General features: G+C 42.4%; 96 protein-coding genes and 5 pseudogenes. 22 read left to right on the top strand and 79 right to left on the bottom strand.

Annotated elements, in window-relative coordinates:
- Positions 1-96 precede the first annotated feature (96 nt).
- On the bottom strand, positions 97-492 hold the full coding sequence (locus AR335_RS20615; protein WP_062239565.1) for a VOC family protein: 396 nt from the start codon (positions 490-492) through the stop codon (positions 97-99).
- Between the two features lie 311 nt (positions 493-803).
- Between AR335_RS20615 and AR335_RS20610 the strand changes: the two genes are divergently transcribed.
- The gene (locus AR335_RS20610; protein WP_062239563.1) at positions 804-1,955 is read left to right on the top strand and encodes a cation:proton antiporter; all 1,152 of its coding nucleotides are present in this window, start codon (positions 804-806) and stop codon (positions 1,953-1,955) included.
- Between the two features lie 204 nt (positions 1,956-2,159).
- Here the strand turns inward: AR335_RS20610 and AR335_RS20605 are convergent, their stop codons facing one another.
- From AR335_RS20605 to AR335_RS20590, 4 genes are read right to left on the bottom strand one after another with little or no spacing between them, the layout of a single operon-like run.
- Positions 2,160-2,846 (bottom strand): YjjG family noncanonical pyrimidine nucleotidase, encoded by a 687-nt coding sequence (locus tag AR335_RS20605; RefSeq protein ID WP_062239560.1) that lies wholly within the window; start codon positions 2,844-2,846, stop codon positions 2,160-2,162.
- Positions 2,843-3,310, bottom strand: coding sequence for a DMT family transporter (locus AR335_RS20600; RefSeq protein WP_062239557.1), 468 nt, complete (start codon positions 3,308-3,310; stop codon positions 2,843-2,845). The genes AR335_RS20605 and AR335_RS20600 overlap by 4 nt, the downstream gene beginning before the upstream one ends.
- 14 nt (positions 3,311-3,324) lie before the next feature.
- A complete protein-coding gene (locus AR335_RS20595; RefSeq protein ID WP_062239554.1) occupies positions 3,325-4,023 on the bottom strand; it encodes a Crp/Fnr family transcriptional regulator in 699 nt (232 codons plus the stop codon).
- A 24-nt stretch (positions 4,024-4,047) separates the two neighbouring features.
- Positions 4,048-4,473: a DMT family transporter gene (locus tag AR335_RS20590; protein ID WP_053355090.1), complete on the bottom strand. Its 426-nt coding sequence runs from the start codon at positions 4,471-4,473 to the stop codon at positions 4,048-4,050.
- A gap of 247 nt (positions 4,474-4,720) precedes the next feature.
- On the opposite strand from AR335_RS20590, the gene AR335_RS20585 reads away from it, so the two are divergent.
- Positions 4,721-5,215: a PCYCGC motif-containing (lipo)protein gene (locus AR335_RS20585; protein ID WP_062239548.1), complete on the top strand. Its 495-nt coding sequence runs from the start codon at positions 4,721-4,723 to the stop codon at positions 5,213-5,215.
- A gap of 54 nt (positions 5,216-5,269) precedes the next feature.
- Here AR335_RS20585 and AR335_RS20580 read toward each other — a convergent pair whose 3' ends face one another.
- The 9 genes and pseudogenes from AR335_RS20580 to AR335_RS20545 all read right to left on the bottom strand — a co-directional run bounded on the left by AR335_RS20580 (position 5,270) and on the right by AR335_RS20545 (position 11,723).
- Complete coding sequence (locus AR335_RS20580) at positions 5,270-7,732, bottom strand: heavy metal translocating P-type ATPase (RefSeq protein ID WP_062239545.1); 2,463 nt, start codon at positions 7,730-7,732, stop codon at positions 5,270-5,272.
- A gap of 11 nt (positions 7,733-7,743) precedes the next feature.
- Positions 7,744-8,064 (bottom strand): ArsR/SmtB family transcription factor, encoded by a 321-nt coding sequence (locus AR335_RS20575; RefSeq protein ID WP_062239542.1) that lies wholly within the window; start codon positions 8,062-8,064, stop codon positions 7,744-7,746.
- Between the two features lie 129 nt (positions 8,065-8,193).
- Positions 8,194-8,433 carry a hypothetical protein gene (locus AR335_RS24540; RefSeq protein WP_156419124.1) on the bottom strand — a complete coding sequence of 80 codons (240 nt, stop codon included), beginning with the start codon at positions 8,431-8,433 and terminating at the stop codon, positions 8,194-8,196.
- 40 nt (positions 8,434-8,473) lie between these two features.
- Positions 8,474-8,956: a DinB family protein gene (locus AR335_RS20570; protein WP_053355094.1), complete on the bottom strand. Its 483-nt coding sequence runs from the start codon at positions 8,954-8,956 to the stop codon at positions 8,474-8,476.
- Entirely contained in the window at positions 8,953-9,501 is a 549-nt protein-coding gene (locus AR335_RS20565) for a GNAT family N-acetyltransferase (RefSeq protein WP_062239540.1), read from the bottom strand. The genes AR335_RS20570 and AR335_RS20565 overlap by 4 nt, the downstream gene beginning before the upstream one ends.
- Positions 9,502-9,517: 16 nt before the next feature.
- Complete coding sequence (locus AR335_RS20560; protein WP_062239537.1) at positions 9,518-10,150, bottom strand: FMN-binding negative transcriptional regulator; 633 nt, start codon at positions 10,148-10,150, stop codon at positions 9,518-9,520.
- Between the two features lie 24 nt (positions 10,151-10,174).
- The gene (locus AR335_RS20555; RefSeq protein WP_062239534.1) at positions 10,175-10,531 is read right to left on the bottom strand and encodes a VOC family protein; all 357 of its coding nucleotides are present in this window, start codon (positions 10,529-10,531) and stop codon (positions 10,175-10,177) included.
- A 12-nt stretch (positions 10,532-10,543) separates the two neighbouring features.
- Positions 10,544-11,019 (bottom strand): annotated as a pseudogene (locus tag AR335_RS20550) (AraC family transcriptional regulator).
- Positions 11,020-11,165: 146 nt separating this feature from the next.
- The gene (locus AR335_RS20545) at positions 11,166-11,723 is read right to left on the bottom strand and encodes a peptidoglycan-binding domain-containing protein (RefSeq protein WP_062239530.1); all 558 of its coding nucleotides are present in this window, start codon (positions 11,721-11,723) and stop codon (positions 11,166-11,168) included.
- 155 nt (positions 11,724-11,878) lie between these two features.
- Between AR335_RS20545 and AR335_RS24535 the strand changes: the two genes are divergently transcribed.
- The gene (locus AR335_RS24535) at positions 11,879-12,064 is read left to right on the top strand and encodes a hypothetical protein (RefSeq protein WP_156419123.1); all 186 of its coding nucleotides are present in this window, start codon (positions 11,879-11,881) and stop codon (positions 12,062-12,064) included.
- Here the strand turns inward: AR335_RS24535 and AR335_RS20540 are convergent.
- From AR335_RS20540 to AR335_RS20505, 9 genes and pseudogenes are all read right to left on the bottom strand, one after another.
- Entirely contained in the window at positions 12,049-12,396 is a 348-nt protein-coding gene (locus tag AR335_RS20540) for a DUF1801 domain-containing protein (protein ID WP_062239527.1), read from the bottom strand. The two genes, AR335_RS24535 and AR335_RS20540, sit on opposite strands and share 16 nt — an antisense overlap.
- 37 nt (positions 12,397-12,433) lie before the next feature.
- Positions 12,434-12,859: a YciI family protein gene (locus AR335_RS20535; protein WP_062239524.1), complete on the bottom strand. Its 426-nt coding sequence runs from the start codon at positions 12,857-12,859 to the stop codon at positions 12,434-12,436.
- A 168-nt stretch (positions 12,860-13,027) separates the two neighbouring features.
- A complete protein-coding gene (locus tag AR335_RS25300; protein ID WP_255357615.1) occupies positions 13,028-13,159 on the bottom strand; it encodes a hypothetical protein in 132 nt (43 codons plus the stop codon).
- A gap of 50 nt (positions 13,160-13,209) precedes the next feature.
- Positions 13,210-14,463 carry an RNA polymerase sigma factor gene (locus tag AR335_RS20530; RefSeq protein ID WP_062239520.1) on the bottom strand — a complete coding sequence of 418 codons (1,254 nt, stop codon included), beginning with the start codon at positions 14,461-14,463 and terminating at the stop codon, positions 13,210-13,212.
- Positions 14,460-14,894 carry a YciI family protein gene (locus AR335_RS20525; RefSeq protein ID WP_062239518.1) on the bottom strand — a complete coding sequence of 145 codons (435 nt, stop codon included), beginning with the start codon at positions 14,892-14,894 and terminating at the stop codon, positions 14,460-14,462. The genes AR335_RS20530 and AR335_RS20525 overlap by 4 nt, the downstream gene beginning before the upstream one ends.
- A gap of 106 nt (positions 14,895-15,000) precedes the next feature.
- Positions 15,001-15,810 (bottom strand): alpha/beta fold hydrolase, encoded by an 810-nt coding sequence (locus tag AR335_RS20520; protein WP_062239515.1) that lies wholly within the window; start codon positions 15,808-15,810, stop codon positions 15,001-15,003.
- Positions 15,811-16,225: 415 nt separating this feature from the next.
- Positions 16,226-16,795: pseudogene (locus tag AR335_RS20515) on the bottom strand (TVP38/TMEM64 family protein).
- Between the two features lie 15 nt (positions 16,796-16,810).
- Positions 16,811-17,257: a MarR family winged helix-turn-helix transcriptional regulator gene (locus tag AR335_RS20510; RefSeq protein ID WP_062239512.1), complete on the bottom strand. Its 447-nt coding sequence runs from the start codon at positions 17,255-17,257 to the stop codon at positions 16,811-16,813.
- 127 nt (positions 17,258-17,384) lie between these two features.
- Complete coding sequence (locus AR335_RS20505; RefSeq protein ID WP_062239509.1) at positions 17,385-18,638, bottom strand: alkaline phosphatase; 1,254 nt, start codon at positions 18,636-18,638, stop codon at positions 17,385-17,387.
- A 212-nt stretch (positions 18,639-18,850) separates the two neighbouring features.
- Between AR335_RS20505 and AR335_RS23335 the strand changes: the two are divergent.
- Positions 18,851-19,344: pseudogene (locus tag AR335_RS23335) on the top strand (chromate transporter); the annotation flags it as partial.
- Between the two features lie 12 nt (positions 19,345-19,356).
- Here AR335_RS23335 and AR335_RS20495 read toward each other — a convergent pair.
- The 7 genes from AR335_RS20495 to AR335_RS20475 all read right to left on the bottom strand — a co-directional run bounded on the left by AR335_RS20495 (position 19,357) and on the right by AR335_RS20475 (position 21,898).
- A complete protein-coding gene (locus AR335_RS20495) occupies positions 19,357-19,803 on the bottom strand; it encodes a GNAT family N-acetyltransferase (RefSeq protein WP_199805120.1) in 447 nt (148 codons plus the stop codon).
- 38 nt (positions 19,804-19,841) lie between these two features.
- Positions 19,842-20,048, bottom strand: coding sequence for a DNA-binding protein (locus AR335_RS20490; RefSeq protein WP_369795866.1), 207 nt, complete (start codon positions 20,046-20,048; stop codon positions 19,842-19,844).
- Entirely contained in the window at positions 20,032-20,358 is a 327-nt protein-coding gene (locus AR335_RS25580) for a dienelactone hydrolase family protein (protein WP_369795864.1), read from the bottom strand. Before AR335_RS25580 ends, AR335_RS20490 begins: the two co-directional genes overlap by 17 nt.
- Positions 20,359-20,408: 50 nt before the next feature.
- Complete coding sequence (locus AR335_RS25575) at positions 20,409-20,645, bottom strand: dienelactone hydrolase family protein (protein WP_369795863.1); 237 nt, start codon at positions 20,643-20,645, stop codon at positions 20,409-20,411.
- 67 nt (positions 20,646-20,712) lie between these two features.
- Positions 20,713-20,862, bottom strand: coding sequence for a hypothetical protein (locus tag AR335_RS24530; protein WP_156419122.1), 150 nt, complete (start codon positions 20,860-20,862; stop codon positions 20,713-20,715).
- 101 nt (positions 20,863-20,963) lie between these two features.
- Positions 20,964-21,155, bottom strand: coding sequence for a hypothetical protein (locus tag AR335_RS20480; protein ID WP_062239497.1), 192 nt, complete (start codon positions 21,153-21,155; stop codon positions 20,964-20,966).
- Positions 21,152-21,898 carry a type II toxin-antitoxin system SpoIISA family toxin gene (locus tag AR335_RS20475; protein ID WP_062239494.1) on the bottom strand — a complete coding sequence of 249 codons (747 nt, stop codon included), beginning with the start codon at positions 21,896-21,898 and terminating at the stop codon, positions 21,152-21,154. The genes AR335_RS20480 and AR335_RS20475 overlap by 4 nt, the downstream gene beginning before the upstream one ends.
- Before the next feature lie 303 nt (positions 21,899-22,201).
- Here AR335_RS20475 and AR335_RS20470 point away from each other — a divergent pair, with 303 nt between their 5' ends.
- A complete protein-coding gene (locus AR335_RS20470; protein WP_062239490.1) occupies positions 22,202-23,695 on the top strand; it encodes a flavin monoamine oxidase family protein in 1,494 nt (497 codons plus the stop codon).
- A 16-nt stretch (positions 23,696-23,711) separates the two neighbouring features.
- On the opposite strand, the gene AR335_RS20465 is transcribed toward AR335_RS20470, so the two are convergent.
- From AR335_RS20465 to AR335_RS20450, 5 genes are all read right to left on the bottom strand, one after another.
- The gene (locus tag AR335_RS20465; protein WP_062239487.1) at positions 23,712-23,897 is read right to left on the bottom strand and encodes a hypothetical protein; all 186 of its coding nucleotides are present in this window, start codon (positions 23,895-23,897) and stop codon (positions 23,712-23,714) included.
- 69 nt (positions 23,898-23,966) lie between these two features.
- Positions 23,967-24,527: a hypothetical protein gene (locus AR335_RS20460; RefSeq protein WP_062239484.1), complete on the bottom strand. Its 561-nt coding sequence runs from the start codon at positions 24,525-24,527 to the stop codon at positions 23,967-23,969.
- Positions 24,528-24,549: 22 nt separating this feature from the next.
- Complete coding sequence (locus AR335_RS20455; protein ID WP_062239481.1) at positions 24,550-25,554, bottom strand: hypothetical protein; 1,005 nt, start codon at positions 25,552-25,554, stop codon at positions 24,550-24,552.
- Between the two features lie 293 nt (positions 25,555-25,847).
- Positions 25,848-25,994: a hypothetical protein gene (locus AR335_RS24525; protein ID WP_156419121.1), complete on the bottom strand. Its 147-nt coding sequence runs from the start codon at positions 25,992-25,994 to the stop codon at positions 25,848-25,850.
- A gap of 28 nt (positions 25,995-26,022) precedes the next feature.
- Entirely contained in the window at positions 26,023-26,772 is a 750-nt protein-coding gene (locus AR335_RS20450; RefSeq protein ID WP_062239478.1) for an alpha/beta hydrolase, read from the bottom strand.
- A 190-nt stretch (positions 26,773-26,962) separates the two neighbouring features.
- Here AR335_RS20450 and AR335_RS20445 point away from each other — a divergent pair, with 190 nt between their 5' ends.
- Positions 26,963-28,165 (top strand): PLP-dependent aminotransferase family protein, encoded by a 1,203-nt coding sequence (locus AR335_RS20445; RefSeq protein ID WP_062239477.1) that lies wholly within the window; start codon positions 26,963-26,965, stop codon positions 28,163-28,165.
- Between the two features lie 47 nt (positions 28,166-28,212).
- Here the strand turns inward: AR335_RS20445 and AR335_RS20440 are convergent, their stop codons facing one another.
- The 13 genes from AR335_RS20440 to AR335_RS20380 form a co-directional block, all read right to left on the bottom strand.
- Positions 28,213-28,902 carry an N-acetylmuramoyl-L-alanine amidase gene (locus tag AR335_RS20440; RefSeq protein WP_062239474.1) on the bottom strand — a complete coding sequence of 230 codons (690 nt, stop codon included), beginning with the start codon at positions 28,900-28,902 and terminating at the stop codon, positions 28,213-28,215.
- Positions 28,903-29,070: 168 nt separating this feature from the next.
- The gene (locus AR335_RS20435) at positions 29,071-29,799 is read right to left on the bottom strand and encodes an amino acid ABC transporter ATP-binding protein (protein WP_062239471.1); all 729 of its coding nucleotides are present in this window, start codon (positions 29,797-29,799) and stop codon (positions 29,071-29,073) included.
- Positions 29,796-30,440 (bottom strand): amino acid ABC transporter permease, encoded by a 645-nt coding sequence (locus tag AR335_RS20430; RefSeq protein WP_062239469.1) that lies wholly within the window; start codon positions 30,438-30,440, stop codon positions 29,796-29,798. The genes AR335_RS20435 and AR335_RS20430 overlap by 4 nt, the downstream gene beginning before the upstream one ends.
- A gap of 60 nt (positions 30,441-30,500) precedes the next feature.
- A complete protein-coding gene (locus AR335_RS20425) occupies positions 30,501-31,259 on the bottom strand; it encodes a transporter substrate-binding domain-containing protein (RefSeq protein ID WP_053355120.1) in 759 nt (252 codons plus the stop codon).
- 155 nt (positions 31,260-31,414) lie between these two features.
- A complete protein-coding gene (locus tag AR335_RS20420) occupies positions 31,415-31,966 on the bottom strand; it encodes an AAA family ATPase (RefSeq protein WP_053355121.1) in 552 nt (183 codons plus the stop codon).
- Positions 31,941-32,402 carry a VOC family protein gene (locus AR335_RS20415; protein ID WP_062239465.1) on the bottom strand — a complete coding sequence of 154 codons (462 nt, stop codon included), beginning with the start codon at positions 32,400-32,402 and terminating at the stop codon, positions 31,941-31,943. The genes AR335_RS20420 and AR335_RS20415 overlap by 26 nt, the downstream gene beginning before the upstream one ends.
- 85 nt (positions 32,403-32,487) lie before the next feature.
- Positions 32,488-33,288 carry a hypothetical protein gene (locus tag AR335_RS20410; RefSeq protein ID WP_062239462.1) on the bottom strand — a complete coding sequence of 267 codons (801 nt, stop codon included), beginning with the start codon at positions 33,286-33,288 and terminating at the stop codon, positions 32,488-32,490.
- A 62-nt stretch (positions 33,289-33,350) separates the two neighbouring features.
- Positions 33,351-33,797 (bottom strand): DUF5085 family protein, encoded by a 447-nt coding sequence (locus tag AR335_RS20405; RefSeq protein WP_062239459.1) that lies wholly within the window; start codon positions 33,795-33,797, stop codon positions 33,351-33,353.
- Positions 33,794-34,255, bottom strand: a complete 462-nt coding sequence (locus AR335_RS20400) for a DUF5085 family protein (protein WP_062239456.1) — start codon at positions 34,253-34,255, stop codon at positions 33,794-33,796. Before AR335_RS20400 ends, AR335_RS20405 begins: the two co-directional genes overlap by 4 nt.
- A gap of 34 nt (positions 34,256-34,289) precedes the next feature.
- Entirely contained in the window at positions 34,290-35,087 is a 798-nt protein-coding gene (locus tag AR335_RS20395) for a hypothetical protein (protein ID WP_062239453.1), read from the bottom strand.
- A gap of 30 nt (positions 35,088-35,117) precedes the next feature.
- Positions 35,118-36,260 (bottom strand): WXG100 family type VII secretion target, encoded by a 1,143-nt coding sequence (locus tag AR335_RS20390; protein WP_062239452.1) that lies wholly within the window; start codon positions 36,258-36,260, stop codon positions 35,118-35,120.
- 276 nt (positions 36,261-36,536) lie between these two features.
- Entirely contained in the window at positions 36,537-37,025 is a 489-nt protein-coding gene (locus AR335_RS20385) for a hypothetical protein (RefSeq protein WP_156419120.1), read from the bottom strand.
- 147 nt (positions 37,026-37,172) lie between these two features.
- Positions 37,173-38,201, bottom strand: coding sequence for a serine hydrolase domain-containing protein (locus AR335_RS20380; protein WP_062239445.1), 1,029 nt, complete (start codon positions 38,199-38,201; stop codon positions 37,173-37,175).
- Between the two features lie 212 nt (positions 38,202-38,413).
- Here AR335_RS20380 and AR335_RS20375 point away from each other — a divergent pair, with 212 nt between their 5' ends.
- Complete coding sequence (locus AR335_RS20375) at positions 38,414-38,815, top strand: hypothetical protein (RefSeq protein WP_062239442.1); 402 nt, start codon at positions 38,414-38,416, stop codon at positions 38,813-38,815.
- 45 nt (positions 38,816-38,860) lie between these two features.
- Here AR335_RS20375 and AR335_RS20370 read toward each other — a convergent pair whose 3' ends face one another.
- Both AR335_RS20370 and AR335_RS20365 read right to left on the bottom strand, forming a co-directional pair.
- The gene (locus AR335_RS20370) at positions 38,861-39,364 is read right to left on the bottom strand and encodes a GNAT family N-acetyltransferase (protein ID WP_062239440.1); all 504 of its coding nucleotides are present in this window, start codon (positions 39,362-39,364) and stop codon (positions 38,861-38,863) included.
- 97 nt (positions 39,365-39,461) lie between these two features.
- Positions 39,462-39,989, bottom strand: coding sequence for a DinB family protein (locus AR335_RS20365; RefSeq protein WP_062239437.1), 528 nt, complete (start codon positions 39,987-39,989; stop codon positions 39,462-39,464).
- Between the two features lie 194 nt (positions 39,990-40,183).
- Here AR335_RS20365 and AR335_RS20360 point away from each other — a divergent pair, with 194 nt between their 5' ends.
- Positions 40,184-40,504, top strand: a complete 321-nt coding sequence (locus tag AR335_RS20360) for a hypothetical protein (protein WP_062239433.1) — start codon at positions 40,184-40,186, stop codon at positions 40,502-40,504.
- Positions 40,505-40,571: 67 nt separating this feature from the next.
- Here the strand turns inward: AR335_RS20360 and AR335_RS20355 are convergent, their stop codons facing one another.
- The 3 genes from AR335_RS20355 to ric all read right to left on the bottom strand — a co-directional run bounded on the left by AR335_RS20355 (position 40,572) and on the right by ric (position 44,221).
- Entirely contained in the window at positions 40,572-43,010 is a 2,439-nt protein-coding gene (locus AR335_RS20355; protein WP_062239430.1) for a DEAD/DEAH box helicase family protein, read from the bottom strand.
- Complete coding sequence (locus tag AR335_RS20350; protein ID WP_062239427.1) at positions 43,011-43,334, bottom strand: nucleoside triphosphate pyrophosphohydrolase; 324 nt, start codon at positions 43,332-43,334, stop codon at positions 43,011-43,013.
- Positions 43,335-43,501: 167 nt separating this feature from the next.
- On the bottom strand, positions 43,502-44,221 hold the full coding sequence (ric, locus tag AR335_RS20345; RefSeq protein ID WP_062239425.1) for an iron-sulfur cluster repair di-iron protein: 720 nt from the start codon (positions 44,219-44,221) through the stop codon (positions 43,502-43,504).
- A gap of 208 nt (positions 44,222-44,429) precedes the next feature.
- On the opposite strand from ric, the gene AR335_RS20340 reads away from it, so the two are divergent.
- On the top strand, positions 44,430-45,155 hold the full coding sequence (locus AR335_RS20340) for a Crp/Fnr family transcriptional regulator (RefSeq protein WP_062239422.1): 726 nt from the start codon (positions 44,430-44,432) through the stop codon (positions 45,153-45,155).
- Between the two features lie 266 nt (positions 45,156-45,421).
- Here AR335_RS20340 and AR335_RS25040 read toward each other — a convergent pair.
- From AR335_RS25040 to AR335_RS20320, 5 genes and pseudogenes are all read right to left on the bottom strand, one after another.
- Positions 45,422-45,532 (bottom strand): annotated as a pseudogene (locus tag AR335_RS25040) (MerR family DNA-binding transcriptional regulator); the annotation flags it as partial.
- 273 nt (positions 45,533-45,805) lie between these two features.
- Positions 45,806-46,597 carry an enoyl-CoA hydratase gene (locus AR335_RS20335; RefSeq protein ID WP_062239419.1) on the bottom strand — a complete coding sequence of 264 codons (792 nt, stop codon included), beginning with the start codon at positions 46,595-46,597 and terminating at the stop codon, positions 45,806-45,808.
- A 12-nt stretch (positions 46,598-46,609) separates the two neighbouring features.
- Positions 46,610-48,226: an ATP-dependent acyl-CoA ligase gene (locus AR335_RS20330; protein WP_062239416.1), complete on the bottom strand. Its 1,617-nt coding sequence runs from the start codon at positions 48,224-48,226 to the stop codon at positions 46,610-46,612.
- Positions 48,227-48,274: 48 nt separating this feature from the next.
- Positions 48,275-49,636 carry a GntP family permease gene (locus tag AR335_RS20325; RefSeq protein ID WP_062239412.1) on the bottom strand — a complete coding sequence of 454 codons (1,362 nt, stop codon included), beginning with the start codon at positions 49,634-49,636 and terminating at the stop codon, positions 48,275-48,277.
- A 17-nt stretch (positions 49,637-49,653) separates the two neighbouring features.
- On the bottom strand, positions 49,654-50,847 hold the full coding sequence (locus AR335_RS20320; protein WP_062239409.1) for an iron-containing alcohol dehydrogenase: 1,194 nt from the start codon (positions 50,845-50,847) through the stop codon (positions 49,654-49,656).
- Between the two features lie 304 nt (positions 50,848-51,151).
- Between AR335_RS20320 and AR335_RS20315 the strand changes: the two genes are divergently transcribed.
- On the top strand, positions 51,152-52,096 hold the full coding sequence (locus tag AR335_RS20315; RefSeq protein ID WP_062239406.1) for an aldose 1-epimerase: 945 nt from the start codon (positions 51,152-51,154) through the stop codon (positions 52,094-52,096).
- Positions 52,097-52,524: 428 nt separating this feature from the next.
- Here the strand turns inward: AR335_RS20315 and AR335_RS20310 are convergent, their stop codons facing one another.
- The 3 genes from AR335_RS20310 to AR335_RS20300 all read right to left on the bottom strand — a co-directional run bounded on the left by AR335_RS20310 (position 52,525) and on the right by AR335_RS20300 (position 55,653).
- Entirely contained in the window at positions 52,525-53,214 is a 690-nt protein-coding gene (locus AR335_RS20310) for a general stress protein (RefSeq protein ID WP_082683633.1), read from the bottom strand.
- Between the two features lie 172 nt (positions 53,215-53,386).
- Positions 53,387-53,614, bottom strand: coding sequence for a hypothetical protein (locus AR335_RS20305; RefSeq protein ID WP_156419117.1), 228 nt, complete (start codon positions 53,612-53,614; stop codon positions 53,387-53,389).
- Positions 53,615-53,844: 230 nt separating this feature from the next.
- The gene (locus tag AR335_RS20300; RefSeq protein ID WP_062239396.1) at positions 53,845-55,653 is read right to left on the bottom strand and encodes an SgrR family transcriptional regulator; all 1,809 of its coding nucleotides are present in this window, start codon (positions 55,651-55,653) and stop codon (positions 53,845-53,847) included.
- A 104-nt stretch (positions 55,654-55,757) separates the two neighbouring features.
- On the opposite strand from AR335_RS20300, the gene AR335_RS20295 reads away from it, so the two are divergent.
- Positions 55,758-56,984, top strand: a complete 1,227-nt coding sequence (locus AR335_RS20295) for an MFS transporter (RefSeq protein ID WP_062239393.1) — start codon at positions 55,758-55,760, stop codon at positions 56,982-56,984.
- A 249-nt stretch (positions 56,985-57,233) separates the two neighbouring features.
- On the opposite strand, the gene AR335_RS20290 is transcribed toward AR335_RS20295, so the two are convergent.
- From AR335_RS20290 to AR335_RS20275, 5 genes are all read right to left on the bottom strand, one after another.
- Positions 57,234-57,656 carry a VOC family protein gene (locus tag AR335_RS20290; protein WP_062239390.1) on the bottom strand — a complete coding sequence of 141 codons (423 nt, stop codon included), beginning with the start codon at positions 57,654-57,656 and terminating at the stop codon, positions 57,234-57,236.
- A gap of 86 nt (positions 57,657-57,742) precedes the next feature.
- Positions 57,743-58,276 carry a histidine phosphatase family protein gene (locus AR335_RS20285; protein WP_062239387.1) on the bottom strand — a complete coding sequence of 178 codons (534 nt, stop codon included), beginning with the start codon at positions 58,274-58,276 and terminating at the stop codon, positions 57,743-57,745.
- A gap of 33 nt (positions 58,277-58,309) precedes the next feature.
- Positions 58,310-58,474 (bottom strand): hypothetical protein, encoded by a 165-nt coding sequence (locus tag AR335_RS24515; protein WP_156316240.1) that lies wholly within the window; start codon positions 58,472-58,474, stop codon positions 58,310-58,312.
- Positions 58,475-58,825: 351 nt separating this feature from the next.
- A complete protein-coding gene (locus tag AR335_RS20280) occupies positions 58,826-60,043 on the bottom strand; it encodes an MFS transporter (protein WP_062239384.1) in 1,218 nt (405 codons plus the stop codon).
- 146 nt (positions 60,044-60,189) lie between these two features.
- A complete protein-coding gene (locus tag AR335_RS20275; RefSeq protein ID WP_062239381.1) occupies positions 60,190-63,315 on the bottom strand; it encodes an efflux RND transporter permease subunit in 3,126 nt (1,041 codons plus the stop codon).
- 191 nt (positions 63,316-63,506) lie between these two features.
- Between AR335_RS20275 and AR335_RS20270 the strand changes: the two genes are divergently transcribed.
- From AR335_RS20270 to AR335_RS20255, 4 genes are read left to right on the top strand one after another with little or no spacing between them, the layout of a single operon-like run.
- A complete protein-coding gene (locus AR335_RS20270) occupies positions 63,507-64,205 on the top strand; it encodes a response regulator transcription factor (RefSeq protein ID WP_053355148.1) in 699 nt (232 codons plus the stop codon).
- Between the two features lies 1 nt (position 64,206).
- A complete protein-coding gene (locus AR335_RS20265) occupies positions 64,207-65,565 on the top strand; it encodes a HAMP domain-containing sensor histidine kinase (protein ID WP_062239378.1) in 1,359 nt (452 codons plus the stop codon).
- Positions 65,566-65,610: 45 nt separating this feature from the next.
- Positions 65,611-66,036: a GNAT family N-acetyltransferase gene (locus tag AR335_RS20260; protein WP_062239375.1), complete on the top strand. Its 426-nt coding sequence runs from the start codon at positions 65,611-65,613 to the stop codon at positions 66,034-66,036.
- 38 nt (positions 66,037-66,074) lie between these two features.
- Entirely contained in the window at positions 66,075-66,671 is a 597-nt protein-coding gene (locus AR335_RS20255; RefSeq protein ID WP_062239372.1) for a YczE/YyaS/YitT family protein, read from the top strand.
- A 183-nt stretch (positions 66,672-66,854) separates the two neighbouring features.
- Here AR335_RS20255 and AR335_RS20250 read toward each other — a convergent pair whose 3' ends face one another.
- The 3 genes and pseudogenes from AR335_RS20250 to AR335_RS20240 form a co-directional block, all read right to left on the bottom strand.
- Positions 66,855-67,805, bottom strand: a complete 951-nt coding sequence (locus tag AR335_RS20250) for a nucleoside hydrolase (RefSeq protein ID WP_062239369.1) — start codon at positions 67,803-67,805, stop codon at positions 66,855-66,857.
- Between the two features lie 178 nt (positions 67,806-67,983).
- Positions 67,984-68,187: pseudogene (locus AR335_RS20245) on the bottom strand (VOC family protein); the annotation flags it as partial.
- 140 nt (positions 68,188-68,327) lie between these two features.
- Positions 68,328-68,594: a hypothetical protein gene (locus tag AR335_RS20240; RefSeq protein WP_062239365.1), complete on the bottom strand. Its 267-nt coding sequence runs from the start codon at positions 68,592-68,594 to the stop codon at positions 68,328-68,330.
- 120 nt (positions 68,595-68,714) lie between these two features.
- Here AR335_RS20240 and AR335_RS20235 point away from each other — a divergent pair, with 120 nt between their 5' ends.
- Together AR335_RS20235 and AR335_RS20230 are read left to right on the top strand one after the other, a co-directional pair.
- On the top strand, positions 68,715-70,004 hold the full coding sequence (locus AR335_RS20235; protein ID WP_062239361.1) for a phytoene desaturase family protein: 1,290 nt from the start codon (positions 68,715-68,717) through the stop codon (positions 70,002-70,004).
- A gap of 10 nt (positions 70,005-70,014) precedes the next feature.
- Positions 70,015-70,881 (top strand): RNA polymerase sigma-70 factor, encoded by an 867-nt coding sequence (locus tag AR335_RS20230; RefSeq protein ID WP_062239808.1) that lies wholly within the window; start codon positions 70,015-70,017, stop codon positions 70,879-70,881.
- 44 nt (positions 70,882-70,925) lie between these two features.
- On the opposite strand, the gene AR335_RS20225 is transcribed toward AR335_RS20230, so the two are convergent.
- Complete coding sequence (locus tag AR335_RS20225) at positions 70,926-71,267, bottom strand: hypothetical protein (RefSeq protein WP_062239358.1); 342 nt, start codon at positions 71,265-71,267, stop codon at positions 70,926-70,928.
- 114 nt (positions 71,268-71,381) lie between these two features.
- Between AR335_RS20225 and AR335_RS20220 the strand changes: the two genes are divergently transcribed.
- Complete coding sequence (locus tag AR335_RS20220; RefSeq protein WP_062239355.1) at positions 71,382-72,125, top strand: alpha/beta fold hydrolase; 744 nt, start codon at positions 71,382-71,384, stop codon at positions 72,123-72,125.
- A gap of 259 nt (positions 72,126-72,384) precedes the next feature.
- On the opposite strand, the gene AR335_RS20215 is transcribed toward AR335_RS20220, so the two are convergent.
- The gene (locus tag AR335_RS20215) at positions 72,385-72,777 is read right to left on the bottom strand and encodes a VOC family protein (RefSeq protein WP_062239352.1); all 393 of its coding nucleotides are present in this window, start codon (positions 72,775-72,777) and stop codon (positions 72,385-72,387) included.
- Between the two features lie 115 nt (positions 72,778-72,892).
- Between AR335_RS20215 and AR335_RS20210 the strand changes: the two genes are divergently transcribed.
- The gene (locus AR335_RS20210) at positions 72,893-73,414 is read left to right on the top strand and encodes a YfiT family bacillithiol transferase (RefSeq protein WP_062239349.1); all 522 of its coding nucleotides are present in this window, start codon (positions 72,893-72,895) and stop codon (positions 73,412-73,414) included.
- Between the two features lie 119 nt (positions 73,415-73,533).
- Here AR335_RS20210 and AR335_RS20205 read toward each other — a convergent pair whose 3' ends face one another.
- The 6 genes from AR335_RS20205 to AR335_RS20185 form a co-directional block, all read right to left on the bottom strand.
- The gene (locus AR335_RS20205) at positions 73,534-74,199 is read right to left on the bottom strand and encodes an O-methyltransferase (RefSeq protein ID WP_062239346.1); all 666 of its coding nucleotides are present in this window, start codon (positions 74,197-74,199) and stop codon (positions 73,534-73,536) included.
- Between the two features lie 170 nt (positions 74,200-74,369).
- Positions 74,370-74,576, bottom strand: a complete 207-nt coding sequence (locus tag AR335_RS20200; RefSeq protein ID WP_062239343.1) for a hypothetical protein — start codon at positions 74,574-74,576, stop codon at positions 74,370-74,372.
- 11 nt (positions 74,577-74,587) lie between these two features.
- Positions 74,588-74,932, bottom strand: a complete 345-nt coding sequence (locus tag AR335_RS20195; protein ID WP_062239339.1) for a helix-turn-helix domain-containing protein — start codon at positions 74,930-74,932, stop codon at positions 74,588-74,590.
- 93 nt (positions 74,933-75,025) lie between these two features.
- Positions 75,026-75,142, bottom strand: coding sequence for an alpha/beta fold hydrolase (locus tag AR335_RS25035; protein WP_234293372.1), 117 nt, complete (start codon positions 75,140-75,142; stop codon positions 75,026-75,028).
- A gap of 274 nt (positions 75,143-75,416) precedes the next feature.
- The gene (locus tag AR335_RS20190) at positions 75,417-78,632 is read right to left on the bottom strand and encodes an SNF2 helicase associated domain-containing protein (protein WP_062239336.1); all 3,216 of its coding nucleotides are present in this window, start codon (positions 78,630-78,632) and stop codon (positions 75,417-75,419) included.
- 224 nt (positions 78,633-78,856) lie between these two features.
- Positions 78,857-79,396 carry a GNAT family N-acetyltransferase gene (locus tag AR335_RS20185; RefSeq protein WP_062239805.1) on the bottom strand — a complete coding sequence of 180 codons (540 nt, stop codon included), beginning with the start codon at positions 79,394-79,396 and terminating at the stop codon, positions 78,857-78,859.
- 377 nt (positions 79,397-79,773) lie between these two features.
- Between AR335_RS20185 and AR335_RS20175 the strand changes: the two genes are divergently transcribed.
- On the top strand, positions 79,774-81,300 hold the full coding sequence (locus AR335_RS20175; protein ID WP_062239330.1) for an FAD-dependent monooxygenase: 1,527 nt from the start codon (positions 79,774-79,776) through the stop codon (positions 81,298-81,300).
- Between the two features lie 80 nt (positions 81,301-81,380).
- Here AR335_RS20175 and AR335_RS25295 read toward each other — a convergent pair whose 3' ends face one another.
- The gene (locus AR335_RS25295) at positions 81,381-81,506 is read right to left on the bottom strand and encodes a hypothetical protein (RefSeq protein ID WP_255357614.1); all 126 of its coding nucleotides are present in this window, start codon (positions 81,504-81,506) and stop codon (positions 81,381-81,383) included.
- A gap of 158 nt (positions 81,507-81,664) precedes the next feature.
- Between AR335_RS25295 and AR335_RS20170 the strand changes: the two genes are divergently transcribed.
- Positions 81,665-82,528 carry a phosphotransferase family protein gene (locus AR335_RS20170; protein ID WP_062239326.1) on the top strand — a complete coding sequence of 288 codons (864 nt, stop codon included), beginning with the start codon at positions 81,665-81,667 and terminating at the stop codon, positions 82,526-82,528.
- Between the two features lie 28 nt (positions 82,529-82,556).
- Here the strand turns inward: AR335_RS20170 and AR335_RS20165 are convergent, their stop codons facing one another.
- Complete coding sequence (locus tag AR335_RS20165; RefSeq protein WP_062239323.1) at positions 82,557-83,285, bottom strand: SGNH/GDSL hydrolase family protein; 729 nt, start codon at positions 83,283-83,285, stop codon at positions 82,557-82,559.
- A gap of 245 nt (positions 83,286-83,530) precedes the next feature.
- Here AR335_RS20165 and AR335_RS20160 point away from each other — a divergent pair, with 245 nt between their 5' ends.
- Entirely contained in the window at positions 83,531-84,481 is a 951-nt protein-coding gene (locus tag AR335_RS20160) for a nucleoside hydrolase (protein ID WP_062239320.1), read from the top strand.
- Positions 84,482-84,718: the final 237 nt, after the last annotated feature.

Raw genomic sequence — 84,718 nt, 5'->3', positions numbered from 1 at the left:
GCTTCTTCCACTTCAATTAACTTTTCATTGAAGATTTTTCAAGCCAAAAAGGGGCTGCCTGAAGGTCAATTTTCGACTTTCTGGACAGCCCCTTTCTTACATGCCATTATGCTGCAGAAGATCAAATCGGTTGCCATATAGATCTTCAAAAACGACTTCAATTCCCCAAGGAACTTCCTTCGGTTCGCCTAGAAAGCTCACCCCTTTTTTCTTCATTTCTTCATAATCACGTAAACAATCATCCGTTTGAATGACTAAGAAGACATGATTGGAGGCCTGGCTGCCGATTCTTTCAGCTTTATCCGTCGTATCACCCTTCACAAAAACGATGGCGGTCTCTGATTCCTTTGAGGGAGCTACTGTAACCCATCTGTGTCCATTGCCAAATGCTACATTAGTTAATAGTTCAAATCCCAGCTGATTCGTATAAAAAGCAACCGCCTCATCAAAATCTTTAACAAGGATGGTGATATGTCCAATTTTTTTCTTCATTGTTCACACCTCAGATTCATTTTGGAGTATTTCACGTTAAAAGGCTTCGTATTCTCTGATGATTGATTCATCTCCGACCCGCTGATCGTTAAGAGGTTCCTTGTCCGATCACAAATCCGTTGTCCATCTAGTATGACGGAACAAACTGGAAATTGCATTAAAACACTTAAATTTTTTCCGCAAATATGGTATAAAGGATTTAACAAAATAAATCGTACGACTTGGAGGAGCCTGTCACCAAGGGATATTTATGCCCTTGGTAACAGGCTCTTTTTTTGTTTTCAACTAAAAAATGAAAGGTGGTTGTTCACATGTTAATACTGCAAATCGCCATTATTTTAATTGCTTCCAAAATAGCGGGAAGCCTGAGTGTAAGATTAGGACAGCCTTCAGTTCTTGGAAAACTTATCATTGGGATTGTTCTTGGACCATCGGTATTGGGATTGGTGAACGGGACAGAGACGTTAAATGAATTTAGCCAAATCGGTGTGATCTTCTTAATGTTTATTGCTGGGTTGGAAACGGATCTGGATGAGTTTAAAAGGACAGGTAAAGCATCCACATTAGTAGGCTTTGGTGGTATCATTGTTCCCCTTGTTTTAGGATATTTAGCAGGAATGGCATTACACCTATCCGTATTGGAAGCTGTATTTTTAGGGCTTGTGCTTTCTGCAACAAGCGTAAGTATTTCTGTTCAGGCACTCAAGGAGATGAACCAATTAAAAACACCTGAAGGAACAACAATCTTGGGTGCAGCTGTGATTGATGATGTAGTCGTTATCATCGCTTTGGCATTCTTAATGAGTTTTGCTGGAGGAGATGTCAATTTAACAACGGTTATTCTTAAGAAACTTTTATTCTTCGCAGGAGCTATTCTTGTAGGATGGAAGGTCGTCCCTTACTTTTTAAACAAGTTTTCTTCATTAAAAGTCACAGAAACGGTGATTTCATCCGCTCTGATTATTTGTTTCGTTTTTGCCTATTTCGCCGAATATACAGGAGTTGCAGCGATCATTGGTGCGTACATCGCCGGAGTAGCGGTTAGCGTGACCAACTTCAAACAAGAGGTTTTTGAAAAAGTTGAAACGATCGGATATTCTCTCTTTGTTCCTATTTTCTTTACCTCTATTGGGATTACAGCAGAGTTTTCAGGAATTAAGGAAAATATAGGTCTTATCGCAGCCCTTAGTTTAATCGCGGTTCTAACCAAATTAATCGGAGCTTCAATAGGAGCAAAAGCAGCTGGATTTAGCTGGAACAGTTCACTCGGAATTGGTTCCGCCATGGTCTCTCGTGGTGAAGTAGCGTTAATCATTTCCGCTATTGGTCTAGAATCAAAGCTATTGAACCAAGACATGTTTGCTGTCATTGTTGTCGTAGTTCTTGTGACTACTATTGTTACACCACCTATGATGAAAATCTTTTTCAAATCAAAAACTCAAAAAGAAATCAAAACAGCATAAACTACCTTTTCGGATGGGTTTAAAAAACGGGTTGCCAGTCAAAATGGCTTCCTTAGTAAGGGGTACCTTACATGAATTAAAACCCATATAGCCGCTGTTACAAATTATTAACTCGATAAAAGGGATCTATTCTTCTTATCCATCCGAACGGCAGATTCCTTGAAATTAAAAATGGCCAACCAGAAAAATCCGGTTGACCTAGTTTTATCCCAATATCTGATACAGCTCATCAAGCTTCTGTATTTCATAGGTCGGAACCATATCCGTATGGTTGGTTTTCTTTTTGGGATTAAACCAGCAGGTATCGAGCCCGGCCAGCTGTCCGCCTTTCATGTCAGCATTTAAGGAATCACCGATGATCAATCCTTGTTCTAGAGAAAAATCGGGGATTCGTGCAAAAACATAATCAAAGTACTCTTTCATTGGCTTTTGAAACCCCGTGTCCTCGGAAACAAAAATCCCTTTGAACAGTGGATGCAGCCCCGAACTTCTCAACCGTTTGTCTTGTGTTTTGGAAACACCGTTTGTCACAATATATAGATCAAAACGATCTTGCAGCACTGTGATCAATTCCAATGCTCCTTCGATCAGCTGGTTCCCTTCACTTAAAAATCCACGATAGATTTCTTCAAGCAAACGCCCATCCGCCTCATGGCCGTACTCTTTTAATAAAAGAGAAAAGCGAGTGTTAAGGACCTCGTCCCGTTCGATTTCCCCTTCTTCAAATGCTTGCCAAAGCCCCTGGTTTATTTTCTTATAAAGGCTTTCCAGTTCTGAGGTAAACGTAATCTGCTGCTCTTCACACAACATGTGAAGGGCTGTGCTCTCTGCCGCACCGAAGTCCAACAGCGTATCATCAACATCAAATAACAGTGTTTTGTAAATTTTCATGAGGCCTTCTGCGATTGCTGAGTCTCTTGCTCACCGCTGAATTTAAAAACGATGATGCCTCCGATGATGATCAGCACTCCGATCAGCTCCTTAAAGGTAAAAGGCACCGGGTCCAAGCCTAAGGCGCCCACTGAGTCCAAAAACAGGGCAAATCCAAGCTGTGATGCCAGGACAATGGAGATAGCAATCGTTGGCCGGAGCCGTTTGACCCCCTGCACCACACAGGTCACCACTCCTACTCCGATCGCACCGCTGAACCAATACCACGTTTGCATATGGTGCAGATGGAATAATTGTTTCCCTTCAAAGATCAAACCAAGCGTCAGTGATGCAATGAATCCCAGTCCCAAAACCAAGACATTCGTTGCCCAGGATCCCGCATGTTCATTGACCTTACTATTGAAAATGTTTTGCAGGCCGACGAGCGCTCCTGCAATCAGCGCAAAAATGATCCCTAAAAGCATAACTCTTCTACTCCTTATTCATAGATATTGTCATTGGCCAATGCCCGCAAGCCTTCCCGATCTTTCACAAGAATTCCTCCGCTGTTCCGTTCAACCAATCCTTCTGAACAAAATTGCTGGATGACCCGGTTCAGATGCCTGTAGCTCGTTCCGATCAAATTCGCAGCATCTTTCAAACTTCGGGTACTGTGCTGTCCCGTTAATAAGGAATCCGATTCATCAAACGAGACCGACAAGAGATAACTCGCCAGACGAACTTCCACCGGATAGAGCAGATTAAAGCGTAAAGAATTGGATTTCACATAGAATTTTTCCGTAATGATTTTCAATAAAAAATTCAGGAACGCTGAATCATCACAAGCGTATTTTTTCAGCCAGCGATGATTAATACCGATCATCGTGACTGGAGATACAGCCTCCACTGTGTTCACCGTATCTGTACCCCGTACATATTCAATGTCCCCGATCACTTCAAGCGGTGTTTTAAACGAAAGAATGAGTGTTTTGGCTTCTGGTGAGGTGGTGTACACTTTTACCTTCCCCTTCACCAGTACATAAAGATACTGTGCGGGTTCTCCCTGTGAACAGATGAGCTCACCCGGCTTGAAATGATACAACTTCAAATACGGCATCAATTGCGAATGAAATATAGATTCTATTTGATGATCACTCAAATATAATTCAAGCAGCTCACGATCATTGATTTCTTTCATAGCGAAACCTCCATCAGGCGATTATCACATGCTTAAAATCAGCACACCTGTAATCATCATACCAATTCCGATGAACTGCGGCATCCTCATTCTCTGTTTCGCCGTTCCAAACCAGCCGTAGCTGTCTGTTAAAAAAGCAACGCTTAACTGAGCGATCAAGAGAGCAGAGATGGTCAGGGTCACACCTACCTTATGGATGGCTGTCACATTACTGAAGATCACGACAGCAGCAAACGTTCCCCCAAACAAATACAGCGGTTTCACAAGTTTGAATTTTTGCCAAGTCCGGTCTCTGAAGAAAATCATGAGGATCATCGCTAAAATAAATCCTGTCATCTGGGTAACCGTGGCCGCTTGCCATGTGCCAATATCCTGGCCGATCCGGGAATTGGCCACACCTTGAAGCGAAATGAAGATACCTCCGAACAACGCAAAAAGTATTCCTTTCATCGAATCTCTCCCCTGTTTAATTTACATTTTTCATTATCAGGGAAAGACACGCATGAGGGAAAGGACATATGTCCTCACTTTATAAAAAAAGGAAGGCAGTTTTTCTTGTTGAGCTAAATAGAATGCACCATGATTTCACAGGATGGAGTTGTTTACATTTATGTATTAATTGTGAACAGTTATGTGCAGCCGCCTTTTTTCATTTAAAATGACAGAGTAATCTAATCTATTATAGAGGAGAATTGTTATGAAAATAAAATCACTTGCTGTCTTACTCTCCTTATCTCTTCTAATCGCCTGTTCCAATAAAGAACCTCAAAAAAGTGAAAAAAATCATCAAGATCATGAACAATCTCAATCTCATGAAACCTCCGATATTAGAGAGGAAACAGGAAAAGTTGAATCGTTGCCTTCCTTTTTAATGAAACAGCCAAAAGAGATACAGGTAATTTATCAGGCTGCTGCTAAACATAAAGAGCTCCTGGAGAAGATTCCTTGTTACTGCGGCTGTGGAGAAGAAGCAAACCATAAAAATAATTACGATTGCTTCGTCCATGAAAATAAAAAGAACGGTGCAATATTTTGGGATGATCACGGAACAAAATGTGGGGTATGTCTGGAAATCGCTGCACAATCAGTAAGGGATTACAGCAAAGGAAAATCAGTAAAGGAAATTAGAGAGAAAATCGATAAAACATATGAGAAGGGTTATGCAAAACCAACACCTACACCTACCATATAAAGAAAAACCATTGAGAATCGTCTCAATGGTTTAAATTATGTCATCTCGACATATTCATTCTTTATCCTTTAATAGCCTTAAAGCATTCAAAATAACGATTAATGCTGCCCCTGTATCACTTAAAACTGCCATCCATAGCGTAAGCCAGCCAGGGAATATCAATCCTAATGCAAGAGCCTTTATGATGATGGAAAACCAAATGTTTTGCTTGATGATGGATAACGCATTTTTACTCAATTTCATGGTATGAGGCAGCTTATCAAGATTATCAGCCATTAAAACAATGTCCGCGGTCTCCATGGCAGTATCCGTTCCCGCTCCACCCATCGCAATTCCTAGATCAGCGGCAGCCAGGGCAGGGGCATCATTAATTCCATCACCGACCATGGCTACCTTGTAACCTTCGCTTTGCAGCTTCTTGATTGCGGTTACTTTATCTTCTGGCAATAATTCAGCAAAGTAACGACTCACATTTGCTTCAGAGGCAATTATTTTAGCGGTACCTTCGTTATCCCCCGTTAACATGATGGTCTCGCGTATTCCTCTTTCTTTTAATGCTTTTAACGAAGAGATGGTGGATTCTCGGATGGTATCCGACACGGCAATCAAACCAATGATCTTTTGTTCCGTACCAAGGATCACAATCGTTTTCCCTTGGTTCTGCAGCTCCAGTACGTTAAGCTGCTCCAGTGAGACCGTCATTTCTTTAAATAGAGTCAGGTTTCCTGCGTAATAATTCACTCCATCAATCGCGGCTTGGACGCCTTTCCCAACAATGCTTTTATATAACTCTCCTTCTTTAGAAGAAATCCCTTGGGACTTCGCGTAATCCACAATGGCTTTAGCGATTGGATGAGTGGAATAGTTCTCTAATGTGAAGGCGATGGATAACAGTTCTTCTTCTGTACCTTCCAGCACTTCAACTTTTGATACTTTTGGTTTACCCTCAGTTAAGGTTCCTGTTTTATCAAACGCGATAGCTGTGATGGCACCCGCTTTTTCTAAGAAGGTCCCACCTTTGATTAAGATCCCATTCTTTGCAGCATTTCCGATGGCTGACACAATGGCCACTGGAGTGGAGATGACCAGTGCACATGGACAAGCAATCACCAATAATTCAAGCCCTTTATAAAACCAATCACCCCACGTTCCTAATGTTAATAATGGCGGAAAGACCATGATAAGCAATGCCAATCCAAATACAATCGGCGTGTAGATTGCTGCGAATTTATCAATAAAGGCTTCAGTTGGTGCTTTTTGCTCCTGAGCTTCTTCCACCAAGTGAATGATTTTGGAAATAATCGTATCTTCGACTAGCTTTGTTACCTTGATCTCAAGCGTTCCATGTTCATTAATGGTTCCTGCATACACGTTGTCTCCAGATTGTTTATCAACAGGGATGGATTCACCTGTAATCGGAGCTTGATTAACACTGGATTCCCCTTTAAACACCTCTCCATCCAAAGGAATCTTGTCACCTGGTTTAACAATAATGACATCACCAATCGACATATCCTCTACGGGCTTTTTAACAACATCTAAGCCGGCTTGAACCCAGGCTTCTGGAGGAGCTAGATCCATAAGATTGCGAATCGAATTTCTTGTTTGTTCAATGGACTTATTCTGCAATACGTTCCCCAATGCGAATAACCAAACCACAGTGGCACCTTCCAGCCACTCACCAATAAAAGCAGCTCCAATTGCTGCAGCTGACATTAATACATTCATGTCTAAAGAACGGCTTCTTAACGAATAGTAGGCACTTTTCACAGGTTTATAGCCACTCAGAATCATGGCAACAGCATAGAGGATCGAGGACATCAATGTGGATACACCTGTATAGGAACCAGCAAAACCAAGGGCAATCAACAGGCCTGAAACAATGAGCAAACTATTTTCATTCTTCTTTTGTACAGGCTGACTTGCTGTACGGCTAGTATCTAACGTAGCTTTAAACCCAATCTTAGAAACTTCTGAAACGATTTCTTCTGGACTATTTGTATGTTCAATTTTCATTTTTCCCGTCGAAAAATTAACATTTACGCTTTGAACAGAAGAGTGCAGGTTTAAATGATTTTCGATACTTTTAGCACAACTGCCGCAATCCATTCCTTCTACCGTGTAGGTCTTAAGTTTTCTTTTCTCATTAATCGGCTCCACAGTATAGCCGAGCTTCTTAATTTGGCTTTCGATGGGATCAAAGGCTGAGAGATTGTGTGCAACAACCTGCATTTTCGCAGTACTGTAATTAACATGGACTTCTTTTATATCCGTTAGTGAGCGAATCCCTTTTTCAATGGTTTTTGCACAAGCAGGACAATCCATTCCCTGGACTCTAAACTCCATTTTTTCACCAGCAAGGGAAGGTACAATACTCGTTTCTTTTATTTGTGGCTCAGAAGAACAACAGCTGGTTGTTTTCTCCTTGGCTATTGCATTTGTGGCTTCCCCACCTGAACAGCAGCTATCCTTTTTCGTTTGTGGCTTTTTATCAGAGCCGGAGCATTGGTTTGACATATGAATCACTCCTAATCTATATGACTGTCACAACAAGCGACATCATTTTGAACGTCGGCAAGAACAACGTTAAACATGTTAAGCAGTTCACGGATCTGCTGGTTGCGGATACTATAATAACAATATCTTCCTTCCTGTCTTCCTACAATAATGCCACAACCTTTAAGACAGGCGAGATGTTGTGATATGTTGGATTGATTTCCGTTGATCGCTTCTACGATTTGAGATACAGTTTTTTCTTCATCCATTAACGCCTCTAATATTTGAATTCTTGTTTTATCAGCGAAACCACGCAGAAATTTTACCTTTGTATCAATTTCGATCAATTGCATACCAATAGCCCCCATTCATATATTAGAGTAAACTAATATATATATTAATATGATATTAGCAATAACTAATATATGTGTCAAAAATCTTTAAAAGCGGCTCGTAATCATACTTTGGAAAGGTAAATGTACTTATGAAAGAGTCAACATAAAAAAGAGCTGTCCTGAAAGTCGAAAATTGACCTTCAGGCAGCTCCTTTGACGTGAAAAATCTTCAATGAAAAGTTGATTGGAGGGCAAGGTGCGAGACTCCTGCGGGACTAGCGTGACAGGTGAGACTCCCGCCGGCGCTAGCGCCAAAAAGTAGGCGTTCACGCCGGTAAGGCTCACCGCACGCCCCGCGGAAAGCGAGCAGCCTGGAGCGGAGATCAACAGCTACCAGACTTCTTGGACAGCCCCCTTTCATGTTTACCTATTGAATTGTTATGTTCAGTCCCCGATCAATCAGGTTAGCAGTTACTGGTTTCGTTCCGATCTCCCTCGCCCAAACCGACAATTGTCCGATGTGATGGATTTCGTGGGCGATCACATGGCGCATGATTTCTCCATGGGTGAATGTCACTTTCCTTCCATCAGGTCGGGTATCATGCAAAATTCGTTCTTCCATACTGTCGTTCCAGGCAAGAACAAAATTTTCCACTTCAGGCTTAAACTCGGCGTCCAGTTTTCTGACTTTTTCAAGGGATTGATATCCATCAAAAGTCTCCTGAAAATCAGGTTTTTCCTGTAATCCACGAATCCAGCTCCACTCGACATCGATGATATGAAAGAGCGTATGTAAGATGCCTCCCACACCGCCTGTACGAACTTTTAGTAGTTCAGCTTCAGGAACACCCTCACACCATTTGTACCAATCCTCCCTGACTTGCCAGTTGTAACGAAACAGCGTCTTCATGATACTTCCTCCTTATCCGGCCGGAACTCAATAAGCCAGCAATCCCTGTACTTTCCTTCATGCCACTCATGTTCAGCCAGTACTTTTACTTTTTTAAATCCACATTTCTCATAGCACCGAATGGCCCGTTTATTCCAGGTTTGCGGATCCATAATAATGACCTGAGCCTGCTTATCGTTTACTAAGTACTCCAGCATCCCGGCCACCAAGTCTGTCCCAATCCCTCTATCACGATAACGAGCTTCCCCGAGGAACTGATCCATCCCATATACCGTTTCATCACGGTATCCGTATGCATGTTTTGCTTCATCATCCAGTTTATAAAATTGAATGTATCCAATGTCTATTCCATCGTACTCAACAATACAGCCAACCGTCTCGTCTTCTTTTTTAAAAAACTTCTGTATCACTTTATAGATATCGTGAGGGCGGTCCCTGCCTTCATAAAATTCCAGGACAGATGGATCTGAAAGCCACTTAGCCAATACGAACCGATCTTCATACGCGAGCTGCCGTACGCTTAGCTTTCCATTTTGAAAGAACACAGAGCTTCCCCGCCTTTTATTCTTGCCGATTTGTTGAAGCTTGTTTGAGATTTTCTTTCATCAGCTCAGCAATCCGTCTCTCGTTTTCACCAGGCTGCTTACTCAGTTTCTCCATCACCATTTGCTGCCGTTTTAATGGATGGTTTTGACTCAATTTTGCTTTTCCCTCCATACTCGTAACGGCAAGCTTAAATCCGACAATCCCTTTCTGCATCCCTGATATGTAATGCGGGTCCAAATCGTTAATATCATAAGAACTCTCAGGGTCCTCATATTGCTTCACCATGCTAAAGAGGGTTTCAGCCATCTCTTGCTCATCCTGTATAAACTGGATTTCCCCATACACATGGACGGTTACATAATTCCAGGTCGGCACCGCTTCCCGGGTCTCATACCAGGAAGGAGAAACATAGCAATGAGGTCCTTGAAAGATAACAAGGACCTTCTGCTGTTCAATATCTTTCCACTGATGATTCGGACGGGCAAAATGGCCATAAAGCATACGTTCCTCACGGTCTAGCACCAAGGGAAGATGTGTGGCAAAAGGAACACCTTCATGCTGAGAAATGACCGTGGCAAAACTATATTGTTCGATAACATCAAACATCATTTCTTCATCGTTTATTTCAAAGGGCTTGGGAATATACAAGCTACCACTCCTTTTCAGATGCAGCTACTGAGAGCTCGTCACCTCAAACATAATGTCGTTCAGCGCATGAAAATAAAACGTATACCCACCACGGATCACTCTCGGATGATTGCCAACAGAAACCTTTGCAGCTTTTAGCTGTTCATACATTTCATCCACTTTTTCGCTCGTTTCTACATAAAAGCCAACGTGAAAACCATTCGGATACTTGGGAGGCTCTTCTCCCATACTGCTCAATACCAGCAGAAATCCCTCACCATCATCCATAACCCTACTCACATCGCTCTTTTGCGCTTTTGTTTGAAATCCTAGGAAGTGTTCAAAAAAATGCTGTGCTTCTGCTAAATCTTTCACACATAGATTCAAATGGTTAAGCTTCATGCTCCACCTTCCTCACCCGCATTTTTTGATGGGAACAAACAGATCTACCTTGCATCTCCCTTCCAGATCCTCTGCAGGATTATTCAGGTTAAACTCTAAATTATGACGTGAAAAATCCGGCTCATACTCACTGGCAGGCAGCCACTCTGCAAACATAAACTGATAGGCCTGATTCAGTTTACCCGGTGTGTCATAAAAGGAGTACACGGCATATGGTCCGCCATCCAATCTCTTAAATGAAACATCAGGATGTTCTTCTTTTTGAAAATCTTTTGGAATCGTCACACAGGCATCATGACGGCAGTCTCTTCTACCAGCTCGGGATTATCAAGCGAGATTCCGATAAACTGCTGCTGCGGAGGAAACAGCTCATTGCCGAACGCCCACTGAAACAATTTACCCCAATGCTCTGGCGGCTCAAAATAAGACCCGACTCGTCTGACATACGCAACTTCATGTTCCGGTAATTCTTTTACGGCTACTGTCATCATTCATTCTCCTTAAAGGGTTTCATATCCTGGTTAATTCTTCGCCAGAACATCCGCAATCCCTTCCTCCCTACATTGAGGCTATGATTTTCCCACCAAAAAAAGACATCAGGATACGTTCTCCTGATGCCCCTTTTTTTTATCTTCTACTCCTCGTAATTAAACAACACTTCCCATGATTCCCGGCCAACGATGCCGTCGGCTGTCAGGTGATGTTTTTGTTGAAATTCCTTAACTTTCGCTTCTGTTTTCGATCCAAAGATGCCATCAATTTTAATAGAACCGCCCGCATCGTTTAAACGTGCCTGAATCCACGTCACATCCATGCCTCGGTCACCTTTCTTAATGGCGTGCCCCGGATAGGGGACTGGCGTGTGATAGAGAGCATTCCATGTGGAAGGACCTACTATCCCATCTGTCTTAAGATAGCGATAGTATTGAAACTGCTTCACTTTCTGAAGCGTCACCTTTCCAAAGATTCCATCCACCGTAATCGGGATTCTATTTTTGTTTAGTTGTGTTTGTACTTTCCTGACATCAGAACCACGATCCCCGTATTTAATGACGTAGCCGGGATAAGGATCCGCCACGCTCATTTTTTCTGATTTCACGTTGGAAGAAGCACTCGCCGCGGCTGGAAGTAAAGCTTGAAGTGCAAGAAATCCTGCTGCAGACAAACAGACTAGCGATTTTCTCATGCTCATACACTTTTGCCTCCTTAAATGATGTTGGAAAAAAACAACAATATCAATGTATACCCGATTTCTTGTCCACTGCAAGCCATAAATAAAAAATGCATAGAAAGGCCTAAATACAAAATAAAGGCTATTTTCGTAACTTATGTCGCTCTTAGGGTAGGTTGATTTCCGTTTCAGGATGCTCGCTTTCCGCGAGGCGTGCGGTGAGCCTTACCGGCGCAAGCGCCTGCGGGTCTCACCTATCCCGCCCGTCCCGCAGGACAAGGAAGGCTTCGGCAAAAGAGCCAAATAAAAAGACATCCAGCCTGATGTCTTTTTATAGCAGCAATGATTATACGAGTGCCTGAGCAGCTTTGGAAAGCAGATCAGACAACAGGGCGTAATCTGGCGTCTGACCTTCTTTACATTTAATCGTTTTTCTTTCAGGAGGCCCTTCAAACTGTCCTTCTGGAAAATCAAGATCAGCTGCATTAAAGATAGTAAAAGCAACAGCCGCCTTTGAAGGTGAGATGACCGCGGTGTATTTTCCGTTTTTCAGAAAATGCGGTTTTTTGTATTGCATGCGCTCCTCTGCATCAGGTATCGTTTGATGTACCATACTCCTAAGCTCGCTGCATACTTCAACTTTCCATTCTTGGTCCAATCCTTCAATAAAACTCGTAACCTCTTGATTCTTCATCTCTTTCCCCTCTCTCATTTCTTTTAATTTTTATTTCTTATAGAATACGAAGATAATCTTTCAATTCTCTTTCCATCACCCGGTTGCTTTTACCCTTCAAACAGACCTCATTCTCTTTCAATCTTCTTATCTCTATTTCGTTTGGTCCCATTGAATGATCAACCGGCAGCTGGTGCGCCCAATAAACGGCTTCCTCCTCAGACTTCACTTCAACCACATAATACCTGGCTATATGATGTTCAAAGCTTTGGAAAGGACCGGCTGTGATGCCCGGCCCGTTCCTCTGGCTTGAGTACACCATTTTCATTCCTTCTGAACTGGGAAAAAGTTCTTCGGCAGCCCATAGCTTACCCGATTTTGCTAAAGATCTCTCAAACGCAAGCATCTTTCCAGCGTACTCCTCATTCGGATGTATTCCTGCCTCTGAGCATGCTGTAGCTTTTACAATCAGCATATATTTCATGACGTTTCCCTCCCTGAAATGGTAAGAATGCTACATTAAATAAAAATGATTCTCTGTAACTCTCTTCTTACAATAACAACGAACAGGAAACCCATTTATCGACACCTTTATAAAAAAGGGCTCTTTTCTAAAAGATTGTTGCTTTGTGATGGTTTTTGTATTGATTCCTCATCGACAGATTGATTGTGTAAGGTGCGAGACTCCTGTGGGACTAGCGTGACAGGTGAAACCCGCAGGCGCTTGAGCCGAGGGGTTCAGCGCACGCCCCACGGAAAGCGAGCAGCCTGGAACGGAAATCAACTCCTCCCAAGAGCAATAAAGGTTGCGAAAACAGCCTAAAAAAATGACTTTCATGCTTCACAATCAGCCGCTCTCTTTAATAAAAGAGACACTTCCCGTTCATTCCTGCACAGAGCTGCTGCACACTTAAATTCCGAATGGGCCTCATCAAACCGTCCTAGCTTCATTAACAGATCTCCTCGCACACTAGGAAGCAGATGATAAGACTTCAGTGCAGGATTATCACTTAATTCATCCACCATTTTGAGCCCGATGGATGGCCCGAATGCCATAGATATCGCTACTGCCCTGTTTAGTTCGACAATCGGAGAAGGATTGATTCTGAGCAATGCTTCATAAAGGGCAGCAATTCTCGGCCAGTTCGTTTCCTCAGCATTCCCTGCCTGAGCATGGCAGGCCGAAATGGCAGCCTGCAGAGAATATAGACCCATCGAGCAACCAAGCTTTTGGCTTCGCTCAAGTGCTGCCAAGCCGCGGCAGATAAGGAGATGATCCCATTGTGCCCGGTTCTGATCCATTAGAAGAACAGGTTCTCCATTTGCATCCATACGCGTTCTAAACCGGGATGACTGAATTTCCATTAAGGCAGCCAAACCATACACTTCCGGTTCATCCGGCACAGCCTCGGCTAGTACACGACCGAGCCTGAGTGCTTCCTGACAGAGCAGCGGGCGAACCCATTGATTTCCTGCAGTTGCCGTGTAGCCTTCATTAAACATCAGATAAATGACTTCAAGAACGGTAGAAAGGCGATCCGCTAACGCTTTTCCTTCCGGCAGTTCAAAAGGGACCTTTTCAGAGCGAAGGGTTTTCTTTGCCCGTACAATGCGCTGTGCGATCGTTGATTCCGCCGACAGAAAAGAACGTGCGATTTCATCTGTGGTCAGACCGCACAAAAGCCGAAGAGTCAGTGCCACCCTTGATTCATGTGAAAGTACCGGATGACAGGTCATGAAAATGAGACGAAGAAGATCATCTTTGATCTCCCCGTCCAAAGATCGGCCAACGTCATCCTCACTGAAGAGGTCAGTTTCCTTGGCCAGCTCTGCGTATTTTTGGTCACGCAGCTTATTTCTTCTGATGAAGTCAATGGCTCGTCGCTTTGCTGTTGTCATCAGCCAGGCTCCCGGCTTCTCCGGGATGCCGGTTTCAGGCCATTTTTCTAAAGCAATCACCAGGGCATCCTGTGCAAAGTCTTCTGCCAGTCCGACATCGCGAACGATTCTTGTCAGTCCAGCGATCAGGCGAGCCGATTCCACTCTCCAGATCGCATCGATCGTTCTATGTGTATCAGCCAATGTCACCTTATCTTCTGCTCCTCAAGCTGCTGGCGAAGAGCTGCCTCTTTTGCCAGTGACTCGGTATTATCGGTAAGATCTGCAGCCTCATAAACCTGTCTTAGTTCGATTTCCCCCTGTCCAAACCCATGGGGATCCGGCATACGAAGTGCCCACTCGATGGCTTCTTCTCTGGATTTCACATCGATCAGCGTGTATCCGGCGATCATTTCTTTCGCTTCCGTAAACGGTCCATCCACTACCTTCGGCTTGTCTCCCGGATCTGGATAAGATATTCGGATACCGTTTGAGCTTGGCTGCAGGCCATCCGCGGCTAGCAATACACCCGCCTTGACTAACTCTTCATTGTACTTCTGCATCGCATCAATCAGTTCTTGACTAGGCATAGCACCCGCTTCTGAATCTGTAGTCGCTTTTACAATCATCATGAATCTCATTTTGTTTTCCTCCTTTAAATTCATTCCATTTTAGGATTTCCACCGTTTTCCCAACGATTAATTATTCTTGCACATTACACCCAATTCCTGCCAGCACACTTCATATTCAATGACTGAGAAAGAACCCGGACAGCTCGCTGGAAATCAATTTTGAGTTTAGCTTCTTCGTATGCCCAAGTCCCTTTTTACTTAATAGTTGAGGGTTGGGGAGCACGCTTGCCAATTCTTGAGCGCTATGGCGCAGAGAAGCTGGGCTCTCCGTTCCTTCGAGCACGAGGACAGGCATCGTGACGTTTTTCCATTGCTCATCCGAAAGCGGCTTTCCATCCATATAGCCATCCAGTAATGCAGCATCATATGGTAGCGTGTGAGCAACATCCATGAGTCTGCACCAAACTCCAGGCATCATACGCATAAGAGGTATGATCCATGAAGGTGCTCCCATGCCTTTTGTCATGAAGTATTTGACCGCATCAGCTCGGCGTCCGTCAGCTATAAGCGCTGTTACGCCACGCAAGAAATCATTCGGCGGTTTGCGGTCGCTCTCCTGGACTACGAATGGAGGTTCATGCAGTGCCAATTTCGTAATGTTCACACCGCTTGCGGCTGCTTGAAGAGCGAGAACCGCGCCTGAAGATAAGCCCCAAACACTCGCTGAACCACCTGCTTCCTCAATCAAAGCCTGAAGATCTTCTATCTCACGCTCTACTGCATAATGTTTGGCGTCCCCGCTGTCACCGCGTCCCCGGCGGTCGTAGTTATATACCGTAAAGTGCTCCGAAAGCAACTCTGCCATTGCAGCCACTTCGGGAAACTTCCGATAACTGAAGGCACCTCCTACTAAGATGAGAGCTGGTCCTTGACCCATCTTGTCATATACGATTGAAGTACCGTCCTTTGAAATTACTGAATTCATTTTTTTTCTCCTTTCCTGATGAAAGGATCATCAGTTAAAATCGAGCTTCTACTTAGACGACGAACGTTAAAAGACAAAATCGACACATTTTAAAAAATCTTTAAGAAATTTATTTATAAAAAAAGAGACCTCCCAAAGCGCTTGGAGGTCTCTTTTAAATGCTGTTTTTTTCGAACAATGCTCTATCATTCAACTGGACTGATGAGTGTGTTCTCGCCTGAAAAAATTTGGACGAGCTTCGGGTTTAAGCGTACGAGTGAAAAAAGACGTAAAGTTTGGATAATCGGACAACGGTTTATCCATTTCATTCAAATTCACTTTATAGATGGAACTGTATGGTTTGATAATATGCCGGCTAACCGGCGAATGCCCTAATTTCCCCACTGTTCGGGAAATAGCATTTTGAGGAAGAAGGCTAATGATCTGTTTTAATATGGAGTTTATCATTTGTTATATAAGTCCTTTCACGAGCAGCATCATTACATAACTGCGTTTTTACCTTTTTACAAGCCACAACAAGAAGGATGCACGCCATGACTGTGATGATTACTTTACCTTCCCATGTCCAATGAATGACCTTATACACGGAGTAACCTTCGATGAGAATCGCAGGAATTTTTCCAATGGAGTTTGCTGCAGCAAAAAGCAGTAAAGATGTTTTGCCGATTGCAGCAATAAATGTAACAAGACCTGAAGGAACAAACGGCAGGAGTCTGAGCGCAAGAATCAAAAGAAAGGACTCTCTTCCTTCCGCAGCAAGCAATTGTTTTACTTTTGGATGATTGAATCCTTTCTTGTTTGCGAGTTTGCCGAAACCTTTTCGCCATCCCTTCCCAAAAACCAAAAACGGCTAAGTTCGCTACCGTTAAAAATACACTGGGGACAATACCTAGCACACTGATAACCATATTAAAACAATACTGATTAAAAAGGCGGCCTGTTCATAGGCAGTAAATAAATCGATGATGTAGTCCTTTAGATGCATCATTGGCAATATCTCTTACTCCTGAACGACCTGATCTTCGGTTACAACCTGATGCAGCTTTTTGGCAATGTCCCTCAGTTGCTTTGTTTCTTCGACTGACAATTGAGAAAAAAACTTCTCAATGACAAATCGATCGATTTTATTGTATTCAGCATAATATTCTTCCCCTTTTTCTCCTAATGTCAGGAAGATCTCTCTTCTGTTCTTGGGATTTATGCTTCGAATCACATAGCCATCGTTTTCTAACTTGCTCACCAACTGGCTCGTAGAACTTATTGAAAGATCCAGTTGTTCGGCTATGCTATGGACATTCACGGGCTCACTTTTATGGACGAGTTCAAGAACTAAAAATTGTTTGGGTGTTAATGCATAATTTAATGAAGAAAAATAATGCTTGAGAAAGTGGCTGTTGACCTGATTGAATAAATCAAAAGCCTCTATCACGTACGAAGCTTGTTCCATAAAAAGCACCTCTTGTTTATCAACTTAAATAGTTTAAGCACATAAAGTGTATAGTCCTAATCCTTTGATGGCAATCCAGCCACAAGAAAAACGCTCAGAAAGTTCTGAGCGTTTTTGTAGACTGCATCTATTTACTTCTTAAGCCCATTGCGTCTCTCATCGCCTTAAAGATATTCGTGTTCTCATACGTTCCTTCCAGTTTCTCTGCTCCAGGTCCTTGTGCTGTTAATGGAACAGATTGACCGCCATGTTCATTAGTCGTCCAGTCAAGGGCAAACTTTTCTTTAGAGTGAGCAGGTGTATATGGCCCGTCCTCTTTCGAAACATCGTCACCGCTCTCGTCTTTAGGGTTTACTTCTTCGATGGAAAGCCCGCCACATTCATGGTCAGCTGCTACAAGAACAAGAGTGTCAGGATGTTTTTTCGCATAGTCCTTCGCAACTTGTACAGATTTGTCCAGCTGCTTGCCGGCTTTCATCATGAGTTTACCATTGTTTTCGTGAGACATTTCATCGGTTCCTTCCTCTTCAACCATGAGGAAAAATCCTTTTTTATTTTGAGACAACGTATCAATCGCTTTTTGAGTCATGTCAGGCAATGGTACGACCGGATCATAAAGGTCACCTTCACCTTCAGGATTTTGTTCGAACATTTCTTCGTTCGCGAAAAGGCCAAGCAATTTGCCGTTCTTCGCTTTTTGAAGCTCATCTTTATTGGTTACATAGTTATACCCAAGCTTTTGAGCTTTTTTCACCAGGTTCCCTTGAGTGCCTTGGCTTGCTTCTTCTTTATCTTTTGCTGGGTGATCCTGATATTTTCCTTCTTCGCCTTTAGGGTACCAGTAGTCTTCACCGCCGCCGAGCAGAACGTCGACTTTACTGTTTTCAAGGTACTGTTTCGCGATATCGCTTTGCTTTTTGCGATCGGCCACATGTGCACCCAACGAAGCAGGTGTAGCATCTGTAATCTGGCTTGTTGTGACAAGGCCTGTTGACTTCCCAGCCTCACCGGCCATTTCCAGCACAGATTTTACTGGTTTCTTATTTTCATCTACTCCAATTGCTCCATTATATGTTTTAACTCCTGTCGCCATAGCCGTTCCTGCTGCAGCAGAGTCGGTTACGACCGAAGTAGAATGTGTATGAACATTTCCTGTATACGGCATTTTATTCATAGCCAGCTCGCCGTTAAGGCCTTGAGCAGCTAAACGAATCGCTTCCCTGTGAGAAGCTCCCATACCGTCTCCAACAAACATAATGACATTTTTTGCTTTTTTAGGAGATGCACTTTTCTCTTCTTTCGCATCCGCAATTTGATTTACCCCAAATGATGTGATGAGTGCTAATGAAAGTGTTGCAGCTGCTATTGTTTTCTTTTTCATTACTTCCACTCCCCTTTTCTCTTATGTGCCTTCATTGTAGTAAATGAGTATGAAGTAACGATAAATCTCTTGTAACGATATGATGAAGTTTTATTACCAATTGTAAAGCCATCCTGTTTTACATCACTTTAATTTATAATAAGATCACTCGATAGATAAAATAAAAGCAGGTGTTTTATGAATAGGAACAATCAAATAACTTCCTTACTTGAGTGAATTTTTCGATTTCCCGGAAGTTTGGTGGCAGTTGCTTAGTTCTATTTTTGGGATTACTTATTCTGCTTCCTGTACTAAGAAACGCCCTTTCAAATCAGTGGATCGCCCTGTTTGACAGCTTTTACCGATCATGCTCGCTCGTTTTTGGAGGTGGCCATGTCGTTCTGCCATTGTTGGAAAAGGAGTTCGTTCCTGCCGGATGGATCAGCAAAGAAACCTTTCTGGCTGGATACGGCGCTGCTCAGGCAGTCCCTAGTCCCCTGTTTACCTTTGCGTCCTACCTTGGTGCTATAATTAAAGCTGGACAGGAGGACTGCTTGCAGCCTTCGCGATCTTCCTGCCCGCCTTCCTGCTCGTTTTTGGCACACTTCCTTTTTGGAATGCATTGCGCCGCAACCCCAAAGTAAAAGGAGCTCTCATGGGTGTGAATGCTGCAGTGGTGGGTATTTTGATCTCAGCTTTTTATCAGCCAATTTGGACGAGCTCCATGGCGGGAGGAACATTACTTTCTTACGTGTCCTGAGGATTTAAAAATACTGATGAAATAATCCTCCTCCGGGAAATCGCCGACATATTCTAAACCTTGAACACGGTAGAAGCCTTTCAGCTTTTCATTTCCTGCCCAGCAATCCAAATACAGCGTCTTGTTTTGTTTTTGTGTTAAAGAGCAAGCAAAACGGATGATTTGGGAGCCTATGTTTCTACCCTGGTACTCGGGCAGGATAGCGATTTTTGAGATGTAAAGGCTTTGCGGTTCCATGGGTAGATCACTAAGTTTGCTTACTGAATAGATGTAGAAAGCTCCGGTGATCTGAGCATCCAGCCTTACAACATAACCCTCATGCCGCTCGACTGCCTGTTTAACAACAAAAGGATCCCATGGATACGGCCACTGGTTGATTCCTTTCTTCAGCAAGTCGAGGGTAACGGCATTTAGGACCTTGACCATGGACGGAACATCTTTAAATGTTGCTAGTTGTATCTCCATTATTTTTTAGCAAACGAGAGTCCTTTTTCCTCAAGCGCCGTACGAAGCTGTTCCATTGCCTTCGGACCCATCCCATGAAGTTTTGATACTTCAGCTTCACTAAGATTGACAAGCTGCTCAAGTCTGGTAAATCCTGCACCGGCCAGAGCGCGCTGTGCCGGTTTTGCTAATTTGGGCGGAAAATCACTTTCAAGATTTTGTGCCAACATAGTCGCTCCTTTCTAAAAAATTCTTCAGATGATGAAAGGCTTGGTTTGCTGATTCTTCGTTATAATTTGGCGTGTGAGGATCGCTAAATCCGTGCTTTCCGGCAAATTTGTAAACTTCAACATCCTTTTTCTGAAGCACCGTGATCAGCTCGTCCACAGCAAAGGATTTCTCCTCTTCCGGAAAAAACAGCAGGACAGGGCACTGAGGGGAGACCTCTGTATAGTTTCGAATGCGCGAACCGTAGTACCCAATAATACCGTCCACTCCTGCTTCCTTACTGCATAGCCAGGCGACAGTAGCCCCCACACTAAATCCTGTGATAAAGATTTTTTTATAGTTCGGTTTATTTTCCTTTACTAATTTTTTACCTCTCGGGAGGCTTTTTCAAATCCTACTTTCTTCATGAAATGCTCATAAGCAAGACTTTCCTCATAATAATCAAAAGGCGTTTCCCGTCCCAATACATTCGGGCAAATGACATCAAATCCCTGCTGAGATAAGAACTTACAAACCTTTTTCATGTGCGGATTCAATCCATAAATTTCGTGAACGACGATGATAAGGGTATCCGAATAAAGATGTACTTTGAACATTTAATACCTCCCGGCAACAATTGTCCATAAAAAAAGAAAGGGTTCTGCTCCCTCTCCATTTAATGTATTATTTGCCGGCAAAGAACGTCCAGCGTTTTTTCTTCAAACTGTTTAATAAAGTCAGGATAGAATGATTTTCTTCCTTCAGCGCTTTTTCAAAATGGGACAAGGTCGGCTTCGGGCCTTGGATCCGGGAGACAAACCGTCTGCTCTTCACAAACTTCCCTCCAGCTTCACGGAAATGTTTGCTTTAGTATATGCAGCAAGGTGTCAATCATACAAAAAAGGGCAGCGGAATAATCCACTGCCTTTAAGGTCTTATTTTCGTTTGAATGTTCCCCGTCTGTTTCCTTTTTGAATGATCCGCTCATTCTCTTCCATGACCTGCATGGTGTGATGGCTGATGCCGACTTTTGGAAACTGAATTCTCGGCTTGAACGTGATTCCTTTTCGTTCACTGTTCTTCATGGATACCGGCTGGCTCCCCATAAGATCGAGTCCGCTCGTCACGCATCATCACTCCTTTCTAAAGCTTGTACTAGGATATCGTAAGTGGCCAATAAGATTCCGATCAAGGAACCATCGACATCACTTACTTTTGCAGAGGATGAAATCTTGATTACATAAATTTCATCTTCAATATTAAAAGGATAAAACGCAAAGTTGTCTTCCTGGTTATAGTAAGCTTCAGCTCTTGATAGCGTAGATTGAATAAGGCTTGCATTCGTATACGCAGACAGTGCTTCGTTCTTCTCTTGCGGTGTATCGAAAGGCAGGATCGTAAAGCTGTGGCCTTCCTTCTCTACATAAGCCTGAAGAACGAGCTTCAGTCCATATAGATAGTTTTCCTTACTTCCATAATACGCCGTGATCCCTTCTGTTTTCAAGATATATAGTGCATTATTTACTTTCGCCCGCAGATCATCCAAAAGCATCTGATTGTTCTCTACAGATCGCGTGATTCTTGCTAGTTCATTATTCCCGATTTTTTTCAAGTACAAACTCAGGAAGATAAAGGCATCAATGAGGATAAACACCACGAGAACGACCAGATAGTTAGTCCAATTTGTAAAGATGCTGTGCGGCTTTCCTGTCCAATAGATCAAGGCACCGAATAAGTAAATGACGTACCACAATTTGCGGATCGCATCCAATTTCTTTTCAGCTTTATCTTCATCTCTCCAATAAAAAATAAGATAAGCTCCGATTCCGATAAAAATCAGCCAGACGACCACCCGAAAAAACCAGATCAAAGTTTCTTCTCCTCCAATCCCGTGCTGTCTACCATTGAATTCCCTTCACGGAGTGTGGATTCCTGCCTTGTTGGCTGGAATTGAGCCGAAATGCGGAGGAATTGAGCCTAACTTTCAATAATTGTGCCTAACTCCAATTCATTGGGCAACCTCCGGATAATTGATCCTTACTGAAAAAGACAACTAATCATCCATTTCTGCTTCTCTTTTTCAGCAAATTTTCATATCCTTATACCTTTAAAAATATATTGGTAATAAAATAGGCAGTTTCCGTTAATGGCACAATAGCTGAAAGGAGCAAACATGGCAGTTAACAGAGCACTACAGTTATCTACAGAACAAATGCTTTCCACCATTCAGCATGGCCTTGGCTTATCTGCTGTTCAAAAGAAAATCATTGTCGTCGGGGCTGGAATGTCAGGGCTGGTGGCAGCTTCTTTATTAAAAGAAGCCGGGCATGATGTTACCGTTCTGGAGGCAACGGAACGTGCAGGCGGCCGGGTTTATACGATGCGCAGCCCCTTTATGGATGATTTGTACCTGGATGTTGGAGCTATGCGAATTCCTCATGATCATTATTTAGTACTGGAATATATAAAGAAATTCAATTTGCGTACGAACAGATTTTTGAATGTCACCTCCAATGATCTGATTTATGCAAACGGAATCAAAACCAATCAAATGGAATACCAGCGGAATCCGGATATATTAAACTATCCTGTCGCTCCTCATGAAAGGGGGAAATCTGCTGAACAATTACTTATGATGGCGATAAGGCCCATTGCCGACTATATCCAAAAGAATCCCCTCAAAAACTGGCAAAGGGTTGTGAAAGACTTTGATAAATACCCGATGTCTTTTTTTCTTCTGTACAATCCTGTCGGACCCAGTTTATCTCCGGGGGCAATTGAGAGTATAAAGGTTTTGATTGGACTGGAGGGCTTTCCTGAACTATCTTTTCCTGCAATTCTCAGGGAATTGCTGCCGCTCTTCAGTCCTGCCATACAGTTTTATGAAGTGGAAGGAGGCAACGACAGACTGCCCAAAGCTTTTTTACCCCTGCTGAAGGAAAATCTTAATTTCGGGTACCAAATGACAAAGATTGTTCAAAATAACAACCAGGTGACCATCCATTCTAGACATACCAAAAGCCAGCGGCCATTAACGGTCACCGGCGATCTGGCAATTATAACGATCCCCTTTTCATTACTATCATTCGTTGAGATTGAGCCGCGTAATTTGTTCTCTCATGACAAATGGAAAGCGATCCGGGAACTTCATTACGTAGCTTCTACGAAAATAGGACTTCAATTCAAAAAAAGATTCTGGGAAAGAGAAGGCATCCGTGGGGGGAAATTGATGACCGACCTGCCCATTCGTTTTGCTTATTATCCAAGCCACCTAATTGGTTCTACAGGATCAGGTATTATTTTAGCCAGCTATACTTGGGAAGATGATACCCTGTCATGGGATAACTTGCCTGAGGGAGATCGGATTCGAAATGCCTTGGATAATTTGGCAACGGTTCACGGCACGCAAATCTACGATGATTTTTTAACTGGAGCCTCTCATAGCTGGTCACAGTATCAGTTCTCCGGAGGCGCGTTTTCCATGTTTAAGCCATCCCAGGAAACAGAGTTGTTCCCTTATATTCCTACTCCTGAAGGAAGAGTCCATTTTGCAGGGGAACATACATCGACTGCTCCTGCCTGGATTGAAGGAGCCATTCAATCCGGCATCAGGGTTGCCCATGAGGTGACCAATCTTCCCCGAACCTATTTTGGAGGTGATGGATGATGAAGGTTCAGTTCCTTCATGGCCATCCACGGCACGCCCAAGCCATCAAAACAATCCTGTTTGCTGATCCTCCGCCCTGAGCTCGTAAGTTCCGAAAATCATCTGCCAGCAATACATCCAGTTCTTTTTTTGATTGGCGCACTTCAGATTGCAGTAATCTAGTTTCCAGGTTATAAATATGTTCTTTTAATGCAATATCCATTCTTTCCCCTCCTAAAAAAGGACTTATAGAAAAGAGCTCCAGATTGTCATCCAGAGCCCAAATATGATTCTAGTTTATATCTTTAAATGTTCCAGTGGGAATGTTAAATGTCCATTTTTTCCCATCTTTTGCCTGAAGGGTTAATGTAAATCCTTTGGCCCCGATAATTTTTACCGCGCCATGTTTGCTTGGGGTCTTGTATTCTTTTTCCCCCACATACTTGCGTTTGTCTCCTGCCGACCTCACAAAGACATAGCCTTGCGCGGAATCATTGATTAATGCTCCGGCTTCGACCGTTACATTCTTGCCGCTAATCTCACCGTTTTTGATCGGGCTGACCCAGCCATTTGTGAATTTAGCTTTTTGGTCGTTTACCGGGTCTTCCACATGCGTCAATATTTGAGCCGTCACCGCACGGTCATGCTGAACAACAAGCGGACCGTCCACTCCATCTTTCTTGAAGATGTTGTCATGTCTCGCTTTATCCTTGTTCTGTGCTTTCCGCTCCATTATCTCTCTTTTTTCTTTTGGAAGATTATCATAAGTGCCAGAAGCAGATACATGGTAATAAGTAACTCCTGCTCCAAACAAAACAGCTGTCGTTATAAGTGAAATGGCTATTTTTTTCATGTCTTTCACCCCTCAGAAAGATTTAATGCCAACGGATATCCGTTGAGAGTATTGGAAAATTGGTAGCAGATTTGGTTTTTGAATCACTGTATAGTTCGTTGTAAAGCTGGGTCCAGCCCTGGCTTGGCGTGTTATCGAGCTCCGTATGGCATCCTGTATTCGTACAAGCAGCATATTGGGTTAAAGAAGCGCTGAATTGCATCGGTTTAGCAGCAGTGACGGCAGAGTACTTGGCAATATTCTGCCACTGTTCGGCCATATCGCCGCTGTTATCATAAATTTCCGGAAGCGGCCATGCAGGCGATGCTCCCCAGGAAATATATTGAATATCTTTATAGGTCCAGCCGTTATTGCACGAATAATTGATGGTGCCCGAGTTAAGGTTGGTGTGGTAGCATCCGTCCGCAGAACCATAATTATAGAGCGAATAGCTGTTAACAGAATCATAGCCTTTCACCCACTCTGTGGTAGTCGATACAGGATCGTAACTCGGTTCCATATCGTTACCGCCATCTACTTCAACCTGATCAGAATAAGAATTTGTGTTATTATGGCTGTTAATATCATCGATCATATTGGCAAAGTTCTGGCCGCCTTCATAAGTAACGGTATAGGAGTTATTCGTTCCGACAATGATATGAACCGTGGATAGTGAATCACTTGCTGTGCCTTTCCAATATCCCCGGGAGTAAGCTTCGACCGCTGCCCCAACTTGAGTCAGCGCGGCATCCGGCATCCCGAAAAGAGACAAACTCGTTGGCGAAGACTGTCCACCGAAATCAAGAATAACCATACTGTTCTGAATTCCCGCTTTCTTGTAATCTGCTAGGCCTTTTTGGTATCCCATATCATATAATGTCACTGTATCAACAGTGTCCATGTAATAGCTTTGTGCGGATGGCGGCGGTGTGGAAGCGCTTACATTTTTAACCGGAAGCATATATCCAAAGCCAAACATCACAACCATTGCTAATGAAACGAATACTCTACAAATGTACTTACCAAGTAACCCCAGTTGCTTGTTCATCTCTTTCCCCTCTTCTTTTTTGACTTTAAATGTGTAAAAACAAGGCCCTATACTTCCCCCCATTCATAAAAATTTTGTATATAAAAGGAATTCGTCCGAATGATTGCTTTTATTTACATTGTTCTGATAATTTTTACAATTATTTTAAAAAATAACAAAAAGGGGCTGTCCAGAAAGTCGAAAATTGACCTTCAGGCAGCCCCTTTTTGGCTTGAAAAATCTTCAATGAAAAGTTAATTGAAGTGGAAGATGCGAGACTCCTCGAAAATGAACTTCACATTTTCTTCGTGCGATTAAACGCTGCCGGAGTCTTCCTTGTCCTGCGGGACTAGCGTGACAGGTGAGACTCCCGCCGGTGCTTGCACCAAAAAGTAGGCGTTCACGCCGGTAAGGCTCACCGCGCGCCCCGCGGAAAGCGAGCAGCCTGGAACGGAAATCAACAGCTTACAGACTTCTTGGACAGCCCCCTCAAAATCTTCCCCAATCCAGCTCTTTTAAAAATTGATAAATGTCTTCGTGCAGCTTTTCTTTCTCAGGTCCTCTCGTCACAAGGTGCGGAGAGTTTTCATACCAGATCAGCGACTTTTGGTCAGATGAAATCCGTTCATAAAGAAGGTTCGCACTTTCCAGATTGACGGGATGATCCTTACCCGATTGTACAACGAGTGCAGGACACGTAATCTCCTGTATATGCTTCCCTGCTTCCTCAATCACCGCCTGTACAGTTTGAACCATCTTGGCTGATTGCGGCTTCAAGCTTCCCCATTCTTCTTCCATCTGTTCCGGTGGAGTTCGTAGGATCGTTTTATATCTCCTCGTAAAAAGACTGACGTGCCGGCCCAAGTCTTTTGCGCTTTTCGGCTTAACTGGCGCACACATGGAGACGAGCCCTTTTACCGGAAAAGTGTATGCCGTTTTCAAGGCAAACACGCCACCAAGAGAGAGACCGACAACGGCAATCTCATCATGGCCTTGCTTCTGTAAAAAGCGATATCCTTCTACGACGTTCTTCCACCACTGTTCCGCCCGTGTGGTGACTAGTTTTTCAGGCGTATCTCCATGCCCTTCATACAATGGGCCATGGCACGTATAGCCTTTCTCGTTTAAAAATCGGCCGAGCTCCCGAACATCCACCGTGTTTCCTGTAAATCCGTGCAGAAGCAGGACAGCCCGCTTGCCGCCTTCAAAGGTAAAAGGCTTTGCTGAAACTAATTTCATGACAGTATCCTCCGATTTCTCTATGCTGTTTTTACTCTATCACATTAAAATCGGTAGAATAAAAAAGATCGCTTAATCAGTAATTATTTGAAAATTCACACATAATTTTGAATTAATTCGAGAAAGGTCATTGACATTCAATTCAGAAAGAGTAAAATGTTCTTTAAAACTTTAAACAGAGGTGTCCGTGTTGAAGTACTCATTTGCCAATCGCATTTATTCATTACAATCATCTGCCGTGAGAGATATTTTAAAAGTCGTGAACCAGGAAGGCGTCATTTCTTTTGCCGGAGGCCTGCCAGATGATCAGCTTTTTCCTTTGGAAGGAATTGAAGAAGCATTTGCTAAAGTGTTTGCATCCGGAAAGCATGCTCTCCAATACATGGAGACAGAAGGATATTTACCGCTTCGTGAAGTCATCCTTGAACGGATGTCACGCAAAGGCATTACAAACTACACTACAAAAGATGTGATGCTGACAACCGGGTCCCAGCAGGTCATCGACTTGTTTTCCCGTGTCATGCTGAACCCTGGAGACGTCATCCTGACCGAAGACCCTACGTATCTCGCAGCGCTACAGGTATTTAAATCCTATGAAGCACGTGTGATTGGTGTCGCATCTGATGAAGATGGCATGATTCCTGAGGACTTGGCGCACAAAATCAAAGAATACAAGCCGAAATGCATCTATGTCGTTCCTACCTTCTCCAATCCTGCCGGAAAGGTATGGTCACTTGAGCGCAGGAAACAACTGCTTCAAGCAGCCCATAAGCATAACATTGTGGTCCTTGAAGACGATCCGTACGGTGATCTTCAGTTCAACCGCGAGGAAACCTACACTCCGCTTGCTGCACTGGACGATGGAACCTGTGTCCTGTACACGAGCACCTTTTCAAAAACAGCCGTACCGGCACTTCGTACAGGCTGGGTCGCCGGGCCATTTCAAATTGTCCGCATGATGTCACAGGCAAAACAGGCGAATGATCTTCATTCCAACTCCCTGTCACAGCAGGCACTCTATCATTTCTGTACAGGGTTTGATATGGACGGCCATATCGACCGCCTGATTGCAGAATATGAAAAACGGATGAACGTCATGTACCGCTGTCTGGAAGAAGCCAACCTGCCAGGATTAAAATTAACCAAACCAAAAGGTGGCATGTTCTTCTGGCTTGAGCTCGACGAACACGTTAACACAACTCTCCTTCTGCCGGAAGCAGTCTCCCGTGGCGTTGCATATGTACCAGGTGAACCGTTCTTTGCCACCCTGCCGAAAACGAATGCATTGCGCCTGAACTTTAGCCACCCGACAATTGAGAAGATCGAAAGCGGCATTACAATAATGACAGAGCTGTTTAAGGAGTCACTTCAGAAGGAAGTAGTTTATTCATAAGAAATGCAAAAGGAACCTGCTTTGAAAAGCGGTTCCTTTTTTTTATTTTATTTAACCCGCAGTCCTTGTCCTGCATAAATCGTATAGTCACTGTCCAGGTTGTTCCACTGTTTTATTTTTCCTACCGAAGTTCCATACATCTTACTGATCGAATAAACGGTATCGCCTGGCATGACAGTATGATAGACGGCTGTTGCTTTCTTGGTGAGTTTAAAGCTTTTTACGATACCATTCACGTGGGCACGCGCTATGCTACTAATAAAAGAACTGGATTTTAATTTTGCGGCATCCGCAGACGTATCAATAAAACCATTTTCAGTTAGGACTGCTGGCATATTGGACTCCCTCAGCATGTGAAAATCTGCCGTTTTCTTACCGCGATCCGTGAAATCGACTAAGTCGATTACGGCATCGTGAATATTGGTGCGATAAGCAGTTGTAGGTGCACTTGTACCAGGATAGATATAACTTTCAAAGCCTGTCCCGCCGCCAGCGTTAATATGAATAGATAATAAATAATCTGCATCCCAGTTGTTGGCTGAGTCAGTTCTTTCATTTAACGATACGAACTCATCAGACGTTCGGCTCATCTTAACTTCCACATTATTATATTCGACTAACAATATATTCTTGATCCGAGTCGCAATCTGCAGGGTGATATTTTTCTCCTGAAGGCCATCCCCGACGGCTCCTGCATCATCACCGCCATGCCCAGGGTCAATAAAGATTTTAACCATCTACTAAACACTCCCTTTTGCTAAAAACTTGAGAAAGAACATTCTCATTCTCTCTATTATTCTATGTAAAAAATCTAGCAATGGTTTGGACAGGCCTACCCCTCTTAATTATATAAAAAAAGACCATCCCAAGAGTCTGACTTGGGGTGGTCTTCTGATTGCTTATCGTTATAATACTTTGCTTAAAAAGGATTTTGTTCTGTCGTGCTGAGGGTTTCCAAATAATTCACTTGGAACATTCTCTTCAACAATATAGCCGCCATCCATAAATAACACCCGGTCACCCACCTCGCGGGCAAAGCCCATTTCGTGTGTCACGACGACCATGGTCATCCCTTCTTGAGCTAATTGTTTCATAACTTCTAATACTTCTCCTACCATCTCTGGATCAAGAGCTGACGTTGGCTCATCAAACAGCATGATTTTCGGGTTCATGGCAAGCGCCCTCGCAATGGCCACACGCTGTTTCTGGCCTCCTGATAATTGGCCTGGATAGCTGTTTGCTTTTTCTTTCAATCCAACCTTAGCCAATAGCTCCAGGCCCTTCTCAGTTGAAACCGCCTTCGAAACGGAACGCACTTTAATAGGTGCAAGTGTTACATTTTCCAGGACCGTCATGTGCGGGAAAAGATTAAAGCTTTGAAACACCATTCCGATGTCTTGTCTGACTTTATTAATATCAATTTTTGAATCTGTAATATCTTGGCCTCTGATGATTACTTGTCCGTCTGTAATGTCCTCCAATTTATTAAGGCAGCGCAGAAACGTACTTTTCCCTGACCCTGAAGGACCAATCACACATACCACTTCTTTTTCTTGAATTTCTGCATTGATATTTTTTAAAACCTCTAACGTTCCAAATGACTTCTTTAAATTGCTCACTTGAATGATACTCATCTTAATTCAAATCTCCTCTCGAGGAAGTTCGCCAGCAGGGAAAGAAGATAGATTAATATAAAGTAAATGATTCCGACAACAAACCAAATTTTAAAAGCCTCAAAGGTGGCTGAGGTGGCAACCTCACCTTGCTGCGTCAGATCCGCAATTCCAATAATCGATAATAGGGAGGTATCCTTTAAACTTATGATGGCTTGGTTTGTAAACGTCGGCAGCATTCTCCTGACCGCTTGAGGCAATACGATAAACCGCATATTCTGTAACCCTGTTAACCCCAGGGATCGCGCAGCTTCGGTTTGTCCCTTATCGATGGATTGAATACCAGCCCGGATAATTTCAGCAAAGTACGCGCCGGCATTAAGACCGACAGTCACAATTCCAGCGGTTGTTTTGTCCATGGAAATCCATTCTAAAGAGTTAAGCCCAAAATAGATAAAGAACAATTGCACCAGAATAGGAGTACCACGGATGGCATCAATGTAAATTTTTGCGATCCAATTCAATGCTTTAAGCGGTGAAAGACGAAGCAGCGCCATGACTAACCCAATGATTAACCCTAAAATGAGTGCTGCGATAAAAATATAGACGGTAACTTGAAGCCCTTCTATCAAATAGGGCATCGCTTTTGTAATTGCATCCATAACAAACTCTCCTTTCAAAAATACGGCGCGCTGTGAGCGCGTCGTATTTTAACTAACCTATTATTCTTTTAAATATTTTTTGACGATCTCGTCGTATTTGCCGCTTTTCTTTAAATCCGCAAGGCCTTTGTTGATTTTCTTCAATACATCCTCATTCTCGCCTTTTAATACGGCAATACCATAGTTGTCACCATTGAGGCGGTCTCCTACAATCTTAAGACCAAGATCCTTCTGTGCAATCGCGTAGGCAACGACAGGATAATCCTCAATCAATACGTCGGCATTGCCATTGGAAACTTCCTGGAACATAGAAGGGCTATCATTGAATTGAACCACTTTCGCATTTTTCTTTTTAGCCAATTCTTCAGCAAACTGGGCACCGGTTGTCCCTTTTTTAACCGCAATCGTTTTTCCTTTCACATCATCTTGGGATGTGATGTTATTGTTGTTCTTAGCCACGACCAGAGTAAGTCCGGCCTTGAAGTATGGATCAGAGAAATCTACTACTTTCTTTCTTTCGTCCGTAATACTCATGCCCGCAATGGCAATGTCAAGCTCATCCGCTTGCAGGGCAGGAATGATCCCTTTGAAATTCATCGGCTCCAGTTTGATTTTAAAGCCTTCTTTCTTAGCAATCTCTGTGATCAAATCAATATCGATCCCTTTTTGTTTTCCGTTTTCTTCATACTCAAACGGAGGGTAGGTTGTATCAACCCCGACTTTATACACTTTGTTTTTGGCGTCTTCTTTGTCTCCGCCACATGCAGCCAATAACAATGATAGAATCATTACCAGACCGAAGATACTTAGTTTTTTCATGATAATCCTCCCTTTTATGTAAATTAAATCTCGACTTTTAGAATACCATAAATATTGTGAAAAGATTTATAATTATTTCTTATTCCAGAAGCAACCCGCTTGCTCGGCAAAAGGCAATTCCGTTTCTTCAAGCCTCGTTATGTAAGGTTCAACAATTAATTTCCCTGCTTTCCCATGGTTTCAATAACGATTTCTCCTTCACCAGACGGTTCTTCAAAACCATTCAGATAAGAAGTTAATATTTCTTCTGTAATAGGAAAAGCAGCATTGGCATCAAAACGCTGGCTTCTTATATTCAAGCGCCTGCGTAATTCATCAGGAGGAACTTTCAAATAAATGACTTTCCACACCCCTCCTGCATCTTCAATAAGCTGCTTGTATCGTTCTCTTCTCGAACGCTGCCAAAAGCTAAAATCAACAACTACTTGCTTTTTCTCTTGAATCAATACCACCATATATTTTCGAAGCTTCATATCCGCTTCGTCCTTATATTTCTCGTAGACTTCAGCAGGAAAATCAATTCCATATCGGCCATGGGTGGTCCAAATCTCTTCATCAATGGAAAGACGGACAAAGCCCTCTTTCTCCAATTCTTGAGCAAATGTGGTCTTGCCAGAACCAGCTACCCCACACATCATGACCACTAATGGAGCAGCATCCTTCCCTTTTTGAGTGATAAGATCATTCAGTACCGTGTCCCTTAACATGGTAGACCTCCTTTCTAATGACAATCTCCCACTCCGGATTCCAGACGACTTCCCACAAATGGCCATCAGGGTCTTGGAAATGCCCGGAATATCCGCCCCAGAACGCGTCATGCGCCGGGTCGGTGATCACAGCACCTGATTTTTTTGCCTCTTTCATCACTTGGTCCACTTCTGCCTTGCTTCCAACATTGTGGCCAAGCGTAAACTCAGCAGGGTTTGGTGTGCCTTGAGCCACCTTAGCCTCATGGGCAAGATCTTTACGATTCCATATGGCGAGCTTTACCCCTGATTCCAAGTCAAAGAAAGCCACCGCGCCATGCTCAAACTCTGTTCCGATAATTCCTTCTGTCTGAAATCCCAACCCGTCCCGATAGAATTTTACCGACCGTTCCAAATCATCGACACCTAACGTAATAACCGTAATTCGTGGTTTCATCTAAAAAACCTCCTTACCTTTAGGGAATAAAAAAACCCTAATGATGGGAAAAATCAGGGTGAGATACTTATCTTTGGCTATACATTTAAATTAGTCTTTTTTTCTTTCTAGCTTTTTGATTTTTTGTTTTATTACTTTTTCGGTACCGATCTAATTCTCTTTTACGCTCTTCCCAGGAAATATTAAAAGAAGCAAATTTAAATCGGCAGTAAGCTAATAGTTGAAATTCTGCTGCACCAATCGCGATTGAATACATGATCACCGTGGCTATAAAGTAACCAAAGTAAATGTCTCCCTCATAGTTATTATGAATGATAATTAAAACGTTAAGAACTAAAATATAAATCAAAGAACCTAATATTATCCATGCTTTTAATTTACTAAACAAGGAAGAGGAATTTTCTCCAATATCAAAGCCCCCCCGTTCGGCTTGATTGAATGTATCAATAGTTGTTAAAATGTGGACAATAAGTGCCCCTAAAAATAGAAATCCTACATAAATTATTGTCGTATGGTTTGTTGAATAATTCATTATTCCTGGAAGTACAAAAATGGTAAACATGATCGTTCCTGTTTGAAAAGCATACAGCAATAAAACGAGGGTTTGTAACTTCTGAAAGTTGTAAATGTTTTTTGAAAATAAATAAAAAACTAGAAAAATAAGCTGCAAGCTATATAATACTAACTCTATACTAACAATTGCTTTCTCAAAAGGCTGTGCGTAATAATTCCAGCCAAATCTTATCAATGCTCCAATCATAAAAAACATCAATAATGAATAAAAAAAGATAGAACCTAGGAAAAAACCAGAAATACCCTCAGGTTCTAAACGGTTTTTACACGTAATTTTAAATTCAGTTAGTTTATCTTCCTTAATATTCCACATCCGTTTCCTCCGCCAAACAAAATTTAGAACAGCTATCTCTGAGGTTATTTTTTATATTTTATTTATTCCTCACTAATCACCGAAATCTTTATGTCTACATACTGAAGTGACTCGTCACCGTTAAATATATGATAAATAGGTGATGCCAGATTTAAATTATGTTCATCCATATATTGAAGCATCTCGGCATATACATACTCTGTTAATTTCTCATAGTTGCCTGTAAAGCGTTTCATAAGCATGTCATCCACATAGTAATAACTTCTGAACATGATAGAATCTGATGATGGAATTTTACTTTCACGCACAGGCATAAACATTTCAATATACATATTTTCATCAGTTGGTATATTTTTCAAAGCGTAAAACAAAGGCCCTTTTATTGTCAAATTGGCATTTTCTATTTCTGCTATAAAATCCTCAATTGCATTCTCCATATCACTGTAATGAAAGTAATATTCTTTAGAGACAACGTTCGTATAGGCAATGCTTTGATCCTCAGCTATCATACGACTCGTTCACCTACTTCTAACACTGGTGCATATACATCTAACCATGTGTCTCCATAGACATCTAGACAAACATGGTAAAAACTTGAATCTATTATTATCTGATTTTTATTTGCTGTCTCCTTAATAATTTTATATGCTTCTTCAATATCCCCATCTTCATCTGTAAATCGAAGACATAACGCTTCCTCTATTATGAGCGCATCAATATACTCATAAGCAGAATCTTCCCCTACTTCTACTCGATCATTAACTGGTACACAGTATGTATATTCTCCATATTCCGGATCATTTTCAATAGGATTATATTTAAATAGGACTGGTCCTACAGGATAAATTCCGTTATGCACCACTTGACTCCTTAGGGCAAAAGCAGGCAACAACCATTCTTCCTTTTTTACGGTTTGGGTAATACTGATTAAGTTTAGAAGCGACAGTGCTTTGTATTGTACTTTCATAAAAAAATTACTCCTCTCAAAATTTCATCTCATTTTAACTTAGTTTCTTTTTTGTTGTTTTACGTTTATTATTTTTTCCGTTATTTCTATATTTTGAACGTTTTCGTTGATGCTCTTCCCAAGAAGTGTTAAAGGAAGAAAATTTAAATCGACAGTAAGCCAACAATTGAAACTCGGCAGAAGCGACCGCAACTGCGTACAATATTACTGTTAAGACAAGATAAAAACCTATTGTTCCCAATGTATATTGATTGTTTAACCAAATAATTATCACTAAGGCAATTGCATAAATTCCTGCACCTATAATAAATCTTTCCTTAGTTTTATTAAAAAAGGAAGATGAATTTCCCCCCATATTAAATGCACCGTTTTCAGCTTGTTTAAAAGTATCAATAGTAGTTAGAATATGTAAAAATAAAGCACCCAACAATAATAATCCTATATAAATTAAAGTGGGAGTATTTGTTGATGATTCCATCCATATAGGCAGAAGCAACAGCGAAAATCCTATGGTCGCCAGCTGAAATGAACAATACAGTATTACCAGGGTTTGTAGTTTTTGAAATTTAAAACGAACTTTTGGTATTAAATAAATGAATAAAGCAAGAGCTTGAATACTAAATAAAATCAATTCAATACTTAGGAAAGTTTTTTCAAACGGGGAGGAAAAATAACTCCATCCAAACCTAACAAAAGTTCCAATAACCATAAACATAACAATTGAACTCCAGATAAATGCCCCAATCATAAATCCAGTAGCTCCATCAGGATCCAAACGATTTCTACTGGTAATTTTAAATTCTGATAATTCTTCTTCTTTAATGTTCCACATGACACTTCTCCACCTTACTATGCTTAATGATTACCAAAACACTGATGCAATTTTTGAAGTTAATCCCTTTACTGCCTTTTTTGTTCCACTAACTACACTCTCTCCACCCATAAAGTCAAACTTATGGTTCATTAAGAAACTTGCACCTATCCCAACTCCGGCACCAACAACTGTCCCTGCAGGTGGAAGAAAAAATGATCCGACTACTGCGCCTGTCGAGGCGGCTGCAGCTGCTGATCCAATATCTATGGCTGAATCAGTTACGATATTAGCAGCATCCTTTGCCTGCCATCCATCTTTTTGTGCCTCTATAACATTATTTGTGACTGACAACGCTGAGCCAACAACTGCTAACCCTTTCATTGTTTTTCCTACCTTCCCGAGATCTTTAAACGCAGACTTCCACTTAAAAGGATTTGTGTCTTTAAGTCCATCTGCATAGTTACTTTTAAAGGAACTCAATCCTTTTTTACCAATTGCTTTTACTAAGCCATTATCTCGTCTGTCAATCTGAAAATCCTGGTATCCTTTAAATTCAGGCAATTTAAATAATGTTTTTTTTGCCTTTTTTATTTGAGATTTCGTAAGTTTTAAATCATCGAATTTCAATCCATTTCTAATATATTTCATTAATGCATCATCATCTTTGCCTAATTGAAGCAATTTGGAAACATGGACTAAATCTTCTCTATTTTTAGCTATTAATGTAAAAGCACCCTTTCCTTTTCGGCCATCTAGATCAAATATAGTTTTAAAACCATATTTCTTTTTGCAATAGTAAAAACGTATTAGTGCATCTAGAGAAAGTTTTCCTTCCTTAATTCTGGCCCTACTAAAGGAAATCCCCGTTTTTACTCCCGCAAAAAACGTACCGCTTAACCATGCTGTTATTTCAACCCCACTAAGCTGCTGATCCGCCTCGCGAAATTTAGTTTCCGTTTTCTTTACGACATCTTGGGCACTATGTAAAAGTGTACCATAATGCTCCATCTGTTGAATGAGGCTGTTATAAAGCGGACTGATGGCTGAAAGATTTATCCCTTGGCCATTACTTTGGATGGAATAATAATTTAATTGTAAGTTCGCTTTGATTTCTTTGCTCTGTGCTGCCAATTTGCCCACATCGGAAGCGAGAGCCTTAAGTTCATCCGGTTTCACATTTACACGACTCATTACTTTCTTCTCCTGCCTTTCTTCTCTCTTTTTATTGTAAAAAAGAAATAGGGCTGTATGTATTGGACTATATTACTAAAAACTCCCACTTTCTAATTCCCCTTCCTTCTAACTTCAAAACCCAAATAATACCATTATCTTAAAGATTATTAAGGCTAAAGAAAAACTCTAGATTCAAGAGCAGTGCCGTCCCAAGGAACAGCACTGCTCTTTTGTTTAGGCTCTTTTCGGAATGTTTGCCAAGGATTCTACCTTCTCTTTTTTATTGCGTTCTCGCTATCGAATGGGCTCCATGAAGTAATAGATCTGACGCTTTTTATCAATGGTAGGCGCAACTCGATTTCCATGGACAGTATCAATCCCATGAAGGTTTGATTTTGCTCTTCCCAGATAAACCGTATACTTGTGTTTGGACAGGGAATCTACCTTGAAATGAACAGAGGGTGAGGAATTATTTTTCTGGTTCTTTATTTGGATCTCAGGAGAAGACCGATACCAAGTATATTTTCCATTCTTTTTACCAATGTTGACGACACCTATAGCATCTCCATCGCTAACCTTCTTCTCGTAGAAGATAAAAACATCTCCCGCTATTTCGGTTCTTCCCATTATATCTTCTTCCGTAATTCCTTCTTCTTTCGCTCCTTTATGGATTGCACCATAGGAAGTATCATACCAAGTGAGATTCTCTTTCCCGTTCGCAAATAAAGAACACCCCGTTAGGAGTAGTATTCCTAAAATAATACAAAACGTTTTTGCTTTCATTCCATCTTCTCCCGTTCTTATAAATTCGGACCAGACCATAGAGTCCACCCGAAAGCCAGTAGTCAAAGTTATCCCTCTCTTAATCAATGAATTCACTTTTTTGTACACTTTAATAAAAGCATCAATCTATACGAAAACAGCCTTTGTTTAAAAAGTCATCTCTTTCATTAGTTCACTCTCAATACCTTTGATCATGTCAAACGCTCCTCCCGACTGATTACTGCAAACAGAAATACAGAGTGAGGGATGCGGATAGAAGGCGGCTCGGAAATTCACTCCTGGGTCGTAGCCCATCAAAATGTGTTTAGTCACTGAATGTTTTTCAGTCTTCATCCAGATTCCATAGCCATATGCAGTTGAGTCATCTATACGGATATGGGGTGCAAGCAGCTGTTGAACGTTCTGTTTATCCAATAACCTCCCTGCCGTTAAAGCCTCCCATAACTGAATTATCCCGCATGCCGTGATATAGGCCCCGCCATCTGGACCTCCTTTTGCCGGCAAGGAGAATATATTCGTCTTCCAGCTTCCATCGCTTTGATCGATATAGCCTAAAGCTGCTTTCGGCGGCAGACTGTCCGTTTCAAAGTAACCAGCATCCATTCCGACTCTCTCAAATATATTTTTCTCTACATAGTCGGTGAATGCCATTCCGCTAACCTGTTCAACAATCAAGCCAAGCAAGATATAGCCCGCGTTGTTGTAGTGAAACTTGCTTCCTGGATCGTACTTCATTTTTTCATTTTGAAACAACGGTAAGAAGTCTTTCGGACCACGAACGTGATACATCGGCTTGTTGATCCATAGTTCCTCGTAATCTTCCAAAACTTCTTCATCAAAGTAGTCAGGAATACCTGAAGTATGAGTCAGCAATTGATGGATGGTGATTTCCTGAGAAAAGTGAGGGAAAGACTGGTTTAAACAATCTCCCAACAAAGAATGATAGGACAGTCGCCCCTCTTCAGCCAGCTGACAAATCGAAATAGCCGTAAACAGCTTACTGCCCGACGCAATTCCAAACTTTGTATCACTTACATTGTTCATCTTCTCTGAACGGTTCGCCAGTCCAAAACTACAATCTGCCAGGATTTGGTCCCCCTGCTTTACAAATACCGAGCCTGAAAAGTGAATTTCAGCGGCCAACGATTGTATGTATTCAATAATCTGCTTGTTCATAACTCTTCCTCCACCATCTATTCGTTATTCAAAACTTTGACATTCTTTTACCAAATCCTCCTTTTGATCACTAAGTTGCTTTTCTTATTTCTTCATATTTAATAAAATGAAAGTATCCAATCTATCTCGTCCAATAAAACACCACAAAAAGCCGAACCAATAATCATCGTAACCTCATACCCCTATGTTTCAATAGTAGGAGGTGAAAAGTGATGAAGAAATCAGGCTTCATTCTGGTGTTTTTTGTACTTTCCATGCTTATTCCGACAACCGCGCATGCAGGCTGGGATTACCAGGGCAGTGATGTCTTTACGAAGCAAAGCAAGAATTTCAAGTCCGGCGGAGGAAGCTTTAAATTCTGTTTGAGCAAAAACAGTAAAGAAGGAAACTACCGGCTGATGGAGGAAGATCCTTTTAATCCGGATGACTGGGTGCCTTATGAAGAAAAAGACCCGACTGGCTATGAGCCAAGCTTCCCTAATATCGGATTTGATAGCAAAGGCTGTGTCGTGTACCACAATATTAGTAAATATATAGACGGAATGGATGGTCAGGCGGAGTTGTATATCAAGAAATGGACTGGAGGGAATTCAAAGGTCTATGCTTATGATTAATAGAACAACAAAAAGAGCATCGTTGCTGATGCTCTTTCATACTGCCTATTCAAGATTAAGACGCCAGTTGTTGCACTGCATTAAATTGCCCGGGGGATACTCAAACTGACACTCATTGAGAAAGGTAAAACCTAGCTTGCGGCAGATGGCATTGGAAGCTCCATTGCCGATCGAAGGAAAGGCGTGAAGGAACTTGTGCTTTTTCTCAGCTTTCGCTTGTGTAATCGCCGCTGCAACCGCTTGGCTCGCTATCCCCTTCCCCTGATGAGACAGTACTACACTCCAGCCGATTTCATAGACGGTTTCATCCTCCCAGACACTTTCCCAATAACCGACCGAGCCTGCTGCTTCACCATTATCCAGGATGACCGTGTACATACAGCCCCTGTCACCTAGATCGAGATAACGTTTATGGCGGCCAAGGATCAACTCCTCACTTTCCGGTCCGCCAAGATGCTTCGTCATCTCCCGGGTATTCAACTTATACAGCAAGTTGAGGTCTCCATCTGTCCATGGCCGGATTTGAAGTGAAGTTGTTTGTTCTGCCATCTTGCACCTCCGTTTTTCTCTATCTCCATTTTACAATTAAAGGGAAAAAGATGTATACATTAAAATAGCCCCCTAAAATAGAGGGCTACACTTTTTGTTAAACTGGACTCTTAAACCCGTTTCTGTTCACATATAAGTATAATCCGTAATCCTGCATGACAGACGCATGCCCCTCCTGCCGCAGCATCGCGGCTACATTCCCGCGGTGATAGTTGCCGTGAGTGGAGATGTGGAAGATCGTTTCTGTGGGCGTGGTGTCAAGCAGACCAGCATATGGGTTATCAACTGTGAAGACTTTTTCCATGTCGTTTTGCTGGATAAAGGCTTTGTATTTCTCGCTAAGCTCGTTGTACATCGTTTCCATTTCCTCCAGTGTACAAGCCTCTGCCTGCACTCTCACCTGGTCATTAGCACCCCACACTTCCTTCATATCTCTGCCTTTCATCATCTCCAGCCACAGAGAATCCGTGAGGTAAATATGGACCATCACCATTTGAAGTGATGGAAAAATGCTTGGCTTCATTTCTTTTTTGTATAATTCCTCAGGAAGTTCTTTTAGCCGTTCAAAGATCTTTGCGTTTGCCCAGGCATGATAGTCATACATTTCCTTTGCTTGGTTTTTCATAACGAAAGCCTCCCTTTGTATAAAAGATTCCTAACCCAGTAAGTATTCTACGGAAACCCCTCTTTCCCTTTTCTAAGGAAAAAAATGGTCATCTCCTCGATTCACCCCCACAAACCCCACGTCTCATTATAAATATGTTATAGAGTACATAAAAAGAAATGCTGAAAAAGGAACGGCCATAAGGAGGCATTACAATGGAGCCCTATGTGAAAGATGCTCTGCTTGAATGGAAAGAAGAGATGGAGACTCAGAAAAGAGAGATTGATGAAGAGTACGAGAAAGTAAAGACAGAACTTCAGCTCTATTCCTATAAATACGGGATCACCAAACAAGTCCTGCAATCCACCATCAACGAAGAAATGATCCGAAACATCAAATCCACCTACCAGGAACCATTCGAAGAAAAATACAACGAGCTTAAGCTACAATTAAAGAAGCTTGAGGAAAAGCGGAATGTATTCTTGATGTTTGTGGAGAAAATTGAGGGTGCTGGTGTTAAAGAACAAAATCATTAAAGGAAAAACGCAGCGGTATGCTGCGTTTTTTTATTTAATAAAGGCATGGTACATTGCCATGACTTTACTAAACAAGCAACTTTAAGTTTTCTTCTTTTCTCTCAAAATGCTCGTGCAGCCGATATTCGCATATCTGCCGTGTCCATTCATAAACCACTTTATTATGGCTCACTGGAAGATCGATCTTTATTGCAAAGATACCTTCTTTAAATTCCGTTAACTCCTTAGAACTCCCGCTCCACTTGGTCATTGGCATATTAGCAATCAGCTTGCCTACCTTTTGTTCATCAAATTTCCAAAGCTGTTTAGATGCTTTATCCGAGAAGTCGATACGTTTGCGATACTCTTTTTCCGTCAAATAATGATGGAAGTAAGGAGCAACGTCTTTAGGTGTAACCGGGTTTAGCCAATTGTCCGCTCCTCTGCTGAGCATGTAGTCCAGAACCATCATCTTATAGCTTTTCGCCATACTGGTACTTTCAACTTCAACCAGCCAGTCTTCGTTTTCCATAAACGCATTCTTTTCTTCATTTGTCAGTTCATCCGCCCAATACAGAAAACCCGGATAAGATTTAAACTCTTGCTTGTATTCTCTGCTATTTGATCTACCTTGTAAATGAAGCTCCAAATAAGTTGGCCGTCTTCCAAGTTCTTTTTTTAGTTCAATGTAATCCCCGAGAAGTTTATCCTTCCTAGGCTGACGTTTTCGATTTAGTTCATCGAGCAAATTTACTGCTGCCAATTCAATATTCAATTCACAGCCAGAAGGTACAGAAGGTATAGCGGCTTTCTTTCCGTTCTTTACTTCTGCAGGTTCCGTATTAAACAATTGAAGCTTAATATCTGCATTACGATAGTTACCAATCAAATCAATAATGACGCAGTGATCTTTGCCGGCAAACAGCCTCAATCCCCGACCTACCTGTTGAGTGAACACGGTCAGTGATTCCGTCGGACGGACAAAAAGCAGTGTATCAACAGAAGGAATGTCGACACCCTCGTTGAATAAGTCTACCGTAAAAATAATATCGATGGTTCCCATGTCCAACCGCTGAATGGCTTGCCCTCGTGTAATTCCAACCGTTTTAGAGTTAAGGCTAACTGTGCGATATCCCTTACGGTTAAAATAATTCGATAGAAAGTTGGCCTGCCGAATGGACGAACAGAAGGCGATAGTCCTCGTTTGTTTATGGCCTCTCCATGCCTCCAACACCTTTTCAGCCATATCATCCCTTAGCTGCACCAAAGCAAGTTCTTCCTCATCATAGCGTGTACCGAGCCATGTTATTTGGGAGTAGTCTGTATCATCATAGACACCATAATAGTGAAAAGGTGCCAACCACTGCTTTTGAATAGCTTCTATAAAATGAAGCTGATACGCGACGTTTCCTTCACAAATGGCATACACATCCTTGCCATCCATCCGGTCAGGTGTTGCGGTAATACCAAGCAAAAACCTTGGCTGGAAATAATTAATTACTTTTTGGTAGGATCCTGCTGCAGCATGATGAAATTCATCCACTATGATCAAATCAAAGTCATTGGGTTGAAAACTGGCAAGATGACGATGAATACCAAGTGTATAAATGGAAGCAAAAACACAATCTGCTTCGTCCTCTTTTTCCTTTCCATAATAAAGACCCATGGAACGTTCGGGCATAATATTCCGAAAGGAGTTTCTTGCCTGTCCAAGAATTTCTTCCCGATGAGCAATAAATAGAATACGCTTAAAATCCTGAGCAAAAAATCCAGCAAGATATGTTTTTCCCAACCCAGTTGCCATAACCACCATGGCTTTACTGTAGCCTTCTTCCAGCGTAGTCCTCAGCATTTCAAGAGCTTCCTGCTGAGCCTGCCGGGGGGTTAACTGTCCATATACAATTGGAGATTCCTTAATAATTTCCGGTTGCTCAATAAGGATTGGCAATGTCAAAACCTCTTCTTCAGATTTTGTCCATTGGCGCAGTAAATCGGGATGCCTTTCATGGTACTTCTCATATTCATCCCTGTAATCTATTAAGGTTTCATGGTTAATGGATATCGTTTGTTCATGATGAAAAGTTTTAATAAACGCATCAAGAGCTTCCTGGTAAACCTCTTGATCTACTTCATTATTAATCATCAGGTTCCATTCCACACCACTCGTTAAAGCAGAATTTGATAAGTTGGACGAACCTACAATAAAAGAACCATTGCCATCCTCATTTTGGAACAAATAAGCCTTTGGATGAAAAGAACGCCCATTGCTTCGATAAAGCTGAATTTCAATTTTTGGGTCAATTTCCAGCAGCTTTTCAAGTGCATCAGGCTGAGTGACATATAAATAATCACCTGTGCAGATTTTAACTTCTGCACCTCTGTCCACTGCCTCTTTTAAAAACGGAGCCAGCAAGCTGACTCCTGATTTCATAATAAATGAGGTAAGAATATAAATAGAACTGGCATCAATCATCAAACCTGTAAGTTCTTCTCTTAAGTTACCAGTTACAAGTTTAATATTTTGCATTTAATCTTCCACATCCATGAGGAAGATACGTTTTTCAAATCCTCCGCGCTTTTCTGCTTTTTCCTGGCGGACACGTTCAACCTCAAAAATATCGGATCCATGGATTTTTGCAAGAGCATGCATTAGTTCAAGCAAGTCTGCGAGCTCTTCAATGGCATTTTCATCGTTAGTTGCAGAAGCATATTCATCAAGTTCTTCATAGCATTTTTTCTTCAGTTCTTTTATGTAATCATCATTTTCCAATATTGATGTGTTGAATGATTTACCTGTTTTAGTTATGACTTCAGGTATTCTATCTCGTACTAGTTTGTTGTAGGTTGGCATGGTATAACCTCTTTTCATTGTAATTGAATAGGTACAAATTCTTTTTGGATAATCTTCTCAATTCACAACTTCATCTTATCATAAAGCATGATCTAGAAAATCCTTTTCTTAAATCCAAAAGGAAAGCCCATAATCCCTAATTCTTTTAGGATTGTGGGCTTTAACCTCTATCTCATTTTCTCCATTTCTATCATAAGACGAGGAAACAGGATGTTGTTTTCAAGATGGAGATGCTGAAACAGGTCGGATTCGAGCTCATCCAGTTTGACGTAGGCTAATCTGTAGGTCGCGCATACGTCTTCTGGCGCACGGTAATCATTTGTGATGTCTCTCAGGTCTTTTAAAATCTGACTAATATGCTGATGCTCCCTTTCAAGGTCTTCTACAAATTCAGTGATGTCAATCAAAGCATTGAGTGTTGGATGCTTTTCGTAGGATATAATTTTTGGAAAGATAAGTTCTTCCTCCACAATAATATGCTGCTCGAGTTCAATCTTGAGAATGGAGAAAAGATAGTGAATACTGGACAATTCAGGATGTGACTTGCCATATTTATTGTAAATCTTGGTGATGATGGTTTGCAGGTTCGGCAACGCCATGTACAAATAAGAATGATGGGCGTCTATTATATACTGAATCAGATCCTTATATTTCTGTCTCTCCCATTTTGTCATCTGGCGCTGCTCTTCAAAGTTCTTTTCACACAATGTGTTCAGTTCATGAAGAATTTGGGTTGGATTTAGGTTTCTCTCCTGTAAAGCCTCCCAAATCGGCCGACTGCCACTGCAACAATAATCAATTTTGTACCGTTTGAGCAATGTCCCTGCCCTTGGACACCTCATAACAATCTCACGCATTTTTACCGTAGGATCAAACACCATTTCCATGATGACTCCTCCTTCTGACTGTTTCCTTATCTCAACTGTAACTCTCTGCCCCCGTTTTTCACCGTGACTCTTATCACACCTATAGTTACAACCGAAATATAGGGGAGTTTCCCCCTGCACAATCGGGAAGTTCCCTGATTCTGATTTACTTATCTTTTTCCTATACTTATGAAGAGATGTGTTAGGTGACGTTATGGAGGTTAAAGATATGAAAACGCGTGATATCCCGAGTGATTATAATTCGGTTCAAAATACAGAAATTTTCTCTGAGCAGACCCTTCGTTTGCTGGATGAATTAATGATGGAGTGCAAGATCAAAAAAGGAACAATGCTTTTCATGGATAATGAAGCGGCAGGGAAACTTTACTTTGTACGTGAAGGAATCATTAAAGGAACAAAAATGACTGAGGATGGTAAGGAGCTCGTCCTTTCTATGTTTCAGAACGGTGACTTAATTGGAGAGCTCAATGCTTTTGGCGATGAAAAGCATAACTTCAGTGCCGTAGCTTCCACCGACAGTGTTGTCGGCGTTATCCAGCAGGCTGACCTGGAAGAAATGATGCGAAAACATGGCGAGGTTGCCATAGAGTTTGTGCGCTGGACGGGTCTGATGCATCAGATTACCCGTTCCAAGCTTAGAGATCTAATGTTGTATGGAAAGAACGGTGCTTTGTGCTCCACTCTCATTCGTCTTTCAAATTCTTACGGAAAAATGGGCAAAGAAGGCATAGTTCTTTCTCTACAGCTTACCAATGCAGAGCTGGCTGAATTGATTGGTACCTCCCGTGAGACAGTCAATCGGATGCTAGGTGTCTTAAAGAAAGATAAAGTCATTGATCATGATGAAAATGGTAACCTTGTGATTACTGATCTGGACTATTTAAAGAATGTGTGCAACTGTGAGGAGTGTCCGTTGCAGGTGTGCAGGATTTAAAAACAGACCCACTAAATTTTAGTGGGTCTGTTTTTAATTGCCTGTTTTCTAAAATATTGTGGCTTTCAAATAATAAACAGAAGGGTTACGGGTTTTTGTTAATATATAGATAAAGGTTTCTAAATCAAACGGCTGCATAACAGTTCCTGTAGGCGTATACGCTTTTTCACATCATCTAACTGTACTTTGATGAGTTCAAGTGGATTAAAATTTTGATTCTCCAATATCTCTTTTATCTCTTCCAATGCAAACCCTAATAACTTAAGTTACATAATTTCCCTGACTATATCTGACTTTTTATAAAGTCTATGACCCGTATCTGAATACTGAGAAGGAGAAAATAGTCCAATCTTATCGTAATGATGAAGCATTCGTACCGTAAGTCCGGAACCTAACTATACAACCTGATACTGTGTTAGCTTCAAGCCCATTACGTTTATTTTTTCAAAAAAATTTAATTGAACCACCCCCTGGCCTTTTTTCAGCCTACTATTATTTATAAGACAAAGCCCATACACACTAATGCTAAATTAGAAAGATTCTTTCAGCTTGCAATGCAGAATTTATGGACAAATAAAAAAAGCGGGGATTTCTCCCCGCTTACGCTATTTGTTTTAAGCTTCTTCAAAAAAATGTTTGGGGCTATAGAGCTATTTATGTTTAAAATCCGGTTTTCTTTTCTGTATAAATGCTTGAACACCTTCCACTACATCGTGCGTTTGAAAGACCTCACCGAAATATTTGGCCTCTACGTGAAGCCCTTCTTCCAGTGAACCATTACAGCCCTCATGAACCGATTTCTTAATATAAGATAGGACCGGCAATGATAATTCCGTTAGTTTCATAGCAATTTCTTTTGCTTTTTCTACCGACTTTCCTTTTTCAACTACATAATTAAGGAGACCTATTTTCTCTGCTTCTTGGGCCGTTATCGGCTGGCCCGTATACATCAGTTCCTTTGCCTTTGTCTCACCTATAAGCCTCGGCAGACGTTGTGTTCCCCCCGCTCCTGGAAAAAGTCCAAGCTTGATCTCAGGCAGTCCAATCATTACATGTTCTTCCGCAATCCGCAAATCACAAGCAAGCGCAAGTTCACACCCTCCGCCTAATGCCACTCCATTTAAGGCAGCTATGGTAGGTTTGTTTAATTCATGGATTTGATGAAAGGCTCTTTGCAATTCCCTGGATTTCTGCTCTGGGAGCTCCTCTCCTTTCCCCATCCATTCAGGAAACTCTTTAATATCCGCTCCAGCCATGAACGCTTTGTCACCTTTTCCTGTAATAATCACAGCGACTATGCTTTTATCGTCTTCCAGTTCTTCTGCCCATGCAGATAACTCAGAAACCACATGGCGGTCCAGTACATTTAACGGTGGGTTATCAATCATTAAGATCGCTATTCCTGCTTCTTTATGACATGCGATTGCTTTTGTCCGCTCCATTTGCTTTCAACCTCACCTTCCATTTACCTTTAGCCTATAATTGGCTTGTTCCCTGTCCCATGCATCCCCAATACCAAGCGCTTTTAACTTGAATTTCTGAATCCTCTCAGTTGCTGTTTTTGGAAATGAATGGATGAATTCAACGTACCGGGGCACCATAAAATACGCCATCCGATCACTGCACCAATCAATAATTTCTTCAGGAGTAAGACTTTGCTCCTTATGGAGAATGACATACAGCTTTACATCCTCTTCTCCTATTTCCGACGGAACGCCTACTGCAGCCGTTTCCAATACTTTTGGATGGTCATTCACCGCTTTTTCTATTTCCCATGAGGAGATATTTTCCCCCCGCCTTCTAATGCATTGTTTGGTTCGGTCTGAAAAATAAAGATAGCCTTCTTCATCTTGATAACCGCGGTCTCCAGTATGGAACCAGCCGCCTTTTAAAGCTTCGTCTGTTTTCTCCGGATTTTTGAAATATCCCTTCATCAGCACTTCTTTTTCCATCGGATGAATTAAAATTTCACCCAGTTCTCTAACCGGTACCTCATTATCTTGTTCATCTGCAATCTTCACTTTAACCGATGAAAAAGGCTTCCCCATAGAAGGTGGACGGTTGGCCGTCAAGGTGTTGGATATGCAAAAGCCGGTAGTTTCCGTTAGTCCATAGCCTTCAATAATTTGGACACCAAACCGCTCTTCAAATACCTTCCAAAACTCTTTTGGAGTAGCAGCACAGGCCGTTCGCCTTGCCGGGTTATTACGGTCATTCGGTCTTTCCGGCTGTTTGCAAAGGATGGGGATCATGGAACCGAGTGAATTAAATATGGTTGCCCGGTGATCACGGATCTCATCCCAAAAACGTGAGGCGCTGAACCTTTTACCAAGAGCGATTGTGGCGTTTTGTGCAATGGCTCCCATGACAGTATGCGCTTGGGCATTAATGTGAAACAGCGGTAAAGATGTAAATAAAATATCGTTTGAAGTGGCTTGTATCATATGTTCGGCAAAGGCTTGTCCGGATTTCACATAAGAGGCATGGCTGAGCATCACTCCTTTTGGCAAGCCGGTTGTTCCTGAGGTGTAAAGAATGCTTTGAATGGCGTCTGGAAAAACGGATGGATCTATATCAACAGGCTGAGCAGTCTGCAGAAGCTGTTGATAGGAAAAAACGGGGTTGAAGTCGATATGAGGCTCTAATTCCGTTTTTTCGGAATCTGTGTCACTGTCATTAACAATAATGAGTTTCACTTGCCGGTTCAATTCAGAGATGCTCGGAAGAATTTTGGGAAGGAATTCATGATGAAGGATAATAGCCTTGCATTCAGAGTGAGATAAAATGTAGGTTAACCCTTTTCCTATTAAGTGTACGTTTAACGGAACAGATACGGCTCCCAAAAAGGACAAGCTAAACCATACATCCAAATATTCAGGGCAGTTATTTAACATGACACAAACATGGTCTCCGTTTTGAATATCAAGTTCCTTTAGCCCTGAAACAAGACGGCCGATTTTTTCATGCAACTGCTCGTAAGTAAATTTCTCCTTTTCAAATTGCAAGTACACTTTATCTGGGGTTTTCTCGATGTGATTCAGTAAAAAACTAGGGAAATTAGATCGTTCCAACTAACTCTCTCCTTTCCTTTGAAGCACTTGAAGTTGATTTGGCCGCTTTTAAAAAATAGAATACAGGATAATCGCCAAGAACATGCCGACTAACGGCAGGGCAACACTTAACACAAAGACCGGTTTATACGTACGTTTATGAGTCTCTCCACATATCGCGCGGATCGTTGTCACGATATACCCGTTATGCGGCAGTGAATCTAATCCTCCCGATGCCAGTGTGGAGATTCGATGCATGGCATTCGGATCCAAACCTTGAGCCATATAAATCGGGGCCAGAATTGGCAAGGCAATCCCCAATCCTCCAGAAGCTGAACCTGTCAGCCCGCAAATTAATGTGACCGCAACTCCTAAGCCCAATAAAGGCGGTCCTGGGATATTCACTAATGAATCGACAACTACTCCAAACGCGGGAACTTTCGCCGCCACGCTTCCAAATCCTACGACGGCACATGTATTGGCAATCGCGACAAGAGCATCTTGTGTACCAGCGGCCAGAGATCCCCAATATTGTGGAACGAATTTCAGGTTGAGCACCCATGTCAATAAAATACCGGTTCCAAGCGAGATGAGAGCTGCACTCGTAGAAGAAGTAAACTGAGCCATAATATTTAAAATACCGATAACCCCAATTAACGGTATAAGAGAGGTGACGATGTTCGGTAATTCCTTTTTAAATGGTGATTCTGTTTCAATGGCTGTTACTTCTTCAAGCGCTGCTGCTAATTCAGTGGCTTCACCTTTTTTCGGACGAAATAACGGATGGGATTCGGGCAATGAAAAGGTTTCCCCATTGTTTACGGCTTTTCGTACTTCACGCCCTATATAAAGACTGCCTGCGATTAAAATAAAGATTCCAATCAGGATGCCTATTAATCCTCCAGCAGTTGGCTGTGTTTTAAAGAAGGTAGTAGGAATGATGTTTTGTATTTCTGGTGAACCCGGGGAAGTCATTGAAAACGAAATGGATCCGAATACAAGGGCTGCAGGAATGAATCGATGAGGAAGGTTGGCTTTTCTGAATAAAGAAACAGCTATGGGATAAACCGAAAAACCAACAACAAACAAACTAACGCCGCCAAAAGTCATAATGGCACACGCTGCAACAACCGCAAAAACCGCTCGCTTTGGCCCGGCTGTACGGCTGATCCAGTCTGCAATGGAATCAGCAGCTTTCGTGTCCTGCATGACTTTACCAAAAATCGCCCCTAGCAGAAAGATTAAAAACCAGGTGGCAAAATAGCCTGTAAAGCCGTCCATATAATACTTGGTCAAGGCTGTCTCAAGGTTGATTCCACCTGTCAGTGCAACAACTACTGAGCTAATAATGGCTGCAATAATAATATTGACCCCTCGCATGGTTAAATAAATTAATAGGGCAAGTGCCAGAAACAGTCCTATCATACTCATTGTGATTTCCCCCGTTTCTACGATTTAATGGTTTGAGAATTGGTAAACTGGTAATCATAGCATAATTTGTACAGTTCCATTAATTCACTATCATCCGGCACCCTCGGATTATTGCCGGGACTACCGCTGGCGATCGCGTCTCTGGCCATCTTTTCTAGACTTTTCAAAAATTGCTCCTCCTGAATTCCCCATCCTTTCAAGTTAGGAATACCAAGCTCGAGGCAGAGGGCTTTCATCTCTTCCACCACTTTTTGCGCTGTTTCCCGCTTTGTAAGCCCTTTCATTTCTTTGAGAATTAAATCCCCGATGTCTGCTAGCCTCTCATAGCAATCTTCCAGACTATACTCCAAAACAGCAGGAAGAAGCATCGCATTCGAAATGCCATGCGGCACATGAAACAGTGCACCGATCGGCCGGGACATTCCATGAACTAAGCAGACCGAAGAATTTGAAAATGCCATTCCTGCCTGCAGGGCTGCAAGGGACATTTTTTTCTTTGCTTCTATATTTTGAGGCTCATGATAGGCATCTCGTATACTTTCCATAATTTCCCCAATGGCAGTTAACGCTAGAAAATCGGTAAAAGGATGAGCACGCCTTGAAAGATACGCCTCAATCGCGTGAGTAAGGGCATCAATTCCGGTTGCAGCAGTTATATGTTTAGGTGAAGTAATAGAAAGGACCGGATCAACAATCGCTGCTTCCGGCATGAAGGCGGGCTGTTTAATCATCATTTTAATATCATGGGCGGTATCGGTTATGATTGTTGCATCAGTTGCTTCAGACCCGGTCCCAGCAGTTGTAGGAATAGCGATTAATGGAACGGCTGACTTCTGTGCAATCTTCCGGCTATTCATATAATCGCTGATGGATCCTCCATTTGTACCAAGAACGGCAACCGCCTTTGCGGTATCAATACAGCTTCCTCCACCCAAGCCAATAATGACGTTGCAGGACTCGGCGTTAAGCTTGTCCAAAGCTTCATAAACAAACGTATCTTTCGGCTCAGAATTAATATCTAAATACGTGGCTGAGGATACTCCTGCTTCTTTTAAATAATGCTGGCATTCTTCAACGTACAGCTGCTTTTCCATCATTCGGTCGCTAATGATGAGTGCGTTGTTTCCGAGTTTAGACGCTACTTCTCCGACTTTCTTAAATGAATCCTCTCCGTAGAGTATGGTTCTTGGCATTTGCAGAACTGAAACCATAATAACTACCTCCTTTTTTGTTTATTATTAGAATCCATAAAAATGCCTTTATTCCATGCGATTTACTTCGACAAGTTTAAGGAGATACCCTCTAAATACAAATTGTTTCTTTTTGTTTTCAATTTCCTGAATGTAACAGTGTGTGAATCTACTGTTTCAATATAAGTCACCAGTGCTTCACAATGAAAATCCTTCCAAAAACTAATCAGATCAGTCCTTATTTTTTTCAATAAATCAAAAGGCTTGCATTGAACAGCGTAAGGGAATACTATTATTCGACACTGAACTTGATGGAGGTTTTTAAATGAGTGTGAAAAGGATTCAATTCCTGGATGAAACGGCGTATGCCATTGAAAACGAAGAGATAAAGGCCATTGTCCTCCCTTCTCAAGGGAGCAATTTGATTTCTATTCTTGATAAAAGCACAAATACTGAAATATTGAGAACGCCCAAAAACAGAACTGAATACGAAACGCGAAAGATGGTGTTCGGGACACCTGTATTGTTCCCGCCTAACCGCATAGAAGATGCTGTGTTTGAGTATAATGGCCGGAAATACGAATTGGAGATGAATCGGCCGAAAGAGAATGTTCATATCCATGGGTTTGTTCATGATAAGGAATGGAGCGTTCTTGAGATCGATCACAGCATTCCAAGAATGAAAACACAGCTCCGATCGGCTGAACATCCAGACATCCTCAATCAATTCCCTCATGATTTTACAATCACGATGACGATTGAGATCGCGGGAAACGAAGTGATACATACCACTGAAATCACAAATAACGGCGAATCCCCTATGCCCTGCGGAATTGGCTACCATACCACCTTTCAATTTCCCAGTGAAGCCAAATTATTTCTTGATGTTTCAGAAAAATGGCTGCTGAACGAACGGCATCTTCCTACAGGGGAGCTTGAAAATATCGCAAACAGGAAAGAGTTTTCAGGTGGAACTTCCTTGTCTGGCGTGGCAATAGATGATGTTTTCTTAATGACCGAAAATAAAACGGCAGCCATCGAACGTCCCGAACAAGGCATCAAAATTTCCTACTCCCTTTCTGATGATTTTACCCAATGGGTTTTATTCACAGCCAGCGGTAATGAAAACCTGCTTGCTGTTGAACCGTATTCCTGGGTGACAAATGCGCCGAATTTGAAGCAGCTCCCAAGAACTTTAACGGGGTTTGACGACATTAAGCCGAAAGACACAAAAGAATATGTCTCCAGATTTAAAGTCGAGCGTGACTAAGGCACAACAAAGGGGCTGTCCAGAAAGTCAAAAATTGACCTTCAGGCAGCCCCTTTTTGGCTTGAAAAATCTTCAATGAAAAGTTAATTGAAGTGGAAGATGCGAGACTCCTCGAAAATGAACTTCACATTTTCTTCGTGCGATAAAAAGCTGCCGGAGCCTTCCTTGTCCTGCGGGACTAGCGTGACAGGTGAGACTTNTGCGAGACTCCTCGAAAATGAACTTCACATTTTCTTCGTGCGATAAAAAGCTGCCGGAGCCTTCCTTGTCCTGCGGGACTAGCGTGACAGGTGAGACTTCCGCCGGTGCTTGCACCAAAAAGTAGGCGTTCACGCCGGTAAGGCTCACCGCACGCCCCGCGGAAAGCGAGCAGCCTGGAACGGAAATCAACAGCTTACAGACTTCTTGGACAGCCCCTTACTCTTTACTTAAAACAATTTATCTTCGTCCGAGTTTCTTGGTGTTCGTCTTGTCCGGTCTCTAAAGTCGCGGTCTCCTTCATTCAATCCATCTTCATCTGGGTATAAGTCTCGGTCTGTACCATCTGTAAGATCCGAGTTTGCCCGGAGAGGACGCTCATTGTCATCCATTACATCAGCATCTCTTCGCAAGTCACTGTCATGATGGTTATTGTCAGTAGTGTTCCCTGCAGTGTATCCATCTCTGGTAACTTCCACATCCGTAGCTATCCTAAATGTCCCATAATCAATCCCAGCATTCGCAGGATTTAAGGCATCTGATTCATCCGTTGCAAGATCACGGTCTGAATCGACCATCAACAGAATTTTGCCTGATTCCACGTCTGAAGCATAGGATGCAGCTTCCCGGTCGGGTATTCCATAATCCGATAATCTTTCTCCCAGGCTATTCTTGCTGTTCGTGTACTCATCATCCATAAATGCAGCTTTTAGTTTGTCCAAGAAAGACTCTTTATGAGGTTTTTCATTTACATTATCAACCGTTGCACCGGTTATCGTTTCCACGGTATCCGTATAATGATCATGATTTGTTACTACGGAGATCTCATCTGTGTCATATCCTCTCAATTGCAATTGCTGTACAGCACTTACGGCCGCTTCCTCAGATTCATATACACCAATGACATGCTTGCCCATCATGAATTCCTCCTTTATAAATGGTCTTTCTACTGTGGTTAAGTACCCGGATCTACACTTTGCAAACAAAATTAAGTAAAATATACAGGTTTCATTTTTTGAAGCACGAAAAAGCCCGTTTATCCCAGTTTCGATAAACAGGCTTTTTCATGTTTAGCAGTTCTTGCTTCTCTTATCAAGAAATAGGTCTGCCGCCCACTTCATATAAACAGGAAATGCTTACTCCCGCTATCATTAATCCAACAGCCCCGATGGCCAAATACATCAAGAAGAGGAGCATCCCGTTATCTTGACGAACCATTTTCCGAAAGACCCTTGGATTTTTCAGCTGTGCACGTACCCAAAATAGGATAGCGAACCCAATAATTGCACCAATAACGGCCAGGATTTCAAGCATTTTCATTTCCTCATTTCCTTCGTAATCCATGAAAATAAAAGGCTCTTTTCTAAAAGATTGTTGCTTTGGGAACATTTTTGTAAAGAACCTTCATTGCTAAGTTATCGGAGTGCAAGGTGCGAGACTCCTGAAGCGGAAATCAACCACTCCTAAAAGCAACAAAGGTTACGAAAACAGCCAAATAAAATGACAAACGATGCTCTATTGGTACGTTATGCTCGAAAGAATTAAAGGTTCTATAGGGAGACACGCTCAATCCACAAATCCTTGTAGTCAGCCCATCCAAGCGTGTTAAGCGTCACACCTTGCAGTGACTGATGATGAAGAATGCTCTGCTGTGTATGGTAAAGAAAGATAAGAGCACTCCGCTGTTTTAACAGCTCTTCAATTTTCTCAAAATACAGCAATCGATTCTCCGGCGTTTCAGCTTTAAATACTTGCTGAATCAGCTGGTCCTTTTCTTCACGAAGATCCTCATCCATCAAAGAGCTGATAAAGGAATTGCCGACTTCATACATATCGAGCAGTGACAGTTCCACGGGATCGGCAAGGACTTCCCCTGATAAGATCAGATCGGCCTCCTGCATCACTTCTGCTTTTTTCAATTCCTCGATGGGTACAACCACAATCTCTATCTCCACTCCCACACTGGCAAGCTGCTCTTTTACCCACTCTGCGTTTAATTCGTTGGTTCTCATTTCATAGGTATATAGCTTTAAAGGTTCACCTTTGTATTCGGTATCAATAAGGAGGCGTTTCGCTTCAGACTTTGAATGTGTTCTCTGCGATTCTAGTGAACGTGCTGGGAGAAAACCTGCTGCCGGCAGCATCCTCTTCCCACCCAGTTTTTCAATCAAGTCTTGGGAATCAACAGCTTGCTCGATCGCTCTACGGAAAAGAAACGAAGACTGCGGCCCTCCTTTTTTCAGGTTGAACATCAGGTAGGTCGCTCCTTTTTCAATATGATCGAGTGCCTTGTAGTGCGCTTCCATTTCACTAGCGACTATAGGATGCGGCACATATTTCATCTCACCTGGAGGAACGAACAACATCTTCTCCCCGTCATAATCTGGCCATACCCAAATTTCAATCCGGTCTAAAAAAGGCCGTTCCTTAAAGTAGTGCGTATGTGCAGTAAGCTGAAGCTGTGACTCGTCATTGCTCTCCACCATAAATGGACCACTCCCAACAGGCTCTCGTTTATAGTTAGACAACAATTCAAAATCACGAGGCATGATGGAAAGCCGTTCCGTACTAAAATAATAATCAAAAAGGCCATTCGGCTCGGACAGTTCAATTCTTAGTTCATAATCGTGAACAACCGTGATAGATTGAATCTTCTCCATCATCCATCGATGTGGGGAACCGTTAATAGGATCGTGAATTCGCTCGATGGTGTATTTAACGTCTTCAGCTGTTAGCAGCTTCCCGTGATGAAACAGAATTCCTTTCCGCAGGAAGAACGTCCAGACCATCAGTGACTCATCACTGCGCCAATGATGACAAAGGTGTGGTTCGAGTTTACCTGAAGTACCGTTATAGACAAGCAGGGTATCAAAAATCTGCTGAATCAAATGTGCTTCTGTCCGCCGATTCACATACGCCGGATCAATGTCTTTGATCTCCCTATAGAACGGGAACCGCAGCACGTCAATCGCGATGTTCTCCTTCTGTTCCAGATGATAGCCTAACTGCTGCTGTACCCACACATTGAATTCCTGCTGATACGCTGCATCCAGTTCATAGTTATGTAAAAGTTGCTGAGCCTGACTTAAGTCACCCTTCACTACCTTCTCTTTTGCCAGCTCCATCAGAAAGGAATTCTGCTCTATTAAAAAAGCAAGAGACGAACGATTCCCCCGCCCCCTGCCTGGCGACCAGCTCACCCACTCCTGATCCACCATCTTGTTCAGGAGAAAGTTTGCATTTCGCTTGGAGCAAAAAAGTACCGAACTGATCTCCTCCAGTGTGACCGAAAGCGGCAGATGGATCCCTGTATCTCTGTAATGTTGTCTTAAAGTGAGGTAATGCTCCTGCAGCTGCATCCGGTCACTCTCCTTTTTGATAAAAGATGAAAGGTTTTGATTTTAATTTACACTTTTTTTCATATTTAAGGAAGATACACTGGTAATAGAAGGGAGCGTTTCTGATGGAGATAGAAAAGGTCGTTCAGATGCGGGCTGCAGAAAAGCCAGTGTTATGGAAAAATAAGAATTTTATGCTGTTGTTTATTACAGGACTCATCTTTTCGGTCGGAGGGAAGATCTATGAGCTTGCTCTTCCCCTCATTTTATATGATTTCACCCATTCATCAGTGGCTATGTCGAACATGAGGGCCATCGAATTTTTGCCAAATCTGCTGCTGGCCATGTTCATCGGAGTGCTCGTCGACCGGGTGAAAAAGAAACATTGGTCACTTTGGACGATCGGCATCCAGAGTGTCGTTTTATTCGGATTGTTCCTGGCCCTGCAGATGGGGTATCATTCTTTACCGCTCTTTTATGTATGTGGTTTCCTGCTCATGACATGCAGCTACGCGTTCTTTAATGCCCGCTACAGTATGGTCAAACAAGTGCTTCCGAACGAGCTGCTCACACCGGCCAATGCCTCGTTTTCGTTTGTAACAACACTGATCGGTATTATGGGGCCAGCGATTACCGGGTTTATCTTGATGCTGTCGAGTCTTCATGATGGACTTCTGCTTACATCTGTTGCCTTTTTCGTCACCTTTTTATTCTTGTTGAAGCTTGATCATAAGGAAGTGGTTGTTCGAAAAAAGCAGCACTTTCTTGAGGATTTAAAAGAAGGGTGGATGGCTCTCCGCGAAAACCGGCCGCTTTGGCTCATTACTATCCTTGTTGTTTTTATCAATTCTACCTCTGGTATGGTCGACACGATGATTGTCTTTTTTGCCAAGGATGAATTGAGGCTGAGCACATCAGAGCTTGGATTAACCCTTTCCTTTGCAGGGGTGGGCGGCTTGACAGGCAGCAGTATGGTCAGTATTTTGAGGAGGAAAGTGAAGCTCGGCAAACTGCTTGGTTTGACGACATTTGGCTCAGGTTTGGGGTACTTAATCTTATTTTTTGCTCATACCCCTGTACTGCTTGCAACAGGTTTGTTTTTTGAAGGATTGTTTGGAACGGTATCCTCCGTCTGTATCTGGACGTTCAGGCAGGAGACGACACCACAGCACCTCATCGGCCGGATCGGCGGCCTTACCGGATCCATCTTCAAGCTCGGTATGCCGTTTGCCATTGTTGCCGCCGGCTGGATCGCGAAGTTTTCGCATCCTGGTACCGTCTTTTGGATTGCTGCACTGGCAAATGTTCTTATCTTTTTAGCATATTGGAGATCGTCCTTATGGCGGGTATAATGATCTACAAAAAACAGTTGTAATCAATGAATGATTAACAACTGTTTTTACCTTTTATTTAAAGTATATTCCCTAACCAACACGGCGTTGTTGAAGTTTAGCTAATTCAGCCATTACCTCTTCTGACACACCAGCGTGATGCAGAAGCAAAGCCAAATGTTCAACGGGTAAGCCGTTCTCCAATAATGCCAGAATCGGACAGTTTCAAAAAAAAAAAGCTGCCGCAGCAGCTTTTTTGGATGAGTTAACTTATTTTCCTAATGTTGAAATTTGCCACGTTACACCGAATTTATCTTTCAGCTGGCCATAAGATGGGCTCCAGAAGGTTTCTTGCAGCTCCATGATTACTTGGCCGCCTTCTTTTAATTTTTCAAAAACTTCTTTTGATGTTTCAACACTGTCAATCGTGATTGCTACTGTTACTTGGTCTCCAGTTTCATAGGGCATCCCGGGGAATGTATCAGAAAGCATCAAGTCATGATCTCCCACTTTTAAATGGGCATTCATTACACGGTCTTTAGCTTCTGCTGGAACAGGATATTCCGGATTCTCCGGCTGGTCGCCAAAAGTTTGTACCGATAAAACCTTTGCATTCAATGCCTTTTCATAAAACTTAACAGCTTCTTGTCCATTTCCATTCGTTACTAAATAAGGATACAGCCCTACGATCATACTAGACACCTCGTTTTTTTATTTTGAATTTTCACGAACAAATGTTCTTATTTATTTTACTATATGTGACATTAAGATGCAATATATTATTCACTCAACTGCTCATTATTTTTTAAGTGAGCAGTACAATTTGTGAATCGGATGAGCTGGCCATTGCGAGTGTATTCAAGCAGATGAATGCCTGTATTGTCAGAGTGAAACCAAACGGTGTTGACGAGAGGCAGCTCCAGGAAGCCTTCAATAATCTGGGTGATCATGCCTCCATGAGAAACAACCGCAACTCTGCTGCCATTTTTGCCAAGTTCCCTAATTGAGGATAAGATCTTTTCTCCTCTCATCCTGAAGTCTGTTTTACTTTCATCTTCCTGTTTTTCTTTAAGGTCATCTATGTAGGTTACTGAACAGCCAGTCGTCTTGGATAGAAGATCAGCTGCCTGTCTGGCCCTGATCAGGGTACTGCTCCAAATCAGATCGGGCGGAAGTTCAGCACAAACTCGCTGTGCCATCCTTTCCACCTGTTCAACCCCTCTGCTTGTCAGCGGCAAATCAGTTGAGCCAGTGTAGTCTTCATCTAAAAAGTCATCTTCTGATTCACCATGCCGAATCAATAAGATCTGCATATGCACCTGCCTTTCCTAAAAAAAGAACCGATATTACATCGGTCCTCCATTGTATGAACTATTATTTTTCGCATTCTCTGATTCTAGAAGTTTAACCGGGTCATCCTCTTGGAGTATGGTCCTCGTTGCTTTGCTGGAGTTTACAAAAAATCCAATCATAACGGCAGCTGCAATCAACAGCAGCAATAACCAAGCCACCAGGCATAACCTCCCCTTTTTTATACCATCTCTCTGCTCTACCCTATGAAACGAATTCGCAAATGATGAAGAAAAAGGCTGGAATGGTTTAAAACCATCACTGCCCTATTAAACTTCTCTGTTAAAATGCACATTCCTCCTGATCCATGAGAAATTTTTCTCTGGTCTTCAAGCTATTTCACCTCAATGGCCAGCGCGTAGCTTGCGTCTCCTTTTTCCCAATGAGCAGAGATGTCATAGATGTAGAACAGGCTATTCCAATATAGAAGCTGCGCTCATACTTACTCATCCTCGCCTCCCCCTACTTACTATACATTTATACCATTTATTGGGGCAAATGATGACAAGTATTTATTTCACCATAGCTACAGGCTTTCTTTTATTCTGATTCATTTTTGACCGATACTGCAGCAGAATAATGGAAGCTATGACAAATGAGCTGATACCAAAGCCGATGACCATTTTTTTAAAACCAATGGTATCCAGGAATAACCCGGTTAACAGCATGAGAATTTGAAAGATAATGTTGTCTGTCATGCCTTTGATGGAGAAGAACCGTCCATGATAATCAGAAGGAATATCGGTTTGGAAGATGGTCGTTGTCACCGGAAAAAGCATGCCCGCTGACAGACCAAACAAGCCGAACGAAACGACAGACATCACGGGATGATTGGCTAAAAATAGTGATGTATGAGCGGTCGCGATGAGAAATGTGATTGCAAACAAATACGGCAATCGCGGACGTTCACGAAAGAACCTTCTTGCTAAAAAGGTGCCAAGGAACACACATAGCCCCTCTGTTGTATAGAGAATTCCTTTGATTCCGGGATTGTGCTGAATCTGGCTGATCTCGATGACCATCAAGTTAAAGCCGGAAAGAAACAAATACGGCGGTATAAGAAGAAAGATACCGTAGACAACCTTAGATTGATTTTTCACGATAGGATAAAGTTCTTTTAACGTACTGAAGAAGCTTTCTTTTTTACTGTCTGCTGACTTTTCTCTGGGCTTTTGCTCTACTGCAATATAAAACGTTAAGAAAAGTAAAATAATATAGGATACGAGTGTCACCGTGTACATCGCCGTTAACGACATGCCGACGAGCATCGCCCCTCCAAGTGCTGTCCCAGCAATTCTTGCACCGGTAAAAATGTTCATGTATACACCGTTTGCCTGAAGCAGATTTTCTTTTTTCACGATTAACGGAATAAGTGTCTGCATGGCCGGATTGGAAAACGTCCCTGCAATTCCGATGATAAACGTGTAGATCAGCATCCACCAGACATTATCGTTGGCAATGGCTAGGTACATGAAAACGATCGCAAAACACCGCGCAAGACCCGCATAGATGAGTATTTTTTTCTTATCTCCCCGATCAATAATCCTCCCGGCCATTGGAGCCAGGAATACTCCGACCAAAAACCCCGATAATAGAAGCAATGCTTGTAAAAAGGATGACTCCACGTTCTTTTGCAAAAATTCCAGGTTGCCGATGATCCCGACCCATAGACCAGTACTCGAAACCGCAACACCAAACATGAGTAATAAAAAGTTTCGGTTCTTCCACATTCTATTGTTTAACCCCTCTCCTGATCCACCCCGTACAATATTTAACGTACCCACCATATTTTAACATGGTTTCTATGAAAGAGACTGTCATCCAATCCATAAAAAAAGAGGCTGCACCTGCAGCCTCTTTCTCTAGCAATCTTTAATTATAGGTTTGCTCTGTGTTTGGTTATTGGTAATTCCTGACGAACGGACTTTCGATGAAGCCATTCGTAAATAATAGGAATAATGATAAAACTGTTGAGGGTGGATGTAATTAACCCGCCGATTACTACGATTCCCAAAGTTTGTGAGATAACTGTATCTGAACTGTGTGAAAAAGCCAATGGCAATAGTGTTAAGATGGTAGCCGCAGCGGTCATCAATATTGGACGTACCCTCGATAAGCTTCCCTGTAAAACTGCAGTCCTTACATCCATTCCCTCTCTGCGGTTTCTTTCCACCTTATCGATCAATACAATCCCATTCGTTACTACAATTCCAGTAAGCATCAACACTCCGACTAATGAAGCCAAGTTCCATTCTCCTCCAAACAGACCGAGAGCAATTACAACTCCGCTTAATGCCAGAGGAATACTTAGAAGTACAGAGAGTGGTGCTCTCCATCCTTTAAACATGGAAGATGTAATAAGCAGTACAAGCAAGATGGAGAAGACAACTGCGATAACCATATCAAAAATCATCTGTTTGACCTGCTCTGTTATGCCTCCCATGGAATAAGACACACCATGCGGAAGTTTCATATTTGTTAGCGTTTGGCCGACCGTTCCTGAAACTCCGCTAATATCATTGGAAGTAATCTGGGCAGTTACGACTGAGAACGGCTGTCCGTCCCTCTCACTGATCGTAGCAGGGGATATATCTTTTGAGATTTTTGCAAACTGTGCAAACTGCACATCCTTGCCTTCTTTGTCTTTCACTGTTTCGTTACCTAATGATCCCAAAACATCACCTGGTGTTGCTTCCAATGTTACTTTCGAATGTTCTCCAGAAGAAATCTGTTCCAAGAACATATCTACTGGCAGCGATTTATGATTCACATTGATGGTAGCATCCTTCGTTGGAGCCGTATAACGTCTCACTATGCTCAGTACATCCGCCATGTTGATGCCCTTTGCCTTAATCACAGATGAGTTCAAGGTTATCTTATACTTAGGCATACCGTTCGTTAAATCTACTTTGCCATCCACACTTAATCCTGGGATGTGAGCCAATCTTTGGCGTGCTTCTTGAGCGGTTTTATCCAGTACTGCTTGATCGGCACCGCTAAACATTATTTTCATTTGTGAATCATCGCCTGAAATGCTCTGGCTCGTAACGGTATAGACTACTTGTTTCGAGAGGTGAGGCAGCTGTGAGCGCAATTGTTTTATGACGCTATTCACATCTTTGTTGTTTTTTAGAACAACAGAAAGATTGGCAACATTCGGGTTCTGAATAAAACCGCCGCCTTGGTCGAATACATCATCGCTCTGAGGTGTCATCGTGGAACCAAAGCTGGCTGAATAAGCTTTTATGTCCGAATCATTTTTTAGGGCATGTTCAATCTTTTGAACTTCTGTATCCACTTCCTTAATGGTACTGCCCTTTGGCAATTCTGCTTTAACTGCAATTTGACCTACTTTTGCACTTGGTAAAAAGCTCACCGGCAAAAACGCAGCATAAATGGCAGCGAATAAAAAAACGAGAAGTGAAGCAAACACCATAATCTTTTTATGTTTGAACGCCGCTTCCAAGACAGGTTTCATAACAGGCTCTATGGTAACTGCCTTTTTCGATGAAGGGCCTCCCTTCCAGCCCATGAACGCCAAAGCAGGAATGACGAGCATCGCAACAAAGAACGACGTAATCAAGGCGATAACGACAGACCATGCAAATCCGCTGTACGAAGCGCTGATCACTCCGCCTACCAGCGCAATTGGGACATAGACGGCAATCGTCGTAAGCGTAGATCCTAAAATCGCCGGAATCATTTCAGTTACAGAAGAAGCAAGCAGTGGCAGCAAGGCTTTGTCTGGGGCATTCTCCTTTTTTCTGTACATGTTATCCAAAATGACGATGGAATCATCCACGATCCGCCCCATCGCCACAATCAATCCGGAAACCGTTAGAATGTTAAGGGTAATCCCCATCGATTTCAGGAAAATTGTCGTTGCCAGCAAGGAAATAGGCAATGATATGGCGATAAGCAAGGTGGATCTTACGTTTCTGAAAAAGAAGAACACACAGATCATGGAGAATAAACAACCGAGCAATCCTTCCCGTATCAATCCATGAAGAGAGCTGTTTAATTCCTTCTCACGGTCAAGCAGCACTTGGAAATGTACATCTTTTGGATTGACGGTATCCAGATGAAGATGCTGGATTCGATCTTTAACCAGTTTCGCAACCTCTGTAATGTTTGCAGAAGGAGTTTTTATCACATTTAATTGAACACTTGGTTTACCATTGGTCCTTGATACTGTTTTTACATCGTTTAATGAATGGGTTATGGTACCCACTGCAGACAAAGGAATCAGTTTTCCTTCTGAATTCTTAATAGTTGTATTTTTCATCTGATCTTCTGTTAATGAAACTCCATCAAAACTAACCGGAATGGATAAAAGGTTATTAACAACCGTCCCCTTTGGCAGGGATGGAACGGACTTCGCAAAAGAGTTATTGATATCATCCAGGGTTAATCCGTTTTTGATAAGATCTTTCATGCGGATCGTCAGCACATAGCCGTCCTTTGCCCCGCCAAAGACTGTCACATCAGATACTCCAGGCACTGTTTTCAGCTGCTTGACGATCTCTTGCTGTGCAGTGGATCTTAAGGTTTGTTCATTAAGGTTTGCACTAGTTAAACTATAAGATAGGATTGGAAACGAACTTGTGGTTAATCTCGTTACAGTCGGTGTCGACGTGATCGTTTGCGGCAGATCGGCATTAGCGAGTGCTTTGTTCACATCAGTTTCAGCTTGTTTCATGTCATAATCCATTGGAAAGTATAGACTCATAAAGAGTCCGCCATCATATGAATTAGTCTCCACGTCAGTTAAGCCATCTGTTGTTCTTACCGCACTTTCCAAATTATCAGTAATGTCCTGTTTTACCTGTTCAGCTTGATATCCAGGTACCCTCATGCTGACTGTCAGTGTTGTATTATTAATTCCAGGAAGATAATCCCGTTGCATTTGGTAGGCGGAAATCCCCCCCCACGCCAAAATTATAACCGCACACACGATCATTAAAATGGCTCTTTGCATTGATGCTTCCACCAATTTCTTCATTCTCTTTCCTCCCTATTAATATTTCTATCTGTCTTTTGTGAAAGCATGGTTGGCCTCTGCAGTCCTACTATATAGAGACAACCTTAAATTTCTCTGAGAGTACTCTTAAAAATCCATGAGAATGATAAATTTTTACTTTTTTCATGCTACATTGGATACAGTATAGGAAAATGCCATATTTGGAGGCAGATATGAAAGAGCGCATTTTAGTCATAGAAGATGAAGTACAGATCGCGAAGATGCTGAAAATTGAATTAGAGCTTGAAGGCTACGATGTTCTCGTTGAACATAACGGAAAATCCGGCCTTGCTGCAGCATTACAGGAAAAAATAGATTTAATTCTGCTGGATATCCTGCTCCCCGGTTTAAACGGGATGGAAGTGTTGAGGAAAATCAGGAACGCCGATTCAAATGTTCCTGTGATTCTTTTAACAGCCAGGGATTTAACACTTGATAAAGTATTGGGATTGGATCAAGGGGCGAATGATTATATTACCAAACCTTATGAAAGTGAGGAATTGATGGCGAGGATCCGTGCTTGTATCCGCACTCGTCCATTGCTGAAAATTGAAAATAATATTGATGAGGAAACGCTGTTGACTTTGAAAGATTTAACCCTAAATCCTGCTACACGGGAGGTCATGAGAACCGGAAAATCCATTTCATTGACGCCAAAAGAATACGATTTACTATTTTACTTGTTGACCAACAAAAATCAGATCGTGACACGGGAGTCCATTATCATCAATGTGTGGGGATATGAATATGAAGGGGATACAAACGTTCTTGATGTATATATGCGTTATTTGCGAAAGAAAATAGAAAGCGGATTTGACGAACCGCTCATCCATACGGTAAGGGGCGTAGGCTATATCGCCAGGGAGAAATAAAATGAAGATTACCACGAAGATTAACCTGTATACTACAGCTTGGCTGCTTGCTATTCTTTTACTCATAAATGGAGTTGTCTTTTTTTCCTTTATGAAGATTACCGTAAATATGGAAGAGGAAGCTGTCCATCAGAAAGCTCACTCCATTATTCAAGTACTGAATAAGAAGCCAGGTCATGTTTACTCTGATGAAATCCTTACTTCCTATTTAACCAATCACTCTTTCATTCGTATCATTGATGCCGAATCAAAGGTTATTAACCAAGTAAGAAATGATAAACATCTCAATAAATTCAAGCCGCATTTTTCTAAGAAGACAGAATCAAATCTGCATATCATACATGAAGAACAAGGCGAAGAACAAATCTTAATTGTTCGTGTGCCAATTACCAGTCAAGGCAAGGTCACAGGTACGATTGAAATCGGGGAAAGACTCCTTGGGCTTGAAATGCGCAAGGATATATTATTATCCATCCTAACGTTCTGTACTGTCATCGCCGTCCTTTTATCATTGCTTGGCGGGAGATGGCTGTCCAATGTAATTATGAAACCCATCTCTTCTATGATCAAGACAATGGAAAACATTGAGCAAAGCGGTGTCCCGCAGCAGCTTGTTATCAATACCGAAAAGAAGGACGAGCTTCAAAAAATGGCAACCACCTTTAACCGTATGATTATAAGGCTGCAGGAGAATCTTGAAAAGCAAAAGCAGTTTATTTCAGATGCATCCCATGAGCTAAGAACACCGCTTACAGTCATTAAAAGCTATGCCAACTTTTTGAGGAGAAGTGATGTAAAGGACCACAGATTGTCTAAGGAAGAAGCAGCGGAAACTATCTATTCGGAGGCTACCCGGATGCAAAACATGACACAGTCCTTTCTTGCCTTGGCCACCTCCGAAATAGAAAAGAATGTCCACCTTAAGCCCATAGATCTAGTTGCAGCCTGTTACCAGGTTTTAGAGCAGATGAAAGAGGTATACCAAAGAGACATCACGTTCCAACACGATCAGCAGACCCTTTTCATTCTCGCAGATGAAGCTGCCGTGAAACAGGTACTTATTATCGTTCTGGATAATGCGCTAAAATACAGTATGTCTACGATTGATCTAAAGATGATGAAAAAAGATAACTATGTTTTGCTTACTATTCAAGATTATGGGACAGGTATTCCCTCTTCTGATTTAGAACATATTTTCGAACGTTTTTACAGGGCCGATAAAGCCCGAAGCCGAGAAACTGGAGGTACAGGATTAGGGCTTTCCATCGCGAAAAATATTATGAAACATCATAATGGAAACATTAGCATTCATAGTGAGGAAGGAAAAGGAACAGAGGTGGAGCTGAAATTTCCAATCTAGCCTGCCATTTTTCTTTAGTATGGAAGTAGAAAGGATGAGGAAAGAATGGAAGCTAAACACGTAAAAACAGATGAAGAACGAGAAGATGCCATTAAGATTCGGAAAAAGGTGTTCGTCGAAGAACAAGGCGTTCCTCTTGAGGATGAATTTGATCAGCACGAGGATGCGGCTGAGCATATTCTTGTAATGGACGGAGATCACCCCGTCGGTACTGGCAGATGGCGGATTGTTGATGGCATGGCAAAATTTGAACGGATCTGCGTCCTTCCCAGCCATCGCAAGTTCGGTGTTGGTAAAATCATCATCAGCACGCTTGAGGAATGTGCGAGAGAAAAGGGGCTAACGGCTGCCAAACTGCACGGCCAGACCCAAGCAGAGCCCTTTTACGAAAAATTGGGTTATAAATCCGCATCCGGTGTATTTATCGAAGATGGCATCCCGCATATCATAATGAAGAAAAACCTTGGATAATCTTTTCCAAGGTTTTAATTTGTTAAAGGGGCTACTCCATGACTTTCAGAAAATCATCATTCTTTTCTTTAGGAATCATTGTTCTAACGCTTGGCATTTCCTTAACCATTCTTTCAAACTCCGGCACTTCTCCATATGACGCGCTTCTCGTAGGATCGTTTAGAACCATCGGCCTCACGGTAGGCTCGTGGGAGATTATTATTGCCCTGTTGATGATCTTCTTAAATGCAGCTGCTAGCCGGACCCGGCCTGAATACTTGGCTTTAATAACTGCCTCAATTACTGGTGCTGGAATCGATTTCTGGCTCTTCACTCTCGAAGGTTGGCTGAAACCAGTAACGTACTTCTCTCAATTCTCACTGCTCGCTTTGGGTATGGTGTTCATTGGTATCGGAACATCCCTCTATCTACAAGCTGAATTTGCACCCATTCCTCTCGACCGGCTCATGCTCATCCTTCAAAAACAGGCCGGCTGGACGATCGCTGTCTCCCGGCTGGTCATCAGTGTTGTAATTCTCTTACTCGCCTTTCTTCTCCACGGACCCATCGGCATCGGAACGATTTTAACCGCCTTCTTCAATGGAACCATACTTTCCTTTTTCATGCCCTATGCCATCAGACTGTATCAGACATAAATACCGCGTTTTCTTGTTCAACGAACCTGTGCTTTAGAAAAGCTGCCAGTTGAAAATCTTCTCTTAATAATCCCATCACGCACAAATTGTGAGACTCAGACGATAGCTACGCTCTTTTATTAACTTATTCCCCTTAACATAGGTGAATGGATTGGAGTTCAAAAGTTAGTTAGAGAAAACCTTCTACCTCCATATTAAAAGAGTATCCATAATGCTTTTTTTAAAGGCCTCATAATTAAATTGAACAGCCACACTATGTATTTTATACTCTGGGTTTGTTGTAAAACGCAGGTCCGCAATGCTTTGACCAAATCCCTCCCCCCGATCTGGTATTACTTTTATAGGAATTTTTGTAAGGCTAACAAAATTAGGATTTAACAGATACCAAATGGTCATAAAATCATGCATCGGACTTCCTTTTATGCCTGGATTAGATTTAGAGTAAAAATTGTAGTAGTAGTCCAGCATCGGTTTAATGATGAGTCCTGCGGGGTCCTTTGTGTTTTGGTGAAATCTGTGGATGGTTTGAACCATTTCGGGAGTAACAAGTGCATACTGAGTGACGTTTAATGGGATAAGCGTCAAATTTTTTGCATGTTGCAAGACAAGGTTCGCTGCATAAGGATCTAAGTAAAAATTGGCTTCAGCTACGGCCGTTACATTTCCAGGAACAAAGAAGGCTCCTCCCATGCAGATATATTCCTTAACGTTTCTCATCTTTTCTAAATTAAGTACAAATGCGGTTGCTAATGAAGAAAGTCTTCCAAGGTTGATGATTGATAGATCCTCAATATTAGCATCAATGATCTGATAGATATCATTAAAAGGGAATACAGGATAAGGAATCTCGGGGGGAATGATTGGTCCTAATCCAACTTTTCCGTGTACTTCAGGAAAATACTGTACCGAAATACCCGTTAAAGGGACAGAAGCACCAAGAAATACAGGTACCTTTTCTTGTCCCATAATGAACTTTATATAATTAATATTCCTAATAACATCAACTCTGGATACATTACCATAGTCAGCTACGATACCTAATATTTGCACTTCTTCTTTGCGGAAGAAAGCATATATGAGAGCAAAAGCATCGTCTATTCCCAAATCCGTAAAAAGAAGAACCTTTTTGGGCATACACATTCCTCCATTTCTCTAAATGTATATGACACCAAAGATCACCGATATGCTCCGTGGATAAGAGTAGCCACAATAAATACCTTCAGGGTTTTCTTCTTCTCCAATTAACCTTCCTTTTAGTTCAATTAGAAAAAAACCGTAAAAAGGCGTCGATTAATTTGGGAGTCCATTTTTATTAAGAACTCACATATGCATTAGCATTCACTTCGGATATTCCAAACAGGATTCCCTGGTTATCTAAACAATAAGCAAAGTAACCCATATTTGGAATAGCATTTTTAGGTACAACCACTCGTTCGCCATTTTCTGTAACCTTTTATATGTATTCGTCTACTGAAGGTAATTCGATTGAATTCGTGGTTCTGGTTGCCCCGTCAGGAAAAAAGCTTTTAAAGAAATGGTTTGGCCTTGCCCCTATGATCAATAAAAACACATAGTAGATTGCCGTCATAACAGCAAGTGCCATTTCAGTTTTTCCACTCCTAAACCGATTTATTTTATCTCTTCCAAAAAAGTTGCTTACTGCTGATATAGAGATTGAATGTTCCCTAAGTCCTGCAGAAGCAGACCAATTTCCTCCTGGCTCAGTCTGATCGGCATTGCATCATAAAGAGTGATCACCTGGCCATCCAAATCACTCTGATGTTTCTGCAGATAACCGTAAAGTTTATTTAACTGGCTGACTGACAGTGTAGATTGTGTTGTAAGATGCTTCACTTGCTGAAGCGAAAACTCGTTCATTCCCTCATCAAATTCACCAGAGATAATGTTCCCGTTCATTCGCATGTATTCCACTCCCTTGCTTCATTTTTGTTAGTTTACCCTTTGTCAAAAAATTTTCTCTTCTTTTTGTCACAGATGATGGCCTTTTCTCGTCTTGTTTGTAAAAGAGAAAGTGGTGATCTTATGAGAACATTTGAAACAGCGATCATTGGCGGAGGAATTGCAGGGTTAACAGCTGCTGTTTATTTAGCCAAAGACGGAATTTCAACTGTGGTCATTGAAAAAGGAAAACAACTGGGCGGCCGGGCGCAAACAACCCAAAAAAATGGAGCCTATCTTAACCTTGGCGGGCATGCTCTCTATAAAGGTGGTGAGGCGGAAGCGATACTAAACGAGCTTGGGATTAGACCACCAGGAAGTGTGCCGGAAACGAAAGGCAGTGCCATTTGGAATCAATCTTTATATATGCTTCCGAGCAGTTTAAGCTCTCTGCTTTCCACCAGGCTTCTTTCTTGGCCAGGGAAAATGGAATTAGGAAAGCTTTTGGTCAAACTGAAAAAAATCGATGCTAAAACATTGGGAGATATGAGTTTGAGACAATGGGCAGAAGCTGAAATTAAAGATCCCATGGTCAGACACGTTTTTTACGCGTTATGCCGAACATCAACGTATTGCGTTGGCCCGGATGAACAAAGAGCTGGTGCTGTAATACAACAGGTTTTGAGAGGCATGAACGGCGTCATTTATGTAGATGGCGGCTGGCAAACCATTATTGAAGAATTAAAAGAGATAGCGGTGAAAGCTGGCGTAACAATCCTCACTCATCAATCCGTCTCTTCTGTCCTAAAGAACGATTCTTTTACCCTCTCATTGTCTAATGGGGAAACGATTAATGCGCATTCTGTACTATCTACTGCAAGCCCGGAGCAAACGTTCAGACTGATAGAGGGAGCTGAAAATACGTCTCTTTCCGCCTGGAGGGAAAGGGCAAAACCGGTGTTTGCTGCTTGTCTTGATGTCTCGCTGCACACTCTTCCGAATCCGAACCAGCAGTTTGCGATTGGAGTAGATCAACACATTTTATTTTCCAATCATTCTAGAGCTGCCCGTTTAAGTGAAGACGGTTCAGTGGTCTGTCAGCTCATTAAATATTTGGGGACAGAACAGGAGAATAATGCAATAGAATGTAAACAGGAGCTGGAACATGTATTAGAGATGCTGCAGCCCGGCTGGCGAAAGGAACTGAAAGCCTATCAATTCCTTCCGCACATTGCCGTGATGCAAGATTCCTGTGCGATGAACCATCACCTTTCCTATGGTCCATCCGTCCCGGAAATTCCTGGATTTTATATTGCAGGAGATGGATCTGGCCATGACGAAATGCTCGTAGATGCGGCATTCGCAAGTGCGAAAAGAGCCGCATCAGCCATTGTTCAGGAATCTTTGAACCGCGGAATTCAAAAGGAGGCATAACGTGAGTCCAATCGATACAGAAATGCTTTATACCACGCACCGTCCACTTCTTTTTTCCTTGGCGTACCGAATGCTGGGCAGTGTACAGGACGCCGAGGACATCATCCAGGATACATTTATCGCATTAAATGGAACAGAGGCCGAGCACATTCAGAATATAAAAGCCTATCTATGCAAAATGGTAACCAACCGCTGTATCGACCGGCTGAAGTCTGCTCGAAAGAAAAGAGAACAGTATGTTGGAGATTGGCTGCCCGAGCCGCTGCTTACAGAGAACACCCAAAGTGAAGATCCGGCCCATCAAATGTTCATGAAAGAATCAGTATCCATGGCTTACTTGCTTCTGCTTCAGCAGTTGTCGGAAACAGAGCGAGCGGTGTTTCTCCTTAAGGAAGTCTTACAATACAGTTATGAGGATATTGCTGAAATGGTTGGCAAAAGCAGCACGAATTGCCGGCAGATCTTTCATCGTGCGAAGAAAAGCATCGGAAGTCCTTCTGAAGAAAAGAAAATAACGAAAAAAGGAGCGTCACTCACAGAACAGTTCTTTCGTGCACTCACTTCCGGAGATACCGATACATTGCTCAGCCTGTTGTCAGTTGACGCTACCCTGGCCACAGACGGAGGCGGAAAAATAAAAGCCGCTATCTTCCCGATCCTTGGAGCAGACCGCATTTCACGCTTTTACCAAGGCATTTTGCCAAAGCTTCCAAAAGACGTCAGCTATACCTTTACTACGGTAAACAGCGAACCTGGAATGATTTTAACGGTTGGCGGGCGTGTCTATGCTGTCATGTCCCTTCATATTGAGAATAATAGAATTCAAAACATCTACTCGGTCATGAATCCCGATAAACTTACTCATATCTCTGCCTAAAAAAAGACTGCTTTCTCACAAGAGAGCAATCTTTTTATCTTTGCTTATGAATCCCCCGTTCGAGCCACAGCTATGACCTGACCCATTCTGCAGGAGCATTTTGATTTTTGATGGGGCTGTCCTGAAAGTCGAAAATTGACCTTCAGCAGCTCCTTTTTGGCTTGAAAATCTTCAATGAAAAGTTGATTGAAGTGGAAGGTGCGAGACTCCTCGAAAATGAACTTCACATTTTCTTCGTGCGATAAAAAGCTGCCGGAGCCTTCCTTGTCCTGCGGGACTAGCGTGACAGGTGAGCCTCTTGGCGCTAGCGCCAAAAAGTAGGCGTTCACGCCGGTAAGGCTCACCGCACGCCGCGCGGAAAGCGAGCACCCTGGAACGGAAATCAACAGCTTACAGACTTCTTGGACAGCCCCTTTTGTTGTCAGGATTACAGTTTATGTTCATACTAACAAGGTATACTAGAACAACTTCCGAACCGGGAGAACACGTGGAGGATTTACTTGAATAAGAAACTGAAGCTTGTCCTTATCATTTTGTTAATCTTGCTTGTTGTCTATGCCGGCGGCTTTTTCATCTGGACACAGAAGACCTTTAAACCAACGGCTCAATTGAACCAATTAGTTGACGTAAAAAATGAGGTCCAGCATAAAGACGGCCTGTATATTTTCAAACCGAAAAACATGGAACCAAGGGATGGTGTGATTTTTTACCCTGGAGCTAAAGTTGAGCCAACCGCTTATTCCTACTGGGCGAAAAAGGTAGCTGATGCCGGGTATCTCGTTGTCATACCGGAAATGCCGCTGAACCTGGCTCTACTCGGCAAAAACAAAGCCGAAGAGGCGATGAAAGCTGATCCTGATATTAAGAAATGGTATATCGCCGGCCATTCACTGGGCGGATCAGCAGCTTCCGCTTATGCCTTGAAACACCCAAATAAGATTAAAGGTATGATCTTCCTTGGTTCCTATACAACGGAAGGTTCAAATTTATCGAAAGCCCACTTCCCTCTTCTTTCTATCTATGGAGAACGAGACGGCTTGAGCACAAAAGCTAAGATCAACGGCAACAAATCGTTTAATCCGGCTGACACCACCTACTATGAAATCAAAGGCGGGAATAATGCCCAGTTTGGCATGTACGGTCCTCAAACCGGTGACAAAAATGCACGTATCTCCAACAAGAAACAGCAGGATCAGGTGATCAAAGAAATCCTATCCTGGCTCAATAAAGAAAACCGGCACTAGTCACAGTGCTGGTTTTTTCATGGGGCTATTGGACAGAACAAAATCCGTTATTATAAAATGTGGCCTCAAGCCAGCTGCCGGTTTTTAATCGGCTAAACATACTTCGAGTAAGCTCCTTTGGCTTTTTCCTGAGCGGCTTAGGCCATCGATTCCAAGGATGAAGCGCTGGCCTGTTTTTAGCTTTGGAATTTTTTTGATGATAGAAGATATATTTATCTGCATGCTTTGTACACTCTTTCCAACGGTGCCTGGCACCATATCACGCTAGGGTCAGCTGCCAAGATACGCCGAACTTGTCCGAGGTCCAGCCAAACTTCCTGCTAAATGGATAGGAGCCTAGCGGCATTAAGACTTGTCCGTCCTCTGACAATTTCTGAAATACTCTATCAATCTCTTCTTCTGTATCACAGGTTACATACATAGAGATGGAAGGTGTAAAGGTAAATTCATGCTTCACACTGCTGTCGATACAGAGAAACCGCTGCCCGTTTAAGCTGAACTCCGCCTTCATCACTGAACCTTCTGCTCCTCCCTCATTTGCACCGTATCGAGTAATCTTTGTAATCTCTGAATCATCAAAGAGTGAAACATAAAAGTTCATCGCTTCCTCTGCTTGGCCTTCGAACATTAAAAAAGGTGTTACTTTGGACATTTCCACTCAACTCCCTGCATATTTAAATTAACGAACACTTCAATCCACAACCTGCAAGCTTATGTATAATAGTAATAGATGACTTTCTACTAAGTTAAGTGAGGTGTAACTAATGATGATAGATTTACGCTATCCGGTTGGCTTATTTGCACTAGATCAAGACATTACAGAGAAAAAGATTGAAAAATGGATCCATGACATTGAGTCAGCGCCTAATCAACTGAAAGAAGCAGTTAACAATCTTACAGACGATCAATTGGATACTCCTTATCGTACTGGAGGCTGGACAGTAAGGCAGGTTGTCCATCACTTGCCTGATAGCCACCTTAACAGCTATACACGCTTTAAACTGGCGCTCACAGAAGAGAATCCAGTCATCAGGCCTTACATGGAAAATCAATGGGCTGAGCTTCCAGATTCTAAACTCCCGATAGCGGTTTCCATTCAATTGCTGGAAGCTCTCCATGAACGCTGGATCGTACTGCTTAAATCGTTAACCACTGCTGATCTTGAAAAGACCTTCACTCATCCCGATTCCGGAGTTGTAACACTAGCGCAGAACATCGGGTTGTATTCCTGGTACAGCCGTCATCATATCGCTCATATCACGTCGCTCCGCCAGCGGTCAGGCTGGTAAATAAATGGCCAATGGTTCATGCGTTGGCTTTTTCTTCTATAAATCAATCCAATATTCCCGAGTCTTTTTTCTATGGTTTGTCAGTGTTAATTTCCGAAGTTCGATCATATGTGCTTCCCTCACTCTTTTACTATGCCAAAAACAAACCCATCGTAGCCTTTGCTTCCTACCGTCTGCATCGCTGTCGCTTCGATCCTCGGCTCATTGGCCAACAGATCCATCAATGCTCGTGAACCCTGAACACTGGAATCCTGACTGTTGCCATCCACTACTTTTCCATCACGCACTACGTTGTCCCCAATTATTACTGTACCTGGCTTGGAAAGCATCAGCGCCCACTTTAAGTAGTTAGGGTTGTTTGGCTTATCAGCATCAATAAAGATAAATTCAAAAGAAGAGAATCCTTTTTCCTTCAGCGTTGGCAAAGATTCAAGGGCAGGACCTACAAGCACTTCAATTTTGTGGTCCAGTCCTGCTTTCCTGATGTTCTCCCTTGCTACATCTGCATGCTTTTGGCTGTATTCCAATGTAATGAGACGTCCATCTTCCGGCAACGCACGTGCCATCCAAATACTGCTGTAGCCGCCAAGCGTACCAATTTCAAGAATGTGTTTTGCTCCTTTTAACTTGGTAAGCAGATAAAGAAACTTCCCTTGACTGGGTGAGACATCAATTGACGGTAAACCAGCCTCACTGTTGGCTTTCAGAACATAGTCCAAATCCGGATCAGCTCCATGAAGCTTTGAGCTGAAATAAGCATCGACATTACTCCACGTTTCCTCCATTGCGCTCTCTCCTTTTGTCCCATTATATATCTACAAATCTTTACTTTCGCTGTCATCCCTGCTTTTCCTTCTGCAGGAGCGATATGTTACCAACCATTGGCTGGCATTTGTCACAGCCATTGCTGCGGAATCCCTTTTTCATTAAAAAGAAGACTGCTCATGCAGCCTTCTTAATTGTAATTCTTGGATTCTATCACTTTGACCAGCCGGATCAGCCAATAGAGGGCAATCCAGGGAAGAATATAGGCCGTTAAAAAGGGAACAAAATTATAAAAAGCAAAATGAGCATCTATCCCCATTCTCTGAAGGGCAAAAATCACAATGACAAAACCTAAAATAACAAGAATTATGGTCTTAGCATTTCTGCTCACTGCCATGCATCCACCTCCTATTGCTTAATTGATTCTATTTCAATGATCAAAGATTGCGTTTCTCGCAGCCATTTATCAACTGCTTTTTTGGGGAAATACACCGTGCTCCCCACTTTAATAAATGGAAGCTCACTCTCAAGGTCATCTCCGCTATCTAGTTGAGGACCCAGTTTCTTAACTTCTTCTGCAGTTAACCCTAGATATTCCGCTAACTCCGACTGTGTTAATAATTGCTTTTGAGCAGTTTCCCCGGTTGTTGTATGGATTGCTTTGGGGCTAAGTGCGTCAGATATGAACCAGCTTCCCGCTGTGATTCCTATGGCTAAACAAATAATAGAAAATGCAACTGAATGATTTTTCATGCCCGCCCCTAACCTCCAACTTTAAAAACTTTATGCATCCTTTCATTTTAACTATACAATTTTCCAGGAAAATTTTTCTATAAAAGTTGAGGATTAAGATCTTAAAAAGTTATTAATTACTTCAGTATAACGTTTCGGCTCTTCCACGCTCGGCGCATGCCCGGATTTCTCAAACTCCACGAAGGCTGCTTTCTGGATCAAACTGGCCACTTCTTTTCCATCCTTTGGAGGAATAAGAGTGATCTAGACGGGCTACGGTGGGCGGTTTTGGTCGTTACTTGCGGGTTTGACTGGTTTACTTGCGGCTTTTGCTCGTTTACTTGCGGTTCGACAGAGTTTACTTGCGATTTCACACCCGTTACTTGCGATTCGACAAGGATTACTTGCATATCACGTCATTTTCATAAAAGAACATACAATAAAGCACCGCTGGAATCAATCCAGCAGTGCCTCGTTATTAGCATCAGCGTCAGAAGTCATCTTTCTATAGCATCAAAATTTCCCGAATATCTTCTTCAGTAAGGGATGAAGCCGGCTTCTCCCCAACGCCAATAATCTCTTCAATGAGATCTTTCTTTTTCTCTTGCAGTTCATTCATTTTTTCTTCGATTGTACCTTGGGTAACCAGTTTGATGACCTGGACGGCATTGGTCTGCCCCATCCGATGGGCACGGTCAGCTGCCTGGTCCTCGACAGCAGGGTTCCACCATATATCATACAGAATGACCGTATCAGCACCCGTCAAGTTAAGGCCTGTCCCTCCCGCTTTCAAGGAAATGAGAAATAGATCACGTTCACCTGAATTGAATCGATTGCATAGCTCCACCCGTTCCATGGAGGGAGTTTGTCCATCCAGATAGAAAAAAGGAAGGCCTTGGTTCGCTAATTCCCTTCCTATGAGCTCCAGCATTTTCGTAAATTGAGAGAAGATCAGCACCCTTCTTCCAGATAGCTTGGATTCTTCTACAATCTGCATGAGCTGCTTAAATTTCCCTGATGTCCCTTTGTAACTGTCTACGAATAAAGCGGGATGGCAGCAAATCTGCCGTAAACGCGTCAAACCAGCAAGGATTTTGATGCGATTTTTCCGAAGTGTATCTTTGTCCAGATGCTTTAGTGTGTCATGCCGCAGCTTCGCCAAATAGGCTGCATACAGTTTCTTCTGTTCAGGAAGCAATTCAACTGATTCCATGGACTCCGTTTTTTCAGGAAGTTCCATCAGGACATCCTCTTTTAACCGTCTCATCAAGAATGGAGAGATTCTTCGTGTAATGGTTTTCTTTGGAAGATTACTAAATTCCTTTAATCCGCGCAATAGCTCAGGAAAGACAACATGAAAGATCGACCACAGTTCTTCCAGCGAATTCTCCACTGGTGTACCTGTAAGCGCGAATCGATGATCTGCCTGAATCTTCTTCACAGCTCGTGCCGTTTGCGTCACAGGATTTTTAAAAGCCTGTGCCTCATCAAAAAATACCGTGTGAAAGGCTTGTTTCTCATACCACCCGATGTCCTTGCGCAACAAGGGATAAGAGGTGATGATAACATCATGAACCAATGCTTCATTTATTAATGCTAATCTCTCTGCTTTACTGCCATCAACCACAACAGATTGTATGTCTGGAGCGAATTTTTTCATTTCACTCAGCCAGTTGTACGTCAAAGAAGACGGGCAGACAATTAGGACCGGAGACTTCTTTTCACGAATATCCTGAAGCACCGATACGATGAATGTGATGCTTTGCAACGTTTTTCCCAATCCCATATCATCAGCAAGGATCCCGCCAAATCCATAGCTGGCAAGTGTTTTCATCCATTGGTACCCCTGTTCTTGATAATCTCGCAAGATCGGTTCCAAGTCTACTGGGACCTCGAATGCCAAGCTGCCCGGATTTCGCAGGTTTTCCAAGAATTGAAGGAAAGATTTCTCCAAATCAAACGTACGATCCTCAGCAGTATCAAGCATTTGCATTCCCTGAATGAAGGGTAGATCGAGGCCTTGTTCCAGATCATGATTTGGAACAGGCAAGGCATACAGAAAACGTTGAATTTCTTCAAATTCCCTAGTTTCTAATGAAAGCAGCGAGCCGTTTCTCAAACGGTAATATTTTCTTTTCTCCTCTAGTGCTAAAAGAACATCTCGTATTTGTCCTTCAGGAATGCCATCGATATCAAATTTGAATTCCAGCCAATTGGTCCGTTCTTTTTTGAGCTTTACTCTAATCTGCGGCCGTGCATTCTCTCTGAAAATACGATTTCTCACAGAGGTGGTTGCATAGATTTGGGCAATCTTTTGGAGTTTAGGAACAACATGATATAAAAACTCATATTCCAGCTCTTCATTATGCAAAAAATATCCGCCATCTGTCTTGGCAAACGAGCTTTCTTCCATTAGCCTGAGTATCATTTCCTCTTTCTCCACATCTCTGATAAGTTTGGAGTTTTCCTGAAGATCACGCCTGACCAATGGATCAATGACGATATTTTCATAATGAAACTCCAGCCCGGCAAGGAGTCGATTCTTCACGCGATCCAAGTATAGTTTGGCTGTTAACGGTATCTTGGCAAATTGCTCGGTGATCGCACGAGATACGTGAACTTCCCCGAGGCGTTTCAAACCTGGAATGACTTTTTCTAAAAAAATCCCCATCTGCTTCTGAGAAATCGGTATGACATTCGTTCTTGATGCATCCAGCATTCGTTTCAGTTCAGAAAGGCGTGAGCAGTCATCACTTTTTAACTGAAACAGTTTTCGAACTGAAAGGACAGAGCGATAGGAATGTAACACGACCATCTCACTTAGTCCTTCAATCTTCAAATGATAGTTCTCCCCTTGCGACTCTCCAAAGTCAAACTGTAGAGACAGCGGTTCTTTCGATGTCCGAAACCTTCTATACGTGTTGCCATACTCCAGCTTTACAATTGGTGCTTTCTCAAGCAAAGGCAACAGCATGTCCCAAGAAGAAGGAGTGATAAATAAGGTGTTGTTATGAGTAACCTCGTTCGGCCGGTCTAACAGTTCATCGATATATATCTGTTCATCATGCATGGCTTTTATAAGCTGTTGAAGTACCGCATCGTTTTCCATTTGAAAGCAATGGAGGCTCGGATCAAATGTGAATGAAAGGGAAAGCGGGCTGATACCCCCTTCTTTCACACGTTGAAGAAAGTCCCGGATGTGCTGCACTTTAACCGGACCGATTTTCACCTCTAGGCCTAAAACGGTTTGTCCTTTGCTTACTTCCACGGGTTTGCAGGTAAACTCGACATCAAGCACTTGCCTTTTTTCAAAATGAAGCTGATGCCTGCTTGATCGCTTGTGCTGATCATTAAAAAGTGTCAGAAAATCTTCTGTCAGTTCTTGATTTTCCAGAGATACAGAAAGATGTCGACCGGAAATCAGAGGAACTGTCCCTTGTTGCTGGTGATGGTATATCGCAAGTAAAACGGCTGCAACGTGCTGACAATCCTTTTGAAAAGAAGCCAGTGTCGGACAACTGCACTCAGACCGAAAGCCTCCGTTCATTTCCCGTTCAATGGTGACATGAAAATCCTGTGTTCCTGTAACTGCTGCTTTACAAGCATCCATACTGTAACTTTCAAAGTACACTTTATCCGCTCGATAAAAAGAGTCTCCTTTTTTGAAGGAGACCGTACCGCACTTTTCTTTGATGATGCTATGGTTGAGTTTGATGTTCAAATGTTTTGGCCCCTTCCTCAGGATGTTTCGACTCTGCTAGTTATATGATAGTAAAAATCCCGAAAATATGCGAGGTTTTATCAATCAATGACTCCACCTATACGGCTTTACTATGAGATGATAAAATAGTTTTTTGTTTGTATCATCAGCCTGTCCATTGGTACAATAAAAAAAGAGCTAATCAATCTAGCTCCTCTCCTGCAACACTGCTATTCACCCATAGCTCAATAAAGATAACCTAATAAATCAAGATTCCCTTCCCTCCAATTGGTCATGCCGACTTGCTTAATCATTAATTCATAAATGTGTTCAGTACCTATACCATTTGTAACTTGGGTTTCATGATTAATTTGCATCCATTTGCATTTATTTCCAACTGATTGATATCCATTTCTTAAATATAAGTCCATGTTATCTGCAAATAAGAGTATAAAATCAATATCGCGTCCCTGAGAAAACCTATCAATTTCTAAAAGCAGCCTCGAACCAATACCCTGTGAGCGGGCGTTTTGCGAAACACACAAATCAATTACACCGAGTATTTTTAGGGGCTTTCCGTTTAAATTCATCACTCTGTAATCCAGTCCTACATGTCCTATGAGTTGACTTTCCTCGTTAAAAGCTAGAAATCTAAAATGCGGTAACTGCTTAAAGTAAATTCTATTCGTTGGATAGACATCTGGAAAACTGCCATTTAATAATTCTTGTATACGCACCGAAAGATCATTACTAATATCATATTCAAATACTTTATCTATTTTCAAGTTACCTCTCCCATACCAGTATTTTCGTAATAATAATTCTACAAATTGCACTTTCATACCTTCTTCTACATGGCAAAATCAACCTAGGGAATAAGGTCGAAAAAAAAGAAAGCCATGCAGGAGAAGTCAGATGGCGATTCACCTGTCAAATGGCATGCTGTTTCAGGTAAACAAAAAGCAATAGAGGGTCTAAACGACAGAAAGTATTATGCAGCCCTTGTCATCCCAAGGGATTTTAGTCAAAAACAGATCTCTATGCAGACTCCTTCCCCTTCTTCATCCACGATTCAAATCTTAATCAATCAGGGGAGGAACAGTTCTGTTTCCCCTAAAGTGAACGAAAAATCAAACAGTAATTCTGAAAGGAGACCGATGATATGAATCCTCAAGTCTTGATTGTAGGGGCAGGTCCAACAGGGCTTGTCCTGGCCCTTCAGCTCTTAAAAATGGGGATCCCATTCCGCATTATTGAAAAACATTCCGGACCTGGAGAAGCATCTCGAGCATTGGTCGTCCATGCAAGAATTTTAGAGTTTTACCGTCAATTAGGCATTGCGGATGAAGTGGTAAGTCTCGGCATCCCGATGAAATCCGTTCATCTTCGTGAAGGAACGAAAGAAAAAGCAGAATTCAAGTTCAGCGATCTTGGCAAGGACATCAGCCCTTATCCTTTTGCCTTAAGTTTTCCTCAGGATGTCCACGAACAATTTCTAGTGGAACAGCTTAAAAGGGCTGGCGTCACCATTGAGTGGAACACCGAGCTGGTTTCTTTTACGGATGACAGCGAAGGAGTCCGCACGGTTTTGAAGAAAGACGGTATGGAGGAAACCGCTGAATTCCACTATTTATGCGGATGTGACGGCGCCCACAGCACCGTACGAAAAGGGTTGGGCTTCGACTTTGCAGGTGGAACGTACGAACAGCTTTTTTATGTGGCTGATGTAGAGTCATCAAATAAAGAAACACAGGACCGCTCACTTAAAGTACATCTCAGTGAAAGGGGGTTCTGTTTGTATATGCCGGTCAGAAGTACGGGAATGATCCGCCTGATCGGCATCATCCCCCGTGAGCTTGAGCAGTCCACGTCGATTACATTCGATGAGATCCAGCCTTACGCTGAAAATCAGATTGGTTTAAAAGTTGATAAAGTCAATTGGTTCTCAACCTATCATGTTCATCATCGGGTCAGTGAGCATTTTAGAAAGGGCCGCTGCTTTATAGCTGGAGATGCCGGCCATATTCATAGTCCTGCAGGCGGACAGGGGATGAACACCGGTATAGGGGATGCGGTTAATTTATCGTGGAAGCTTGCATGGGTTCTGAAAGGCAGGGCAGACCCTGAGATCCTTGAGACGTATGAAACAGAACGGATCGCCTTTGCCCGCACACTCGTCTCAACAACCGACCGTGCCTTTCAAATGATAGTAGGACGCAATACTCGTAACCGCCTGTTCCGTACGGTGTTGATTCCCTATGTCACTCCATTGCTGCTTGGTTTCACTGCCGCACGCAGGGCTGCCTTTAATACCGTTTCACAAACACGGATTGAGTACCGTGACAGCGCACTGAGCAAAGGTAAGGCCGGAAAAGTTCATGGAGGCGACCGCTTGCCCTGGATTCAGACAGAGAGCGGCAACAATTTCGATCCGCTGAAAACAATGGACTGGCAGATTCATGTATACGGTGAAATTCATCCGGAAGTTCGGGAATATGGTAAAAGCGCAGGCTTTGCGATTCATACCTTTGTGTGGCAGCCTGAAATGGAGGATGTTGGCCTTAAGCAGGATTCCTTATATGCCGTCCGGCCGGATGGGTACGTTGCTCTTGCGGATGATACCCAAAACATAGAGAAACTGAAGCAGTTTTTTGAAAAATTCAGGATTCGTTCCTTAAAGTCGACATAAAAACGAAGAGGGGCTGTCCAAAATTCGAAAATTGACCTTCAGGCAGCCCCTTTTTGGCTTGAACAATCTTCAATGAAAAGTTAATTGAAGTGGAAGATGCGAGACTCCTGCGGGACTAGCGTGACAGGTGAGACTCCCGACGGTGCTTGCACCAAGAGGCTCACCGCACGCCCCGCGGAAAGCGAGCAGCCTGGAACGGAAATCAACAGCTTACAGACTTCTTGGACAGCCCCTCTAATTTTTGATAGGCAGAAGGCTAAAAATGGATGCCGCCCGATTGATCTTTAAACTTAAAAATTATGAAACATTTGGCCTAGAATCTGCTACTCTTTAAATAGATACAAACAAAAAAGGAGTTCGGATCATGGATACGGATAGGATTGTTAAAGATTTATACACCCAAGGGATCATAGAATCAAAAGATGCCGTCTACGAACCTTTGAGCGGAGGAACGACCAGTACGATCGGATTACTGCGTGATGGAAGCGGAAAACAATGGGTGCTTAAGTTCAACGAACCGAATGTTATTAATGCAGAGGCGGAATTCTTGAATGAATACGAGAATATTCCTTTCCTGCCCCGTCTCGTATACAAAGACCCTGTGAACCGATTCATCGTCTATCCCTTTCTTGCAGGAACGACAGACAGTTCCGGGACGCACAAAACAAACATCTTGTCCTCCCTCGTCCAGCATGTGCTCAATTACTATCAACCTTTTTCTGAAGCAAATGGATGGGGATACAGGGACGACCTTAAGCATTCCAGAGAACAATTTTTGGAGGACGAAATATGTTCAGTCAAAGAAATTATTCATTCTGGGCTGCTTGAAAAAGAAGATTACGAGCTTATCGCTGAACTTGCTAAACTTAGGTCCCAAAGCAAGGAATCTGAACTCACTTATTTGCTGCATGGTGACTGCGGGTATCATAATTTCCTGTTCTCAGAGCAGGAGCTCTCTGGTTTAATTGATCCTCAAACCTTTATCGGCCACCCGCTCCACGATCTTGTCTTTGCTTTTTGTTCTACCGCAAACGAACTTACACAAGAAACGATTATTCCTGCTGCAAAGCAATTAAGGATGTGGAATTACGATGAACAAGTCCTTAATGAGGAAGTGCTGCTCGGTCTTTTCACACGGCTGGCCAGAAGTTCTCAGCATCACCCTGCAGACTTGCCCGAATATTTGAAGGCATGGGAGAAATGGAAAGTACTCGTCTCACCTGCATAAAAAAGAGGACCTCGGTCCTCTTTTCCCCTTACTTCACATCCTTTTTTATCACCCTCCAAAACTCTTTAGCGATCACTTTATATCCTTTGATGTTGAGGTGGTTATCTTCCGGATTGGGCATGTATTTCTGGAAATGGGGATCGATGGCTCCACCTGTCGGGACATATGAATCGCCATTTGATACAGCTGCCTCCTTAATAGCAGAATTCAATGCGTTATTCAAAGGAACTAAGAACGCTTGGCTATCCTGATCATAATAAGAGAAAGGATTGTAATACCCCATCACATATACATGCACATTTGGATTTAGCTTATCGATTGCCTGAAGGATAAACTGAAGGTTGGCACTGGCCGTCGCAATTCCTTCAGAAGCATGTGCTGGATCGGTCATCAGTTTGCGAAAAAGATCATTTGCCCCAATATTGATCGTAATATGGGTTGCTTCTTTAATCTCCTTCATCACGTCTGAATTGTTTAAAACATCCTCTTTCAGCTGTTCTGAAGTATAGCCTGGCACACCAAAATTATCATAATCTGTTAGCTTCACGTGGGATCTTTTAAAATAGCTTTGAATAAAATCCGGATAGCTCTTGTCAATGTCACCATAAGGCGTCATTCCTGCGGCTATTGAATCTCCTAACGCGACATACTCAACTTCCCTATTTTTTTGTTCTTCCTGATGGTCGGCATAGGCGGTCAACGGGGCAAAAGAGAACAAAGTACTCGCCGCCAGCAATGCGGCAAAAGATTTTTTCATTCAATCCTCTCCTCTTTAAGGGTTACCCATTCTTTATGAAGCGATTAAATGGAAGCGAGCCCGCAGGATCCGTTGTCATTCCTCCTATGAATCAGGCATTGACACTTTAGAACAGGCACCTAGGACACATTCTCTCCTATCAGACTTTTTCCCTTTAAAGATAAGCCTAAAGTCCTCCTCCATTTTACATTCTTTTACATATCCTCCAGTCATATGTTGTAAAAAACATTTAATTAGGTGATACCATGGCCAAAAAGGTTTTGCTTTTTGCGGATGTTGGCATCGATGACACGATTGCCTTAATTTACGGGTATTTAAGTAAACAGGTGGATATTATAGGAGTGGTCGCAGACTACGGAAATGTTCCTAGGGTAATGGGATTGCGCAATATTACGTATCTGGTAAATCTATTTAATATTTCCCAGCATACAAAGGTCATACTCGGTGCTGAAAAACCGTTGACAGGAGAAGATCCCATCTTTTATCCGGAAGTGCACGGAGAGTACGGCTTGGGATACATCAAACCTCCCCAACAGCTTCCCTCTCAAGGTTTCACTGAAAACTTTTATGACGTTGTCTCACTCATCAACCAGTACCCGGGTGAATTGACGATTGTTAATACAGGCAGATTAACTTCCCTTGCCAGCATGTACATCCTATACAATGACGTGATGAATAAAGTAAAAGAAGTGTACATTATGGGTGGTGCATTTTGGGTGCCGGGCAATGTTACTGCTGTTTCCGAAGCGAACTTTCACGGAGATCCTATTGCCGCAAAAATCGTTCTTCACTATGCCAATAATGTAACGATTATTCCCCTGAATGTAACAGACCGTGCCATCGTCACACCCCAGATGGTCGATTACATTCAGTCTAAAGGAAAAGCTAAAATTATTAAGCCTCTGCTCGATTTTTATTATGAGTTTTATAAGAAGCGCAATCCCAGTATTAAAGGAAGCCCGGTTCATGATGCACTCACTCTGATGGCAACTCTGCATCAGAACATGTTCTCGTTTCGTCATCTTCCTGTATACATTGATACGAACAGCGGGGTGACAAAGGGACAGAGCATCGCTGATATCCGTCCCTATGCCGATTTGAACAATGGTGAAAAGAAACATCGTATTGCGTTCGATTTTATTTTTTACTGGTTCTATCATGACTTCATGTCTGTCATGACAGGAGAACTCATGTAGCTTTTCACTCTACCCTGCTCTTTTTATCCTGAGCAGGTTTTATTATTGTTAAAGGCTGTTTTCGTAACCTTTGTTGCCCTTGGGAGTGGTTGATTTCCATTTCAGGCTGCTCCCTTTCCGCGGGGCGTGCGCTGAACCCCTCGGCGCAAGCGCCTGCGGGTTTCCCCTGTCACGCTCGTCCCGCAGGACAAGGAAGGCTTCGGCAGCGTTATATCGCACGAAGAAAATGTGAAATTC

This window comes from Fictibacillus sp. FJAT-27399 (genome assembly GCF_001510655.1).
In the GTDB taxonomy this organism is placed as follows: Bacteria; Bacillota; Bacilli; order Bacillales; family Fictibacillaceae; genus Fictibacillus_C; species Fictibacillus_C marinisediminis.
Note: the sequence above shows the minus strand (reverse complement) of the source record. Positions and strands in the feature narration are given on the sequence as shown.

Coding starts and splice junctions, on each gene's coding strand:
- AR335_RS20615 (WP_062239565.1), bottom strand. CDS start 492: ATGAAGAAAAAAATTGGACATATCACCATCCTTGTTAAAGATTTTGAT.
- AR335_RS20610 (WP_062239563.1), top strand. CDS start 804: ATGTTAATACTGCAAATCGCCATTATTTTAATTGCTTCCAAAATAGCG.
- AR335_RS20605 (WP_062239560.1), bottom strand. CDS start 2,846: ATGAAAATTTACAAAACACTGTTATTTGATGTTGATGATACGCTGTTG.
- AR335_RS20600 (WP_062239557.1), bottom strand. CDS start 3,310: ATGCTTTTAGGGATCATTTTTGCGCTGATTGCAGGAGCGCTCGTCGGC.
- AR335_RS20595 (WP_062239554.1), bottom strand. CDS start 4,023: ATGAAAGAAATCAATGATCGTGAGCTGCTTGAATTATATTTGAGTGAT.
- AR335_RS20590 (WP_053355090.1), bottom strand. CDS start 4,473: ATGAAAGGAATACTTTTTGCGTTGTTCGGAGGTATCTTCATTTCGCTT.
- AR335_RS20585 (WP_062239548.1), top strand. CDS start 4,721: ATGAAAATAAAATCACTTGCTGTCTTACTCTCCTTATCTCTTCTAATC.
- AR335_RS20580 (WP_062239545.1), bottom strand. CDS start 7,732: ATGTCAAACCAATGCTCCGGCTCTGATAAAAAGCCACAAACGAAAAAG.
- AR335_RS20575 (WP_062239542.1), bottom strand. CDS start 8,064: ATGCAATTGATCGAAATTGATACAAAGGTAAAATTTCTGCGTGGTTTC.
- AR335_RS20570 (WP_053355094.1), bottom strand. CDS start 8,956: ATGAAGACGCTGTTTCGTTACAACTGGCAAGTCAGGGAGGATTGGTAC.
- AR335_RS20555 (WP_062239534.1), bottom strand. CDS start 10,531: ATGAAGCTTAACCATTTGAATCTATGTGTGAAAGATTTAGCAGAAGCA.
- AR335_RS20545 (WP_062239530.1), bottom strand. CDS start 11,723: ATGAGCATGAGAAAATCGCTAGTCTGTTTGTCTGCAGCAGGATTTCTT.
- AR335_RS20540 (WP_062239527.1), bottom strand. CDS start 12,396: ATGAAGAATCAAGAGGTTACGAGTTTTATTGAAGGATTGGACCAAGAA.
- AR335_RS20535 (WP_062239524.1), bottom strand. CDS start 12,859: ATGAAATATATGCTGATTGTAAAAGCTACAGCATGCTCAGAGGCAGGA.
- AR335_RS20525 (WP_062239518.1), bottom strand. CDS start 14,894: ATGAGATTCATGATGATTGTAAAAGCGACTACAGATTCAGAAGCGGGT.
- AR335_RS20520 (WP_062239515.1), bottom strand. CDS start 15,810: ATGAATTCAGTAATTTCAAAGGACGGTACTTCAATCGTATATGACAAG.
- AR335_RS20510 (WP_062239512.1), bottom strand. CDS start 17,257: ATGGAACAAGCTTCGTACGTGATAGAGGCTTTTGATTTATTCAATCAG.
- AR335_RS20505 (WP_062239509.1), bottom strand. CDS start 18,638: ATGAAAAAGAAAACAATAGCAGCTGCAACACTTTCATTAGCACTCATC.
- AR335_RS20495 (WP_199805120.1), bottom strand. CDS start 19,803: ATGGTCAAGGTCCTAAATGCCGTTACCCTCGACTTGCTGAAGAAAGGA.
- AR335_RS25575 (WP_369795863.1), bottom strand. CDS start 20,645: ATGTTCAAAGTACATCTTTATTCGGATACCCTTATCATCGTCGTTCAC.
- AR335_RS20470 (WP_062239490.1), top strand. CDS start 22,202: ATGGCAGTTAACAGAGCACTACAGTTATCTACAGAACAAATGCTTTCC.
- AR335_RS20465 (WP_062239487.1), bottom strand. CDS start 23,897: ATGGATATTGCATTAAAAGAACATATTTATAACCTGGAAACTAGATTA.
- AR335_RS20460 (WP_062239484.1), bottom strand. CDS start 24,527: ATGAAAAAAATAGCCATTTCACTTATAACGACAGCTGTTTTGTTTGGA.
- AR335_RS20455 (WP_062239481.1), bottom strand. CDS start 25,554: ATGAACAAGCAACTGGGGTTACTTGGTAAGTACATTTGTAGAGTATTC.
- AR335_RS20450 (WP_062239478.1), bottom strand. CDS start 26,772: ATGAAATTAGTTTCAGCAAAGCCTTTTACCTTTGAAGGCGGCAAGCGG.
- AR335_RS20440 (WP_062239474.1), bottom strand. CDS start 28,902: ATGGTTAAAATCTTTATTGACCCTGGGCATGGCGGTGATGATGCAGGA.
- AR335_RS20435 (WP_062239471.1), bottom strand. CDS start 29,799: ATGAGTATCATTCAAGTGAGCAATTTAAAGAAGTCATTTGGAACGTTA.
- AR335_RS20430 (WP_062239469.1), bottom strand. CDS start 30,440: ATGGATGCAATTACAAAAGCGATGCCCTATTTGATAGAAGGGCTTCAA.
- AR335_RS20425 (WP_053355120.1), bottom strand. CDS start 31,259: ATGAAAAAACTAAGTATCTTCGGTCTGGTAATGATTCTATCATTGTTA.
- AR335_RS20420 (WP_053355121.1), bottom strand. CDS start 31,966: ATGTTAAGGGACACGGTACTGAATGATCTTATCACTCAAAAAGGGAAG.
- AR335_RS20415 (WP_062239465.1), bottom strand. CDS start 32,402: ATGAAACCACGAATTACGGTTATTACGTTAGGTGTCGATGATTTGGAA.
- AR335_RS20410 (WP_062239462.1), bottom strand. CDS start 33,288: ATGTGGAATATTAAGGAAGATAAACTAACTGAATTTAAAATTACGTGT.
- AR335_RS20405 (WP_062239459.1), bottom strand. CDS start 33,797: ATGATAGCTGAGGATCAAAGCATTGCCTATACGAACGTTGTCTCTAAA.
- AR335_RS20400 (WP_062239456.1), bottom strand. CDS start 34,255: ATGAAAGTACAATACAAAGCACTGTCGCTTCTAAACTTAATCAGTATT.
- AR335_RS20395 (WP_062239453.1), bottom strand. CDS start 35,087: ATGTGGAACATTAAAGAAGAAGAATTATCAGAATTTAAAATTACCAGT.
- AR335_RS20390 (WP_062239452.1), bottom strand. CDS start 36,260: ATGAGTCGTGTAAATGTGAAACCGGATGAACTTAAGGCTCTCGCTTCC.
- AR335_RS20385 (WP_156419120.1), bottom strand. CDS start 37,025: ATGAAAGCAAAAACGTTTTGTATTATTTTAGGAATACTACTCCTAACG.
- AR335_RS20380 (WP_062239445.1), bottom strand. CDS start 38,201: ATGAACAAGCAGATTATTGAATACATACAATCGTTGGCCGCTGAAATT.
- AR335_RS20375 (WP_062239442.1), top strand. CDS start 38,414: ATGAAGAAATCAGGCTTCATTCTGGTGTTTTTTGTACTTTCCATGCTT.
- AR335_RS20370 (WP_062239440.1), bottom strand. CDS start 39,364: ATGGCAGAACAAACAACTTCACTTCAAATCCGGCCATGGACAGATGGA.
- AR335_RS20365 (WP_062239437.1), bottom strand. CDS start 39,989: ATGAAAAACCAAGCAAAGGAAATGTATGACTATCATGCCTGGGCAAAC.
- AR335_RS20360 (WP_062239433.1), top strand. CDS start 40,184: ATGGAGCCCTATGTGAAAGATGCTCTGCTTGAATGGAAAGAAGAGATG.
- AR335_RS20355 (WP_062239430.1), bottom strand. CDS start 43,010: ATGCAAAATATTAAACTTGTAACTGGTAACTTAAGAGAAGAACTTACA.
- AR335_RS20350 (WP_062239427.1), bottom strand. CDS start 43,334: ATGCCAACCTACAACAAACTAGTACGAGATAGAATACCTGAAGTCATA.
- ric (WP_062239425.1), bottom strand. CDS start 44,221: ATGGAAATGGTGTTTGATCCTACGGTAAAAATGCGTGAGATTGTTATG.
- AR335_RS20340 (WP_062239422.1), top strand. CDS start 44,430: ATGAAAACGCGTGATATCCCGAGTGATTATAATTCGGTTCAAAATACA.
- AR335_RS20335 (WP_062239419.1), bottom strand. CDS start 46,597: ATGGAGCGGACAAAAGCAATCGCATGTCATAAAGAAGCAGGAATAGCG.
- AR335_RS20325 (WP_062239412.1), bottom strand. CDS start 49,636: ATGAGTATGATAGGACTGTTTCTGGCACTTGCCCTATTAATTTATTTA.
- AR335_RS20320 (WP_062239409.1), bottom strand. CDS start 50,847: ATGGTTTCAGTTCTGCAAATGCCAAGAACCATACTCTACGGAGAGGAT.
- AR335_RS20315 (WP_062239406.1), top strand. CDS start 51,152: ATGAGTGTGAAAAGGATTCAATTCCTGGATGAAACGGCGTATGCCATT.
- AR335_RS20310 (WP_082683633.1), bottom strand. CDS start 53,214: ATGATGGGCAAGCATGTCATTGGTGTATATGAATCTGAGGAAGCGGCC.
- AR335_RS20305 (WP_156419117.1), bottom strand. CDS start 53,614: ATGAAAATGCTTGAAATCCTGGCCGTTATTGGTGCAATTATTGGGTTC.
- AR335_RS20300 (WP_062239396.1), bottom strand. CDS start 55,653: ATGCAGCTGCAGGAGCATTACCTCACTTTAAGACAACATTACAGAGAT.
- AR335_RS20295 (WP_062239393.1), top strand. CDS start 55,758: ATGGAGATAGAAAAGGTCGTTCAGATGCGGGCTGCAGAAAAGCCAGTG.
- AR335_RS20290 (WP_062239390.1), bottom strand. CDS start 57,656: ATGATCGTAGGGCTGTATCCTTATTTAGTAACGAATGGAAATGGACAA.
- AR335_RS20285 (WP_062239387.1), bottom strand. CDS start 58,276: ATGCAGATCTTATTGATTCGGCATGGTGAATCAGAAGATGACTTTTTA.
- AR335_RS20280 (WP_062239384.1), bottom strand. CDS start 60,043: ATGTGGAAGAACCGAAACTTTTTATTACTCATGTTTGGTGTTGCGGTT.
- AR335_RS20275 (WP_062239381.1), bottom strand. CDS start 63,315: ATGAAGAAATTGGTGGAAGCATCAATGCAAAGAGCCATTTTAATGATC.
- AR335_RS20270 (WP_053355148.1), top strand. CDS start 63,507: ATGAAAGAGCGCATTTTAGTCATAGAAGATGAAGTACAGATCGCGAAG.
- AR335_RS20265 (WP_062239378.1), top strand. CDS start 64,207: ATGAAGATTACCACGAAGATTAACCTGTATACTACAGCTTGGCTGCTT.
- AR335_RS20260 (WP_062239375.1), top strand. CDS start 65,611: ATGGAAGCTAAACACGTAAAAACAGATGAAGAACGAGAAGATGCCATT.
- AR335_RS20255 (WP_062239372.1), top strand. CDS start 66,075: ATGACTTTCAGAAAATCATCATTCTTTTCTTTAGGAATCATTGTTCTA.
- AR335_RS20250 (WP_062239369.1), bottom strand. CDS start 67,805: ATGCCCAAAAAGGTTCTTCTTTTTACGGATTTGGGAATAGACGATGCT.
- AR335_RS20240 (WP_062239365.1), bottom strand. CDS start 68,594: ATGCGAATGAACGGGAACATTATCTCTGGTGAATTTGATGAGGGAATG.
- AR335_RS20235 (WP_062239361.1), top strand. CDS start 68,715: ATGAGAACATTTGAAACAGCGATCATTGGCGGAGGAATTGCAGGGTTA.
- AR335_RS20215 (WP_062239352.1), bottom strand. CDS start 72,777: ATGTCCAAAGTAACACCTTTTTTAATGTTCGAAGGCCAAGCAGAGGAA.
- AR335_RS20210 (WP_062239349.1), top strand. CDS start 72,893: ATGATAGATTTACGCTATCCGGTTGGCTTATTTGCACTAGATCAAGAC.
- AR335_RS20205 (WP_062239346.1), bottom strand. CDS start 74,199: ATGGAGGAAACGTGGAGTAATGTCGATGCTTATTTCAGCTCAAAGCTT.
- AR335_RS20200 (WP_062239343.1), bottom strand. CDS start 74,576: ATGGCAGTGAGCAGAAATGCTAAGACCATAATTCTTGTTATTTTAGGT.
- AR335_RS20195 (WP_062239339.1), bottom strand. CDS start 74,932: ATGAAAAATCATTCAGTTGCATTTTCTATTATTTGTTTAGCCATAGGA.
- AR335_RS20175 (WP_062239330.1), top strand. CDS start 79,774: ATGAATCCTCAAGTCTTGATTGTAGGGGCAGGTCCAACAGGGCTTGTC.
- AR335_RS20170 (WP_062239326.1), top strand. CDS start 81,665: ATGGATACGGATAGGATTGTTAAAGATTTATACACCCAAGGGATCATA.
- AR335_RS20165 (WP_062239323.1), bottom strand. CDS start 83,285: ATGAAAAAATCTTTTGCCGCATTGCTGGCGGCGAGTACTTTGTTCTCT.
- AR335_RS20160 (WP_062239320.1), top strand. CDS start 83,531: ATGGCCAAAAAGGTTTTGCTTTTTGCGGATGTTGGCATCGATGACACG.